107 protein-coding genes, 1 tRNA gene, 2 pseudogenes and 2 riboswitches (1 of these 112 running past the window's edge) are annotated in these 115,343 nt (G+C 41.6%); of the genes and pseudogenes, 95 read left to right on the plus strand and 15 right to left on the minus strand.

Features of this window, described 5'->3' with window-relative positions; genetic code table 11:
- From infB to ACEQ1T_RS09900, 41 genes are all read left to right on the plus strand, one after another.
- Positions 1 to 1,629, plus strand: a 1,629-nt coding sequence (infB, locus tag ACEQ1T_RS09700; protein WP_370222686.1) for a translation initiation factor IF-2, incomplete at its 5' end; no start/stop codon positions are given.
- On the plus strand, positions 1,629 to 1,910 hold the full coding sequence (locus tag ACEQ1T_RS09705) for a DUF503 domain-containing protein (protein ID WP_206836503.1): 282 nt from the start codon (positions 1,629 to 1,631) through the stop codon (positions 1,908 to 1,910). The genes infB and ACEQ1T_RS09705, both read left to right, overlap by 1 nt.
- A 16-nt stretch (positions 1,911 to 1,926) precedes the next feature.
- Positions 1,927 to 2,307 (plus strand): 30S ribosome-binding factor RbfA, encoded by a 381-nt coding sequence (rbfA, locus tag ACEQ1T_RS09710; RefSeq protein WP_370222687.1) that lies wholly within the window; start codon positions 1,927 to 1,929, stop codon positions 2,305 to 2,307.
- Positions 2,308 to 2,372: 65 nt separating this feature from the next.
- Positions 2,373 to 3,290: a tRNA pseudouridine(55) synthase TruB gene (gene truB / locus ACEQ1T_RS09715; RefSeq protein WP_370222688.1), complete on the plus strand. Its 918-nt coding sequence runs from the start codon at positions 2,373 to 2,375 to the stop codon at positions 3,288 to 3,290.
- Between the two features lie 66 nt (positions 3,291 to 3,356).
- The gene (gene ribF, locus ACEQ1T_RS09720; protein WP_370222689.1) at positions 3,357 to 4,307 is read left to right on the plus strand and encodes a bifunctional riboflavin kinase/FAD synthetase; all 951 of its coding nucleotides are present in this window, start codon (positions 3,357 to 3,359) and stop codon (positions 4,305 to 4,307) included.
- Between the two features lie 122 nt (positions 4,308 to 4,429).
- A complete protein-coding gene (rpsO, locus tag ACEQ1T_RS09725; protein ID WP_009330698.1) occupies positions 4,430 to 4,699 on the plus strand; it encodes a 30S ribosomal protein S15 in 270 nt (89 codons plus the stop codon).
- A 318-nt stretch (positions 4,700 to 5,017) separates the two neighbouring features.
- Positions 5,018 to 7,138 carry a polyribonucleotide nucleotidyltransferase gene (gene pnp, locus ACEQ1T_RS09730; RefSeq protein WP_370222691.1) on the plus strand — a complete coding sequence of 707 codons (2,121 nt, stop codon included), beginning with the start codon at positions 5,018 to 5,020 and terminating at the stop codon, positions 7,136 to 7,138.
- A 185-nt stretch (positions 7,139 to 7,323) separates the two neighbouring features.
- Positions 7,324 to 8,340 (plus strand): polysaccharide deacetylase family protein, encoded by a 1,017-nt coding sequence (locus tag ACEQ1T_RS09735; RefSeq protein WP_206836516.1) that lies wholly within the window; start codon positions 7,324 to 7,326, stop codon positions 8,338 to 8,340.
- Between the two features lie 42 nt (positions 8,341 to 8,382).
- Positions 8,383 to 9,618 carry a M16 family metallopeptidase gene (locus ACEQ1T_RS09740; protein WP_370222692.1) on the plus strand — a complete coding sequence of 412 codons (1,236 nt, stop codon included), beginning with the start codon at positions 8,383 to 8,385 and terminating at the stop codon, positions 9,616 to 9,618.
- 142 nt (positions 9,619 to 9,760) lie between these two features.
- On the plus strand, positions 9,761 to 10,015 hold the full coding sequence (locus tag ACEQ1T_RS09745; protein ID WP_206837657.1) for a YlmC/YmxH family sporulation protein: 255 nt from the start codon (positions 9,761 to 9,763) through the stop codon (positions 10,013 to 10,015).
- A gap of 377 nt (positions 10,016 to 10,392) precedes the next feature.
- On the plus strand, positions 10,393 to 11,295 hold the full coding sequence (dpaA, locus tag ACEQ1T_RS09750; RefSeq protein WP_370222693.1) for a dipicolinic acid synthetase subunit A: 903 nt from the start codon (positions 10,393 to 10,395) through the stop codon (positions 11,293 to 11,295).
- Positions 11,292 to 11,891, plus strand: coding sequence for a dipicolinate synthase subunit B (gene dpaB, locus ACEQ1T_RS09755; RefSeq protein WP_206836525.1), 600 nt, complete (start codon positions 11,292 to 11,294; stop codon positions 11,889 to 11,891). Before dpaA ends, dpaB begins: the two co-directional genes overlap by 4 nt.
- Positions 11,892 to 12,181: 290 nt before the next feature.
- Positions 12,182 to 13,231, plus strand: coding sequence for an aspartate-semialdehyde dehydrogenase (asd, locus tag ACEQ1T_RS09760; RefSeq protein ID WP_370222694.1), 1,050 nt, complete (start codon positions 12,182 to 12,184; stop codon positions 13,229 to 13,231).
- 41 nt (positions 13,232 to 13,272) lie between these two features.
- Positions 13,273 to 14,517: an aspartate kinase gene (dapG, locus tag ACEQ1T_RS09765; protein ID WP_370222695.1), complete on the plus strand. Its 1,245-nt coding sequence runs from the start codon at positions 13,273 to 13,275 to the stop codon at positions 14,515 to 14,517.
- A 136-nt stretch (positions 14,518 to 14,653) separates the two neighbouring features.
- Positions 14,654 to 15,520 carry a 4-hydroxy-tetrahydrodipicolinate synthase gene (gene dapA / locus ACEQ1T_RS09770; RefSeq protein WP_206836532.1) on the plus strand — a complete coding sequence of 289 codons (867 nt, stop codon included), beginning with the start codon at positions 14,654 to 14,656 and terminating at the stop codon, positions 15,518 to 15,520.
- Positions 15,521 to 15,687: 167 nt separating this feature from the next.
- A complete protein-coding gene (locus ACEQ1T_RS09775; RefSeq protein WP_370222696.1) occupies positions 15,688 to 17,355 on the plus strand; it encodes a ribonuclease J in 1,668 nt (555 codons plus the stop codon).
- A gap of 126 nt (positions 17,356 to 17,481) precedes the next feature.
- Complete coding sequence (locus ACEQ1T_RS09780) at positions 17,482 to 18,234, plus strand: ClpP family protease (RefSeq protein ID WP_206836540.1); 753 nt, start codon at positions 17,482 to 17,484, stop codon at positions 18,232 to 18,234.
- Positions 18,231 to 18,446, plus strand: a complete 216-nt coding sequence (locus ACEQ1T_RS09785; RefSeq protein ID WP_206836543.1) for a YlzJ-like family protein — start codon at positions 18,231 to 18,233, stop codon at positions 18,444 to 18,446. Before ACEQ1T_RS09780 ends, ACEQ1T_RS09785 begins: the two co-directional genes overlap by 4 nt.
- Before the next feature lie 170 nt (positions 18,447 to 18,616).
- Positions 18,617 to 20,962 carry a DNA translocase FtsK gene (locus ACEQ1T_RS09790; protein ID WP_370222698.1) on the plus strand — a complete coding sequence of 782 codons (2,346 nt, stop codon included), beginning with the start codon at positions 18,617 to 18,619 and terminating at the stop codon, positions 20,960 to 20,962.
- 428 nt (positions 20,963 to 21,390) lie between these two features.
- Positions 21,391 to 22,116: a GntR family transcriptional regulator gene (locus ACEQ1T_RS09795; RefSeq protein WP_113881995.1), complete on the plus strand. Its 726-nt coding sequence runs from the start codon at positions 21,391 to 21,393 to the stop codon at positions 22,114 to 22,116.
- 73 nt (positions 22,117 to 22,189) lie between these two features.
- Positions 22,190 to 23,296, plus strand: coding sequence for a BMP family protein (locus ACEQ1T_RS09800; RefSeq protein ID WP_206836549.1), 1,107 nt, complete (start codon positions 22,190 to 22,192; stop codon positions 23,294 to 23,296).
- Positions 23,297 to 23,533: 237 nt separating this feature from the next.
- Positions 23,534 to 25,069 (plus strand): ABC transporter ATP-binding protein, encoded by a 1,536-nt coding sequence (locus tag ACEQ1T_RS09805; RefSeq protein ID WP_370222699.1) that lies wholly within the window; start codon positions 23,534 to 23,536, stop codon positions 25,067 to 25,069.
- Entirely contained in the window at positions 25,062 to 26,108 is a 1,047-nt protein-coding gene (locus ACEQ1T_RS09810) for an ABC transporter permease (RefSeq protein ID WP_206836555.1), read from the plus strand. Before ACEQ1T_RS09805 ends, ACEQ1T_RS09810 begins: the two co-directional genes overlap by 8 nt.
- Positions 26,109 to 27,068: an ABC transporter permease gene (locus ACEQ1T_RS09815; protein WP_009330679.1), complete on the plus strand. Its 960-nt coding sequence runs from the start codon at positions 26,109 to 26,111 to the stop codon at positions 27,066 to 27,068. It abuts the gene before it with no gap.
- 322 nt (positions 27,069 to 27,390) lie between these two features.
- On the plus strand, positions 27,391 to 28,671 hold the full coding sequence (yfmF, locus tag ACEQ1T_RS09820; RefSeq protein WP_370222701.1) for an EF-P 5-aminopentanol modification-associated protein YfmF: 1,281 nt from the start codon (positions 27,391 to 27,393) through the stop codon (positions 28,669 to 28,671).
- On the plus strand, positions 28,671 to 29,960 hold the full coding sequence (gene yfmH, locus ACEQ1T_RS09825) for an EF-P 5-aminopentanol modification-associated protein YfmH (protein ID WP_206836561.1): 1,290 nt from the start codon (positions 28,671 to 28,673) through the stop codon (positions 29,958 to 29,960). The genes yfmF and yfmH overlap by 1 nt, the downstream gene beginning before the upstream one ends.
- A 59-nt stretch (positions 29,961 to 30,019) precedes the next feature.
- Complete coding sequence (gene ymfI, locus ACEQ1T_RS09830) at positions 30,020 to 30,742, plus strand: elongation factor P 5-aminopentanone reductase (RefSeq protein ID WP_370222703.1); 723 nt, start codon at positions 30,020 to 30,022, stop codon at positions 30,740 to 30,742.
- Between the two features lie 116 nt (positions 30,743 to 30,858).
- Complete coding sequence (locus tag ACEQ1T_RS09835; RefSeq protein WP_206836571.1) at positions 30,859 to 31,116, plus strand: DUF3243 domain-containing protein; 258 nt, start codon at positions 30,859 to 30,861, stop codon at positions 31,114 to 31,116.
- A 234-nt stretch (positions 31,117 to 31,350) separates the two neighbouring features.
- On the plus strand, positions 31,351 to 32,142 hold the full coding sequence (locus ACEQ1T_RS09840; protein ID WP_159862727.1) for a YmfK family protein: 792 nt from the start codon (positions 31,351 to 31,353) through the stop codon (positions 32,140 to 32,142).
- Positions 32,143 to 32,163: 21 nt separating this feature from the next.
- Positions 32,164 to 33,084 carry a helix-turn-helix domain-containing protein gene (locus ACEQ1T_RS09845; RefSeq protein ID WP_370222704.1) on the plus strand — a complete coding sequence of 307 codons (921 nt, stop codon included), beginning with the start codon at positions 32,164 to 32,166 and terminating at the stop codon, positions 33,082 to 33,084.
- Positions 33,085 to 33,199: 115 nt separating this feature from the next.
- Entirely contained in the window at positions 33,200 to 33,778 is a 579-nt protein-coding gene (gene pgsA / locus ACEQ1T_RS09850; protein WP_206836577.1) for a CDP-diacylglycerol--glycerol-3-phosphate 3-phosphatidyltransferase, read from the plus strand.
- 27 nt (positions 33,779 to 33,805) lie between these two features.
- The gene (locus ACEQ1T_RS09855; protein ID WP_206836580.1) at positions 33,806 to 35,056 is read left to right on the plus strand and encodes a competence/damage-inducible protein A; all 1,251 of its coding nucleotides are present in this window, start codon (positions 33,806 to 33,808) and stop codon (positions 35,054 to 35,056) included.
- A 270-nt stretch (positions 35,057 to 35,326) separates the two neighbouring features.
- Positions 35,327 to 36,367: a recombinase RecA gene (recA, locus tag ACEQ1T_RS09860; protein ID WP_206836583.1), complete on the plus strand. Its 1,041-nt coding sequence runs from the start codon at positions 35,327 to 35,329 to the stop codon at positions 36,365 to 36,367.
- Positions 36,368 to 36,788: 421 nt separating this feature from the next.
- Positions 36,789 to 38,351 carry a ribonuclease Y gene (gene rny / locus ACEQ1T_RS09865; RefSeq protein WP_206837660.1) on the plus strand — a complete coding sequence of 521 codons (1,563 nt, stop codon included), beginning with the start codon at positions 36,789 to 36,791 and terminating at the stop codon, positions 38,349 to 38,351.
- A gap of 128 nt (positions 38,352 to 38,479) precedes the next feature.
- Positions 38,480 to 39,277, plus strand: coding sequence for a TIGR00282 family metallophosphoesterase (locus tag ACEQ1T_RS09870; RefSeq protein ID WP_206836586.1), 798 nt, complete (start codon positions 38,480 to 38,482; stop codon positions 39,275 to 39,277).
- A 281-nt stretch (positions 39,278 to 39,558) separates the two neighbouring features.
- Positions 39,559 to 39,819, plus strand: a complete 261-nt coding sequence (spoVS, locus tag ACEQ1T_RS09875) for a stage V sporulation protein SpoVS (protein WP_026585459.1) — start codon at positions 39,559 to 39,561, stop codon at positions 39,817 to 39,819.
- 154 nt (positions 39,820 to 39,973) lie between these two features.
- Positions 39,974 to 40,897 carry a dipeptidase gene (locus tag ACEQ1T_RS09880; protein WP_206836589.1) on the plus strand — a complete coding sequence of 308 codons (924 nt, stop codon included), beginning with the start codon at positions 39,974 to 39,976 and terminating at the stop codon, positions 40,895 to 40,897.
- A gap of 301 nt (positions 40,898 to 41,198) precedes the next feature.
- The gene (locus ACEQ1T_RS09885; protein ID WP_206836592.1) at positions 41,199 to 42,935 is read left to right on the plus strand and encodes a 2-oxoacid:acceptor oxidoreductase subunit alpha; all 1,737 of its coding nucleotides are present in this window, start codon (positions 41,199 to 41,201) and stop codon (positions 42,933 to 42,935) included.
- The gene (locus ACEQ1T_RS09890; protein ID WP_009330663.1) at positions 42,936 to 43,802 is read left to right on the plus strand and encodes a 2-oxoacid:ferredoxin oxidoreductase subunit beta; all 867 of its coding nucleotides are present in this window, start codon (positions 42,936 to 42,938) and stop codon (positions 43,800 to 43,802) included.
- 307 nt (positions 43,803 to 44,109) lie between these two features.
- Positions 44,110 to 45,660: a tRNA (N6-isopentenyl adenosine(37)-C2)-methylthiotransferase MiaB gene (miaB, locus tag ACEQ1T_RS09895; RefSeq protein ID WP_370222706.1), complete on the plus strand. Its 1,551-nt coding sequence runs from the start codon at positions 44,110 to 44,112 to the stop codon at positions 45,658 to 45,660.
- Entirely contained in the window at positions 45,660 to 46,085 is a 426-nt protein-coding gene (locus ACEQ1T_RS09900) for a RicAFT regulatory complex protein RicA family protein (protein ID WP_206836597.1), read from the plus strand. Before miaB ends, ACEQ1T_RS09900 begins: the two co-directional genes overlap by 1 nt.
- A 102-nt stretch (positions 46,086 to 46,187) precedes the next feature.
- On the opposite strand, the gene ACEQ1T_RS09905 is transcribed toward ACEQ1T_RS09900, so the two are convergent.
- The 3 genes from ACEQ1T_RS09905 to ACEQ1T_RS09915 form a co-directional block, all read right to left on the minus strand.
- The gene (locus tag ACEQ1T_RS09905) at positions 46,188 to 46,538 is read right to left on the minus strand and encodes a hypothetical protein (protein ID WP_009330660.1); all 351 of its coding nucleotides are present in this window, start codon (positions 46,536 to 46,538) and stop codon (positions 46,188 to 46,190) included.
- 64 nt (positions 46,539 to 46,602) lie between these two features.
- Positions 46,603 to 46,899 carry a hypothetical protein gene (locus ACEQ1T_RS09910; protein ID WP_206836600.1) on the minus strand — a complete coding sequence of 99 codons (297 nt, stop codon included), beginning with the start codon at positions 46,897 to 46,899 and terminating at the stop codon, positions 46,603 to 46,605.
- A gap of 43 nt (positions 46,900 to 46,942) precedes the next feature.
- On the minus strand, positions 46,943 to 47,317 hold the full coding sequence (locus tag ACEQ1T_RS09915; protein ID WP_206836603.1) for a hypothetical protein: 375 nt from the start codon (positions 47,315 to 47,317) through the stop codon (positions 46,943 to 46,945).
- Positions 47,318 to 47,633: 316 nt separating this feature from the next.
- Here ACEQ1T_RS09915 and ACEQ1T_RS09920 point away from each other — a divergent pair, with 316 nt between their 5' ends.
- The 6 genes and pseudogenes from ACEQ1T_RS09920 (at position 47,634) to mutL (ending at position 54,992) form a co-directional block, all read left to right on the plus strand.
- Positions 47,634 to 48,179 carry an outer spore coat protein CotE gene (locus tag ACEQ1T_RS09920; RefSeq protein ID WP_206836605.1) on the plus strand — a complete coding sequence of 182 codons (546 nt, stop codon included), beginning with the start codon at positions 47,634 to 47,636 and terminating at the stop codon, positions 48,177 to 48,179.
- Between the two features lie 163 nt (positions 48,180 to 48,342).
- Positions 48,343 to 48,654, plus strand: a pseudogene (locus ACEQ1T_RS09925) (VOC family protein); the annotation flags it as partial.
- A gap of 288 nt (positions 48,655 to 48,942) precedes the next feature.
- On the plus strand, positions 48,943 to 49,392 hold the full coding sequence (locus ACEQ1T_RS09930; RefSeq protein ID WP_370222759.1) for a VOC family protein: 450 nt from the start codon (positions 48,943 to 48,945) through the stop codon (positions 49,390 to 49,392).
- A gap of 117 nt (positions 49,393 to 49,509) precedes the next feature.
- On the plus strand, positions 49,510 to 50,127 hold the full coding sequence (locus ACEQ1T_RS09935; protein ID WP_113882021.1) for a PH domain-containing protein: 618 nt from the start codon (positions 49,510 to 49,512) through the stop codon (positions 50,125 to 50,127).
- Between the two features lie 323 nt (positions 50,128 to 50,450).
- Positions 50,451 to 53,051: a DNA mismatch repair protein MutS gene (mutS, locus tag ACEQ1T_RS09940; RefSeq protein ID WP_370222708.1), complete on the plus strand. Its 2,601-nt coding sequence runs from the start codon at positions 50,451 to 50,453 to the stop codon at positions 53,049 to 53,051.
- An 18-nt stretch (positions 53,052 to 53,069) separates the two neighbouring features.
- The gene (mutL, locus tag ACEQ1T_RS09945; RefSeq protein WP_370222709.1) at positions 53,070 to 54,992 is read left to right on the plus strand and encodes a DNA mismatch repair endonuclease MutL; all 1,923 of its coding nucleotides are present in this window, start codon (positions 53,070 to 53,072) and stop codon (positions 54,990 to 54,992) included.
- Positions 54,993 to 55,246: 254 nt separating this feature from the next.
- Here mutL and mreBH read toward each other — a convergent pair whose 3' ends face one another.
- Positions 55,247 to 56,254 (minus strand): rod-share determining protein MreBH, encoded by a 1,008-nt coding sequence (gene mreBH, locus ACEQ1T_RS09950; protein WP_206836618.1) that lies wholly within the window; start codon positions 56,252 to 56,254, stop codon positions 55,247 to 55,249.
- 275 nt (positions 56,255 to 56,529) lie between these two features.
- Between mreBH and miaA the strand changes: the two genes are divergently transcribed.
- The 4 genes from miaA (at position 56,530) to ACEQ1T_RS09970 (ending at position 59,422) form a co-directional block, all read left to right on the plus strand.
- A complete protein-coding gene (miaA, locus tag ACEQ1T_RS09955; protein ID WP_206836619.1) occupies positions 56,530 to 57,492 on the plus strand; it encodes a tRNA (adenosine(37)-N6)-dimethylallyltransferase MiaA in 963 nt (320 codons plus the stop codon).
- Between the two features lie 27 nt (positions 57,493 to 57,519).
- A complete protein-coding gene (hfq, locus tag ACEQ1T_RS09960; protein ID WP_035330690.1) occupies positions 57,520 to 57,753 on the plus strand; it encodes an RNA chaperone Hfq in 234 nt (77 codons plus the stop codon).
- Between the two features lie 420 nt (positions 57,754 to 58,173).
- Positions 58,174 to 59,124 carry a stage V sporulation protein K gene (gene spoVK / locus ACEQ1T_RS09965; RefSeq protein WP_206836624.1) on the plus strand — a complete coding sequence of 317 codons (951 nt, stop codon included), beginning with the start codon at positions 58,174 to 58,176 and terminating at the stop codon, positions 59,122 to 59,124.
- 64 nt (positions 59,125 to 59,188) lie between these two features.
- Positions 59,189 to 59,422 (plus strand): glutaredoxin family protein, encoded by a 234-nt coding sequence (locus tag ACEQ1T_RS09970; protein ID WP_206836628.1) that lies wholly within the window; start codon positions 59,189 to 59,191, stop codon positions 59,420 to 59,422.
- 66 nt (positions 59,423 to 59,488) lie between these two features.
- Here ACEQ1T_RS09970 and ACEQ1T_RS09975 read toward each other — a convergent pair whose 3' ends face one another.
- The gene (locus ACEQ1T_RS09975; RefSeq protein ID WP_206836631.1) at positions 59,489 to 60,103 is read right to left on the minus strand and encodes a trimeric intracellular cation channel family protein; all 615 of its coding nucleotides are present in this window, start codon (positions 60,101 to 60,103) and stop codon (positions 59,489 to 59,491) included.
- Positions 60,104 to 60,321: 218 nt separating this feature from the next.
- Here ACEQ1T_RS09975 and hflX point away from each other — a divergent pair, with 218 nt between their 5' ends.
- The 8 genes and pseudogenes from hflX to ACEQ1T_RS10015 all read left to right on the plus strand — a co-directional run bounded on the left by hflX (position 60,322) and on the right by ACEQ1T_RS10015 (position 68,381).
- On the plus strand, positions 60,322 to 61,596 hold the full coding sequence (gene hflX, locus ACEQ1T_RS09980) for a GTPase HflX (protein ID WP_370222711.1): 1,275 nt from the start codon (positions 60,322 to 60,324) through the stop codon (positions 61,594 to 61,596).
- A gap of 13 nt (positions 61,597 to 61,609) precedes the next feature.
- The gene (locus tag ACEQ1T_RS09985) at positions 61,610 to 62,881 is read left to right on the plus strand and encodes a methionine gamma-lyase family protein (RefSeq protein WP_206836637.1); all 1,272 of its coding nucleotides are present in this window, start codon (positions 61,610 to 61,612) and stop codon (positions 62,879 to 62,881) included.
- A 188-nt stretch (positions 62,882 to 63,069) separates the two neighbouring features.
- Positions 63,070 to 63,477: a MerR family transcriptional regulator gene (locus tag ACEQ1T_RS09990; protein WP_035330681.1), complete on the plus strand. Its 408-nt coding sequence runs from the start codon at positions 63,070 to 63,072 to the stop codon at positions 63,475 to 63,477.
- 103 nt (positions 63,478 to 63,580) lie between these two features.
- Positions 63,581 to 64,915: a type I glutamate--ammonia ligase gene (glnA, locus tag ACEQ1T_RS09995; protein ID WP_035330680.1), complete on the plus strand. Its 1,335-nt coding sequence runs from the start codon at positions 63,581 to 63,583 to the stop codon at positions 64,913 to 64,915.
- A 474-nt stretch (positions 64,916 to 65,389) separates the two neighbouring features.
- Positions 65,390 to 65,619, plus strand: a pseudogene (locus ACEQ1T_RS10000) (hypothetical protein).
- A 47-nt stretch (positions 65,620 to 65,666) separates the two neighbouring features.
- Entirely contained in the window at positions 65,667 to 66,158 is a 492-nt protein-coding gene (locus ACEQ1T_RS10005; RefSeq protein WP_206836640.1) for a CBO0543 family protein, read from the plus strand.
- The gene (locus ACEQ1T_RS10010) at positions 66,155 to 66,622 is read left to right on the plus strand and encodes a CBO0543 family protein (RefSeq protein ID WP_206836643.1); all 468 of its coding nucleotides are present in this window, start codon (positions 66,155 to 66,157) and stop codon (positions 66,620 to 66,622) included. Before ACEQ1T_RS10005 ends, ACEQ1T_RS10010 begins: the two co-directional genes overlap by 4 nt.
- 1,198 nt (positions 66,623 to 67,820) lie before the next feature.
- On the plus strand, positions 67,821 to 68,381 hold the full coding sequence (locus ACEQ1T_RS10015) for a CBO0543 family protein (RefSeq protein ID WP_244671071.1): 561 nt from the start codon (positions 67,821 to 67,823) through the stop codon (positions 68,379 to 68,381).
- 207 nt (positions 68,382 to 68,588) lie between these two features.
- Here the strand turns inward: ACEQ1T_RS10015 and ACEQ1T_RS10020 are convergent, their stop codons facing one another.
- Together ACEQ1T_RS10020 and lexA are read right to left on the minus strand one after the other, a co-directional pair.
- On the minus strand, positions 68,589 to 68,873 hold the full coding sequence (locus tag ACEQ1T_RS10020) for a DUF4257 domain-containing protein (RefSeq protein WP_009330566.1): 285 nt from the start codon (positions 68,871 to 68,873) through the stop codon (positions 68,589 to 68,591).
- A gap of 285 nt (positions 68,874 to 69,158) precedes the next feature.
- Positions 69,159 to 69,782: a transcriptional repressor LexA gene (gene lexA, locus ACEQ1T_RS10025; protein WP_053436273.1), complete on the minus strand. Its 624-nt coding sequence runs from the start codon at positions 69,780 to 69,782 to the stop codon at positions 69,159 to 69,161.
- 156 nt (positions 69,783 to 69,938) lie between these two features.
- Between lexA and ACEQ1T_RS10030 the strand changes: the two genes are divergently transcribed.
- The 9 genes from ACEQ1T_RS10030 to ACEQ1T_RS10070 all read left to right on the plus strand — a co-directional run bounded on the left by ACEQ1T_RS10030 (position 69,939) and on the right by ACEQ1T_RS10070 (position 78,789).
- The gene (locus tag ACEQ1T_RS10030; protein ID WP_206836649.1) at positions 69,939 to 70,271 is read left to right on the plus strand and encodes a LysM peptidoglycan-binding domain-containing protein; all 333 of its coding nucleotides are present in this window, start codon (positions 69,939 to 69,941) and stop codon (positions 70,269 to 70,271) included.
- Positions 70,272 to 70,280: 9 nt separating this feature from the next.
- A complete protein-coding gene (locus ACEQ1T_RS10035) occupies positions 70,281 to 70,928 on the plus strand; it encodes a recombinase family protein (protein WP_206836652.1) in 648 nt (215 codons plus the stop codon).
- 142 nt (positions 70,929 to 71,070) lie between these two features.
- Positions 71,071 to 71,304: a DUF896 domain-containing protein gene (locus tag ACEQ1T_RS10040; RefSeq protein WP_206836655.1), complete on the plus strand. Its 234-nt coding sequence runs from the start codon at positions 71,071 to 71,073 to the stop codon at positions 71,302 to 71,304.
- 236 nt (positions 71,305 to 71,540) lie between these two features.
- On the plus strand, positions 71,541 to 73,547 hold the full coding sequence (gene tkt / locus ACEQ1T_RS10045; protein ID WP_370222714.1) for a transketolase: 2,007 nt from the start codon (positions 71,541 to 71,543) through the stop codon (positions 73,545 to 73,547).
- A 269-nt stretch (positions 73,548 to 73,816) separates the two neighbouring features.
- Entirely contained in the window at positions 73,817 to 74,254 is a 438-nt protein-coding gene (gene sirA / locus ACEQ1T_RS10050; RefSeq protein WP_035330668.1) for a sporulation inhibitor of replication protein SirA, read from the plus strand.
- 86 nt (positions 74,255 to 74,340) lie between these two features.
- Positions 74,341 to 74,556 carry a YneF family protein gene (locus tag ACEQ1T_RS10055; protein ID WP_009330559.1) on the plus strand — a complete coding sequence of 72 codons (216 nt, stop codon included), beginning with the start codon at positions 74,341 to 74,343 and terminating at the stop codon, positions 74,554 to 74,556.
- Between the two features lie 134 nt (positions 74,557 to 74,690).
- Positions 74,691 to 75,131 (plus strand): DUF6376 family protein, encoded by a 441-nt coding sequence (locus ACEQ1T_RS10060; RefSeq protein ID WP_370222715.1) that lies wholly within the window; start codon positions 74,691 to 74,693, stop codon positions 75,129 to 75,131.
- A gap of 111 nt (positions 75,132 to 75,242) precedes the next feature.
- Positions 75,243 to 76,991: an ABC transporter transmembrane domain-containing protein gene (locus ACEQ1T_RS10065; RefSeq protein WP_370222716.1), complete on the plus strand. Its 1,749-nt coding sequence runs from the start codon at positions 75,243 to 75,245 to the stop codon at positions 76,989 to 76,991.
- Positions 76,992 to 76,995: 4 nt separating this feature from the next.
- Positions 76,996 to 78,789 (plus strand): ABC transporter ATP-binding protein, encoded by a 1,794-nt coding sequence (locus tag ACEQ1T_RS10070; RefSeq protein WP_206836669.1) that lies wholly within the window; start codon positions 76,996 to 76,998, stop codon positions 78,787 to 78,789.
- Positions 78,790 to 78,828: 39 nt separating this feature from the next.
- Here ACEQ1T_RS10070 and ACEQ1T_RS10075 read toward each other — a convergent pair whose 3' ends face one another.
- Positions 78,829 to 79,590, minus strand: a complete 762-nt coding sequence (locus ACEQ1T_RS10075; RefSeq protein ID WP_370222717.1) for an MBL fold metallo-hydrolase — start codon at positions 79,588 to 79,590, stop codon at positions 78,829 to 78,831.
- A 118-nt stretch (positions 79,591 to 79,708) separates the two neighbouring features.
- On the opposite strand from ACEQ1T_RS10075, the gene ACEQ1T_RS10080 reads away from it, so the two are divergent.
- Positions 79,709 to 80,116 carry an Lrp/AsnC family transcriptional regulator gene (locus ACEQ1T_RS10080; RefSeq protein ID WP_370222718.1) on the plus strand — a complete coding sequence of 136 codons (408 nt, stop codon included), beginning with the start codon at positions 79,709 to 79,711 and terminating at the stop codon, positions 80,114 to 80,116.
- 60 nt (positions 80,117 to 80,176) lie between these two features.
- Here the strand turns inward: ACEQ1T_RS10080 and ACEQ1T_RS10085 are convergent, their stop codons facing one another.
- Positions 80,177 to 80,347, minus strand: coding sequence for an aspartyl-phosphate phosphatase Spo0E family protein (locus tag ACEQ1T_RS10085; RefSeq protein WP_009330553.1), 171 nt, complete (start codon positions 80,345 to 80,347; stop codon positions 80,177 to 80,179).
- A 347-nt stretch (positions 80,348 to 80,694) separates the two neighbouring features.
- Here ACEQ1T_RS10085 and ACEQ1T_RS10090 point away from each other — a divergent pair, with 347 nt between their 5' ends.
- The 3 genes from ACEQ1T_RS10090 (at position 80,695) to ACEQ1T_RS10100 (ending at position 82,678) form a co-directional block, all read left to right on the plus strand.
- Positions 80,695 to 81,402 (plus strand): cytochrome c biogenesis CcdA family protein, encoded by a 708-nt coding sequence (locus ACEQ1T_RS10090; protein WP_071156551.1) that lies wholly within the window; start codon positions 80,695 to 80,697, stop codon positions 81,400 to 81,402.
- 275 nt (positions 81,403 to 81,677) lie between these two features.
- Positions 81,678 to 82,037: a response regulator gene (locus ACEQ1T_RS10095; RefSeq protein ID WP_206836678.1), complete on the plus strand. Its 360-nt coding sequence runs from the start codon at positions 81,678 to 81,680 to the stop codon at positions 82,035 to 82,037.
- A gap of 152 nt (positions 82,038 to 82,189) precedes the next feature.
- Entirely contained in the window at positions 82,190 to 82,678 is a 489-nt protein-coding gene (locus ACEQ1T_RS10100; RefSeq protein WP_206836681.1) for a CcdC family protein, read from the plus strand.
- A gap of 48 nt (positions 82,679 to 82,726) precedes the next feature.
- Here ACEQ1T_RS10100 and ACEQ1T_RS10105 read toward each other — a convergent pair whose 3' ends face one another.
- Both ACEQ1T_RS10105 and ACEQ1T_RS10110 read right to left on the minus strand, forming a co-directional pair.
- Positions 82,727 to 83,221, minus strand: coding sequence for a DinB family protein (locus ACEQ1T_RS10105; RefSeq protein WP_206836683.1), 495 nt, complete (start codon positions 83,219 to 83,221; stop codon positions 82,727 to 82,729).
- 291 nt (positions 83,222 to 83,512) lie between these two features.
- On the minus strand, positions 83,513 to 83,938 hold the full coding sequence (locus ACEQ1T_RS10110; RefSeq protein WP_019381898.1) for a DUF2621 domain-containing protein: 426 nt from the start codon (positions 83,936 to 83,938) through the stop codon (positions 83,513 to 83,515).
- Positions 83,939 to 84,061: 123 nt separating this feature from the next.
- Here ACEQ1T_RS10110 and ACEQ1T_RS10115 point away from each other — a divergent pair.
- Positions 84,062 to 84,158: transfer RNA gene (locus ACEQ1T_RS10115), tRNA-Sec, on the plus strand.
- A 197-nt stretch (positions 84,159 to 84,355) separates the two neighbouring features.
- A complete protein-coding gene (locus ACEQ1T_RS10120) occupies positions 84,356 to 84,850 on the plus strand; it encodes a DUF1456 family protein (protein WP_206837664.1) in 495 nt (164 codons plus the stop codon).
- A gap of 251 nt (positions 84,851 to 85,101) precedes the next feature.
- Here the strand turns inward: ACEQ1T_RS10120 and ACEQ1T_RS10125 are convergent, their stop codons facing one another.
- The gene (locus ACEQ1T_RS10125; RefSeq protein ID WP_206836685.1) at positions 85,102 to 86,070 is read right to left on the minus strand and encodes a YafY family protein; all 969 of its coding nucleotides are present in this window, start codon (positions 86,068 to 86,070) and stop codon (positions 85,102 to 85,104) included.
- 97 nt (positions 86,071 to 86,167) lie between these two features.
- Here ACEQ1T_RS10125 and ACEQ1T_RS10130 point away from each other — a divergent pair, with 97 nt between their 5' ends.
- Both ACEQ1T_RS10130 and ACEQ1T_RS10135 read left to right on the plus strand, forming a co-directional pair.
- Positions 86,168 to 87,079 carry an SDR family oxidoreductase gene (locus ACEQ1T_RS10130; protein WP_206836688.1) on the plus strand — a complete coding sequence of 304 codons (912 nt, stop codon included), beginning with the start codon at positions 86,168 to 86,170 and terminating at the stop codon, positions 87,077 to 87,079.
- 167 nt (positions 87,080 to 87,246) lie between these two features.
- The gene (locus ACEQ1T_RS10135; RefSeq protein ID WP_370222720.1) at positions 87,247 to 89,313 is read left to right on the plus strand and encodes a DUF4179 domain-containing protein; all 2,067 of its coding nucleotides are present in this window, start codon (positions 87,247 to 87,249) and stop codon (positions 89,311 to 89,313) included.
- Positions 89,314 to 89,360: 47 nt separating this feature from the next.
- Here ACEQ1T_RS10135 and ACEQ1T_RS10140 read toward each other — a convergent pair whose 3' ends face one another.
- The gene (locus ACEQ1T_RS10140) at positions 89,361 to 90,071 is read right to left on the minus strand and encodes a FadR/GntR family transcriptional regulator (RefSeq protein WP_206836693.1); all 711 of its coding nucleotides are present in this window, start codon (positions 90,069 to 90,071) and stop codon (positions 89,361 to 89,363) included.
- 199 nt (positions 90,072 to 90,270) lie between these two features.
- Here ACEQ1T_RS10140 and ACEQ1T_RS10145 point away from each other — a divergent pair, with 199 nt between their 5' ends.
- The 10 genes from ACEQ1T_RS10145 (at position 90,271) to argH (ending at position 103,052) form a co-directional block, all read left to right on the plus strand.
- On the plus strand, positions 90,271 to 91,662 hold the full coding sequence (locus tag ACEQ1T_RS10145) for an FAD-binding oxidoreductase (RefSeq protein WP_206836694.1): 1,392 nt from the start codon (positions 90,271 to 90,273) through the stop codon (positions 91,660 to 91,662).
- A 4-nt stretch (positions 91,663 to 91,666) separates the two neighbouring features.
- The gene (locus ACEQ1T_RS10150) at positions 91,667 to 92,641 is read left to right on the plus strand and encodes a bile acid:sodium symporter family protein (RefSeq protein WP_206836697.1); all 975 of its coding nucleotides are present in this window, start codon (positions 91,667 to 91,669) and stop codon (positions 92,639 to 92,641) included.
- 262 nt (positions 92,642 to 92,903) lie between these two features.
- Positions 92,904 to 94,271: a glycerol-3-phosphate transporter gene (gene glpT / locus ACEQ1T_RS10155; protein ID WP_370222722.1), complete on the plus strand. Its 1,368-nt coding sequence runs from the start codon at positions 92,904 to 92,906 to the stop codon at positions 94,269 to 94,271.
- A 192-nt stretch (positions 94,272 to 94,463) separates the two neighbouring features.
- Positions 94,464 to 95,228: an NUDIX hydrolase gene (locus ACEQ1T_RS10160; RefSeq protein ID WP_206836703.1), complete on the plus strand. Its 765-nt coding sequence runs from the start codon at positions 94,464 to 94,466 to the stop codon at positions 95,226 to 95,228.
- A gap of 28 nt (positions 95,229 to 95,256) precedes the next feature.
- Complete coding sequence (gene pnuC / locus ACEQ1T_RS10165; protein WP_206836707.1) at positions 95,257 to 95,952, plus strand: nicotinamide riboside transporter PnuC; 696 nt, start codon at positions 95,257 to 95,259, stop codon at positions 95,950 to 95,952.
- The gene (gene nadR / locus ACEQ1T_RS10170; protein ID WP_206836711.1) at positions 95,953 to 96,975 is read left to right on the plus strand and encodes a multifunctional transcriptional regulator/nicotinamide-nucleotide adenylyltransferase/ribosylnicotinamide kinase NadR; all 1,023 of its coding nucleotides are present in this window, start codon (positions 95,953 to 95,955) and stop codon (positions 96,973 to 96,975) included.
- 45 nt (positions 96,976 to 97,020) lie between these two features.
- Positions 97,021 to 97,120: riboswitch (purine riboswitch) on the plus strand.
- Between the two features lie 55 nt (positions 97,121 to 97,175).
- Entirely contained in the window at positions 97,176 to 98,177 is a 1,002-nt protein-coding gene (gene add, locus ACEQ1T_RS10175; RefSeq protein WP_370222723.1) for an adenosine deaminase, read from the plus strand.
- A 520-nt stretch (positions 98,178 to 98,697) separates the two neighbouring features.
- Complete coding sequence (locus tag ACEQ1T_RS10180; protein WP_206836715.1) at positions 98,698 to 100,011, plus strand: hypothetical protein; 1,314 nt, start codon at positions 98,698 to 98,700, stop codon at positions 100,009 to 100,011.
- A 188-nt stretch (positions 100,012 to 100,199) separates the two neighbouring features.
- Positions 100,200 to 101,723 carry a Na+/H+ antiporter NhaC family protein gene (locus ACEQ1T_RS10185; protein WP_370222725.1) on the plus strand — a complete coding sequence of 508 codons (1,524 nt, stop codon included), beginning with the start codon at positions 100,200 to 100,202 and terminating at the stop codon, positions 101,721 to 101,723.
- Positions 101,724 to 103,052, plus strand: a complete 1,329-nt coding sequence (gene argH, locus ACEQ1T_RS10190; protein ID WP_370222726.1) for an argininosuccinate lyase — start codon at positions 101,724 to 101,726, stop codon at positions 103,050 to 103,052.
- A 144-nt stretch (positions 103,053 to 103,196) separates the two neighbouring features.
- Here the strand turns inward: argH and ACEQ1T_RS10195 are convergent, their stop codons facing one another.
- Positions 103,197 to 103,697 carry a GNAT family N-acetyltransferase gene (locus ACEQ1T_RS10195; protein WP_370222727.1) on the minus strand — a complete coding sequence of 167 codons (501 nt, stop codon included), beginning with the start codon at positions 103,695 to 103,697 and terminating at the stop codon, positions 103,197 to 103,199.
- 235 nt (positions 103,698 to 103,932) lie between these two features.
- Between ACEQ1T_RS10195 and ACEQ1T_RS10200 the strand changes: the two genes are divergently transcribed.
- From ACEQ1T_RS10200 to ACEQ1T_RS10240, 9 genes are all read left to right on the plus strand, one after another.
- Positions 103,933 to 104,463, plus strand: a complete 531-nt coding sequence (locus ACEQ1T_RS10200; RefSeq protein ID WP_370222728.1) for a cell wall hydrolase — start codon at positions 103,933 to 103,935, stop codon at positions 104,461 to 104,463.
- Between the two features lie 123 nt (positions 104,464 to 104,586).
- Complete coding sequence (locus ACEQ1T_RS10205; protein ID WP_370222730.1) at positions 104,587 to 105,078, plus strand: GyrI-like domain-containing protein; 492 nt, start codon at positions 104,587 to 104,589, stop codon at positions 105,076 to 105,078.
- 97 nt (positions 105,079 to 105,175) lie between these two features.
- Complete coding sequence (locus tag ACEQ1T_RS10210; protein WP_370222731.1) at positions 105,176 to 105,556, plus strand: DUF5367 domain-containing protein; 381 nt, start codon at positions 105,176 to 105,178, stop codon at positions 105,554 to 105,556.
- A 179-nt stretch (positions 105,557 to 105,735) separates the two neighbouring features.
- Positions 105,736 to 106,809, plus strand: a complete 1,074-nt coding sequence (locus ACEQ1T_RS10215; protein WP_370222733.1) for a Wadjet anti-phage system protein JetD domain-containing protein — start codon at positions 105,736 to 105,738, stop codon at positions 106,807 to 106,809.
- Positions 106,800 to 108,311 (plus strand): hypothetical protein, encoded by a 1,512-nt coding sequence (locus tag ACEQ1T_RS10220; protein ID WP_370222734.1) that lies wholly within the window; start codon positions 106,800 to 106,802, stop codon positions 108,309 to 108,311. The genes ACEQ1T_RS10215 and ACEQ1T_RS10220 overlap by 10 nt, the downstream gene beginning before the upstream one ends.
- Positions 108,311 to 109,057 carry a DUF6063 family protein gene (locus ACEQ1T_RS10225; protein ID WP_370222735.1) on the plus strand — a complete coding sequence of 249 codons (747 nt, stop codon included), beginning with the start codon at positions 108,311 to 108,313 and terminating at the stop codon, positions 109,055 to 109,057. Before ACEQ1T_RS10220 ends, ACEQ1T_RS10225 begins: the two co-directional genes overlap by 1 nt.
- Positions 109,035 to 113,495, plus strand: coding sequence for a hypothetical protein (locus ACEQ1T_RS10230; RefSeq protein WP_370222736.1), 4,461 nt, complete (start codon positions 109,035 to 109,037; stop codon positions 113,493 to 113,495). Before ACEQ1T_RS10225 ends, ACEQ1T_RS10230 begins: the two co-directional genes overlap by 23 nt.
- Before the next feature lie 74 nt (positions 113,496 to 113,569).
- A riboswitch (SAM riboswitch) is annotated at positions 113,570 to 113,676 on the plus strand.
- A gap of 93 nt (positions 113,677 to 113,769) precedes the next feature.
- Positions 113,770 to 114,348 (plus strand): O-methyltransferase, encoded by a 579-nt coding sequence (locus tag ACEQ1T_RS10235; protein WP_370222737.1) that lies wholly within the window; start codon positions 113,770 to 113,772, stop codon positions 114,346 to 114,348.
- A gap of 39 nt (positions 114,349 to 114,387) precedes the next feature.
- On the plus strand, positions 114,388 to 114,768 hold the full coding sequence (locus tag ACEQ1T_RS10240) for a PH domain-containing protein (protein WP_370222738.1): 381 nt from the start codon (positions 114,388 to 114,390) through the stop codon (positions 114,766 to 114,768).
- A 28-nt stretch (positions 114,769 to 114,796) separates the two neighbouring features.
- Here the strand turns inward: ACEQ1T_RS10240 and ACEQ1T_RS10245 are convergent, their stop codons facing one another.
- Positions 114,797 to 115,343 carry the 3' portion of a PLP-dependent aminotransferase family protein gene (locus ACEQ1T_RS10245; protein WP_370222740.1) on the minus strand. The gene runs 824 nt beyond the window's last position, so only the last 547 of its 1,371 coding nucleotides appear in the window; its start codon lies beyond the right edge, outside the window — the gene reads right to left on this strand; it ends in the stop codon at positions 114,797 to 114,799.

Here is a 115,343-nt window from a genome sequence, read left to right on the forward strand (position 1 = left end):
CAGGATCTTGACAAAGATGCCATTGAGCTGATTGCAGGTGAATACGGTGTGGAAGTAGAAGAAGAGATACTGGTTGATACAACTGATCTTGAAGTATACTTCACAGAAGAAGAAAATGCAGAACTAGTGGAACGTCCATCTGTTGTAACCATCATGGGACACGTTGACCATGGTAAAACAACATTGCTTGACTCCATCCGCAACACGAAAGTAACAGCAGGAGAAGCAGGCGGTATCACTCAGCATATCGGAGCTTATCAAGTTGAAGAAAACGGCAAAAAGATTACTTTCCTTGATACTCCTGGACACGCTGCGTTCACGACAATGCGTGCCCGCGGTGCGAAAATTACCGATATTACAATTCTCGTTGTTGCAGCAGATGACGGTGTAATGCCGCAAACGGTTGAAGCAATCAACCATGCAAAAGCAGCAGAAGTGCCAATCATTGTGGCTGTTAACAAAATGGATAAGGAAGCAGCAAATCCTGACCGTGTTATGCAGGAATTGACTGAACATGGCTTGGTTCCAGAGGCATGGGGCGGTGACACAATCTTTGTTCCAATCTCAGCTATTAAAGGCGATGGAATTGATGAACTGCTTGAAATGATTCTTCTCGTAGGTGAAGTGGAAGAATACAAAGCAAATCCTGACCGCAATGCCGTTGGTACTGTTATTGAAGCACAGCTTGACAAAGGACGCGGTTCAGTTGCGACTCTCCTTGTGCAAAACGGTACATTGAAGGTAGGAGATCCAATCGTTGTCGGTAACTCATTTGGACGTGTACGTGCAATGGTTAATGATCTTGGCCGCCGTGTGAAAACTGCAGGACCTTCAACACCTGTTGAAATAACAGGTCTTAACGATGTTCCTCAAGCTGGTGACCGCTTCGCTGTCCTTGATGATGAAAAGACAGCCCGCCAAATTGGTGAAGCTCGTGCCCAGCAGGCATTGCAGGCCCAAAGAAACGAAAAGACAAGAGTAAGTCTGGATAACTTGTTTGAACATATGAAACAAGGGGAAATGAAAGACTTAAACATCGTTGTTAAAGCGGACGTCCAAGGTTCAGCGGAGGCATTAACTGCTGCACTTCATAAAATTGATGTAGAAGGTGTTAATGTTCGTATCCTTCATACAGGTGTCGGTGCCATAAATGAGTCTGACATCACTTTAGCTGCAGCTTTCAATGCCATTGTAATAGGATTCAATGTCCGTCCTGACAATAATGCCAAACGGGCAGCAGATGCAGAAAATGTTGACATCCGTTTGCACCGCATTATCTACAAAGTAATCGAGGAAATTGAATTGGCGATGCAGGGTATGCTTGATCCTGAGTTCGAAGAAAAAATCATCGGCCAGGCTGAAGTACGCCAGACGTTCAAAGTTTCCAAAATCGGTACAATTGCAGGCTCGTATGTTACAGACGGAAAAATCACTCGTGACAGCGGTGTCCGCTTAATCCGCGATGGAGTTGTTATTTTTGAAGGGGAAGTTGACGCTCTAAAGCGATTCAAAGATGACGCTAAAGAAGTAGCCCAAGGCTATGAGTGTGGTATTACCATCAAAAACTTCAATGACGTTAAAGAAGGCGACGTTATCGAAGCATATATTATGGAAGAAGTGGAACGTTAATGATAATTGGGCTTGCAGCCTGTGAATGTATCATTTATGACACACATTCTTTGAAAGAAAAGCGGGCTGTTTTGCAGCGGATTTTAACCCGGCTTAAGCAAAAATACAATGTATCTGTATCTGAGGTGGACTATCAGGACCTATGGCAGAGGACAAAAATTGCCATAGTGTCCGTTTCATCTACCCAGGTTTCAACGGAACGCGAGCTGCAAAATGCGCTGAAGATGATTGATTCGTTTCCGGAAATTGAACGGACAATTACAGATTTAGAGTGGCTTTAAGAAGAGGTGATATAGAATGAGCCTTAGAGCAAATCGAGTTGGAGAACAAATGAAAAAAGAACTGGGCGAAATCATCGGCCGGAAAATAAAAGACCCGCGGGTTGGATTTGTAACAGTCACTGATGTTCAAGTTACCGGGGATCTCCAGCAGGCAACTGTATTTATCTCTGTTCTGGGTGATGAGGAACAAAGGGAAAATACGCTTCGCGGGCTGGCTAAAGCAAAAGGCTTTATCCGATCTGAAATTGGCCAGAGAATCCGGCTGAGAAAAACGCCGGAAATTCTATTCGAATTTGATGAATCAATTGACTACGGAAACCGTATAGAATCATTGCTCCATCAAATTCAGGACGAAGGCCGTTCCAAAGATGAGGAACGCTCCAAAGAAGAAGATTAATGGAATGGATAGACAATTTGTCTATCCATTTTTTTCTAATTACAAAAGACACGGTGGTATTTAATATGGAAGGAATTTTACCGCTTTTCAAACCAAAAGGAATGACATCCCATGATTGTGTCTTCAGGCTGCGGAAAATTTTGCGGATGAAAAAAATCGGCCATACCGGTACACTCGATCCTGACGTAACTGGGGTACTCCCAATCTGTCTCGGCAGAGCGACAAAGGTGGCTGAATACATAACAGATGCAGGAAAGTCCTATGAGGGAGAAGTCACAATAGGATTTTCTACGACAACAGAAGATGCCTCCGGAGAAGTCGTGGAGAGAAAAGATGTTGCAGCACCTATTTCCAGACATCAGATATTGGAAGTTCTTCAAAGCCTGACCGGGGAAATTACGCAGACACCTCCTATGTATTCAGCAGTAAAAGTGAATGGAAAACGCCTCTATGAATATGCAAGAAAGGGAATAGAAGTGGAACGGCCGTCCAGGAAAGTTACTATTTACTCTATCGAACTGCTCGATGACAGAGAAATGTTTGAGGGTGAGAATATTACCTTTCGTTTCCGTGTAGCCTGCAGCAAAGGAACATATATCCGAACGCTTGCTGTCATGATTGGGAGTGAACTGGGATACCCCGCCCATATGTCCGAGCTGGTTAGAATCCAGTCTGCCTCATTGACAATTGATGACTGTCTGACTTTTGAAGAAATAGAAGACAGAGCAGAGAAGGGGACAATGGCCGAGGTTCTCCGACCTATGGAAGCTGCGCTTTCTCATTTGCCGAAATTTCAAATAAGTGATAAAGTAGCAGAGAAAGTAAAAAATGGGGCTGTATTAACTATCCCTGATCATTTACTCGACACCAAGGGCCCAATCGCATTGGAAGCAATGGAAGGCCTTGTTCTGGCGATTTATGAGCATCACCCCAGCAAACCTGGGTTAATGAAGCCAGTAAAGGTGTTAAGGAATGATCAATAAGCACTCGTTATAAAGCTGTGCATTTTTATAGGTCCAGGCTCTGTAGAGAAAAGGTGAATTAATAATATGGAAGTTATTCATATACATCATCCCCATCGATTGGATAGAACCGGCATGCCTGAACTGGCAATAGCACTTGGATATTTTGATGGTGTTCATTTGGGTCATCAGAAAGTCATCCGTGAAGCAAAATCTATAGCTGAACAAAAAGGATTAAAAAGTGCTGTTATGACATTTGACCCGCATCCATCGGTTGTTCTGGGGAAAAGCGTTCAGCATGTGGAGTATATTACTCCTATTGAGGATAAAATTGCTATCATAGCGGATCTGGGCATCGATTATTTGTTTATCATCAATTTTACAAGGGAATTTGCAAACCTTCTTCCCCAGGAGTTTGTTGATCAATACCTGATTGGTCTTAATGCAAAGCATGTCGTAGCAGGCTTTGATTATTCCTACGGGCGGATGGGACGCGGCACAATGGAAACGCTGTTGTTCCATTCCAGAGATCAATTTGATTATTCGGTTGTTGCAAAGCTTGAAAAAGAAGACGAAAAAATCAGCTCTACGTTAATAAGGAAATACATCCGGGAAGGGAAAACAGCTGAGCTTCCCGACCTTTTAGGGAGATTTTATAAAACATCAGGAACCGTTATCCATGGTGATAAGAGAGGCCGTACAATCGGCTTTCCAACTGCGAACGTGGATGTTTCGGATGACTGCATCATTCCTCCGCCAGGTGTATATGCTGTGAGATTCTTAGTAGATGGCAGCTGGTATGAAGGTGTATGCAATGTTGGCTACAAACCTACCTTTAATAAGGAAAAAAGGGACAGGCCATCGGTTGAAGTCCATATTTTTGATTTCTCTTCAGATATTTATGGCAGGAAAGTTACGGTTGAATGGCATAGACATCTTAGAAGTGAAAGGAAATTTGCTGGCGTTCAGGATTTAATCGCCCAAATTGAGAAGGATAAACAGCAGACTGAGCAATATTTTGAGAAAAACAGGGTTTAGCCTTGCTTTTTGTCATAAAAAGTTGTATTCTAAGTAACGTACCAAATGAACCTTTGCTTGGCAAGTCGAGTCACCGACGCTTGCTCAGTAACAGGGGATTGAAAATTTAGGAGGTGAACCGGATGGCAATCACTAAAGAACGTAAAAATGAGCTAATCAATGAGTTCAAAACTCATGAAAGCGACACTGGATCTCCAGAAGTTCAAATCGCTGTCCTTACTGAAGAAATTAACAATTTGAACGACCATTTACGTACTCACAAGAAAGACCACCATTCACGTCGCGGTCTTTTGAAAATGGTTGGTAAGCGCCGTAACCTATTAACTTACCTTCGCAACAAAGACGTTGCTCGTTACCGTGAGTTAATCAATAAGCTTGGCTTACGTCGATAATCAACAGAAGCGGGATTTTTTCCCGCTTTTTTATTAGCTTTAAAAACTTGAATTTTGTTCCTAATCATGTACATACATAAGTTATTCTTATTTTAGCAAACAGAAAAATTGTGCATACTATAAGATGCCTAATTTTATTATGATTAAAGAGCATTTCATGCTTTTATATAAAACTGGACTGCTGGCAATGCAGAGCTCTTAAGCCTCTGCTGCTGTCATGGCAGGATTATCTGCAGCTTATGCAGGATAAACAACAATTGGAACGGACCAGGCAGAACTGACGCCTGTCCTTAAGTGAAAGCAGAGAGGGGTACAAATATGGGACAAGATAAACATGTCTACAGCCTTGAGTGGGCTGGGCGCAAATTGACCGTTGAGATTGGCCAGCTGGCTAAACAGGCTAACGGTGCGGTTTTAGTGCGCTATGGCGATACTGTAGTATTAAGTACTGCTACAGCATCAAAAGAACCAAAAAATCTGGATTTCTTTCCGCTGACAGTTAACTATGAAGAACGTTTATATGCTGTTGGTAAGATTCCGGGCGGTTTTATTAAGAGAGAGGGCCGTCCAAGTGAAAAAGCAATTTTGGCCAGCCGATTGATTGACAGGCCAATCCGTCCATTATTCGCTGACGGTTTCAGAAATGATGTACAGGTTGTAAGCATGGTGATGAGTGTGGATCAAAACTGCTCATCTGAAATGGCTGCAATGTTTGGGTCATCTTTAGCCCTTTCTGTGTCGGATATCCCATTCAGCGGTCCGATTGCAGGGGTCAGCGTAGGGCGCATTGATGGAGAATTCATCATTAATCCATCTGTGGATCAGGCTGAGAAGAGCGATATCAGCCTTGTTGTAGCCGGTACAAAAGACGCGATTAACATGGTAGAAGCAGGTGCAGATGAAGTGCCTGAAGAAACAATGCTTGAAGCGATTATGTTTGGCCATGAGGAAATCAAGCGCCTTATTGCTTTCCAGGAAGAAATAGCATCAGAAATCGGCAAAGAGAAAATGGAAGTTGTCTTATACCAGGTTGACCAGGACCTTGAGGCTGAAGTTCGCGGCATCTGTGAGAAAGAAATGATTCAAGCAATTCAGGTGCAGGAGAAGCATGCCCGTGAAGCTGCCATTAAAGCAGTTAAAGAAGAAATTACAGCTAAATATGAAGGTGAAGAAGCAGACGAAGACAAGCTGAAGCAAATCAGGCAGATCCTTGATAAAATTGTTAAAGCTGAAGTGCGACGTCTTATCACAGAAGATAAAGTTCGCCCGGATGGACGTGGATTGGATGTTATCCGCCCGCTATCATCAGAGGTAGGCATTCTTCCGCGCACACATGGTTCAGGTTTATTTACACGCGGACAAACTCAGGCTCTGAGCATTTGTACCTTAGGAGCTCTTGGCGATGTACAGATTCTTGATGGGCTGGGAATTGAAGAAGAAAAAAGATTCATGCACCACTACAATTTCCCTAACTTCAGTGTAGGTGAAACTGGACCAATCAGAGGGCCAGGACGCCGCGAAATCGGGCATGGAGCTCTTGGAGAACGTGCTCTTGAGCCTATTATTCCATCTGAAAAGGACTTCCCTTATACAATGCGCCTTGTATCTGAGGTATTGGAATCAAATGGTTCAACATCACAGGCAAGTATTTGTGCAAGTACTTTGGCTATGATGGATGCAGGTGTGCCTATTAAAGCGCCAGTTGCCGGTATAGCAATGGGTCTTATTAAATCAGGCGAGCATTATTCAATTCTGACTGACATTCAGGGTATGGAAGACCACCTGGGTGACATGGACTTCAAAGTGGCGGGTACTTCCAAGGGTGTTACTGCTCTCCAAATGGATATTAAAATTGAAGGCTTGTCACGTGAGATTCTTGAGGAAGCATTGCAGCAGGCGAAGAAAGGCCGCATGCAGATACTTGATTCCATGCTTAGCACTATTGGGCAGCCAAGAAAAGAGCTGTCTGAATATGCTCCTAAGATTCTGATGATGTCAATCAACCCTGATAAAATCCGTGATGTTATTGGGCCAAGCGGAAAGCAGATCAATAAGATCATTGAAGAAACAGGCGTTAAGATTGATATCGAACAGGATGGAACAGTATTCATCTCATCAGTAGATGAAGAGATGAATCAAAAAGCGAAGAAGATTATAGAAGATATAGTACGTGAAGTAGAAGTTGGACAAATGTATCTTGGCAAGGTGAAACGAATTGAGAAATTCGGTGCATTTGTTGAAATCTTCTCCGGTAAAGATGGATTGGTTCACATTTCTGAACTTGCTGAAGAGCGTGTAGGGAAAGTGGAAGATGTTGTATCCATCGGTGACGAACTTCTAGTAAAAGTTACTGAAATCGATAAGCAAGGCCGCGTAAACCTTTCCCGCAAAGCCGTTTTGCGTGAACAGCGTGAGCAAAAGGAAAAAGCACAGCAATAATACTAACCTCTATTTAGGAGAGAAGCATTTTGCGGGGCGAAATTTCCTGAAAGCCAGGGGAAACCCTGGCTTTTTACATATATGAATATCCATGGGCGTTTGCCCTATACAACATACCTTTGTAATACGCTTCCGTTCTACCTTGTCCCTTTGAATCATACTATGAATTGAAGGAGGCATGAAGAATGAGAAAGTTTATCCATATTGCTATCATGTTTGTTATGGCACTTGCTTTTATCAATAATCCTTTTACTGATCAGTATGTATCAGGCCTCAAACAGGAGACAGGAGCCGTAACGGTTTCCAAGGCTAAGGATTCACTTTATGAAGAGATTACAGCAAAAAAAGAGGAATACAGCATTCCTGCACAGGATGCTAAAATAGACCGTGTATGGAAAGCCATTCCAGGGCTTAACGGAATTGAAATAGATGTTGAGGCATCTTATAGAAAGATGAAATCAGAGAATGAGTTCAATGAAGATAAACTTGTATTTAAACAAATTGAACCGAAGGTGAAGTTAAAGGACCTCCCACCGTCACCTGTATATAAAGGCCATCCCGATAAACCGATGGTCAGTTTCATTATTAATGTGGCATGGGGAAATGAATATTTGTCAGGTATGCTGGCTACTTTAAAGGAACATAATGTGTCAGCAAGTTTTTTCCTTGAAGGAAGATGGGTAAAGAATAATCCGGAACTTGCCAGAATGATTATAGATGCTGGACATGAAGTGGGCAACCATTCGTATACTCATCCGGATATGAAAGTGATTTCTTCTGCAAAGACAAGGGAAGAAATCCAAAAGACAAATGATGTGATCGAAGCCACGATGGATGAAAGGCTGAATAAGCCCATTACTTGGTTTGCTCCTCCCAGCGGCAGCTATAGGGATGAAACAGTGAAGATTGCTGCTGAGAAGAACCTCGGCACCGTTATGTGGACTGTTGATACAGTGGATTGGAAAAAGCCACCCCCTGATGTCCTGATAAATAGGGTGTTATCAAAGGTCCATAATGGAGCACTGATTCTGATGCACCCTACTGAATCCACCGAAAAATCACTCGATAGACTTATAACAGGTCTTAAGCAGAAGAACCTGCAGATTGGAACAGTATCTGAATTGTTAAGCGAGAAGAGAATCCAGAATCGGGAAAATAATAATCAGGATTTTGGAAAAAATAACAATAATAATATAAACTAATGGAAGCATATGTCTTTGGGTTTCAGAACAGGAGGAATTTATTTGATCAAGAAATATACATGCCAAAACGGAGTAAGAGTCGTTCTAGAAAACATTCCAACCGTCCGTTCTGTTGCGATCGGAGTATGGATCGGAACAGGTTCGCGAAACGAAATTCCTGAAAATAATGGAATCTCTCATTTCCTCGAGCACATGTTTTTTAAGGGAACGAAAACAAGATCAGCCCGGGAAATTGCCGAAAGCTTTGATAGCATTGGAGGCCAGGTGAACGCCTTCACATCAAAAGAATATACATGTTACTACGCAAAAGTACTGGATACCCATTCTGACTTTGCTCTTGAAGTGCTTTCTGATATGTTTTTTAACTCCACCTTTGTGGATGAGGAACTGAATAAAGAAAAGAATGTTGTTTACGAAGAAATCAAAATGTATGAAGACACGCCTGATGATATCGTACATGACCTTTTGAGCAAAGCAATCTATGAGAACCACTCTCTTGGCTATCCGATCCTTGGCACAGAAGGAACGCTGGCCACGTTCAATGGTGATACATTAAAACAGTATATGCATGAAACATACACACCTGAAAATGTAGTAATCTCCATTGCCGGAAATATCGAGGAGTCTTTCATCAAGGAAGTAGAAAAATACTTTGGATCCTATGAAGGCGGAAAGAGAGAAAGCTCTGAGCCGAAGCCTGAATTCCATTCAAACCATCTTGAGCGTAAAAAGGATACTGAGCAGGCACATCTTTGCTTGGGATTCGAAGGATTGCAAGTAGGGCATGAGGATATATACAATCTGATTGTTTTAAATAATATATTGGGTGGAAGCATGAGCAGCCGTTTATTCCAGGATGTTAGGGAGCAAAAAGGATTGGCATATTCTGTTTTCTCTTATCATTCTGCCTTCCAGGATAGCGGCATAGTGACGCTATACGGCGGAACAGGCGCTAAACAGCTGGACGTCCTGTTTGATACGATTCAGGAAACCCTTGCTACTCTTAAAAAAGAAGGCATTACAGATAAAGAGCTGAATAACAGTAAGGAACAGCTCAAAGGAAGCTTGATGCTTAGCCTTGAAAGCACAAACAGCAGGATGAGCCGAAATGGCAAAAACGAACTGCTTCTGGGCCGCCACCGTTCTATGGATGAAATTGTTGAGGAAATCGATGCAGTTTCCATGCAGGGAGTGAATAACATGGCGAATTCCATTTTCACAGATCAATACTCTGTTGCTTTAATCAGCCCAGAGGGAGAACTTCCAAAAAATCTTTAATAAATTTGTTGTGGGCCGTTTGCAAAAGCGGTGGACTAAAAACAGCCTGTTTTCCTGCAGGCTGTTTTCTTTTGTCTTGGACTTCTAAAACTACTGGCTGAACGATAAAAATATAGAGAAAGAGAAAAGAGGAGGGCAGATGATGAGATTAAGTGAGCTGAGCGGAAAGGAAATCGTGGATGTGAAGCGGGCGGAACGACTGGGGGTACTTGGGCAGACGGATCTTGAAATAAATGAAAAAAATGGTCAGATCCAGACCTTGCTCATCCCTTCATTAAAGTGGTTCGGCTTCAAGCGCCAAGGTGACGAAATCCGGGTTTCGTGGCAGCATATAAGGAAAATTGGCAATGACATGATCATTATTGATATTCCGGAAAATGCTGATCAGCAGGAATAGTCTTGAAAGAAGGGCCGATTAGGTCCTTTTTGTTTTTAGCTGTTTTTAGGCAATCTCCTTAATATCTTCAAAAATCCCCTTCCATAGCTGAACCATTTTCTTTTTAGTGGAAAACTCACCTATTGCCCCGTTCATACATAAGATGTTGAAGTAGTTCAATACACAATTCCATTATGGTTATTAGATGAATTGCCGGCCAAAAATAACGCCACATTTCGTGTTTAAGATAAATCTGCTTGTGCAATTGCTGTCTCGTGCCGCAGCTATTGTATAGTGGCGTTGCCGGTGCGAGGTTACTTTTTACCAGGAGTCATGCGGTCATTGGCTTCAAAAATATATGCTTTCTAAAAAGAAAGAAAAAAGAAGGTGAGTGTTGCATGCTGACAGGAACCCAAATAGCAGTCATCGGCGGTGATGCACGGCAGCTCGAAATCATCCGGAAATTGACTGAGCTTGATGCAAAGCTCTCATTAATTGGATTTGAGCAGCTGGATCATGCGTTCTCTGGTGCGGTAAAAGAAAAAATAGATGAAGTGGATTTTTCCAATATAGACGCGATTATCCTGCCTGTTCCCGGCACGGGTCTGGAGGGTCAGATCGAAACGATTTTCTCCAATGAAAAAGTGACTTTTGAAGAGGAAATTCTTTCGCAGACTCCAGCACACTGTACAGTTTATTCCGGCATAACCAATTCGTATTTAACAGGAGTTACTAAATCGGCAGACCGCCGTCTTGTGCAATTATTTGAACGGGACGATGTTGCTATTTACAATTCAATTCCAACAGTAGAAGGAACCATCATGATGGCTATCCAGCATACTGATTTCACCATTCATGGATCTAATATAGCCGTAATCGGCCTTGGCAGAGTAGGAATGAGTGTAGCAAGAACCTTTCATGCCCTGGGTGCAAAAGTGAAAGTGGGGGCGAGAAAAAGTGAACACATTGCCCGGATAACGGAAATGGGTCTTACCCCATTCAACCTGAAAGAGATTGAGGATGCGGTAAAAGATGTGGATATTTGCATAAATACAGCTCCTCATTTAGTTGTAACAGCATCCGTCATTTCAAAAATGCCTACACATACGCTTATCATTGACTTGGCTTCAAAGCCGGGAGGAACCGATTTCCGCTACGCGGAAAAACGGGGAGTGAAAGCCCTGCTCGCACCAGGCCTGCCGGGAATCGTTGCTCCGAAAACAGCCGGGCAAATATTGGCGAATGTTCTTTCTCAATTGATTATGGAAGATTTGCAAAAGAGAAAGGGGAATTCAATATGAGTTTGAAAGGGAAAAGAATCGGATTTGGTTTAACAGGATCACATTGCACGTACGATGCAGTGTTTCCGGAAATAGAAAGGCTAGTTCTTGCAGGGGCTGAAGTGCTTCCGGTCGTTACCTTTACGGTAAAGAGCACTGAGACAAGATTCGGGAAAGGGGAAGACTGGGTTCAAAGAATTGAAGATCTGACTGGCAATAAAGTGATCGATTCAATTGTGAAAGCGGAGCCGCTTGGACCTAAGATTCCTCTGGATTGTATGGTGATTGCCCCGCTTACTGGAAATACCATGAGCAAATTTGCCAATGCCATGACTGATTCGCCCGTATTGATGGCAGCCAAGGCAACCCTTAGAAACGGCAAACCAGTTGTGCTTGGTATCTCCACAAATGATGCGCTGGGTTTGAATGGGGTAAACTTAATGAGACTAATGGCTACAAAAAATATTTATTTTATCCCTTATGGCCAGGATGATCCTGTGAAGAAGCCAAATTCAATGGTAGCAAGAATGACAGCATTACCTGAAACAGTTCTTCATGCCATGGAAGGCAAGCAGCTGCAGCCTGTTTTAGTGGAAAGATATAAAGACGAAAATTAGCCCCCTATTTTTTCTAGCAAAAATTTTAGTCCTTTAGTGAGCGAATATGTTAGAATAAAGATTATTAAGATAACCAACCTCCAAGCTATGTTTAAAATAATATTAACCTCTTGGAGTAATGACAATATGCTGATAATATAAATGGAAGCCTGCCATCTTTAAAATCAGGCAGGAAAACGGCTGCCAATTGACTTTGGCTGCCGTTCTATTGAATTTTGGGCATATTGTTTTTTCACTAAAAAACTAATTTTGCTAGAAAAATATAATGGTACTGGAAGGGGAAAAGGAATTTGGAACAGAAAAAAGGATTTCATGTCGCGGTAGTTGGAGCAACTGGTGCAGTTGGCCAGCAAATGATCCAAACACTTGAAAATAGAGATTTTCCGATCTCTGAATTAACACTTTTATCATCAGCCCGTTCTGCAGGCTCGAAGGTAGCGTTCAAGGGCCAGGAGTATACGGTTCAGGAAGCAAAGCCAGAGAGCTTTAAAGGCGTGGACATCGCATTATTCAGTGCCGGAGGAAGCGTTTCCCAGGAACTTGCTCCTCATGCGGTTGAGCATGGTGCCATTGTGGTAGACAACACAAGTGCATTCCGTATGGATCCAAATGTGCCTCTTGTCGTACCTGAAGTAAATGAAGATGACCTTCATTCGCATAATGGCATAATCGCTAATCCAAATTGTTCTACGATTCAAATGGTTGTTGCCCTAAAGCCGGTAAAAGAAAAATACGGTTTGAAAAAAGTGATTGTTTCTACTTACCAGGCTGTTTCAGGATCAGGAGCAGCTGCAGTTCAAGAGCTGAATGAGCAGACAAAAGCCATAATAAATAATGAAGAGTATGAGCCTGTCATTCTTCCTGTTAAGAGCGATAAAAAACACTATCAGATTGCTTTCAATGCGATTCCGCAAATTGATAAGTTCCAGGATAATGGCTACACATATGAAGAAATGAAAATGATCAATGAGACAAAGAAAATCATGCATATGCCCGAGTTGCAAGTGGCTGCTACATGCGTTCGTCTACCAGTGGCAACTGGGCACTCAGAGTCCCTTTATTTTGAAGTGGAAACTGACAGTGTGACTGCAAATGAAGTAAAGAGCCTTCTTGAAAATGCGCCGGGTGTTGTCCTGCAGGATGATCCGGATAACCAGATTTACCCAATGCCTGCTGATTGTGTTGGTAAAAATGATGTTTTTGTCGGCCGTATCCGCAAAGATTTGGATGAGGATAAAGGCTTCCATATGTGGGTGGTTTCTGATAATCTTCTTAAAGGGGCAGCATGGAATTCCGTGCAGATTGCCGAAAGCTTAATTAAACTTGGCATAGTGAAATAGTTAACGTATTCTCTTCATGTTGAGAGGTTAGAGGTGTTTTAATGAATATCATCGTTCAAAAATATGGGGGCACATCAGTCCGCGATGAAAATAGCCGCGAACATGCGCTTAAGCACATAAAAAAAGCGCTGGCTGATGGATATAAGGTTGTTGTCGTTGTTTCGGCGATGGGCCGAAAAGGCGATCCTTATGCAACAGATACACTGCTTTCGCTTGTACAAGGCAATAACAGCAAGATCAGCAGACGCGAAACGGATCTGCTTTTATCCTGCGGTGAAGTCATCTCAAGTATCGTTTTTTCAAACATGCTAAATGAACATGGAATCACAGCAGCAGCTCTAACAGGGGCACAGGCAGGATTTAGAACAAATAATGATCATACAAATGCAAAAATTATCGATATGAAATGCGACAGACTTTTGAAAGAGCTTGAGAATCATGATGTTATCGTTGTCGCGGGTTTTCAGGGTTCTTCTAAAACTGGTGATGTCACAACGATCGGAAGAGGCGGCAGTGATACCTCCGCAGCAGCTCTTGGCGCAGCCCTAAATGCTGAGTGGATTGATATCTTTACAGATGTGGAAGGCATCATGACTGCTGATCCGCGCATAGCTGAAAATGCACGTCCATTATCAGTTGTCACTTATACGGAAGTCTGCAATATGGCGTATCAGGGTGCAAAGGTGATTCACCCTCGTGCTGTCGAGATTGCCATGCAGGCCAAAATTCCGATCAGAATCCGCTCAACCTACTCCGACAGTCTCGGAACACTTGTCACAACATTAAATAAAGACAGGCGCGGTACAGATATTAAAGAGCGTTCGGTAACAGGGATTGCCCACGTTTCCAATGTCACACAAATAAAGGTTCTTGCGAAGAAAGATCAATATGATCTTCAGTCTGAGGTCTTTAAAGCCATGGCAAACCAGGGGATCAGCGTTGACTTTATCAATATATATCCAAATGGCGTCAACTACACGGTTACGGAAGAAATGACGGATAAAGCGATTAGTATTCTTAAAGGTCTGGGTCACGATCCGCTGGTTGAAAGAGAGTGCGCAAAGGTTTCGGTTGTCGGTGCAGGAATGCAGGGTGTTCCTGGCGTGGCTTCACGAATCGTGACGGCATTGTCCGAGCAGGGAATCCGCATCCTGCAATCTGCAGACAGCCATACAACAATATGGGTTCTTGTAAAGCAGGCAGATTTGATAAAGTCTGTTAATGCATTGCACGATGCTTTTCGCCTGGAAGAAGAATTGGCAGAGTATGAGAGAAAAGACATTTAATCTTAGAAATCTTAGAAAAATATCATGTTTAAAAAGGGGAAGAAAGCCCTTCAGGGGGTAACGACTGATTTGCATCTTAATCGGCAGATCCGCCCGTGTCTTCCCGGTCTTTTAAACATCTGCAAGGAGTGTAAACATGATTCTATTTGGCCGAGTATCAACAGCAATGGTAACGCCATTCGATCATAAGGGACATATTGATTTCCCTAAAACGACACAGCTTATCAATCATCTTATAGAAAATGGTACAGATTCATTGGTCATTGCCGGAACTACCGGCGAGTCGCCAACACTGACAAAAGAGGAAAAGCTGGCATTATTCAAACACGCAGTGAAGGTGGCTGACAAACGTGTGCCTGTTATTGCCGGCACTGGAAGCAATAATACGTACGAATCCATTGAATTAACGAAAAAAGCAGAGCAAATTGGTGTAGATGCCATCATGATTGTAGCACCTTATTATAATAAGCCAAATCAGGAAGGGCTCTATCTGCATTTCAAGGCAATTGCGGAAAGCACGAGCCTTCCAGTAATGGTTTATAATATTCCGGGACGCTCATCCGTCAATATTTTACCTGAAACGATCATCCGCCTTTCGGAAATCCCTAACATCGCTGCTGTTAAAGAAGCAAGCGGAGATCTGAATGCAATGGCAAAAATCATTGCCAATACGGATGATGACTTCATGCTTTACAGCGGTGACGATGGCCTTACTCTTCCCTGCATGGCAATTGGCGGAACTGGAATCGTATCTGTCGCTTCCCATGTGATTGGCAATGAAATGCAGGAGATGATCACAGCTTACCTGAATGGTGAAAATGAAAAAGCTGCAAAGATCCATCAGCGAATTCTTCCGATCATGGAAGGCCTTTTTGCTGCCCCAAGCCCAGTGCCTGTAAAAACAGCGCTGCAGCTTAAAGGGCTCGATGTCGGATCCGTCCGTCTTCCAATGGTTCCGTTGACAGAACAGGAACGCAGCGCAGTTGCTGACCTATTTAAATAATTGCTTGCCAACCAGTGTTTTGCTGGTTGGTTTTTATTTTTTAAGGGGTTCATTAGGCAGCCTCAACTTTTCCCATGTATAAATTTGGTTGTCATGGTTTTATGACTTCAAGTATAATATGGATAACTGATCTTGATCGGCTGAACATGCATGGGAGGATATGTACATTGAAAAAGAGACAGAATGAAAGCATCAAGCTAGCAGCACTCGGAGGAGTCGGAGAACTTGGGAAGAATATGTATTTGGCAGAGGTGGATGACGAAATATATGTTATCGATGCCGGATTAATGTTCCCTGAAAATGAAATGCTCGGAATTGACATCGTTATACCGGATATTACATATTTAGTTCAAAACAAGGAAAAAGTGAAAGGGATTTTTCTGACACATGGACATGAAGATCACATTGGCGGGCTGTCTTATGTGCTGACAAAGGTCAATGTTCCTATCTATGGAACAAAGCTGACTCTGGCACTTGCCAAAGCCAAAATGAAGGAACAGGAATACAAAGGCAAAGCGCAGTTTATTGAAATTAATTCAGACACCAAAGTGGAATTTGATTCGGCAGATGTAACTTTTTTCAGGACTGGCCATAGCATACCGGATAGTGTCGGGGTGGCTATCCATACGTCCGAAGGTGCGATTGTGTATACAGGAGATTTCAAATTCGATCAGGCATCGACTGCCTTATACAAACCTGAAATCGGCAAAATGGCGCGCTTGGGGGAAGAGGGAGTTCTTTGCCTTCTATCTGACAGTACAGAAGCAGAAAAGCCGGGATACACCAACTCAGAATCGAAAGTGGCCAGAGAGATGACAGCCGCATTCTATGCAGCAAAGGGGAGAGTCATTGCTGCTTCATTTGCGTCTGACTTAATCCGTATACAGCATATTTTTGATGCTGCTATGGAAACGGGCAGGAAAGTGGCAGTGGTCGGGAGAAGTCTGCAAAAGATCTATGATATTGCCATGCAGCTTGGTTATTTACAGGTAGGGGAAGATGTGATTATACCTGTCGCTGAAATCGGGAAATACAGGGAGGACCAAATCGTTGTACTTACCACAGGTACTCAGGGGGAGCCAATAGAGGCCCTTCAAAAAATGGCGAAGCAGTCTCACAGACAGGTGAATATAAAGAAGGGTGATACCGTTTTACTGGCGGCATCCCCTTTAAGAGGAACAGAGGTATTAATTTTTAAAACGATCGATATGCTGTTTAGAGCGGGAGCTGAAGTCATTCCTGGGAAGGGAACTTTTAATACCTCCAGCCATGGCAGCCAGGAAGAACTTAAATTTATGATTAATCTGATGAGCCCAAAATTCTTCATCCCGGTTCATGGGGAATACCGAATGCTGAAAGCGCATGCTAACATTGCCATGGACTGCGGATTATCAGGCAGACAAATTTTCATCCCGGATAAAGGTGATGTAGCAGAAATTAAGGATGGTGCAATCGTTCCCGGAGGAAAAATTCCTTCAGGAAATGTGCTGATTGATGGGATCGGTGTTGGCGACGTCGGAAATATCGTATTAAGGGACCGAAAGCTGCTATCGCAGGATGGAATCTTATTAGTGGTGGTCACTCTCAATAAAAAAGAAAAGAAAATATCCGCTGGCCCTGAAATTATTACTAGAGGTTTTGTATATGTCAGGGAATCAGAAAAGCTTCTCGAGGAAGCTATAAAAATCGTGAGGGAAGCTGTAGAGCAGAACCTTGCCAGAGAATCCTTTGACTGGTCCGGCATTAAGCAGGATATGCGTGACAGCCTGAATCAGTATCTGTATGAAAAAACAAAACGCAGACCAATGATCCTTCCAATTCTTATGGAGGGATAACAATAAAACACAGCCCGTCATTCAATGCCGGGCTGTGTTTTTTACGCTCACTCTTCAGCAATAAAGCGCATGAAAAAGAATCCCGCGTTCATACTAACAATATATTGCTTGAAGGGAGAAATAAGGATGGAAAACGATTTGAAAAATAACCGCAATGAGAGCGGGGAAGGGCAAGAACAGCCGAAAGAGGATAAACCGTCTGCCCTTATGGAGAAGATTCAGCAGCTTGGACAGACGAATGTGCCGCAGCTGTCCCAGGACTCCAAAATTCATTGCTTGACCATTGTCGGACAAGTAGAAGGACATCTGCAGCTTCCGCCGCAAAATAAAACAACAAAATATGAACACTTAATTCCTCAAATTGTTGCGATTGAGCAAAACCCAAAAATAGAAGGTCTTTTGGTCATTTTAAATACAGTAGGCGGTGATGTGGAAGCCGGGCTGGCAATATCAGAAATGCTGGCTTCTTTATCAAAGCCAACCGTCTCCATTGTCCTGGGAGGAGGCCATTCCATTGGTGTGCCTATTGCTGTGTCATGCGATTATTCATTTATTGCAGAGACGGCTACGATGACCATCCACCCGATCAGACTGACTGGCCTGGTAATCGGTGTGCCGCAAACCTTTGAGTATATGGATAAAATGCAGGATCGGGTAATTAATTTTGTAACGAAGCATTCAAATATTTCGGAACAGAAATTTAAAGACCTGATGTTTGATAAAGGCAACCTAACCAGGGATATTGGTACAAACGTGGTCGGCAGGGATGCTGTTGAATATGGCCTGATTGATGAAGTAGGCGGGGTAGGGCCAGCGCTGGCAAAGCTGAATGAGCTTATTGATATGAATAAACCTAAAGAAGAAGTGATGGTTCAATGATCCTTTATACCATGATGCCACAGGAACTCATTTATCAAAATGAGCAGGATGATTTTGGAAAACAGAAAATTGTGTCATATGAAGGAATTCCCCTCCTAGTGGAAATGAATGCAGGACAGGAATGCCGTATCTTAAGAATAATGAGCAGTGACCCCTCCCATTATATGGATGAAAGATATACTCCGGGGTCCATGATCACTTTAACTCAGTAAAACTGAGAAATACATTCAAAAAACAACTTAATTAAGAATCGATATGATATAATAAAAGTAATTTTAGAAGCAGCCAAAAAATGGCTGCTTCTTCTTTCATAGCTGACATGATGTATTACATAATGGGATTTTGATGATGATGTTAATAAGAACAATGATAAGGTGATAATATGGCCAAAAGAAAGAAAAGAAAATCTAAAAAGAGCGAAACACTAAAACGGACAATGAAATTTGAATTAATAGGACTTACATTGCTGGCACTTGGGATAGTAGCATTAGCTAATTTTGGCAGAGTAAGTGATTGGACTGTATTGTTTTTCCGTTTCTTTTTCGGGAACTGGGATATTATAGGCATAATAGGTATGATGCTATTTGGGACCTATCTATTGTGGAAGAGGACTATACCTCCCCTCTTTACATCCAGATTATTTGGGATTTATTTAGTAATAGGAGCAATTCTTATACTTAGCCATACGAACTATGTTGAATTAATAACTACTGATGGAAGAACAAATAATCCGAGTATCATCAAACATACATACGAATCATTTGTCATGATTAAAAATGGGGAAACAAGTTCAGACCAATTAAATGGAGGTATGATAGGAGCAGTTCTGCTAGCAATTCTCTACTATTTATTTGATGTATCGGGATCTAAGTTTATTTCTTTTATAATGATTATAATTGGTTTTATTTTAATCACTGGTAAGACATTTGGCGAAACTATTGGGAAGTTTTTTAATCTGGTAATAACCTTTATTAAAAAACAGTGGTTTGGTTTTGTTGATGACTGCAAAGGATGGATACAGAATCTAAAAGATAAAAGTGAAGAGAGAAGGTCACAAAAGGAAGAAAGACGTGCCCAAAGAGAAGAACAGCAGGCTCTCCGGGATGAAGAAGAACCTGACACTGTCATAACCATCAATCATACTCCTGAACCGGCACCAGAACCGATTATTTCAAGCTTTGCCGAAAGAGCTTATCAGGAGGATCCCAGGGAAGCAGCTTCTAATCAGCCTCAGGAAGAAGCAGATACTGAGCCGGAGGATGTGACTGCGCCGCCAATTGCGTTTACTGAAGTGGAAAACAAAGACTATGAGCTGCCGCCAATCAGACTATTGAAATTGCCAAGGCAAACCGATCAAAGCGGTGAGTATGAGCTTATCCATGCGAATGCTGCTAAGCTCGAAAGAACGTTTCAGAGTTTTGGGGTTAAAGCGAGAGTGACACAGGTTCATTTAGGACCGGCTGTTACAAAATATGAGGTGCACCCCGATGTTGGGGTAAAGGTAAGCAAAATCGTTAGTCTCAATGATGATTTGGCCCTGGCACTGGCAGCTAAGGATATCCGGATAGAAGCACCAATTCCCGGTAAATCTGCCATTGGAATAGAGGTCCCTAACTCTGAAGTGGCCATGGTTTCTCTAAGGGAAGTAATTGAATCCAAGCAAAATGACAAACCGGACTCCAAGCTTCTGATCGGGCTTGGCCGTGATATCACCGGGGAAGCTGTCCTCGCAGAACTTAATAAGATGCCCCACCTGCTTGTTGCCGGTGCGACAGGAAGCGGGAAGAGTGTGTGTATTAACGGAATCATTACCAGCATTTTGATGAGGGCAAAACCTCATGAAGTAAAATTAATGATGATCGATCCTAAAATGGTGGAATTGAATGTATATAATGGGGTGCCGCATTTGCTGGCGCCGGTTGTGACAAATCCGAAGAAAGCAGCCCAGGCGCTGCAAAAAGTCGTCAGTGAGATGGAAAGGCGCTATGAGCTTTTCTCCCATACCGGCACAAGAAATATCGAAGGATACAATGAGTATGTAAAAAGGCATAATGCCGAAGAGGAAGCACAGCAGCCCCTTCTGCCTTACATTGTGGTCATAGTGGACGAGCTTGCAGATTTAATGATGGTAGCGTCTTCTGATGTCGAAGATGCCATCACGCGCCTTGCTCAAATGGCAAGGGCAGCAGGCATCCATTTAATCATCGCAACCCAGCGTCCGTCAGTAGACGTTATCACAGGTGTAATAAAAGCGAATATACCATCAAGGATTGCATTTGCCGTGTCATCCATGACGGATTCCAGAACCATTTTGGATATGGGCGGAGCGGAAAAACTTCTGGGAAGAGGAGATATGCTCTTTCTGCCTGTAGGTGCTTCCAAGCCAGTCCGTGTACAAGGTGCCTTTCTGTCTGATGAAGAAGTCGAAGAGATAGTGGATTTCGTTATCGGTCAGCAGAAGGCACAATATCAGGAAGAGATGATTCCAGAGGATATTCCTGAAGCGGCAGGAGAAGTGGATGATGATTTATATGAAGAAGCTGTTGAATTGATTCTGGAAATGCAGACTGCTTCTGTATCCATGCTCCAAAGGAGATTCAGGATCGGCTATACCAGGGCTGCAAGGCTGATTGATGAAATGGAAGCAAGGGGCATTGTCGGTCCATATGAAGGCAGCAAGCCTAGAGCTGTGCTGCAGGGCAAGCCTTCGGAAGAAGCAAGTTCTTAAATTTTATAAGAATAACACATTAAAAAATGGCCAGTCTTCGGACGGTCGTTTTTTAATGTTTTTGAGAGATATATAACCAAAAATTGACGTCAAAAAAAAAAGGTATTGGAATATGCCATACTACTAAAAACGCTTACATAAAATGAAAGAGGTATGGTACTTTCAACTCATCATAAAATAAGATTTTTTGCCAGGTGCATTTATCACTAAAAACCAAAATGTAATCGTTTTCAAAGTAGTATTATACCAGAAAAAATGAATTGGTACAGAGGGATTCACAAACATTTTGTTCTTTTCACCTTTTTTCGACAAATTGATAAATTTCTATTTCTTTATTGGGTAAAAAGTGTTATAGTATTTTCGATTAGTAGGAATGATTGAACATCAGAGGTCTGATGTCTTGAGAACTGAAGTTGGAGGAACCCTGCATGTCTATTAAGTCAGATAACCGGCATTTATATTTGCAAGTCATCGATCGATTAAAACAAGACATTGAAGATGGAGTGTATAAAGAAAAAGAAAAACTTCCGTCCGAATTTGATCTTGCCAAACAGCTTGGTGTTAGCAGAGCTACACTGCGGGAGGCGTTGCGCATTCTTGAAGAAGAAAACGTAATTATCCGCCGTCACGGTGTAGGCACCTTTGTCAATGCAAAGCCGCTTTTTACATCAGGCATCGAACAGCTTAATAGTGTCACAAATATGATTTTGCAGGCAGGGATGAAGCCGGGAACCGTTTTCTTAAGTTCTGTAACTATGGGACCGACTGAAGACGATATCCGCAGATTCTCATGTTCGTTAGACCAGGAGATTGCTGTGATTGAGCGGGTAAGAACTGCAAATGGTGAACCGGTCGTTTATTGCGTGGATAAAGTTCCTGAGAATATTCTTCCAGACACATTTTCCCACGAACAAGAGTCGATCCTCAACATGCTTGAAGAAGAGGCAAACCGGAAAATCACCTATGCTGTTGCCCAAATCGAGCCTATCGGCTATCACGAGAAAATTTCACCTATTCTGGAATGTGACCCGGAAACCGCATTGCTTGTATTGAAGCAGATGCATTTCGATGAAGCGGATACTCCGATTCTCTATTCGGTCAATTATTTCAGAGCTGATAAGTTCAGTTTCCATGTCCTCAGAAAGAGAATCTAGCTTTGGGGGGATACACGAAAACACAATCACTCATTCCGCTAATGCAAAAACAATTTCTTAGGGGGTACCAACCTTGAAAAAGCGTAAATTTGGATTGGCGCTATCTTTAGTTCTTGCTGCTGGAACGATTCTCGGTGCTTGCGGCAAAAGTGAAGAAAAAGGCGGAGAAACAGCTGGCGGAGACGAAAAAGAAAAAGCATTCTCTGTAGCAATGGTAACAGATGTCGGCGGTGTAGATGATAAATCATTTAACCAATCTGCCTGGGAAGGTTTACAGGCATTTGGTGAAGAAAATGGCCTTGAAAAAGGAAAAGGCGGATTTGACTACCTTCAATCACAGTCAGATGCTGACTATTCTACAAACCTTAATACATTAGCTCGTCAAGATTTTAATCTTGTTTTCGGTATCGGCTTCCTAATGGAAGGCGCGATCAATGAGATTGCTCAACAGCAAAAGGATGCGCATTTCGGTATAGTTGACGCAGTTGTCGATCAGCCAAACGTAGCAAGCATCATGTTCAAAGAGCAGGAAGCTGCATTCCTTGCAGGTGTTGCTGCTGCCAAAGCAACTAAAGAAAACAAAATTGGTTTCATCGGCGGTATGGAAATTCCGGTTATCGAGCGTTTTGAATCTGGATTCCTGGCTGGTGTTCAAGCTGTAAACCCTGATATTAAAGTAGAAGTTCAATATGCTGGAGCATTTGATAAAGCTGAATTAGGTCAGACAATTGCTTCGAAAATGTACTCTTCTGGCGTAGACGTAATCTTCCATGCTGCTGGCGGAACAGGCAATGGTCTATTTAAGGAAGCTCGTGACCTTAAAAAGAAAGACCCGGCAAGAGAACTTTGGGCAATTGGTGTTGACTCAGACCAGACAGCTGAAGGTGTAGTTGAAATCGATGGCAAAGAGCACAATGTAATCCTTACATCTGCACTTAAGCGTGTTGACAATGCTGTTAAGGACCTTTCTACAAAGGCAAAAGACGGCAGCTTCCCTGGCGGAGAAACGACTACGTACGGATTGGCTGAAGACGGTGTAGGCCTTGCTCCTATCAATCCGGAAGTAGCTGCAAAAGCAGAGATCGAAGGTGCAGTTAAAGAATGGCAGGAAAAGATCAAGAGTGGTGACCTGACTGTTCCATCTACAAAAGATGAACTGGCTTCTTTCTCAGCTGAATAATTAACTTACAAGGAATAAGCAGGTTGCACTGCGGCCTCTTATTCCTTTTTTTTAAAAATTAAAATTTTAATTGAAGGACAGAAAGAATTCTGTATTTCACTTAGATTTTTAATGCCTTTATATTATTCAATTCTTTAAGGGGAACTTGGCGTTTTGGCCAGGTTTTTCTAAGAATTGCCAAGGTCTGACCTCTTACTACTAATGATTTCCTTATATTTTGAGCAAGGAGTGAAACAAATGGATTATGTTATTGAAATGCTCAACATCCGCAAGGAGTTTCCTGGAATCGTAGCCAATGATAATATCACGCTTCAGCTGAAACAAGGTGAAATTCATGCGCTGCTTGGCGAAAACGGTGCGGGCAAATCAACATTGATGAACGTCCTTTTTGGCTTATATCAGCCTGAAAAAGGTGAAATAAAAGTTAAAGGAAAACCGGTTCGCATCACCGATCCAAATATAGCAAACGACTTGGGCATCGGGATGGTTCACCAGCATTTTATGCTAGTAGACCGTTTCACCGTCACTGAAAATATTATTCTAGGAAAAGAAACGACGAAAAGCGGAAAAATAGATATTAAAAAAGCGGAGAAGGAAGTCAGGGAAATTTCCGAGCGATATGGACTTGCTGTAGACCCTCAGGCGAAAATTTCAGATATTTCTGTAGGAATGCAGCAGAGGGTAGAGATTTTAAAGACCCTATATCGGGGAGCGGAAATCCTTATTTTTGATGAGCCTACTGCTGTGCTGACTCCACAGGAAATTAAAGAGCTTATTCAGATCATGAAAACCTTAATCCAGGAAGGCAAATCTATTATTTTAATCACCCACAAGCTGAAGGAAATTATGGAAGTTTGTGATCGTGTAACAGTAATCCGCAAAGGGGTAGGTATCGGTACGGTTAATGTCAGCGAGACGAACCCTAATGAACTTGCCAGCTTAATGGTGGGAAGGGAAGTTACTTTTAAAACGGATAAAACAGACTCGAAACCGCAGGAGCAAGTGCTTGAAATTCAGGATTTACATGTAAAAGATTCCCGGGGGCTTGGCGTGGTTAATAAGCTTAACCTCAATGTACGGGCCGGGGAAATTGTCGGTATTGCCGGTGTAGATGGAAATGGACAGTCTGAGTTAATAGAAGCAATCACAGGTTTGAGGAAGTCTGAAAGCGGTTCAATTAAATTGAATGGCAAGGAAATTATGAATATGTCTCCGCGTAAGGTAACGGAGAAGGGGGTAGGTCATATCCCTCAGGACCGTCATAAGCATGGACTTGTCCTCGATTTTCCAATTGGAGAGAATATGGTTCTGCAAACCTATTACAAAGCTCCATTCTCTAAAAAAGGTGTTCTGAACTTTAAAGAAATCTACAGCAAAGCAAAAAAGCTGATTAAAGAATTCGATGTCAGAACCCCAAGTGAATATACACTTGCAAGAGCACTTTCTGGAGGAAACCAGCAGAAAGCCATAATCGGACGCGAAATTGACCGAAATCCAGATCTCCTGATTGCTGCTCAGCCGACACGCGGATTAGATGTTGGAGCGATTGAATACATTCACAAGCGTCTGATTGAACAGCGTGACCAGGGGAAAGCAGTGCTGCTAATTTCATTCGAATTGGATGAAATTATGAATGTCAGCGACCGTATTGCTGTAATTTATGAAGGTGAAATTGTAGCAGTAGTTGATCCGAAACAAACAACTGAACAAGAATTAGGTTTATTGATGGCCGGTTCTAAACGGAAGGAAGCGGGTGGCGAAAACCATGTCTAATCGCATGAAGAATATTGTCGTACCTCTAGTTGCCGTTCTGCTAGGTGTATTAGTAGGTACAATCATTATGATAGCAACAGGGTATAATGCCGGATCTGCATTTATTGCCCTATGGAACGGTGCTTTCGGAGAAATCTACTACACCGGTGAAGTAGTCAGACAGGTGACTCCATATATTCTTGCCGGTTTGGCAGTCGCATTTGCTTTCCGTACAGGCTTATTTAACATCGGAGTTGAAGGACAGCTGATCGTCGGATGGCTAGCAGCTGTTTGGGTAGGAGTTGCATTTGAACTTCCAAAGTTCATCCATCTGCCGCTCGCTGTTCTTGCAGCAGCAGCAGCGGGTGCGCTATGGGCATTCATTCCAGGACTGCTGAAAGCCAAGTTTAAAGTCCATGAAGTAATTGTCACGATCATGATGAACTATGTTGCATTGCATGTAACGAACTATATAATCCGTACAGTTCTTTCAGAAAAAAGTGACCGTACTGAGATGATTGCAGACTCTGCATCACTGCGTTCCCCGTTTCTTGAGGGATTAACTGATTATTCTCGTCTGCATTGGGGTATTTTAATTGCTTTAGCTTGTGTGTTTATTATGTGGTTCCTATTAGAAAAAACATCAAAGGGATACGAATTGCGAGCTGTAGGCTTTAACCAGCATGCATCTGAATATGCAGGCATGAGCGTCAGCAAAAACATAATTCTTTCAATGGTCATCTCAGGAGCATTTGCTGGTCTTGCAGGTGCGATGGAAGCTTTGGGTACATTCGGATATGCTGCCATCAAGGGCGGTTTTACCGGAGTAGGATTTGACGGTATCGCAGTTGCACTTCTAGGCGGTAATGGCCCAATCGGAATTATTTTTGCAGCATTGCTATTTGGAAGCTTAAAGGTCGGCGCATTAAACATGCCGCTTGAAGCTGGAGTGCCAAATGAACTGGTAGATATTATCATTGCTCTTATAGTGTTCTTTGTTGCAGCAAGCTATATGATTCGCATCTTTATTGACCGTATCAGCAAAAAGGGGGTGAAGTAAGTGGGCTTAATGGAGATCCTATTAATTATTATTCCATCAACTTTGCTTTGGGCAGCCCCGCTTATTTTCACTGGATTGGGCGGAAATTTTTCAGAAAGCTCCGGTGTTGTAAATATTGGTTTAGAAGGCTTGATGGTAATTGGAGCATTCACTGCCATTGTCTTTAACCTTACGTTCGTGGATGTATTTGGCAGCATGACGCCATGGGTAGCATTACTCGCAGCTATGGTTGTCGGGGCTCTTTTATCCATCCTGCATGCTGTTGCTTCTATTACGTTTAGAGCAGACCAGGTAGTCTCAGGTGTTGCGATTAACCTTCTGGCAATTGGAGCTGCACTGTTCCTTGTTAAATTCATTTATGGGAAAGGCCAGACGGATATCATTCAAAAAGGTTTCAGCAAGGTGGATATACCATTTTTAAGCGATATACCTGTAATCGGTAAACTGTTTTTCTCAAACACATACTATACTTCATTTGCAGCGATTGCCGTTGCATTCCTTGCCTGGTTTGTGATGTTTAAAACTCCATTCGGACTAAGGCTGAGGGCGGTTGGTGAACACCCAATGGCTGCCGATACAATGGGTATTAATGTTACCAGAATGAGATACATTGGGGTATTAATCTCCGGTGCCTTAGCAGGAATTGGCGGCGGTGTGTATGCACAATCCATTTCTTCAGATTTCGGCCATGCAACAATTAGCGGCCAGGGCTTTATGGCATTAGCAGCATTGATCTTTGGTAAATGGCATCCGCTTGGTGTTATGGGTGCGGCTTTATTCTTTGGATTTGCGCAAAGCTTGAGTATCATTGGCTCAAGCCTTCCATTCCTGGAGAATATTCCAAATGTATATCTTCTCATCGCACCATATGTTTTAACGATTCTGGCATTAACTGGTTTCATAGGACGCGCTGATGCTCCAAAAGCCTCTGGTACTCCATATATAAAAGGAAAACGCTAAACAGGAAAGCCCTCATTTCTTTTGGAAATGGGGCTTTTTATTGCTTATTGAAACCCTGTCTTCTTATCTTTTGTTCCTCATTTGGAGATATGCAGTTAATCCGCAAGCATTCATCGGCATAGCTTCCCGATTTTCTTATATAACCTTCCAATACAGCCAATAACTTGAAATAAAGAAATAGGGCAAGGTATAGTAAGAATATGATTTAATACAAAGGATATTATAGAAGATAGCAGCAAAGTGTTTACATATAGGTGATATTCCCTATTCTTCATATTGACCGTACTTTGGATTCACCAATTTACCGACAGGAGGAAAAGAAATGGCTGTAATCTCTGAATCCGTAAAAGCCATGAATGGCTATAAGCTTCATGTAGTTAAAACAGAGAAATATAAAACCAACACACTGGTTTGGAAAATGAAAGCCCCGCTTGAAAAGGATACTGTTACATTAAGATCTTTATTGCCGCATGTCCTGCAAAGCAGCAGTTCGACTTACCCTGCAACCGGAAAGCTTCGCTCTTATCTTGATGAATTATATGGTGCAACTCTTTTTGTGGATTTGGCGAAAAAGGGCGAGTATCATGTCATTACCATTTCAATTGAAATTGCGAATGAGAAGTTTCTCTCAGACCCAACTCCTTTATTGAAAAAAGCGTTCCAATTTTTATCGGAGATTCTGACAAAGCCAAATGTGCAAGGCGTCGCTTTTGACCAGGATACGGTTGAAAAAGAAAAAAGGACGCTGAAACAGCGAATTCAATCCGTTTATGATGATAAAATGCGCTATTCGAATTTCCGGCTGGTACAGGAAATGTGTAAAGATGAGCCTTATGCGCTGCATGTGAATGGCGAAAAAGAAGATGTGGACAAAATTACGCCTGAAAGCCTTTATGAATATTATCAGCAGGCAATGGCGCAGGATGAGCTTGATTTATATGTTATAGGTGATGTGGATGAGGCAGATGCCGAATCCTATGCAGGTGAACTATTATCTTTTGAGGAAAGAACACCTCAGTCAGCTGCGGCATCTGCAGGAAGAGCCAAGGAATCTGTTAATGAAGTCAGGGAAGAACAGGATGTGAAGCAGGGGAAACTTAATATCGGCTACCGGACAAATGTCGTTTACGGTGATCCTGGTTATTATGCCCTTCAGGTATTCAATGGAATTTTTGGAGGCTTTTCTCACTCAAAATTGTTCTTGAACGTCCGCGAAAAAGCCAGTCTCGCATACTATGTAGCCAGTCGCCTTGAAAGCCATAAAGGCTTAATGATGGTTATGTCGGGAATCGATAACAGTAATTATGACCAGGCAGTGAATATTATTAAAGAACAGCTGGAAGCCATGAAAAACGGGGACTTTACGGAACAGGAAATGGAGCAGACCAAAGCAGTCATAAAAAATCAGCTTCTGGAGACTGTTGATACAGCCCGCGGAATTGTCGAAGTCCTCTATCATAATGTTGTGTCAGGCAAAGAAATTACGCTTCAAACCTGGATGGATGAAATGGATAAGGTAACTAAAGAGGAGATTGCCGAAACAGCTAAGAAGGTCAGTTTGGATACAGTGTATTTCCTGACAGGAAAGGAGGAGGGGAAGTAATGGAAAAAATCACTTTTGACCAGCTTCAGGAAGAGCTGTATTATGAAAGCCTCGAAAATGGGCTGGATGTATATATTTTGCCGAAAAAGGGATTTAACAAGACTTATGCCACGTTTACAACGAAATATGGTTCGATTGACAATCATTTCCTGCCTCCCGAAAAAGATGAATTTGTAAAAGTTCCAGATGGGATAGCTCATTTTTTGGAGCACAAGCTATTTGAAAAAGAAGATGGCGATGTATTCCAGCAATTCAGTAAGCAGGGAGCATCAGCTAATGCCTTTACTTCTTTTACTAGGACGGCTTATTTATTCTCCAGCACATCTAATGTAGAGTTGAACCTTGAGACGCTGATTGATTTTGTACAGGATCCTTATTTTACAGAAAAGACTGTTGAAAAAGAGAAAGGCATCATCGGTCAGGAAATTACCATGTATGATGACAATCCTGACTGGCGTCTATATTTTGGCCTCATCGAAAATATGTACAAAAACCATCCGGTTAAAATCGATATCGCAGGTACGATCGAGTCCATTTCCCATATCACAAAAGATATGCTGTATGAATGCTATGAAACCTTCTACCACCCAAGCAACATGCTTCTGTTCATCGTCGGACCCGTTGATCCGGATCAGATAATGTCCCAGGTGAGGAATAATCAAAGCAAGAAGAATTATAAAGAGTTGCCTGAAATAAAACGCCAATTCGAAGAAGAGCCTGCTGAAGCGGCTGAAAAGAAAAAAGTGCTTGAGATGAATGTCCAGACATCAAAGTGCCTTGTTGGGATAAAGAGCAGTAATGCAAACCAATCCGGCAAGGAAATGCTTAAAAATGAGCTGAGTCTGAATGTGCTTCTGGATATCCTATTCGGTAAAAGCTCTGAGCACTACAGCTCACTGTATAATGAAGGATTAATTGATGACACGTTCTCTTTTGATTATACACAGGAAGAGGGCTTTGGTTTTGCCATGGTCGGCGGGGACACAAATGATCCTGACCGTTTGGCAGAAACATTGAAAAAGATGCTGCTGGATGCGAGGGAAAAGGGAGCTGTTTCACAGGAAACACTGGATCGGACAAAGAAGAAGAAAATAGGCGCATTCCTGCGTGCTGTCAATTCTCCTGAATATATTGCCAATCAATTTACCCGGTATGCTTTTAATGAGATGGATTTGTTTGATGTAGTGCCGACGCTTGAAAGCATTACACTTGAGGATGTGGAAAATGCGGCTGGTAATTTGATAAGCGAAGAACGGTTTACGGTTTGTCAGGTTGTGCCTAAGAAATAAAAAGCTGTTTCAGCAGAGCGCCATAAAAGGCGCTTTGCTTTTTTTGAGGAGTGTATGAAATGAGAAAATTTGCGTTAATAACTGGAGCGAGCGGAGGAATCGGCCAGGCAATCAGCATCAAACTGGCGGAGGAAGGCTATTCACTTTATTTGCATTACAATCAAAACAAGCAGAGTATAAACAGTCTGCTGGACCGCCTGCAGACCTTTGACGGAGAATATATTCCGATCAAGGCTGACCTGTCTGTACAAGGCGGCTATAAAAAGATTATACCAAATATCTTCTCTCTTGATGCCATTATCCATAATAGCGGGTCAGCACAATATGGACTTCTTACGGAATTGCCGGAAAAGGAAACAGAGTCGCTGATGAATCTTCATGTGACCTCACCGCTCCTGCTGACCAAAGAGCTTCTGCCAAAACTTATTTCAAAGGGCAGCGGGAATGTCGTAGTTATTTCCTCTATATGGGGCCAGACGGGTGCGGCTTGTGAAGTTGCATACTCAGCAGCAAAGGGTGCACAAATTGCTTTTGCCAAAGCTTTAAGCAAGGAAGTTGCCTTAAGCGGGGTGAGGGTTAATGCTGTTGCACCAGGTGCCGTCGAGACCGCCATGCTGAATGATTTTACTGAAGAAGAGCTCGATGCCGTTAAAAGCGGCATTCCCATGGGCAGGCTTGCACTGCCTGCTGACATTGCCAACTCCGTTTCCTTCCTTCTTTCAGAAAAGGCAACCTATATTACCGGACAGGTCTTGGCTGTAAATGGCGGCTGGTATACGTAACTCCCAAATGTTCAAAAAAGTGTCACTTGTTTTTTGGTTATGTCTATTAGTGCATGCATATTTTACTCAGCCCCTAAGCACAATATAATTGTACAACATTTAAAGGAGGCAAAATTATGTCTGTACTAGATAACTGGCAGCAGTGGAAAGATTTCCTTGGCGATCGTCTTCATCAGGGAATGGATCAGGGAATGAATAAGGAAACTGTAAATGACCTTGCTTTTCAAATTGGCGATTATTTAGCCAAGCAGGTTGAGCCAAAGAATGACCAGGAAAAAATCCTTGCTGATCTTTGGTCCGTAGCAAGTCCGGAAGAGCAGCATGCCATTGCAAATATAATGGTAAAGCTTGTTCAAAATGACGGTACTCACTAAGAATTTTATAGCAATCAGCGAAAAGAGAGGAAATCCTCTCTTTTCGTTTTTCCCCCAGAAAGATTTCCTTCACGGCCAAACGGGTTTTTTCTTTCATATTAGTAAAAAATCATATATTATAGAACCTAGATGAAAATTTAGGATAAGTTTAATAAAAATTTACATAACCAAAAGTTATATATATACATATAAAATGCGCAAATAGGTGCGCATCATGCAGGAGGAGGTTTTCCGGTGGAGAAAACAGAATGGTATTTGGAATATGAAATCCAAAAGAATCGTCCCGGCTTGCTTGGTGACATTTCTTCCCTGCTGGGTATGCTTTCAATTAATATTGTCACGATCAATGGTGTGGATGAAGGCCGAAGAGGCTTGCTGATCTTGGCTAAAGACCACGAACAGATTGAACGCTTAAAGTCTATTCTTAATACAATGGATACGATTAAAGTGATCAAGCTACGGGAGCCTAAACTCAGAGACCGTCTTGCCGTGCGCCATGGAAGATACATTCAAAGGGATGCAGATGACAAGAAAACGTTTAGGTTTGTAAGGGATGAGCTTGGTCTGCTGGTCGATTTCATGGCCGAATTATTTAAACAGGAAGGGCACAAGCTAATAGGGATCAGAGGAATGCCAAGGGTTGGAAAGACAGAATCCATTGTCGCTTCAAGTGTCTGTGCGAACAAACGATGGCTATTTGTTTCATCCACTCTGCTTAAGCAGACGATACGCAACCAGCTGATCGAGGATGAGTACAATGAAAACAATTTGTTCATAATAGACGGAATTGTCTCAACCAGACGTGCAAACGAACGGCACTGGCAGCTTGTCCGGGAAATTATGCGCCTTCCTGCAGTAAAGGTAGTTGAGCATCCGGATATTTTTGTGCAAAACACTGAATACTCTCTTAATGATTTTGATTATATTATTGAGCTCCGTCATGATCCTGAGGAAGAGATTACTTATGATGTAGTAGAGAAAAACAATATGTTCTCGGAATCTGATTTTGGAGGCTTTGATTTTTAGTAAGTTGGAAGGTGTTGTAAATTGACAGAACTAGGCAATCGTTTAAAAGAAGCGCGGCTGGCTAAAGATATGAGCCTTGACGATCTGCAGAAGGTCACAAAAATACAAAAGCGCTATTTGATGGGAATTGAAGAGGGCGATTATAGCATGATGCCCGGAAAGTTTTATGTCAGGGCATTTATAAAGCAATATGCTGAAGCGGTTGGAATTGAGCCGGAAGAAATTTTCGAGCAGTATAAAAATGACATTCCGGCACAGGTGGATGATGATATTCCGGAAAAGCTTTCCCGTGTTCAATCCAGAAAAGATTTATCGGGCAGGACTTCAAAGGTATTCGATATTCTTCCAAAGGTACTCATTGGTGTCTTTATAATTGGTCTCATCGCGGTCCTTTATAATTTCCTTGGGGCCAAAGATCAGGCGGATAATGATGAAAAGCCATCAGATCGGACAGATGGGCAGACGGTCATAGAAGAGTCTGAAAACCTTGCTGATAGTAAAAAAGATGAAAATGATAAAGATGAATCAGCAGGTAAGAAAGAAGAATCTGCTGACAAAGAGACTGCTGAGGATAATTCTGAGGAACAGGAAGCCGAGGAAGCGCCAAAGCAGGAGGTTGCTGTGGTGCAATCCAGCGTAAATGGAACGGTTTATGAATTGAAAAATGCGGACAAGTTTGAACTGGAGGTTTTGTCTACAGGAGAAACTTGGGTGAATATCAAGAACGGCAAAGGGGATTCCCTCTTCCAGGGAATGCTGACTTCGAATGGAACGAAAAGCCAGAAGGTAGACTTTTCAAAGGAAACGGAAGCTTCCATTGTAGTCGGAAATTCGACTCAAACTGAAATCTATGTAAATGGCGAAAAAATTGAGTATAAGGTGCCGCCTTCACAATCCGTCAAGCAGGATATAACCATAAAGTACGCGCCGAAGAACGAATAGTCATCTTTAGATGACTATTTTCGCTTTTTATGTAAAAATTATCAGTAAAAGGATTGAGCAATTGTCTTAAACTTTTTCTGCAAGAAGCTTCATTTATAATACTTGGAGGTAAAACATGAATCTGCCAAATAAAATTACAGTGTCCCGTATCTTGCTGATACCAATATTTCTGCTCGTTATGCTCATCCCTCTTTCATGGGGAAATGTAGAGTTGTTAGGAGCTGAAATGCCCGTTACCCATCTGATTGGAGCTCTTATTTTTATTATTGCTTCAGTTACCGATTGGGTCGACGGCTACTTTGCCCGCAAGTACAATCTGGTTACAAACCTGGGCAAGTTTCTTGATCCGCTTGCAGACAAGCTTCTCGTCTCTGCAGCATTAATTGTTCTGGTTGATCTTGGTCTGGCTCCATCATGGATTGTCATTATAATAATCAGCCGGGAATTTGCTGTAACAGGTTTAAGGCTTGTTCTGGCGGGGGAAGGAGAAGTAGTCGCAGCGAATCAGCTTGGCAAAATCAAAACCTGGGCACAAATCGTGGCCATTTCTGCACTGCTTTTACATAATATTATTTTTGAAATGGTTTCAATCCGGTTTGACCTGATTGCCCTTTGGGTTGCGATGTTCTTTACGATCTGGTCCGGCTGGGACTACTTTGCTAAAAACAAGCAGGCCTTCATTAACTCAAAATAATTACTTTACCCAGAAGGGGGCTTTTGAATGAATGCTGAAATTATAGCTGTCGGGTCTGAGCTTTTACTTGGACAAATAGTTAATACAAATGCCCGCTTTCTGTCCCGGCAGCTTGCAGAACTGGGCATTAACGTTTTTTACCATACAGTGGTTGGAGATAATCCCGAGCGCCTTAAATCGGTGATCAAAATTGCCGAAGGCCGTTCTGACCTGATCGTCTTCACGGGCGGACTGGGACCGACAAAGGATGATTTAACGAAAGAAACGATTGCCCGCCATCTTGGCAAAGAGCTCGTCATGGACGAACAGGCGCTTGAATCTATACAGCTTTATTTTAAACGCACCAACAGAGAGATGACTGAGAATAATAAAAAACAGGCCCTGGTTCTTAAGGATGCGCAAGTGCTTCCTAACGAGCATGGAATGGCACCCGGAATGATTGACGATAGTGGCCGGCATGTTTTTATGCTTCTTCCGGGTCCGCCAAATGAGATGGAGCCAATGTTCCTCAAACATGCCTTTCCAGCCCTGCAATCCAAGCTGGGCACCGAGGATGTGATTGTTTCCCGGGTGCTGCACTTCTTCGGGATTGGAGAAGCCATGCTGGAAACGGAGATTGAAGATATTATCGATGCGCAGAGTAATCCAACCATTGCCCCGCTTGCATCTGATGGGGAAGTTACACTGAGGCTCACAGCAAAGCATAGTCAGTCTAACACGGCCATGATGCTGATGGATGAAACTGAAGCCAAGATCCTCGACCGTGTCGGAGAATTTTTCTATGGCTATGATGACACTTCCTTGATGCATGAGCTTACCAAGCTGATCAAGGAAAACAATATGACTATTTCCGCTGCTGAGAGTTTAACAGGAGGGATGTTCCAGCAGGAGTTTACCTCTATTCCGGGAGCAGGCGGTCTTCTAAAAGGCGGAGTGGTTTGTTATACAAACGAAGTTAAGGCTGAAGTGTTAAAAGTCCGCAAAGAAACGATTGATAACGACGGGGTCGTCAGTGCTCAGTGTGCAGCAGAGCTTGCTGTGAATGTCGCAAGTCTGACTAACTCAGATATCGGGATCAGCTTCACAGGTGTTGCAGGTCCTGACGAACTGGAAGGCAACCCGGTGGGAACCGTATATATAGGCATCTGGATAAAAGGAAAGCCAGTCCAGACTGAAAAGCTGAACCTTGGGGGAACCAGGGCAGCAAACCGGGTCCGTACGGTAAAATACGGCTGCCATTTTCTTATAAAAGCATTAAAAGAAAGTCAGAGCGCCTAAAAGCGTTCTGATTTTTTAATAGCCTGAAAAATAGGCAGAATTCTTATCAAAATGCTATTTCTTCTATTGATTCACACCTGAAAATTTCATTTTCCTCCGCATGAATTAATATTTTCGGGCAAAACGTCCCGGTGAAAAAAAACGAATGGATGTTCGACTTTTTGCTCGACAAATGCATTGAAAAGGTTTATAGTAGAGTTAGGATTTGAGATGAGACAAAACGAATCTAATCAAAAGATAGATTCGTCTATATAAAAGGAGGAACTATTAGTGAGTGATCGTCAAGCAGCTCTTGAAATGGCGTTAAAACAAATAGAAAAGCAATTTGGTAAAGGTTCTATCATGAAGCTTGGTGAACAGACTGACCGCAAAATTTCCACTGCACCAAGCGGATCCCTTGCCCTTGATGCAGCTCTTGGGGTAGGCGGCTACCCAAGAGGACGTATTATTGAAATTTATGGACCTGAGAGCTCAGGTAAAACAACAGTTGCCCTGCATGCAATTGCAGAGGTTCAGGCAAGCGGAGGACAAGCTGCTTTTATCGATGCTGAACATGCTCTAGACCCTGTTTATGCACAAAAGCTTGGTGTAAATATTGATGAGCTTCTTCTTTCCCAGCCGGATACAGGTGAGCAGGCGCTTGAAATTGCAGAAGCTCTTGTTCGAAGCGGCGCTGTTGATATCCTGGTAATTGACTCTGTTGCAGCTCTTGTGCCAAAGGCTGAAATTGAAGGGGAAATGGGTGACTCCCATGTTGGTTTGCAGGCCCGCCTTATGTCCCAGGCACTTCGTAAACTATCAGGTGCAATCAACAAATCTAAAACCATTGCGATTTTCATTAACCAGATTCGTGAAAAAGTCGGAGTTATGTTCGGGAATCCTGAAACCACTCCTGGCGGACGCGCATTGAAATTCTACTCTTCTGTCCGTCTTGAAGTGCGCCGTGCAGAAACCCTTAAGCAGGGCAATGAAATGGTTGGTAATAAGACAAAGATCAAAGTTGTCAAAAACAAAGTCGCTCCTCCATTCAGAGTAGCGGAAGTAGATATCATGTACGGTGAAGGAATCTCGAAGGAAGGCGAAATCATCGATCTTGGATCTGAACTGGATATTGTCCAAAAGAGCGGTTCATGGTACTCATTTAACGAAGAGCGCTTAGGCCAAGGCCGTGAAAACGCCAAAGTATTCCTAAAAGAAAACCCGGAAATTCGCCTCACTATCCAAAAACAAATCCGTGAACACTACGGACTTGACGAAGATAAAGTAATCAGCGGAGACGAAGAGCAGGAAGAATTCGAGCTTATCGATTAATACTAAGAAAAAGCAAAGCCCGGGCGGCTTTGCTTTTCTTATGGATAATAAGTGATTCACTAAGCATTTTTTATTATAGCCAAAACTTGCTTATAATTATTAAGAGTTCAAACCAATCGAAATATTAAGAAAAGCCTTTAGGACAAACCCTTGACAATAAAATTCCACAGCCTTACAATTAAAAATGTATATTTTACATTTTATATGTAAAGAAATTCTTATTGAGTTAGACATTGTCTGGCTCCAGGCTCCATTGGCTATTCATACGTTAATATAATGCCAGCCCAAAATGGATGCCCAATGCTTTTTTAAGATTGAAACGTTTAAAAGCCTTAGTGCTGTATGTTGAATTGGACAATGTACATGCCGACACTTTAAAAAACGTAACACAAACAAGTTCATAGCAAGAGGAGGTGAAATGATGGATCTAGTAACAGCAATCATCTCCATTTTGCTTGGCCTAATCGTCGGTGCTATTGTTGGCTATTTTGTTCGCAAATCTATTGCCGAAGCAAAAATTGCAGGAGCTAAAGATGCTGCTGAGCAGATTTTGGAAGACGCAAAGCGAGAAGCTGAGGCTACGAAGAAAGAAGCCCTGCTTGAAGCGAAAGATGAAATTCACAAGCTTCGCACAGATGCGGAAAGTGAAATTCGTGATCGAAGAAATGAACTGCAAAAACAAGAAAATCGCTTAATGCAAAGAGAAGAGAACCTTGATCGTAAAGATGAAACGTTAGATAAACGTGAAGTGCTTTTAGAAAAGAGGGACGATTCTCTTAGCAAAAGACAACAGCATATTGAAGAGATGGAAAGCAAAGTGGACGAGATGATTAAAGAGCAGCAAGCTGAGCTGGAACGTATCTCAGGCTTGACTCGTGAAGAGGCAAAGTCCATCATTTTAGAGCGCACGGAGCAGGAAGTGGCTCACGATGTCGCTATTATGGTAAAAGAGAGCGAGACTAGAGCGAAAGAGGACGCAGATAAGAAAGCGAAAGAAATCTTGTCACTGGCTATCCAAAGATGTGCAGCGGATCATGTAGCAGAAACTACTGTATCAGTTGTCAATCTGCCAAATGATGAGATGAAAGGGCGCATTATTGGCCGTGAAGGCCGTAATATCCGTACTCTGGAAACTCTGACTGGAATTGATCTCATAATCGATGATACGCCGGAAGCGGTTATTTTATCCGGTTTTGATCCGATTCGCCGTGAGACTGCACGCTTAGCTTTAGACAAACTGGTTCAGGACGGACGCATCCATCCAGCCCGAATTGAGGAAATGGTTGATAAGGCCCGCCGTGAAGTGGATGAACACATCCGTGAAATCGGTGAACAAACTACTTTCGAGGTTGGTGTTCACGGTCTGCATCCAGATTTAATCAAAATTCTTGGCCGTTTAAAATTCCGTACAAGCTACGGTCAGAATGTGTTAAAGCATTCAATGGAAGTGGCTCAGCTTTCAGGTTTGCTGGCTGCCGAATTAGGACAGGACGAAACATTGGCCCGCCGTGCAGGATTGCTTCATGATATCGGTAAAGCAATCGACCATGAGGTGGAAGGAAGCCATGTTGAAATAGGTGTGGAGCTTGCCACTAAGTATAAGGAGCATCCTGTTGTCATCAACAGTATCGCTTCCCACCATGGTGACACAGAGCCTACATCGATCATTGCCGTACTTGTCGCTGCAGCTGATGCTTTATCAGCAGCAAGACCTGGAGCAAGAAGAGAGACGCTTGAGAACTATATTCGCCGTCTGGAAAAGCTTGAAGAGATTTCAGAATCCTATGATGGCGTTGAAAAATCTTTTGCCATTCAGGCAGGACGCGAAATTCGCATTATGGTTAAACCTGAACAAATTGATGACCTTGAAGCTCATCGTTTGGCAAGGGATATCCGTAAGAAGATTGAAGAGGAACTTGATTATCCAGGCCACATCAAGGTCACGGTTATCCGTGAAACGAGGGCCGTTGAATATGCAAAATAAAGCGATGCTCATGCATCGCTTTATTTCTTTTTCGGGTGTGCTTTATATTGATGCAGGAAACTGTGTTAAACTAATAAAAATGACTGGGAAAGAATACATATATCTTTAAAAACAGAAAGGGATATGACATGAATATATTGTTTGTCGGAGATGTAGTGGGATCACAGGGGCGGGATATGATCACTGAATATGTACCGAAGCTAAAAGAAAAATACCGCCCGCATATCACAATTATTAATGGGGAAAATGCAGCGGGTGGAAAGGGTATTACGGAAAAGATTTACCGCAGCTTTCTTGAGGCTGGTGCTCAGGCGGTAACTCTCGGTAATCATACCTGGGATAACCGGGAAATTTTTGAATTCATTGACCGCGCTAAATATATGGTTCGTCCGGCCAATTTTCCTTCAAATAATCCTGGAAAAGGCATGGTGTATTTAAAATTTAATACAGAGGAAGTAGCGGTGATCAGCCTTCAGGGCAGGACTTTTATGAATACAAGTGATTGTCCTTTCCAAAAGGCGGATGAACTGATAAAAGAAGCCCGTGAAAGGACTCCGTTCATTTTTGTTGATTTTCATGCGGAAGCAACAAGTGAAAAACAGGCAATGGGCTGGTATTTGGATGGAAAGGTATCAGCCGTCGTGGGTACGCATACACACGTGCAGACAGCCGATAACCGTATTTTGCCTGGCGGGACAGCCTTTATGTCTGATGTGGGAATGACAGGCCCTTATGACGGTATCCTTGGTGTTGAAAAAGAAGCTGTAATCAAAAGGTTTTTGACTGGACTGCCGGTTCGGTTTGAAGTTCCGAAAGAAGGAAGGACCCAATTAAGTGCAGCATTCATTGAGCTGAGTCCAAAAACGGGTTTGGCAAAAAAAATTGACCGGATCTTGATTAATGATGACCATCCTTTTTACTCATAAACTGATAAAAACTGCATTCGGATGTCCGAGTGCGGTTTTTTTGGTTTTTGCAGAAAATTCAGCCTAAAACCATGCTTTTTTTGTCCAAGCCGGAATATGTGAATTCTAAGCTGAATATAGTAGCAATGGAATGATATATAGACCTGGTGCTAAATTCCATCAAAGCGGGATGTGCATGAACGGAAAGTAATTGCTTATCTGAAGGCATTCAGCCTTTACAGAAGGCGAATCAGCGCTTTGAGCAATGCATACAGGAGGGGTAAAACGAGGAGGAGCTAGGAATGGAAATATTAAAAGTTTCAGCAAAATCTAATCCTAATTCTGTAGCTGGTGCGCTTGCTGGAGTTCTTCGCGAAAGAGGAAGTGCGGAAATCCAGGCAATTGGTGCGGGTGCATTGAACCAGGCTGTTAAGGCAGTAGCGATCGCAAGAGGATTCGTAGCGCCTAGCGGAGTGGATTTAATTTGTATCCCTGCATTCACGGATATCCTGATTGACGGCGAAGAGCGGACTGCCATTAAGCTGATTGTGGAACCGCGTTAGGCAAAAGCTTCAGAATGGGAAATCATCCTTTGTCATATGCATAAGTCAGCAAAATATAAATTCGTGCAAAAATATTAAAACCTGTTTGCATCATAGGCAAACAGGTTCTTTTTTTAATAAGATAAAGCTATGCAGAAAAAGGGAGGAAAACAGCATGAAAATATTTGATGCACATTGTGATGTCCTATATAAAATGTTTATGGACAGAAAGGTTGACTTTAATAATTCAGGCAGTCTTCAGGTGAACCTTGCTGGGCTGCAGGCTTCCAGTATAAAAGTTCAATGCTTTGCCATATATGTTCCTGAATCTGTCCATCCAGAAATGAAGTTCAACGCAGCACTATATATGACCGATCTGTTTTACGATAAAGTGCTTAAACCCAACCCGCAATTAAAGCTCATTAGAAGCAGCCGGGACATCGACCTGCTGCAGGATGATGAAGTAGGGGCAGTGCTTACACTGGAGGGATGTGATGCTGTTGGCTGCGATCTGCTTAAATTGAAGACGCTTCTCAGGCTGGGAGTGTCTTCAGTGGGATTGACCTGGAATTATGCTAACTGTGCAGCTGATGGAGTGCTTGAAGAAAGGGGGGCAGGGCTTTCTTCATTTGGCAAACAAGTGGTCTATGAATTAAATGCCAGCAAAGCATGGTGCGATGTATCCCATCTTTCTGAACGAGGGTTCTGGGATGTGATGGAATGGGCGGATTATCCTTTTGCCTCTCACTCGAACTGCTATTCGCTGTGCCCGAATCCACGCAATTTATCAAACGAACAGATTGAAGCACTGATTGATCGGGACAGTGTGATGGGCATTACATTTGTGACGGAGTTTTTATCAGGAAAACAAACAGCCACGATTACAGACATCCTAAGACATCTTGAACATGTATGTTCACTTGGAGGAGAAAATCATGTGGGCTTTGGTTCGGATTTTGACGGTACGGATGGAAGAGTTGCAGGTTTGGAGGATGCAAGAAAATACGATAGCCTGATAAATGAACTAACAAAATATTATTCTGATATACAAGCTGAAAAATTTTCATTTCGGAATTTTTATAACAGATTTCCAAGGTGAAAATGGTGAAAAAACTGTATATCAAGGGATGTGAAAGACCTGATAAATCCAAAATGAAATAATCTTTTTAGTATTTTTCAAAAAAATAAAAAAATATTCATCTTTTAGCCAATAAATATTCAGAAAGGGTTGCTTTTTTAGACACATAGGTCTAGAATTGAAAGCGTTTAGTACCCATCCAGCTTCCAGAATATAGCCTTTAAGGTATGGTGAAATAACAGGATTGACTGGACAAGTACTACACTTAAATTAAATAAACGTTTTTACATAATTTCTTAACGTATCTAAAGGGGTGTAAGACATGATCAATCAACTTTCATGGAAAGTTGGAGGACAGCAAGGGGAAGGTATCGAAAGTACCGGGGAGATTTTTTCCATTGCATTAAATCGTTTAGGCTACTACCTGTACGGTTACCGCCACTTTTCATCACGTATTAAGGGCGGGCACACGAACAACAAGATTCGCGTCAGCACGTCACAAATTCGTTCTATTTCGGACGATTTAGATATTCTGGTAGCTTTTGACCAGGAAACAATCGATTTAAACTACAAAGAACTTCACGATAAAGGGATCATGATTGCAGATGCGAAATTTGATCCAAAACAGCCAGAAGATACGAATGCAGCTTTGTTTGCAGTACCTTTTACAGAGATTGCTACAGAGCTTGGAACATCCCTGATGAAAAACATGGTTGCTGTTGGTGCGACATGTGCAGTTCTAAATTTAGATATTAAAGTATTTGAAGAAGTAGTTCAAGAGATTTTTGGGCGAAAAGGACAGCAGGTTGTCGATAAAAACATGGAAGCCATTCAGGCTGGCTTTGATTTCATGAAAGAAAAGCTCAGCGATGATGTGGAATTAATGGAGCTTGAAAAAGCTGACGGACTGAAGCGTTTATTCATGATCGGAAACGATGCAATCGCTCTTGGTGCTCTTGCAGGAGGATGCCGCTTCATGGCCGCTTACCCAATCACACCTGCATCCGAAATCATGGAATATCTGATAAAAAAACTTCCGGCGCTTGGCGGATCTGTCATCCAGACAGAAGATGAAATTGCCGCAGTAACAATGGCAATCGGTGCAAACTACGCCGGTGTCCGCTCAATTACAGCATCTGCAGGTCCTGGACTTTCCCTTAAAATGGAAGCTATCGGCCTTTCAGGAATTACTGAAACACCGCTTGTTATCGTAGATACACAGCGTGGGGGCCCTTCTACAGGACTACCTACAAAGCAGGAGCAATCTGACTTAATGGCAATGATTTACGGCACTCATGGCGAGATTCCAAAAATCGTACTTGCTCCAAGTACTGTACAGGAAGCATTCTATGATACGGCTGAAGCTTTCAACCTTGCAGAAGAATACCAGTGTCCGGTTATTGTCCTCTCAGACCTGCAGCTTTCTCTTGGAAAGCAGACAGTGGAGCCGCTTGATTTCAGCAAAGTTGAAATCCGTCGAGGAAAGCTTGTTACAGAAGAACTTCCTGAAATTGAAAACAAAGGCTACTTCAAGCGCTTTGAGGTTACAGAAGATGGTGTTTCACCTCGAGTGATCCCTGGCATGAAAAACGGAATCCACCATGTGACGGGTGTGGAGCATGATGAAACTGGAAAACCTTCAGAATCAGCTGCAAACCGCAATGCTCAAATGGATAAGCGTTTCCGCAAGATTGAAAATATAAAATTCAATACACCTGTTCACAAGAATGCTCCTCATGAAGAAGCAGACTTGCTGATCGTCGGCTTCAACTCAACACGCGGTGCAATTGAGGAAGCAATGAGCAGACTTGAACAGGACGGTATTAAAGTGAACCATGCACAAGTTCGCCTGATTCATCCTTTCCCAACGGATGAGTTATTGCCGCTTGTGAAATCAGCTAAAAAAATCGCTGTAGTAGAAAACAACGCTACAGGACAATTAGCGAACATCATGAAGATGAACGTCGGACATGCTGAGAAAGTACATAAGCTATTAAAGTACGACGGAAATCCATTCTTGCCGCATGAAATTCACACAAAATGCAAGGAGTTGTTCTAAATGGCCACATTTAAAGACTTTCGAAATAATGTAAAACCAAACTGGTGTCCAGGCTGTGGAGACTTCTCCGTGCAGGCTGCGATTCAGCGTGCGGCAGCAAATGTTGGTTTAGAGCCGGAGAACTTAGCTGTAGTATCAGGCATTGGATGCTCCGGACGTATTTCCGGCTATATCAATTCATACGGTTTCCACGGCATTCATGGGCGTTCACTACCGATCGCTCAGGGTGTGAAAATGGCTAACCGCGATTTAACAGTTATCGCATCCGGCGGTGACGGAGATGGATTCGCGATCGGTATGGGCCATACGATTCATGCGATCCGCCGTAATGTGAACATCACTTATATCGTAATGGATAACCAAATCTATGGTTTAACAAAAGGCCAGACTTCACCGCGTTCTGCGGCTGGTTTCAAAACGAAGTCTACTCCTCAAGGTTCTATTGAGCAGGCGATTTCTCCAATGGAAATGGCATTAACAGCAGGTGCGACTTTCGTGGCACAAAGCTTCTCAACTGACCTTAAAGATCTGACAGCGTTAATCGAAGCAGGCATCAAGCATGATGGCTTCTCTTTAATTAACGTGTTCAGTCCATGTGTTACATACAATAAAGTCAACACATATGACTGGTTTAAAGAAAACCTGACAAAGCTTAGCGATGTGGAAGGCTATGACAACTCAAGCCGTGAAATGGCAATGCAGACTCTTATGAAGCACAGCGGCCTTGTAACTGGCTTAATCTACCAGGACACAGAGCGCAAGTCTTATCAGGAATTGCTTTCAGGTTACTCTGAAACTCCTTTATCACAAGCGGATCTGGAACTAGATCAAGCTCACTTTGATAAACTTGCAGCTGAATTTATGTAATCATAAGAAGTCCGGGAATCCCGGGCTTCTTTTTTCTTGTATTGAATGAGATTAGATGTGACAACTATCACACACAATATATTAAATTTAGTCTAGTATAAGTAAATGTGTAGGATTAAAATTATCCCTGTTCGTACATACAAGTAATAGCTGCTGATAAGAGACCGAGTGCTGTTTTCTATTGTTTTAACTATCAGAAAGCCTTATACTATAATAATGTGCACATATATAAATTGCACAACTTAATAAAAGCTGAAAATGGAGTTTAAATGATAGATGCAGCTCAGGAGAAAGAGAAAGGGGATACATGATGAACGAAAAACAGCGTTTAGAAAGCCAGCAAGTGCAAACAGCAAATCCTTCGGACAAAAAATCCGTAAAGGATTACAGCAAATACTTTGAAACTGTTTATACTGCACCTTCCTTAAAGGAAGCGAAAAAACGCGGTAAAGAAGAAGTGAAATATCATAAAGATTTTAACATACCAGAAGAATTTCATGGAATGGGAAAAGGCCGCAAATTCTATATCCGCACTTACGGCTGCCAAATGAATGAACATGATACCGAAGTTATGGCTGGTATTTTCCTTGGTCTTGGCTATGAGCATACAGAATCTGTAGAAGATGCAAATGTCATTTTGCTTAATACATGTGCCATCCGTGAAAATGCCGAGAATAAAGTGTTTGGAGAACTTGGCCATCTAAAACATTTAAAAAAGGAAAATCCCGATCTTCTAATTGGTGTCTGCGGATGTATGTCACAGGAAGAATCAGTTGTTAACAAGATTCTTAAAACATATAACCAGGTAGATATGATATTTGGAACACACAACATTCACCGTCTTCCTAACATTCTTCAAGAAGCGTATATGTCGAAGGAAATGGTAATTGAAGTTTGGTCTAAAGAAGGGGATGTTATTGAGAACCTTCCAAAAGTGCGCCGCGGCAATATTAAAGCATGGGTCAACATTATGTACGGCTGTGATAAATTCTGCACATACTGCATCGTTCCTTATACACGGGGAAAAGAGCGGAGCAGACGTCCTGAGGATATCATTCAGGAAGTGCGTCAGTTAGCTGCACAGGGCTACCAGGAAATTACCCTGCTTGGGCAAAATGTAAACGCGTATGGAAAAGATTTTGAGGATATGAAATACGGTCTTGGCGATTTAATGGATGAAATGCGCAAAATCGACATTCCGCGAGTACGCTTTACAACCAGCCATCCACGAGATTTTGATGATCATTTGATTGAAGTGCTTGCCAAGGGAGGCAATCTGGTAGAGCATATTCACCTGCCAGTTCAATCTGGTTCTACAGATGTCCTGAAAATCATGGCCCGTAAATATACAAGGGAACAATACTTGGAGCTGGTTCGCAAGATTAAAGCGGCTATTCCAGAGGCCACTTTCACAACTGATATCATCGTAGGCTATCCTAATGAGACAGAAGAGCAATTTGAAGAAACAATTTCCCTGTATCGGGAGGTAGGGTTCGAAGCTGCTTATACGTTCATTTACTCACCTCGTGAAGGCACACCAGCGGCCAAAATGGTGGATAACGTGCCAATGGAAGTGAAGAAAGAACGTCTTCAGCGCCTGAACGCAGTTGTTAATGAATTATCTGCAGAAGCAATGAAAAAATATAAAGGTCAGACTGTCGAAGTTCTTGTGGAAGGGGAAAGCAAGAACAATCCTGAAATTCTTGCAGGCTACACAAGAAAGAACAAGCTCGTAAACTTTAAGGGACCGAAAATAGCGATCGGCAAAATCGTGAATGTAAAGGTAACCGATGCGAAGACTTGGTCCCTAAACGGAGAAATGGTAGAAGAACTAGATGCGGTTGAGGTGAAGCAGTAATGGCTAAATACACAAAAGATGAGATAGTAGAACGTGCGAAGGAACTGGCACGCATGATTGCAGAGACAGAAGAGGTAGATTTCTTCAAGCGTGCAGAAGCACAGATTAATGAAAACGAAAAGGTTAGTGCTACCATTACAACAATCAAAGGCTTGCAAAAACAGGCTGTCAATCTTCAGCACTATGGTAAAGCTGAAGCATTAAAGAAAACGGAAGAAAAAATTGCCCAATTGGAACAGCAGCTGGATGAAATTCCGGTTGTCCAGGAATTCAAGCAATCCCAGGTGGATGTTAATGAATTGCTGCAGATTGTGGCTAATGCGATTTCCAACACTGTAACAGACGAAGTCATTACTTCTACAGGCGGAAATCTCCTAAGCGGTGAAACGGGATCAAAAATCAGCAACAGCAGCTGTACACATTAATAAACAGAAAGCGGAACACCCTGCACCAATAAGTGCAGGGTGTTTTTTACGTTCTATATTTAAGGGAGGAATTGGTATTGGCCATGGGTTGTGGGGGGCCTTTTATTGGTTTCGCAATAATTCTACTGCCTTTAAAAATTCTTTTCTGTACTCCTGCTGTTCGATGATTGCAGCATTTAACGTTGACAGCAGGGATTGATTCAGCATTTTAGTCCCTGCATCATCAGATTTTTTGTCCAAAAAGTTGAGGAGAAAAGTATATACAAGGAGCAATGTCGAGTAATTATCCACATATGTGAGATTGATAGCCCGTCCGCCCTTTCCGCCGGCAGCATGGTTATTGATAGACGGTATTCCGGCTTCTGCAGCCATATCAATAAACTCCTTTGGAATACCCAGCTGTTTGAGGACTTCCGGATCCAAATCCAACTTTTGCATATTTTGACTTAACATGGTACTCCCTCCCTTCTTTTTGGACATTTAAGACTCTGCATAGAAAAAATTGCTTTATCTTTAATTACGCTTTATTGCTTTGCTGCTGAGTTGTAGTGTTCACAGAAATGGCTGTGGAGTCTCCTCCATTTGCAATATTGTATTGAGCTGAAAGAATTGGAATGTTGATCAGTGCAGCGTTAATAGCAAAGCCTCCACCAGAAATCGGCAATTGGCCATTTAGGTTTGTTTGAGGTAGGTTTGCTTGTGCAGCGAAAGTAAAAGCTTCCGCTTCATTGCCGCTGTCTGCTCCATTTACTGCTCCGCCGCTCGGCAATACGCCATTGTCTTTTTCGTAATCGTCATTGCATCTTGATAGCATATTTTTCACCTCCTTCAATTGATTGAAGTGGCTGTTTTCTAGATTATGAGTCTTTCTTCATCATGTCTGAAAGATCCAGATCCAGAAGTTTTTTTCCGTTTACAGAAAGTTTCACCTGTTTATAATCCTCTGATGTTTCCACAACAGGCAGCAGATTTTTTAATGCAGGAATCATATTCCCGATCCCGGAGGAATTTTTTGTGAAGAGCCCTTCTAAGTTTTTCAACGGCTTAAGAGATTCCATAAGATTTCCTTTTAACTCTTCAGACTGAATTTTTTCTAATCCTTTTGTATAGAATTCGCCCAATGTTTCAGTAAACTTGGCTGCCATTTGTTCAGCATATTGTTTTGCTTCTTCTCCTGTCAGCTCTTTGCCATTGATTGAAACTTTATAGTTGGAGTTCTCCTTGTCTGCCATTCCTGTTCACCTCCTTATCGATAGTTTATTATATTGATTCATGAGCCAAGCTGTCTCCGCAGATGGAGCAGGACAAACGTGCATTTTTCAATCACATACCTATCAGTGAGTTTTAAGGCCTTACCATAGGCAGGCACTTTCCTTATTTATATAGAGAATTCTCCTGCTGGATTTGTTCAGACCGGAACATTCGCCCGCTCCCGGCATACTATAAATCATGCCAATACTTTTGCCTAACATTCATCAAAATTATCGCACACTAGTCTAATATCCCGCATAGGATGAATTGAAAATGAATGAGGAGGGTTCGCTCGCAATGGGAGATTACAGAGAGATTATAACGAAAGCGGTCGTTGCGAAAGGACGTAAATTCACACAGTCCAATCATACGATCTGCCCGTCACACCATCCGTCAAGCATACTTGGCTGCTGGATCATAAACCATACGTACGAGGCGAAAAAAGCTGGAAAAACAGTGGAAATCTGCGGCCATTATGACATTAACGTTTGGTACTCTTTCAACAACAATACAAAAACCGAAGTTGTTACCGAACGGGTTGAGTATAAAGATGTCATTAAATTGAAGTACCGTGATCCGGACTGTTTGGATGATCATGATGTCATCGCCCGTGTTCTGCAGCAGCCGAGCTGCTGTGAAGCAGTCATTTCTCCAAACGGCAACAAAATCATCGTCACTGTGGAAAGAGAGTTCATGGTCGAGGTGATCGGCGAAACAAAAGTTTGTGTAGCTGTTTACCCAGACAAGTGCGAATGCGATGATGACGATTGGGGACTTGATGTGGATGATGAAGAATTCGAGGATTTAAATCCAGATTTCTTGGTGGGAACTGAAGAAGAATAATGACAAACTAGGAGGTTTTGCTTCCTAGTTTTTCTTTTTATATTTTCATAATGGGAGCCATATTCCAGCGAATTATCGACTGTATCTTCAGCCTTTAGTCTGAATTCATCTGCAGAGTCTTTCCTTAGAATGGAGGTATAAGATGTAAAGGGGAGAGGCAAGGATGAAAATATTTCAATTGAATTTGAAGTGCAATGATTTAGACAGGATGAAAGAATTTTATACAGATGTGCTGGAAATGGAGCTGCTGATGGAGACTGAAAGTTATTTTACGATAATGGCCGGTTCAACAAAGATTCTTTTTGAGAAAGATGCAGCAATTCCATTTTATCATGTATGTTTCCGGACTAATACTGGACACTTTGATCATATGTATCAAAAATTAGGGGCTGAAAGCGTGCTGCTGGCAAATGAGAGTGGTGAGTACAGTATGTTTTGGAAAGGAAAGCAGGCCTATTTTATCGATCCGGACGGAAATATTATGGAGATGCTGGAGCGCCCATTGGATGGTGTAAAAAAGGAGGATATCCGCTGGCATGATGTTGGGGAAGTTGGCTTGCCTGTCAAAGATGTTTCCGCAATGGCGCGGGAATTAGATCAGTATTTGTACAATGAACAGATGGATTCCAGCGAGACGTTTGCTTTTTACGGAGACAGGAAAGGGGTTTTTGTGCTTGTGAAGGAAGGGCGTAACTGGTATCCAACTGAAAGGGCTTCCGTTATTTCTCCGATTAAAATATTTGCTTCGGGACCAGAGGATGCTATGTTTCAGCATCAGGAATATCCTTACGAAGTGATCGTGAGAAAGGAGTGGGAAGGGAGCATTCCAGCTGTGCAATTTCGCATTGCACGTCCCACAAACCAGCTTGATAAACTCATTTCCTTTTATGAAAAAGGACTGGGTCTGAAAAGAGTCGGCGAGTTTCGGAATCATGAAGGCTATGATGGCATTATGATTGGTCTGCCTGATAGCCAGTACCATCTTGAATTTACTCAATCCAGGGAAATAATGGAGCTTCCGAAGCCAACAAAGGAACATCTATTAGTCTTTTATGTTGGAGACCGCCTGGAGCGGGATAACATTGCCGAAAGGCTTGCAGCTATTGGGTATTTGGAAACAGATCCGGAAAATCCATATTGGGGCAGAGGCGGAGTGACGATAGAAGATCCTGATGGATGGCCGATTGTATTGATGAATACGCCAGGAATATGAAGCTTCCGGTTTGCCGGGAGCTTTTCCAATGTTAATTAAAAAATGAATAAGCCATCGTTTTCCTAAATATGTTAAAATAGCAAAGTAGTATAATGAATAATGAAAGGTTGAGGGTTTATGTTTAAAAAGGTTGCATCTGATGTGCTGGGATTAAGCGATGTGGGAAGCGTCATCCAGCCGGCTGATTATGACAAGGTTGATGCTGACGATTATGTCCTGCACGAAGATAATGAGAAAATTTATTTCCTGATCAAGTCCAAGTCGGATGAATACTGCTTTACGAATAAAGCGCTTATTCATCTGGATGGTACAAGTGCAGTCAGCAAAAAACGAACTCTAAAGCGCTACAGCTACCGTGAATACAGCATTTCCAATGTGATGCTGGAAACAGCTGGTACAGTTGATTTAGATGTAGAAATCAAATTCGTGATCGGATCCCAGGCTTTCTCTATTGACGTACATAAAAAGCATATCGAAGAATTGAAAGATTTATATAAAGCCCTGATCCGCATTTCCGAAATCTGCCGCGAAAATGAAGTGTCGATGGAGTATGCTGAAAAAAGCCTGAATTTGGCATCAAGCACTCTTGGTCGTTCAGTGTCCAGTCAGGACGCCAATGTAGTGGATAATTTCCGTGTATTGAATGAAACAGCCTTCAATTGGCTGATGAACAGCCGCAAGAAATATAATGTGAAAGATTTCGGTTATGTGTTTGAAAAATACATCAATAACTAAGAAATACTGGCAGCTCTCCATTTGGGGAGCTGCTGTTTTTCTAAAATAAGAAGTTTTAAGTTTTGAACTTCGATAACTGTCTAGATCCAGCGCATACCCCCTCGAGGTCACAAGCCAATCCTCCCAAAAAGGCAAAGAACGCCTTTCCGTGAGGATCATCTTGTGCTTGTCGGGGGTGGGCAAGGCGCTTCCGCTTTTCTAATCGCCAAATATTGCACGTCTGAGTCAGCCGATAATCTATGATATAATGAAAAAGACGTTTTTAGAGAAAATCTCTAAAACAGGATTATAAAATAATAGATTATGGATCGTTGGAGGAAGTTATGGCAGCAGCTTACACGCCTATGATACAGCAATACTTACGGGTAAAGGCAGAATATCAGGATGCCTTTTTATTTTTTCGCCTTGGCGATTTTTACGAAATGTTTTTTGATGATGCACTTAATGCATCACAGGAGCTTGAAATCACATTAACCAGCCGCGAGGGAGGTACGGAAGAAAGGATTCCCATGTGCGGGGTGCCGTATCATTCAGCACCGGTTTATATTGAACAATTGATTGAAAAAGGATACAAAGTCGCAATCTGCGAGCAAACAGAAGATCCGAAACAGGCAAAAGGAGTTGTGAAGCGGGAAGTCGTTCAGCTTATCACACCTGGAACAATGATGGAAGGCAAAGGCCTTCAGGAAAAAGAAAACAACTATATTGCATCGATTTCGGTCTTTGAAGATGAAACCTTTGGATTTGCCACCAATGATTTATCAACAGGTGAGACGAAGGTAACGATGTTAAGCAGCGGGTTTGATGAGGTCTTGAACGAGCTGTCTATGTCAGGTGCAAAGGAAGTAGTCATCTCTTCCGACTTTGATGGAGAATGGCAGAGGAGAATGAAAGAACGCTCCGTCATGGCGATTTCATTCGAGGATGATTGCGGAGTCCGGGACTCTTTCGAGGGACTTCTGGCTGGTTTAAATCAGGACAAGCTCAGGACAACTTCTTGCAGACTGATTAATTACCTGTACCGTACGCAAAAGAGGAGCCTGGATCACCTTCAAAAGGTGGCTACTTATCAGATTAATCAATACATGAAAATCGATTATTTTTCAAAAAAGAATCTTGAGCTGACAGAAACCATCCGCAGCAAAGGGAAGAAGGGCTCACTGTTATGGCTCTTGGATGAAACGAAGACTGCCATGGGAGGCCGCCTGTTAAAGCAATGGATCGACAGGCCGCTTATTGATGAACAGGAAATCAAGCGCCGCCATTCGCTGGTTGAAACGCTTATTCACTCTTTCTTTGAACGGGAAGAAATCCGGGAAAAGCTGAAGGAAGTCTATGATCTGGAACGCCTTGCAGGAAGAGTGGCATTTGGAAATGTAAATGCCCGCGACCTTGTACAGCTTAAGAAATCTCTTCAGCAGATACCTGTTTTAAAAGAAATGGTCTCAAATCTGCCGAATGAAGAAGCAGTGAGGCTTGCTGAGCGCCTGGATGCCTGTGAAGAAGTCACTGATACTTTGGAAAGCGCGATAATGGAAAATCCGCCGCTGTCTTTGAAGGATGGAAACATCATTCAGGACGGCTATCATGAAGAGCTGGATAAATACCGTGATGCCAGCCGCAACGGGAAAACCTGGATTGCCCAGCTTGAAAAGCAGGAACGTGAAAAAACAGGCATTAAATCATTAAAAATAGGTTTTAACCGTGTGTTTGGCTATTATATTGAAGTAACCCGCGCCAATCTGCATCTATTACAGGAAGGGCAATATGAGCGCAAACAGACCCTGACCAATGCCGAAAGATTTATTACGCCTGAATTAAAGGAAAAAGAGGCACTCATACTGGAAGCGCAGGAAAAGTGCGTGGAGCTGGAGTATGAATTATTTACTAATGTCCGCGAACATGTAAAAGAATTTATTCCGAGATTGCAAAAGCTTGCGAAAACAGTAAGTGAGCTGGATGTTCTTCAGTGCTTCGCTGCTGTCAGCGAGCAGAGGCATTATATAAAGCCAAACTTTTCAAATGAAAGACGGATTAATATTAAAGACGGCCGCCATCCAGTCGTTGAAAAAGTACTGAATGCACAGGAATATGTGCCGAATGACTGTTATATGGATGCCGACCGTGAAATGCTGCTAATTACAGGGCCGAATATGTCCGGTAAAAGTACGTATATGAGGCAAATCGCCCTAACGGCGATTTTAGCGCAAATCGGCTGCTATGTGCCTGCTTCTGAAGCCGTGCTGCCGATTTTCGACCAGGTATTTACGAGAATCGGAGCCGCCGATGACCTAATTTCCGGCCAGAGTACGTTCATGGTCGAGATGCTTGAAGCGAGAAATGCGATTGTGAATGCCACTCAAAACAGTTTGATACTATTCGATGAAATCGGGCGCGGAACATCCACCTATGATGGGATGGCATTGGCGCAGGCAATCATTGAATATATTCACAACCGGATTGGTGCGAAGACTTTATTTTCCACTCACTATCATGAATTGACGGTGCTTGAAGAAGAACTGCAAAAGGTGAAAAACATCCATGTCAGCGCAGTCGAGCAAAATGGACGGGTTGTGTTCCTTCATAAAATTAAGGAAGGAGCGGCAGATAAGAGTTACGGAATCCATGTTGCCCAGCTTGCAGAGCTTCCGAATGAACTGATTGTAAGGGCAAATGAAATATTAACGGGGCTGGAATCGAACGATCCTCATCCTGTGAAAAAAGAGAGTCCTGCCGCAGAAAAAATGGCAGAGCCTGCTGGCCAATTATCTTTTTTTGAGGAGCCTGAAAATGTGAAGAAACCTTCAATAGGCTCTAAAGAAAAAAAGATAATTGATAAAGTCAAAGCGCTCGATATCCTGGATATGACGCCAATGCAGGCATTAAATACATTATATGAATTGCACAGGAAATTGAAAAATTAGTAAACAGGGGGTGACGAGATGGGGAAAATCATTCAGCTGGATGATGCTCTTTCTAATAAAATCGCTGCCGGCGAGGTGGTGGAGCGGCCTGCATCAGTGGTAAAAGAATTAATGGAGAACTCGATTGATGCCGGTAGCACGATTATTGAAATCGAAGTGGAAGAAGCCGGCCTGGCTAAAATCCGTATCATCGATAATGGTGATGGCATTGAGGAAGATGATGTCCTGAATGCCTTTCATCGCCATGCTACCAGTAAAATTAAAGACGAAAATGACCTTTTCCGCATCCGCACTCTCGGATTCCGCGGCGAGGCATTGCCAAGTATTGCGTCTGTTTCCAGGATTGAGATGAAAACCTCAACCGGGGTTGCCGGCACACGGGTTGTCATCGAAGGCGGAAAAGTGGAAGTAATGGAAAAGGCGCCCGGCAGAAAAGGGACTGACCTGACCGTGACGGATTTATTTTTCAACACGCCGGCACGGCTTAAATATATGAAGACGATTCACACAGAGCTGGGCAATATTACAGATGTGGTTAACAGGCTGTCGCTCGCCCATCCTGAGGTCGCCATCCGCCTGATCCATAATGAGCGAAAGCTTCTGCAGACGAACGGAAACGGGGATGTCCGGCAGGTTCTTGCGGCTATTTATGGGCTCAATATTGTGAAAAAGATGGTTCGGATTGAAGCAAGCTCACTTGATTTTAAAATCAGCGGCTATGCCGCACTGCCTGAGATTACAAGGGCATCAAGAAACTATATTTCTACCATGATCAACGGCCGCTTTATCAAGAATTATTCGTTGGCCAAAGCCATTCAGGAGGGGTATCATACTCTGCTGCCAATTGGCCGCTACCCGATTGTGCTCCTGAACATTGAAATGGATCCGCTCCTTGTCGATGTGAATGTCCATCCGTCGAAAATGGAGGTACGCTTAAGCAAGGAAAATGAATTGAATGAGCTTGTATCAGGTGCCTTGAAGACAGCATTTAAAAAAGAGGAACTTATTCCTTCCGGATTTACACAGCCGAAAAGCATGAAACCTAAATCGGAACAGACTGCTCTTGATTTGGATCATCTGCCGGAGCATCGGGAGCATGTGCCTTCTTATGTGCGTGAAACAAGGGAGGAAGCTGTCCGGCAGTACCCGAATGGGAGAGTTCTGAAAAGCCCGCAAAGTCCTCCAGCTGAACTGCCAGCAGCAGAATCACCTGATGTGCAGAATACACCTTTCATGGATATTAGCACATCAGCAGAAGAAATGCCTGAAGCGGATCAGCATTTATTCCAGCCTGAAGAGCCGAGAGCTGCAGGACTGAAACAATTTTTTGCAGAGACTGCAACAGTGGAAGAGCCGTCCCGGGTGCCGCCGCTCTATCCGATCGGGCAAATGCATGGGACGTATATTTTTGCCCAAAATGACCGTGGCCTCTATATCATTGATCAGCATGCCGCGCAGGAGCGGATCAAGTACGAGTATTTCAGGGAGAAAGTAGGCCAGGTTGAAAGCGAATTGCAGGATATGCTCATACCGCTGACCTTTGAATACTCAACAGATGATTACATTAAAATTGATGAATACAAAGGCGAGCTTGAAAAAGTGGGGGTATTTCTGGAGCAATTCGGACATAACAGCTTTATTGTCCGTTCCCATCCGCAATGGCTGCCTAAAGGCGAGGAACAGGAAATCATCGAGGATATGATTGAACAGCTCTTAGCCATGAAGAGAGTCGATATTAAAAAGTTGCGTGAGGAAGCTGCCATTATGATGAGCTGTAAAGCTTCCATTAAAGCGAATCACCATCTCCGCAATGATGAAATCCAGGCGCTGCTTGATGAATTGCGGAGGTCTTCCGATCCGTTCACATGTCCGCATGGACGGCCGATCATTATTCATTACTCCACTTATGAGATGGAGAAAATGTTTAAGAGGGTAATGTAGAAAATTGGGACGCTGAACCTGAGTGGTTCGGCGTTTTTAATCTATAAACTATAATAATATTATGTAAACTAAAATAGGTTTTCGCTTAAAAGTACTATCTTTTCGCTCATAAATTTAGAAATTCGCTCATAAAGAATTCGAATCGCCGATAAAATCCAATTTTCGCTCATAAAAACGAAATACCGCTCAAAATGTCACTCTATTAAACAAAAAAAGCATCCATTCCGCAAAATGGGTGCTCTTAATCTATAACCTTATCTTACCAATGTATGCATCTTATCAATATATTTTAATGCAACCCCTGTTCCAACCGCTACTGATTCAAGTGGATTTGGAGCAAGGTGCACAGGCACTACAATTTCTTGGGATAGCCAATCCTGCATGCCATTAAGGAGAGCGCCGCCGCCGGATAAAATAACACCGCGGTCAACGATGTCACCGCTCAGTTCGGCAGGACTGTCTTCTAAAGTGGCACGGATAGCCTCCAGAATATGCAGGAGTGCTTCTCTCATTGCATCACGAATTTCATATGAAGACAATATAATTGTTTTTGGCAAACCAGTCACAAGGTCCCGGCCACGGACTTCCATTGTCATTTCTTCATGGTCGACTAATGCATAGCCTATTTCCATCTTAATTTTTTCAGCTGTTCTTTCCCCTATAAGGACATTGTATTCTTTGCGGACATGCTGAATAATGTCATCATCGAGTCTGTCACCGCCAATACGGATGGAATGGCAGGCAACAACGCCGCCAAATGAAATGATGGCGACTTCAGTTGAACCTCCGCCAATATCTACAACAACGTTCGCAACGGGCTCATCAACAGGCATGCCTGCACCTATTGCAGCTGCTACAGGTTCTTCAATAAGATGTACTTTTTTTGCCCCAGCATTTCGTACTGCGTCCTGAATAGCTCTTCTCTCTACAGAAGTAGAACCTGAAGGAGTACATACGACCACGTTAGGCTTTCTGATCGCGAATCCGACTTTTTTCGATGCTTTTCGCATAACCTGGCGAAGCATTTCAGTCGTCGTATCATAATCCGCGATAACCCCGTCTTTTAGCGGACGGATGGCAATGATACGGCCCGGTGTTTTCCCAATCATTTCTTTTGCTTCTTTACCAACAGCTAACACTTTTTTCGTTTCTGTATCAATTGCTACTACAGACGGTTCGTTTAAGATAATTCCTTTTGTTTTGCTGTATACAAGGATATTAGCAGTCCCTAAGTCAATTCCAATTTCAGATGTATTTATCATGAATTATTCACCCAATTTCAAATTTATATTGTCACGATATAACCTTCTAATAAATTAACATGATTTTGGGGGTTAGCCTTGATTTGTTATGGAATCGTTAATAAAATGTAATTTTATAAGAAAATTTTAGGAAAATTGTCGAATAGAACGGACAAAACTTGTTCATAATGCATAAATGTTCTGTTTTTGTAAAAAGAATGGTAAGATGATACCTGAAAAATTTTCCTGTCATATGGTAGGATAATAAATAGAATGGCAGTAAAGGCAGTGAACAGATGAGTGAGAAAGAAAAGCTGGCAGTGCTTATTGGCCCTACAGCAGTTGGAAAAACAAAATTAAGCATTCTGCTGGCGAAAAGATTTAATGCCGAGATCATCAGCGGAGATTCTATGCAAATATATAAAAGCATGGATATCGGCACAGCAAAAATTAAGGAAGAAGAGATGGAAGGAATTCCGCATCATCTAATCGACATCAAAAATCCTGAAGATCCCTTTTCTGCAGCTGAATTTCAGGAGCTGGTCCGAAGCAGAATCACAGAGATAACTTCAAGAGGCAAACTTCCCATGATCGTTGGAGGCACAGGATTGTATATTCAATCTGTTATTTATGATTACCAATTCTCTGATGCGCCTTCAGATGAAGAATTCAGAAAAACATTGGAGGAGCGCGACGAAAGGGAAGGGAAAGATGCCCTTTTTAAGGAGCTTTTGGCAATAGACCCTGAAAGTGCAGAAAAAATTCACCCCAATAACATTCGAAGAGTGATCAGGGCATTGGAAATTTACCATTGCACAGGGAAAACAATGTCTCAGTATCAGGAGAATCAGGATCCGGAACTTCTTTATGATACGGCACTGATTGGGTTGACCATGGATCGGGAAACCTTATATGAACGCATCAATCTCCGAGTTGAGATCATGATGAAGGAAGGCTTGCTTGAAGAGGTGAGATCACTATATGATCAGGGATTAAAGGATTGCCAGTCCATACAGGCTATCGGGTATAAAGAGCTGTATCAATACTTTAATGGACGTGTTTCTCTGGAGGATGCAGTAGGAAATCTGAAGCAAAATTCAAGAAGATATGCAAAAAGGCAGCTAACATGGTTTCGAAACAAGATGAATGTGGAATGGTTTGATATGTCCGATACAGCCGACCCTCATGAGTTTGAAAAAAAATTCGCTGAAATTTCTGCTCATATTGAAGGAAAGCTGAAAATAAAATCGAATACATAATGTTAGAGATAAAAGAGGAGGATTATAATGAAATCAGCAATCAATATTCAGGATCAGGTTCTTAACCAGCTACGCAAGGATAATACGAATTGTACCGTGTTCTTATTAAATGGATTCCAAATTAGAGGCTGTATTAAAGGCTTTGATAATTTTACTGTACTATTTGAATCAGAAGGAAAGCAGCAGCTTGTTTACAAGCATGCGATTTCAACATTCGTCCCCCAGCGCAATGTTCAGTTGGATTTAGAAAACCAGCAATAAAAGATAATAGAGTCAGCAAGAAAAGCCCGCTTTAAATGAAGCGGGCTATTTTCTTTTGCGGAGACCGATAAGAAAGACAAAAATATTTAATGAAATGGACGCCATCTGAATACATATAGGTATGGGAATTTATTGTTTCTATGTGGGCAAGCTGACTGCGGGCTCGTTTCCCTTGGCCATCATGAACGGTTTATTTACTCTTTGCCATACTGAAAGGGAGTATAGCCATAGCTGATGGAAGTTTCACCTTATTTCTCGGGAAACCGCATGAACCGACACTCCTGCATCATTGATTGCTGAAATGGACGGGAACTTGTCGTATTTTAGCCTAATAACCGTAATCTCGCGGATGCATATAGGCTTTTGTCACAACGATTACTTCTATGCGTATACTGTGCTAAGAATGTGAGGTGATAGCTTTTGGACCAGCCGATTCGCCTGAAGAATAACGGACAGATCAGCATCGTGCTCAATTCACAAAAGCGAAAAACATACACAAAAGAGCTTCCCGAATCCCAAGCGGCTCCAAAAGCCATTCCGGCTGAGCATACAGCTCTGAAAGAAATTGAAGAAGAACTTGGCGCTCTTGTGGGAATGGAAGAGATGAAGAAAATGATCAAGGAGATCTATGCCTGGATTTATGTGAATAAAAAGCGGGAAGAAGCCGGTCTCAAAGCTGGAAAGCAAGCATTGCATATGATGTTCAAAGGAAATCCCGGCACAGGTAAAACAACAGTTGCCCGATTAATAGGCAAGCTTTTTCAAAAAATGAATGTGCTGTCAAAAGGCCATCTGATTGAAGCAGAGCGGGCCGATCTTGTCGGTGAATACATTGGTCATACAGCCCAAAAGACAAGGGATTTGGTGAAAAAAGCAATAGGCGGGATCCTGTTCATCGACGAAGCATACTCTTTAGGCAGAGGCGGAGAAAAAGACTTCGGCAAGGAAGCCATTGACACCCTCGTCAAGCATATGGAAGATCGCCAGCATGAATTTATTCTGATTCTGGCGGGCTACTCAAGAGAAATGAATCATTTCCTGACACTGAATCCAGGTCTTCATTCCCGATTCCCCCTGGTTGTTGACTTTCCTGACTACTCGATTGAACAGCTGATGGAAATCGGGGAGCGGATGCTGAAGGAACGGGAGTATACCTTAAGCCACGAATCCGAAAGAAAGCTAAGGGAACACTTACACTATGTAAAAAATAATCTCAGCCCGAACAGCTTTTCGAACGGGCGCTACATCCGAAATATTATAGAAAAATCAATCCGGACTCAGGCCATGCGCCTGTTAATGCAAAACAGCTATGACAAACATGATCTGATGACCATCAGAAGCAATGATTTGGTGTTTGAAGAAGCTGATTAAGGGGATATTGTAAAAAAAGACAGTGTCAAAAAAGCATTGTTTTTTATTGAAGGAGGAATATAAAATGAACAATATTACAGTTTATACAACAAATACTTGCCCTTACTGTACAATGGTGAAGAATTTTCTGGATGAGAAAGGGCTGGAGTATATAGAGGTTAATGTGCAGAATGATCAGAGAGAGGCACAAAAATTGGTTGCAACAACCGGACAAATGGGAGTTCCGCAGATCAATGTGAATGGCAAATGGGTCATTGGCTTTGATCCAAATACAATTATGGCGAATGTGAAGCAATAATATAGGAGGCCTGCTCATGGATTGAGCAGGTCTTTTTAATATAGTTCGACAAATAAAAGCACCAGCTTAAGCCGATGCTTTTGTCCCAAGCCTCTTAACCGGAAGCTTCCAATTATATGTGTATGATAAAACCCGCAAAGCAGTAATAATGATAAACAAAGTGTATAACTCAAACGGAGCTGAGGCGATTCCGAGTCCGACTGCGAAACCGCAAAGGATAGCCCAGACCGCATAGATTTCAGACCGCAATACAAGCGGTTTTCTCCTTGCCAGAAGGTCACGGATGATGCCCCCGCCGCTTCCTGTCAATACAGCAGCCACAATTACAGCGCTTAAAGGATGATTCATTTCAGTTGCGTATAGTGCTCCTTGGATAGCAAAGGCGGATAATCCGATTGCGTCAGTGAAATTACCCCACTTTTGCCAATGCTTGAGCAGATTGTTAGGGAACAGCATTACTGCTGTGATGGATAAAAGGGCAATCTGAAAAAATAAACCCTGTTCCCAAAGGGCAGAGACAGGAACACCTATTAGCAGGTTTCGGATGGCCCCGCCGCCAAAAGCGGTAACAATACCCAGAATATAAACACCTAAAATATCATATTCTTCTTCCATGGCCACAATTGCTCCGCTCACAGCGAAAGCAACAGTGCCGATCATACTTAAAACTTCCCATGTCATATGCCATTTCTCCTCTTGATGCAAATCTATAAATATATTTTTATTTAAGTTAGTAAAACGTAAATTCTTTCCAAACAATATGATTTTAACACGGGAAATAAGAAATACAACCATTTTTTTATTCATTTATTATGGGCGGTGCAAAAGCCTATGAATAGCGGTAAAAATTAGTATTTGAATATGTTTTTTGTTATGATGTTATCAATTAAAATAAGCATATGAAAGAGGGATGCTGGTTGGAACATAAGCCAGATTATGAAAAAGTCATTCTTGTCGGCTGCCATACTGATGAAGATGACCAGCGGTTTGAATATTCAATGGAAGAATTGGAGTCGCTGACTGAAACGGCAAACGGAAAAGTTTTAGCTTCGATTACTCAAAAAAGGGAACGGGTTCATCCGTCTACATATATAGGAAAAGGGAAAGTGGAGGAACTGGCTGCGCTTCAGGAAGATATGGAAGCAGATATTATCATTTTTAACGATGAGCTTTCACCAAGCCAGGTTCGCAACCTATCTGCAGATTTGGATGCACGGATAATTGACCGCACACAGCTGATTTTAGATATCTTTGCGCAGAGGGCGCGCTCTAAAGAAGGGAAGCTGCAGGTCGAATTGGCACAGCTGCAGTATTTGCTGCCGCGCCTGTCAGGCCAGGGTGTCCAGCTTTCAAGGCTTGGAGGGGGAATCGGCACAAGGGGACCGGGTGAGACCAAGCTTGAATCAGACCGCCGCCATATCCGCCGCCGAATTGATGATATTAAGACCCAGCTTTCTGTCATTGTGCAGCACCGTGACAGATACCGTGAACGAAGAAAGAAAAATAAAGCATTCCAAATAGCGCTTGTCGGCTATACAAATGCAGGGAAATCCACTATTTTTAATAGATTGTCGGAAGCGGATTCCTATGAAGAAAACCAGCTGTTTGCCACACTTGACCCGATGACCCGCAAGCTGATATTGCCAAGCGGATTTATCACACTTGTGACAGATACAGTCGGATTTATTCAGGATTTGCCGACTACGCTCATTGCAGCCTTCCGTTCCACTCTGGAAGAAGTAAAGGAAGCAGATCTTCTTCTTCATGTAGTCGATATGTCCAATCCGGATTATTACCAGCATGAGCAGACAGTCAATAAACTGATAGAAGATTTGGAAAATGATAAAATACCGCAGCTTACGGTATATAATAAGAGAGATTTAAGGCATCCTGATTTTGTCCCGACCGCCAGAACAGAAACGATTCAGATCAGTGCCTTTGATGAAGATGACCGCAATGAACTGAAACGGAAAATCGAGCAGATGATCCTGGGAATGATGAAGCATTACCATGTGGAGGTGCCTTCGACAGAGGGAAAACTGCTGTCACAGCTCAAGAACGAAACCATCCTGAGGGAATTGACTTTCAATGAAGATAAAGAGCTCTATGTTTGCAAGGGCTATTACCTCGAAGACCATCAGATTTCAGGGCCTTTAATGAAATATACCGTATAGTTAGGAGAACATCATGTTTCAACAGTTATCAAAAGGAGAAAAGCTCCAGCCGATAGTAAAAGAAGTGGAGCAGCAAATTTCAGAGGTATTAAAGAGTATTGATGAGCGGATTGATGAGAATCAATTCCGTGTATTAAAGAGCTTTCAAAATTTCAAAGTCAGCGATTCGCATTTCATTCCTTCAACCGGATATGGATACGATGATATCGGCAGGGATACATTGGAGGAAATATATGCTGAAGTTTTCGGCGGGGAAGCAGGATTGGTCCGCTCTCAGATTATATCAGGGACGCATGCCATTTCCATTGCACTCTTTGGCGTATTGCGGCCGGGTGATGAATTGCTGTACATCACCGGAAAACCATATGACACACTGGAAGAAGTTGTTGGAATCCGGGGAACTGGAAACGGTTCGCTGAAAGAGTTCGGGATTGGATACAATAGCATCCCGCTGAATGAAGATGGAAGCATTGATTATCCTGCAGTTGAAAAAGCAATTAAACCGAATACGAAAATGATTGGCATACAGCGTTCTAAGGGATACGCAACAAGACCATCATTCACAATCGAACAAATAGAAGAAATGATTCAGTTCGTAAAAGAAATTAAGCCGGATGCGATTGTTTTTGTTGATAATTGCTATGGAGAGTTTGTTGAAGACCGAGAGCCTTGCCATGTTGGGGCAGACTTGATGGCCGGGTCGCTTATTAAGAATCCCGGCGGGGGAATTGCCAAGACAGGCGGTTATATTGTCGGGAAGAAGGAATGGGTCGAAGCTTGTTCCTTCCGTATGACTTCACCGGGAATTGGTGCAGAAGCAGGTGCGTCCCTTTACAGCCTTCAGGAAATGTATCAGGGCTTTTTCCTGGCTCCACATGTTGTCGGTCAGGCTTTGAAAGGGGCTGTTTTTACAGCAGCACTGCTTGAACGGCTTGGAATGAACTCCAATCCAAAGTGGGACAGTAAAAGAACCGATTTAATCCAATCTGTTCAATTTGATGATAAAGAAAAAATGGTGGCTTTTTGCCAGGCGATTCAATTTGCATCTCCTGTTAATTCCCATGTAACTGCCTACCCTGCTTATATGCCAGGATATGAAGACGATGTTATCATGGCAGCGGGTACTTTTATTCAGGGTGCAAGCATTGAACTGACAGCTGATGGCCCCATCAGGCCGCCTTATGTTGCTTATGTTCAAGGCGGGCTGACTTATTCCCATGTGAAAATGGCTGTATGCATCGCGCTGAACCAATTGCTGGAAAAAGGTTTAGTCCAAATAAATTAGGTGAATATTAAGAAGGACAGCTACATAGTTAGTTGTCCTTTTCTGTTTCTTTATTGAGATTTATATGAAAATATGAAAGGTAAAATTTTTTTGAAAAAATCATGTTATAAAAGCTAACATATTGTTGACAGATAATCTGACATTACATATAATAAACTCAAGAAGTAATTGAAAAGGGGGAGAAATAGTTGACTGGAAGCGAAATTCGACGTTCCATGCCGCTTTTCCCAATTGGTACTGTCATGCAGCTGACTGACCTGACCGCCAGGCAGATTCGCTACTATGAAGAGCACCAATTAATTTCTCCAGCTAGAACTGACGGAAATAGAAGGCTTTTTTCCTTAAACGACATCGATGTCCTTCTGGAAATTAAAGATTTGATTGATCAAGGCGTGAACATGGCTGGGATCAAGCAGCTATTTTTCGTAAAAGAACAGCAAGCGATAACTGAAAACATGAATAAGCAAGCAGAAAAAGCGAGACGCGATCTATCAGATGAAGAAATCCGGAAACTCCTTCGCAAGGAAATAGTGCAGGCGGGCCGATTTAATCGTTCATCATTGCGTCAGGGCAACATGCATCGCTTTTTTCATTAAAAAAAGCCGTTATTAAGCTCGTTGATATTGTCTTGGATTTCTGAGCGCACATTAACAGAGCAAAAAATAAATCACTCATGTAAATTTAAGGGAGGAACTACCAGTGGCAAAGTTTACTAAAGAAGATATTAAGCGAATTGCAGAAGAGGAAAATGTAAAATTCGTCCGTTTACAGTTTACGGATATTCTTGGAACTATCAAGAACGTGGAAATTCCGATCAGCCAGCTTGAAAAAGCCCTTGATAACAAAATGATGTTTGATGGATCTTCAATCGAAGGCTTTGTACGTATTGAAGAATCAGATATGAACCTTTATCCTGACCTTGATACCTGGGTGGTATTCCCTTGGACAGCTGAAAAAGGGAAAGTTGCACGCCTTATCTGTGATATCTACAATCCGGATGGAACTCCATTCCTCGGTGATCCCCGCAGCAACTTAAGACGAATCTTACAAGAAATGGAAGAGTTGGGATACTCTGATTTCAACTTAGGACCTGAGCCGGAATTCTTCTTATTCAAGCTTGACCAGGCTGGTGAGCCGACTCTTGAATTGAACGATAATGGCGGATACTTCGACCTTGCGCCAACTGATCTTGGAGAAAACTGCCGCCGCGATATCGTGCTTGAGCTTGAAGAAATGGGCTTTGAAATTGAAGCATCCCACCATGAGGTTGCACCTGGACAGCATGAAATCGACTTCAAATATGCAGATGCATTAACAGCTTGTGACCAAATCCAGACGTTCAAGCTTGTTGTTAAAACAATTGCCCGCAAGCACGGCCTGCACGCGACATTCATGCCAAAACCGCTGTTCGGTGTTAACGGATCAGGTATGCACTGTAACGTTTCCTTATTCAAGGATGGCAAAAATGCATTCTTCAACGAAACTGGTGATCTTCAATTAAGTGAAGATGCACGTCACTTTATCGCAGGCATCATCAACCATGCGACAGCATTTACTGCAGTAACAAATCCAATCGTTAACTCTTATAAGCGTTTGGTGCCTGGTTATGAAGCACCTTGCTATGTTGCATGGTCTGCTCAAAACCGTTCACCGCTTATCCGTATTCCGGCTTCCCGCGGTGTAAGTACACGTGTTGAAGTAAGAAGTGTAGACCCTGCTGCAAACCCATACCTTGCAATGGCTGTACTTCTAAAAGCTGGACTTGACGGAATCAAGAACAAATTGACTCCTCCGGCACCAGTAGACCGCAACATCTATGTAATGAACAAGCAGGAACGTGAAGAAGAAGGCATCAAGGATCTTCCGGCTACATTGGCTGCTGCACTTGATGAGCTTAAGAAAGATGAAGTCATCGTGTCCGCTCTTGGTGAACATATCTTTGAACACTTCATTGAAGCGAAGGAAATTGAGTGGGATATGTTCCGTACGCAAGTGCATCCATGGGAGCGCGAGCAGTACTTGAGCATGTATTAAAAAGTAAACCCCTTGACACCATTGGTGTTGAGGGGTTTTTATTTTCGGGCAAAAATTGTAATGTGGCTTTAGTTTTTGCTTTGCCCTAAAAATGCCCGATTTTAAAGCAAAAAATTAATTCAAGGACATTTTTCATGTTTTCCTCGAATATACTCATTCTTTCAGTTTCAATCTTTTTACTAATATGCGAATAAACATCTGAAGTTATTTGAATACTTCCATGAACCAATCTCTCTGGGATGTATTTCATGTCTGCCCCTGCTTCTAACTGGAGAACCACATGAGTGTGTCTTAATGAGTGAATTGGTAAAGAGGGGAGATCACAGTTCTTTAGGATCCTAAAAAATGATTTAAATAAGGCCAATAAAGCCAAACAGAAAAGGCCGTTGGGCAAATCTCTTGCCCGCCGTCGCAAAGAAGGGTGCCAGGGATTGGAGAAATATTTTCGTTAAAGCATTATTCCTCCAATACTGGATGAGTGATACAAATAAATACAATGAAAGTGCTAAGCGTAAGAAGATTCAACTGGTTGTTCACCATATCAAGGAGCTTGAGCATCATCAAGAGTTTGTACTTGATGAAAATAACCTAGAGAGTGTTGTTTGTGTCGTTTGCCATAACATAGAACATGGACGAGACTTCAGGAATATAAGAAGCCAAACAAATGGCAGCATGATGAAAAGTGGTGGTATCGATTTATTTAATTATGTGAACAAATAGTATTAAATGGTTTCGATGAAAGGTGACTTAAATGAATCTTGAAAGATGGATTATATTGGGGATATTAATACTAAGTATCATGTGTCTCAAGATACTAGTACCGAGAGAAAAGGTTAGAGATGCGTGGGTTATCTTTTTTTTTCTACAAGTCATTACATGGCCAGCCGGTTTAATAGCAGTAGAAATGGGTTGGATTGAATATCCGATTCAATTGTATCCTAAGGCAAATTTATATAATAGGACTAGTTTTTCTTTTGAGTTCTTCTTATTCCCGGTAGTCGCCATTATTTTTAGTTTGTATTTTCCAAGGAATAAAAAATGGTTTGGCTCACTATTGTATTATGTTTTCTTTGCTGGATTTTTTACCTTCTTAGAAGTTGTATTAGAATCAAATACTGAACTGGTTGAGTATCATAAATGGAAATGGTATTGGACACTGGTAACAGTAATGATTTCTCTCTATATAAACGATAAATTTTATCGATGGTTTTCTAAAAGATTAATTTTGGTGGAGTTAAAATGAACAGAGAAGTTCTTATTTTAATATGTTCGTGGATTTTATCATTGTACTTGCTGTTTAGATATATTCCAATCGAAAGTAAAAGGTTAGCGTGGATAACCTTTATATTTGTTCAAGCAATAACATGGATACATGAATATATACAATTGGTATTTGGATTGGTTGAGTTTCCGTATAGAGAATTTAATAAAGCAACAAATATGAGCTTTTCATTACATTATATAGTTTATCCTGCAATTGCCGTGTTTTTTATACTTTTTTATCCAAATGAAAAAGGGACAAGAAGAACATTTTTGTACTACTTACTATTTTCAATGGGGATAACAACTTATTCTTATCTTCTCGAAAAATTTAGTTCATTGTATCACTATATTCACTGGAACTGGTTCATTGGTTTAATTACCAACGTGATTATTCTTTATCTTGTAAAGATATATATATTTTGGTTTAAAAAAGGTCTGGTGTAACCAGTTGTAATATCTAGGCTCCCCCAGGTCAAGAAATTTGGACTTTTTTTCAAAATGGGACACTGGGGAGATGGAACCTATTTTCCAGATTTATGAGCAATCATTAAATTTCTGGAGAAACATGTTTTAAGTCATGACGATTTTTTATCTCTGTATGTTCTTCCGTCAGAGTAATAATGCCAAACTTGTATAAAAGTAAACCTCTTGACACCATTGATGTTAAGAGGTCTATTTTTTGGACAAAAAAGATTTAGTTTTAGTTCTTGGCCGTCGTTGTAAAAAAGTTTTTCAGGACCATACAGTTAAGGCTTAGAGAATATTGTTGTTTAGTTCTGTTTTTTGACGAATATTAAAACAAGGCAGCGGGTGTTAATTGATAAAAAAGAATTATGAGTCAGGTAAATTGCAATAGACCGGCGGGCATAGGGATGAAAAAGATTAACATAATGAATATGGATATGACTAGTAATGTGACTAAACAGTATTGAGTCCAGCGTTTTCCGTTTTCTAATGATTTTCCATAAAGCCAAAGACCGGGCATGACAGTAATCATGCCAACTTGAGCTGCTATTCAATGCCAAAATAGATTTATATCAGCCGGTATAAAGCCAGAAACAATATTACCTAAAGCTAAGATAAGAATGAAAATTGTCGCTAGCCGGTTTAATCTTGTCTTCTCAAGGTTTTGTGAAAGGTGCAAAATACCAAATGAAAAGGTTAATCTGTTAATAATAAACAATACATTCATCCAGAAATGGTAAGGAGAACAAATCTCATGAGGTGCAATTGAATAGGTGTATTCCCTGCAAGAGGTAACGCCAAGGTCGCTCATTGCAAATGTTCTAAAAAACTGTACGGAGCTGTAGAAGTCAAAATGAAGATTGGTTCCATAAAAAAATACAAGCAAGTAGCAAACCAATATAAAATACCGAGCCATTTTGATATGCTCAGACGACTCACCATTTACAAAAGTGTTATACATGAATTATAAATCCAAAAAATGTTAAGAGGGATAGTCTTGGAGACTATATTTGAATAGGGCTAGAGGTTGATACAGGTGATATTGAAAATATTTTTAATAAACACAAGATAGAATTAGTTAATTACGTGATAAAGGGACCGAATAAGAATAAAAGATATAAAATTTGAAATATTAAGGATTAGACGCGAAGCAAGGAATGTAAAAGGTGGGTGAATCATGACATTCCAGGAAGGATTAATTCAACTTGATAAGGCGAATAAGATTATTACAGAAGCAAATAAATTGATTACCGAGGTGAATTTAAACACTTTCTTATTTACTTTAAGTTGGTGGGTAGCCTTAGCTATGTTACTTGTTCCTTGGGTTTTGTGGGCAATTTTTCGGAAAAAGGAGAGTTCAGCCCGGCTGTTATTTGCCGCTTTTATAACGATGATAATCTCTACAACCATTGATGGATTAGGTGTTGACTTTGGAAAATGGTCCTATCCCATTAAGGTTATTCCAATACCAACGATCAGCTACTCATTTCGATATGGAACTGTTCCAGTGGCTATAATGTTATTAATTCAATTTAAACCAAATATGAATGCGATAGTTAAGGCTGTATTATTCGGTGGGTTTGGTGCTTATGTAGGAATGCCTATTATGGCAATGCTGCACTTGTATAAAAAAATCGACTGGGCCTATACTTATTCCTTTTTTATATTAGTTTCACTTTATTTAATTGCCCATTGGTTCAGCAGAAGGAGCAGTTTTGAAAAAATAGTCGAAAAATAAAAAAGGCAGGATTTCTCCCAGCAGGTGGTGTGTTTTTTCACGTATGCGAGTGCATTCTTGGGAGGGCGGGCAGTACATGTTCTCGTACTAAGAAAATTTGAAATTCCCTGGCCACTTTAGCCGGGGAGTATTTTTAAAAAGGCAAATACAAAAACCCCGTTTACAGATGAACGAGGTTTTAACTAATTCGTATTTCTCTGCATCTCTCTATTCTTTATGTCTGATCTTTAAGAAATCGAGACATGTCAGCAGTGCATCTCCTCCAAACCCTGCAATCACCGCCAGGAGAACTACCTTTAAGGCAGAGTCAGGATCTGAAGATACGACCAAAAAAACAGCCGCTAAAGCCCCCATGATTACTTCTTCAAAGACCCCCAGATAGATGAACTTTTTTGTCCTTCTGGGTTTGACCATTTTGCCTTCTTTCCGAATATGTCCAACGACACCAACCAGCCCACCAATCAACAAAGCGAAGGTAATGTTCAAAAACATTTTTTCTTCACACTCCTAAAGTCGAGATTTTGGACAAGCGACCTTAGGTTGATTCTCGGTGTATTACCATTATATAGAAAGTGGCTATAAATTAATATGCATAAAAATACCGAATTTTCAGAACAATAAAATAGTCATACTTGACTGTAACTTTATGCCAAAAGAAAAAGTATCCGTTACTTTCGTATGATTTCGCTAATAGCATCAGGTAATAGGAACTGATAACCTTCTTAAAATTGGAAAAAATAAAAAGCAGGCAGAGGCTGCTTGCTTTTTATCACTCTATTAATGCATATGGCGGTATACACCTATAACCTTTCCAAGGATGGAAACATTTCGAAGGATGATAGGTTCCATTGTAGAGTTTTCCGGCTGAAGACGGATAAAGTCTTTTTCTTTAAAGAATCTCTTGACAGTTGCTTCGTCTTCCTCTGTCATGGCAACCACGATATCTCCATTATTGGCAGTGCTCTGCTGTTTGACGATGACATAGTCGCCATCAAGGATTCCGGCTTCAATCATACTTTCTCCCATGATTTCAAGCATGAATACATGCTCGTCAGCTGGTGCCATTCTTTCTGGAAGAGGGAAGTATTCTTCGACATTTTCAATGGCCGTTATCGGCTGACCTGCAGTTACTTTACCGACGATCGGAACATTAACTGCACTGACTTTAGGAATGTGAGAAGACTCGTCCAGGTCTAAAATTTCAATGGCGCGCGGTTTAGTAGGATCTCTGCGGATCAGCCCTTTGCTTTCAAGTCTGGCGAGATGGCCGTGAACTGTTGAGCTTGAAGCAAGGCCGACTGCTTCCCCGATTTCCCTTACAGAAGGCGGATAACCCCTCAATTTAACTTCTTCTTTTATAAACTCTAATATATCTTGCTGCCTTTTTGATAATTTCACCATCTTTACGCACCTCGTATGTTTTTGTTGTCTCAATTATAGCACCAATTACCATATGATACAAACATAAGTTCGAATTTTCATTGACACAAAACAAATGTTCGGTCTATAATAAAATCATCAAATGCGAACATATATTCTTTTCAGAGGTGGTATATCATGTTTAAAAAATTGTGGAAATCATATTCTTATGCTATTATTCTCTTCGTTTTAAGCCTGGCAGCATCGTTTATTATGCTCGTGCAAATAGAAACACCCGATACGGAAAAGTTTGTGAAAGTCACTGTTGCAGAAGGCGACTCTTTATGGAAAATTGCTGAGAATTTTTCGGCTGAACATTCGCTGTCTACAGATCAATTTATTAATTGGGTGGAACAAAATAATGAGATTGCGTCTGGAAGGATTTTTCCGGGCGATGAAATTGTAATTCCAGTAAAAGCTCTGGATGACGAGCCTTATAAAGAGCTTGCCAGTTCAGACCTTTATGAATAAGGAGAAGTTATGAAAGCTATTATTTACTGCAGGGTTAGTACAACAAAGGATACTCAGGAAACGTCCCTTTCAAGGCAGGAAGAAGAGCTGGTGATTCTGGCGAAAAAGCATAATTTTGAAGTGGTCAAGGTGATTCGCGAACAGGCCAGCGGATACGATCTTGAAAGAGACGGTATATTGGAGCTTTTAGACTTAATTAAAGAAAAGGATATCAAGGTTGTCCTCATTCAGGATGAAACCAGGCTTGGGCGGGGCAATGCAAAGATTGCAATACTCCATTGCATTTTAAAAGAAGAAGTCCAGCTATACAGCATTTCGAATAACGGCCAGCTCGAACTTTCGGAATCAGATTCGATGGTGCTGAACATTGTTGGAATGGTAGAGGAGTATCAGAGAAAGCTTCATAACATCAAAATCAGACGCGGCATGCAGCGGGCTATTGATAAAGGTTACCGGCCCGAGAAGAACTTAAGCAATCAGGGAGCAAATGGAGGCAGGGAAAGAATAGAGGTGCCGATAGAGGAAATTGTCAGGCTAAGGAAAAACGAATTAACATTTGCAGAGATTGCTGCAACGCTTAGGGGTTTTGGCTATAATATCTCAAAAGCAACTGTCCATAGAAGGTATAAAGAACATATTGAATTACTTCCTGAATAGAGCACTTTTCTTGTCAAAAGTGTTCTTTTTTAGTATGATGGCAGTTGAGTTTCAGTATTGTTCTATATTTGAAGCTATTGTATAATAAGAACTTCTATTTAGAATATTCAAAGGTAAACTTTTGATATAAAGGAGCTTTAATATGCTGCCAAAACAAAAACTTGCCCGAATTAATGCACTGGCAAAGAAGGCAAAGGAATCCGGATTAACAGAAGCAGAAGCGAAAGAGCAGACTTCTCTCCGCAAAGAGTATTTGGAGACTTTTCGCTCTGGCATGTTAAACACGCTTAAAGGTGTTACAATTGTTGACCCGAAAGGAAACGACGTTACTCCTAAAAAGCTGAAAGAATTCCAAAATAAAAACCGCCTTCACTAATATTATAAATGCAAGGGATACACAATGCTGTATTCCTTCTTTTAATAGAATGCGGAGAAGACTTTACGGATTTATTGCCGGATATCTCCGCTTTTTTACATATGCCGGGTCTATTTGTGTCAATATAGTAACAAACCGGCTTTTTTTGTCCTTTTCTGACCCTATTGGTTGTGAAAAAAAGGGACACCCGATAATATAAAAAGAGTAAAGAATTACTACTCGAAAGGATGTATTGAATGTTTAATCACACAGATGAACTATCCATCAGTTCCATTCGTACTTTATCAATCGACGCCATTGAAAAGGCGAATTCCGGCCATCCGGGCATGCCGATGGGTGCAGCGCCAATGGCTTATACACTTTGGACACGCTTCATGAACCATAACCCGAAAAATCCAGAATGGTTCAACCGTGACCGGTTCGTCCTTTCTGCAGGACATGGCTCGATGCTTCTATACAGCCTTCTTCATCTTTCCGGCTATGATGTTTCCATGAATGACATTAAAGAGTTCAGACAGTGGGGAAGCAAGACGCCTGGCCACCCTGAATACGGCCATACTCCAGGTGTTGATGCAACAACAGGCCCATTAGGTCAAGGTATTGCAATGGCTGTTGGTATGGCAATGGCAGAGCGCCACCTGGCTGCAACATACAACAAAGACAACTTCAATGTGGTTGATCACTATACATACAGCATCTGCGGTGACGGAGACCTTATGGAAGGCGTTTCGGCTGAAGCTGCTTCCCTTGCTGGCCACTTAAAGCTTGGAAGACTGGTTGTTCTATATGATTCAAATGATATCTCACTTGATGGTGACCTTGATAAATCTTTTTCTGAAAGTGTTGAACAGCGCTTCAAGTCATACGGCTGGCAGTATATCCGCGTAGAAGACGGCAATGATCTTCACGAAATCGCAAAAGCAATTGAAGAGGCGAAGCAGGATGAAAACCGGCCAACAATGATTGAAGTCAAAACAGTCATTGGCTACGGTTCTCCAAACAAATCAGGCAAATCTGATGTTCATGGTGCTCCGCTAGGTGCTGACGAATTGAAATTAACGAAAGAAGCCTATAAGTGGACTTTCGATGAAGATTTCCATGTTCCACAGGAAGTATATGATCACTTCAAGCAGCAGGTTGTGGAAAGCGGCTCTAAAAAGCAGCAGGAATGGGAAGACCTTTTTGCACAATACAAAGAAGCACATCCTGAGTTAGGAAAACAGCTGGAGCAGGCAATCAATGGCGAGCTTTCTGAAGGCTGGGATAAAGCCATCCCTGTTTATGAAGAAGGAAAGAGCCTTGCTAGCCGTGCTTCTTCCGGAGAAGTGCTAAATGCAATCGCACAAAACCTTCCTTCATTCTTTGGCGGATCTGCCGACCTTGCAGGCTCCAACAAAACAATGATCAAAGGTACAGGAGACTTTACGGCTGAGTCATTTGACGGCCGCAACATCTGGTTCGGTGTACGTGAATTTGCAATGGGTGCTGCATTGAATGGTATGGCTCTTCACGGCGGATTAAAAGTATTCGGCGGAACATTCTTCGTGTTCTCTGATTACCTGCGCCCGGCAATCCGTCTGGCTGCACTTATGAATCTGCCTGTTACGTATGTTTTCACACATGACAGTATCGCTGTCGGTGAAGACGGTCCTACACATGAGCCTGTAGAACAGCTTGCTGCATTGCGTGCAATGCCAAACCTTTCTGTTGTCCGCCCTGCTGACGGAAACGAAACAGCAGCTGCATGGAAAACAGCAATCGAATCAACAAACAAGCCAACTGCACTAGTATTGACCCGCCAAAACCTTCCTACATTAAAAGGAACGGATTCAGCAGCATACGAAGGCGTACAAAAAGGTGCTTATGTTGTTTCACCAGCTTCCAACAGCAGCGCGGATGTATTATTGCTTGCTGCAGGATCTGAGGTAAGCCTGGCTGTTGAAGCACAAAAAGCGCTTGAAGGCGAAGGCATCCATGCATCTGTTGTAAGCATGCCTGCTTGGGACCGCTTCGAGGCTCAATCAAAAGAGTACAAAGAAAGCGTAATTCCTAAGACAGTCAAGAAGCGTCTTGCCATTGAAATGGGATCTTCACTTGGATGGCACCGTTATGCAGGAGACGAAGGCGATGTTCTTGCAATCGATACCTTCGGCGCATCTGCTCCAGGTGAGAAGATTATGGAAGAATACGGATTCACAGTTGAAAACGTTGTAGCACGCGTAAAAGCATTGCTGCAGGGATAATATTAACTGACGAGGGAGAGCTGAGAGGCTCTTCCTTTTTTGTGTGATGTGTTTAAAAAAAAGGATTACATTTCAGTAAAACCGGGAAATTGACATAGTAAATATTTTGATCAGCTAATTTAGCAGCTCTTCCACCAAGAATCCTCATAATCAACTGAATTCTTCGTTTTCGACAAAATTAGTGAAATTTTTTAACATCTTCAGACACATTCCTTATTTTTGGTTGCTTATAATTGAAAGAAATGGATTGTCCCGGAAGGAGGGGCCAGATGAGAGCTTATCAATTGTATTTAATAGAAGATGAATTTGCGTCCCATTATTTTGGCAGAGAGCGAATGTTTTTTCAGTTGTTTGAAGAGTATGAGTGTTCATCAGGTGAAATGAAGTCTATTCTATCGAAGCAAATTGATTTTGTGACTAAGCCAATCCCGGGTTTGAAAGTGCATCAATATATCCATCAGCAGCTGCAGCGAAAAAAAGACTTTATTATAGAAAAAAGTGCATACTATATAGAGATGAGCAAAAGAAGCAGGGCGAAGCTTGAAGTATTTGAACGGAGCCTGGTTTTAGAAGCAGCTGGCAGCTATGAGGCAGAGACGGTATTTTTCGAAGTGCTGCGAAAAAGCGAGTCTTCCTTCCTGGCTGTTGACCTCCAGCATAAGCGCTATGGGTGGCTAAAACCGATAAAAGAGAGAAAATTCGTCTAAAATAAGAGAAAAAACAAAGCAAATATTGTATAATAACCTTTGGTCTAGTACACTGTATGATAGACAACATGAAGGAGGAAGTTAGTATGGGTATGTACATTCTAGTTGGTGTACTGGCGCTTCTTGCCGGTGTAGCACTAGGATTTTTCATTGCTCGAAAATATATGATGAGCTACCTGGAGAAAAATCCGCCAATTAATGAACAAATGCTTAAAATGATGATGATGCAAATGGGCATGAAGCCATCTCAGAAGAAGATCAACCAAATGATGAATGCCATGAACAAGCAGACTGGCAAATAATCAGGGACAAGCATCCCATCGGAAACCACTTTTCTGTTACAATACAAGGAAGGTGGTTTTTTTATATCCAAAATGAAACCTTCTTTTATACTGACCGTATATATACTATGACAAATCATGAAAGGAACGAGCAAATGAAAAAAGTAATACTAATAGGGCTCCTTACCGTTTCTATGTTATTAAATGGCTGTTCCGTTCTGGGTGAAGTGAATAATTCCATTGACTATGTTAATGAAGCGACTGAGCATATCAATACATTAAGCGACTTTGCTGAAGAGGCGCCGCAAATGATTCAGGAGGCGGCAGCGGATCCGGCATTAAAGCAGGAACTTGAAGACAGATTGACGACGCTTAAGCAGGAAGTTGAAGAATTTATCGCCCTTCAGGATATCCCGAAGCTGGCAGAAGATGTTCATCAGGAGCTGGTGACACAGAATGAAGCGCTTCTGGCTGAAATAAATAAAGTATTGGAGAACGGCAACCTTGCGCTGGATCAGCTGGAGAACTCAGAGCTGTTCACTACCATTCATGAAGCAACAAGCCTGATAAACCGAATAGAAGCATTAGGACAATAAAGCATCCAAATGAATGGGTGCTTTTTTCTTTTCGAGAAAAAATCTTCCTTATTTTCTCAATATTTGTTAAACTATTTAAGCTATTATGTTTCGAATTTCGGAGGATGGGGTATGAAGGTTTTTTGGGATTTGATGTGGTTTTTTAAGAAGGAGAAAAAGGCTTATGTAAACGGGATTATTCTGCTGTTATTTGTGGCAATGCTTCAGCTGGTGCCGCCAAAGGTGGTCGGCATTGTGGTCGACTCGATTAAAAATGGCGAGCTGACTGCAAAGGCATTATTAATGTGGATAGGACTTCTTGCTGTTACAGCCCTCATGATGTATGTGCTCCGCTATTATTGGCGCATTATGATTTTCGGATCAGCCGTTAAGCTGTCCAAACTCCTGCGCAACAGGCTTTATCAGCATTTTACGAATATGTCACAGTCCTTCTACCAGAAAAAGCGAGTGGGGGACTTGATGGCCCATGCGACAAATGATCTGCAGGCAATTCAGCAGACGGCAGGAGCGGGGGTCCTCACATTTGTCGATTCACTGGCGACAGGCGGTTTCGTTATCATCGCCATGGCGACAACAATCAGCTGGAAGCTTACACTAATCAGTCTGGTTCCGATGCCGTTCATGGCACTCTTAACGAGCTGGTATGGAACACTGCTTCATAGACGGTTCCACAAAGCACAGGAGGCTTTTTCTTCACTGAATGACAAAACTCAGGAAAGTGTTTCAGGAATTAAAGTGATTAAAACATTCGGACAGGAAAAAGAAGATATTGAAGATTTCCGCAGGCAGTCTGAAGATGTAGTGCAAAAAAACATTTCTGTTGCACGTGTTGATTCTTTGTTTGATCCGACGATCAGCATTATTGTAGGAATCTCTTTCTTCCTATCTATTGCTTTTGGGTCCAGATATGTTATTGCAGGAGAGCTGACCATCGGGCAGCTGGTTTCATTTACTGCCTATCTGGGTCTCCTGATTTGGCCAATGCTCGCATTTGGCTGGCTGTTCAACATTGTCGAGAGAGGCCGCGCCTCCTATGATCGAGTCTCTGTGCTTCTTGCAGAAGAAATCGATATTAAGGATGATGAGACTGGCATCAATGAAGTTCCGAGCGGTGATATTGAGTACAAGATTGAGGAGTTCGCCTATCCGGGTGAACAGGAAGCGCTGCTTAAGGATATTCATTTTAGGCTGGAAAGAGGAGAGACTCTCGGCATAGCAGGTAAAACGGGTGCTGGCAAAACCACACTTCTGAAGCTTTTGATCCGTGAGTTTGAAGGCTATGAAGGGGAAATTCTTTTTGCAGGACATACTATCAACCGCTATAAAATCGAAAAGCTGAGGGAAGCGATTGGCTATGTCCCGCAGGAGCACTTTCTGTTCTCTGCCACTGTTGCTGAAAATATAGCTTTCACGAGGCCAGATGCAGATCTTGAAGATATTTATGCAGCAGCGAAACTGGCCAATATCCATGAGGATATTCTAGAATTCACAGATGGCTATAAAACCGTTGTGGGTGAAAGAGGGGTCTCGCTTTCCGGAGGGCAGAAGCAGCGTATTTCCATTGCACGAGCCCTTCTGATGAAACCGGAAGTATTGATTTTGGATGACTCACTTTCCGCCGTTGATGCGAAAACAGAGGAAGCTATCCTTACTTCATTGCGTGGTGAGCGGGCAGGCAAGACAACGATCATAACCGCTCACAGGCTGAGCGCCATTCAGCATGCGAATCTCATATTGGTGCTGGATGAAGGGAAAATTGTTCAGCGGGGTTCACATGATGAACTGATGGCTGAAGAAGGCTGGTATAAGAATATGTATCTGCGCCAGCAGCTGGAAGAGCTTGTGGAGCATGGGGGATAAGCCGATGGAAAAGACACCGATTATGAAAGGGAAAGAGCAGCGGAAGGTCCTTTTCCGGCTGCTTTCCTATACAAAACCGCATAAGAAAACAATCATACTTGCCTTCAGTTTGCTTCTGCTAACGACGATTGGAGACATATTGGGGCCGATTCTTGTCAAAATTTTTATCGATGATTATTTAACACCAAGGAACCTGGTTTTCGAGCCGTTATTTGCTCTTGGTGCAGCATATCTGGGCATTCAGATTATGAATGTGCTGGTATCCTATTTTCAGCTGCTGAAATTTCAGGAAATTGCGCTTAAAATCATTCAGCAGCTGCGTGTGGATGTCTTTTCAAAAGTTCAGTCACTGGGCTTGAAATACTTTGATAAAACGCCTGCCGGAAGCATTGTATCAAGAGTTACCAATGATACAGAAGCTATTAAGGATATGTTTGTCAGTGTCCTGGTTACCTTTATTCAGGGTGCCTTCCTGCTGACAGGGATCTTTGTGGCGATGTTTATCCTGAATGTGAAGCTGGCACTATTTTGCCTGGTGATTCTCCCGATTCTTTTTATGATCATTCGTACGTACCGTAAATACAGTTCGGTATTTTATAAGGACTTAAGGGAAAGGCTGAGCCAGCTGAATGCTAAGCTGAGTGAATCACTGCAGGGAATGTCCATCATCCAGGTATTCAGGCAGGAAAAAAGGCTGCGGAAGGAATTTGGCGATATCAATGAGCAGCACTATCAAGCAGGTATGCGCAATATCAAAATGGATGGGCTGCTGTTAAGGCCTGCCATCGACCTTGTGTATGTACTGTCACTTATTATTGTATTGAGCTTCTTTGGCATTTCTTCCTTTAACAATCCGATCGAAATCGGTGTGCTGTATGCCTTTGTCAGCTATCTTGACCGTTTTTTTGAGCCTGTTAATCAGATCATGATGAGGCTTTCCATGTATCAGCAGGCAATCATTGCCGCTTCAAGAGCGTTTGCGCTGCTGGACGAAAAGGAACTTGCTCCTGAACAGGAGGATAACCTGTCTGCTGGAATTAAGGAAGGAGAGATTGAGTTTAGGAACCTCAGCTTCTCCTATGACGGCAAAAGGGATGTATTGAAAAATATTTCTTTTACAGCCAAGCAGGGTGAAACCGTTGCCCTTGTAGGCCATACCGGCAGCGGCAAGAGCTCAATCATTAATTTAATGATGCGATTCTATGAATATGAGCGCGGCGGTATTTTCATTGACGGAAAAAGCATTAAGTCTTATCCAGCGGAAGAATTGCGCGCGAAAATGGGACTCGTCCTTCAGGATCCTTTCCTATTTTACGGGACGATTAAGGATAACATCAGACTTCATAATGAGAAAATGACAGATAAAGAGATCAAAGCTGCGGCTCAGTTTGTTCAGGCCCACACATTCATAGATAAGCTGGAAAACGGATATGAGCATGCGGTGGTTGAGCGCGGATCGACTTTTTCGAGCGGGCAAAGACAGCTTATTGCCTTTGCAAGAACGATTGCTGCCAATCCGAAAATTCTTGTGCTGGATGAAGCAACAGCCAACATTGATACAGAAACAGAGGAAGCGATTCAAACTGCACTGGAGAAAATGCGGAAGGGCCGCACGACGATTGCGATTGCTCATCGATTGTCTACGATACAGGATGCAGAATTGATTCTCGTTCTTCATCAGGGGGAAATAGTAGAAAGAGGAACGCATCAGGAATTACTTGCCAAGCGCGGTTTGTATCATAAAATGTATCTGCTGCAGAATGGGTCGGCTGAGAAAGTGGAGGATGCAGTAGGCTAATAGAAAAGACGTGTGAATAGCCACACGTCTTTTCGTCTCTTAAAAGGAGTAGGATTCTCCATCTTCAGGCACTAATAATTGATCGGAAAAGTCTTTGTCTTTACTGTAGCTTTTTAACTCTTCCTTTGATAGTGTCCAATGGTTGACGGCCTCCATATGGACGGAAATAATCTTAGCATCCGGGGCAGCCTTGGAAACTTCATAGATATCCTCTTTCTCCATAACTAGCGAGCCGCCTTCAAGAAACTGGTTATCTCCGCCATTTACAACAATGACTTCAGGATTGTGTGTTTCAATGACTTCCTGAACAGCATCATACCAAACTGTATCTCCAGCTACATAAAGTGTTTTTTCACTTTGATGTTTGAAGACAACTCCGCAAACAAGACCGGCCAGTTTTAAAATTTCGCCCCTGCCATGTTCGCCCTTTGTTTTGATTAGTTGGATATCTTCAAAAACATTATCTTCATGGAGCACTTCAATATTATTAAAACCAGCATTTCTCACTTCAGCAGCATCTTCTTCATTTTGCACAAACATTTTAATGTTTTTTGGCAATGCTTCTTTGGCTGCATCATCAAAGTGGTCTAAATGCAGGTGGGTAACAATCACTGCATCCACATTATGAATAATTTCATCAATGGAAACCGGAAGCTCTGTTAAAGGATTGTTTTGATCTTGTCTCAATGAATTTGGAAAAGGCGGGTAAGTTCCTTTTTCTGCTAAAAAGGGATCAATTAAAATCTTTTTGCCTGCATATTGGACAACTAGTGTAGCGTTGCGGATTTGCTGTATATTCATATAAATGTACTCCTTTTCTTTGATTTAGGTTTAGTTTATACTAAGACCCATTGGTACTTACATAGATAAAATCAAGTCTTTTTGCCGTTTAACTTGAAAAGTGAAAGGAGTTGAAAAAATGCTGGATCACACGGATTGGCGTATTTTGGAGGAACTCTCCAAAAACAGCCGGATCACCATGAAGGAGCTGGGGGAGAAAGTCCATTTAACTGGCCAGGCAGCCGCATCAAGATTGGCAAAATTAGAAGATCAGGGCGTAATTGAGGGATACACAATCAAAGTGAACCAGGAGAAATTAGGGTATTCCATCCATGCTTTTATTACGGTTATTACTCAAAGTATGAATCATCAGCCGTATCTGACCTTCGTAAAAACACAGCAGGAAATCATACATAATTATAAAATCAGCGGGGATGGCTGTTACATACTTGAATGCAAATTCCAGTCTAATGAACGGTTAGATCAATTTTTAACAGACTTGAATAAGCATGCAAATTATAAATTATCGATTGTTATTAATAAATAACTGCTTAGATTCAGAGGGATAAATGTAAGAAACAGCCTGCATAGGTTGCATGGCTGTTTCTTAATGTGTCTGCACTTTTTTTATAAAGGTTCGGTTATATTCATTTAATAGGGCATCCAGCTCCTGGCTGTACCGGATTGCTGCGGCAGAGCTTAAGCCGCTTTTCATGGCCACTTGAATTAACTCTGTTCTTTTCTGTTCAATCAATGTAAGCAGTTCCTGTTTACACATGGCCAATAGTTCCTCTCTGATTATTTCTTATATGTAGGCTTTACTCTGCCAATTCTATTCCATGTCAAAAGATGAAAGATAATAACAGAATTTGTTAAGTCCTATACTAGTATATCGAATAATGGTAATTAATTCAAAAGAAACTTGTTTTAAACTTTAGTAACATTTACATTAAAAATACATGTTTTAGGTTGAAATCTAATATGAATTAATATAATAGCCGGTGGTTTACTCAGAAATGTGTGAAATATTCGGGGACACAAAATGTTCACATTCTATCCATTATCTTTTCTATATGGGATTTGTTAGAATGAAATGGGAATGAATGAGTATCAGGAGTTGTGACTATGACAGATTTGAATGTATTTATTGCCTTAGGGGCAGGGTTTTTAAGCTTCATTTCTCCTTGCTGCCTGCCGTTATATCCAGCATTCTTATCGTATATTACAGGAATGTCTGTAGGGGAGATAAAAGAAGAGAATGCGATGCTGCAAAGACGGAGCATGCTGCACACGCTATTCTTCCTTCTTGGATTTTCGGCTATTTTTATTGCTATTGGGTTTGGCACTACTTTCATAGGCCGTTTCTTTACTGAATATCAAGACCTCATCCGCCAGCTGGGAGCTATATTTATCTTCTTCTTTGGATTGCTGGTAGTGGGAGTCATCAAGCCGGAATTCTTAATGAAAGAAAGGCGGTTCGAGTTTAAAAACCGTCCTGCCGGATTGCTTGGTTCGGTACTAATCGGGATGGCGTTTGCTGCCGGCTGGACCCCATGTACAGGACCAATTCTGGGAGCTGTGATTTCACTCGCAGCTTCTAATCCAAGCTCAGCAATGGTTTATATGATTGCCTATATTCTTGGTTTCGGAATCCCATTCTTCGTGCTTTCTTTCTTTGTTGGCAAGCTGCAATGGATCAGACGAAACAGTGCCAAGATTATGAAAATCGGCGGCGTATTGATGATGATCATGGGTGTTGTCTTATTCTTTGACTGGATGACAAAAATCATTGCGATTCTTTCACCGCTATTTGGCGGATTTACAGGTTTCTAAAAGCAGGAGCACATTCAAATTGGGAATGTGCTCTTTTTTTGTTATATGTAAAAAGGGCTATGTGACGTGGTCGAAATTTGTCATATTCTTTCAATTGAAATTTATCTGATACTTCGATATATTGAAATATGTGTTCTTTGGGCGTGGAAAAATGTGTCTCTCTTAAGGAATTTTGTTCGATTAGATGTTTAATAATTGTTTTTATGGGTATTTTTTACTATGAATGTAGTATAATAGAGATATAGCTTCCAATGCACTACAAGGGGGAAACAGTGGTGGCGAGAATTTTAATAGTAGACGATGCAAAGTTTATGAGGGTTACCCTTGGCAGCATTTTAAAAAAAGCCGACCATGAAATTGTGGGCGAAGGGGAAAACGGTAAAGAAGCCGTGCACCTATTTGAAAATCTGAAGCCTGATCTGGTAATGATGGATATCACAATGCCTGAAATGAGCGGGCTTGAGGCTGTCAGGGAAATTAAGAGGGAAAACCCTAATGCAAAAGTAATCATGTGTTCAGCCATGGGCCAGCAGAAGGTAGTGGTTGAATCCATTGAAGCTGGCGCGAAAGATTTTATCATAAAACCATTTGATGAAGGCCGTGTATTAGAAGCTGTGAATCGGGTATTAAGCTAAGAGCTGACTCAGGGTACCCTGGACATACGGATGTGTCCGGGTATCAGCTGGAGTGGCTTTTTTTATTGAACTTTTATCCTTCTGAGTACCTAAATCAAGCCTATTAAGATATAATATGGTTAGTAATCAAATGAAATAGAGGATGAAATCGAATGGACTTTGTATTAATTTCATCAATCGGTGCCGTTTTTATGGCGATCTTCGTAATGTTCATCCGTATGAAGGCCGCAAAAAAGCCGGCTTCCGCCAAGAAAATCATCTTGCCGCCGATTTTTATGAGCACAGGTGCTCTTATGTTTGTCGTTCCTTATTTTCGCGTTACCCCAATGGAGATCCTGGAAGCAGCCGCAGTTGGAATGCTTTTTTCCATCCTTTTAATTAAAACATCCTCCTTTGAAGTCAGAGACAGCGATATTTATCTGAAGCGTTCCAAAGCATTCGCTTTTATATTGATAGGCTTGCTTATAATCCGGATTATTGGAAAAATGGTCCTTAGCTCAACGATTGACTATGGCCAGCTGAGCGGCATGTTCTGGATTCTCGCATTTTCAATGATCGTGCCGTGGAGGATAGCGATGTATATGAATTATCGGAAGCTTCATCAGGAGCTGCATGAATCGGGGAATCCGAAAACAACTTGATAGAATGAAATCCGCCGGGCATAGGCTCGGCGGATTTTTTGTTATTGATTAATGGACACCATTTTTGGGGTCCCAAAGTCCGTACATCTTCCGGATTTCGACAATCTGTCCGATGTGATAGGCGTTGTGGATGGTTAGATTGGAAATGACAGACGACCAGGGTTCAATTGGTTCCTTATAGGCGGATAAGAGGAGCTTTTCTTCACTGCATTCTTCCAGGGCTTTGATCCACTCAGACAATACGTTTTGAAGAGCTTTTATAGCAGATTGCCAATCCTCTTCTGTAACGGATTCTTTTGTGCTGAATGTATCGTCATTGGCGATATGGGTTTGGGCGAGCGGCAATTCTTTGAATCTTGTTAGATAGCGGTCATTCCAGAAGGTAAGGTGGGTGACGATCTGCCAGACCGAATTGGCGGTTCCTGACTTGAAAGATGCTTCTTTTGCTGATAGTCCTTCGATGGCAGCTGATAAAGGGACAAACCAATTGGGCTGGTCGAGGCAGGCGGATAGTTGTTTTAATAAGACTTCTTTTGTGGTCATTGGACTTCTCCTTTTTGGATAGAGTACTCTTCATTTCTATTCATTAGATATTCTGACTATCCTATTTAATTTCAAGAATTGAATTAAGCATGTGTGGATTTCCGTTCCAGACACTCGCTTTCCGCGGGGCTACCGGGAGCCTCCTCGACGCATTCGCGTCTGTGGGGTCTCCCTTGGTATGCTACTCCCGCAGGAGTCGAGTGACTTCCACTCCAATCCACACGTGCTGAAACTATGTGTGGCTTTTAAAAGCCCGTATAATAAAAAACCATTCCGATGATACGAAATGGCCTAAAATAAGTGCTCGTATGGAGTCATATTTATCTGTTTTTCCGTCAATTTCTTGCGGAGAAATTTATGATCTCTTTTTGGAGTGGCTAATATATAGCCGCGAATCAGGAGGTCCTGATCGATTTGTGCTGCCTTTTCCTTTAGGGCAAGTTCACCGATTTTGCCGGCTATTTTCATTCTTGCTACATCTCTGAACAGTTCAGGAACTGGACTTACCAGATCCTCCAGCAGATCTTTTTCCTTCTGCTGCCATAGATGGCGCGTTTCATTGACATAATGCTCTTCCCAATCCAAATCTGATTTGCCATCTTCTTTGGGCATGCGCTTTAAGAATTTGCGGAACATAAAAAATCCGCCGATCGCGAAGAACGAAATCAGAACGACAACCCAAAACAATATAAAATACATAAACCAGCCTTCTAGCATTTCCTTCACCTACACACATTTTTTCCTGTCCTTATTATAAGCCTTGTCCCGCGATACGACAAGAAAGGAAGCATTAGTCTTGAAAACAGCATCAATTGCCCTTATAATAGGAAGAGTCTTTACGGGGCTGATTGGGGTGCTGGTGCCCTCCACGGTCTTCAAAACCGCTTGTGACCACCGTGTGTGGTCAGCTGGGTTCGATTCCCAGGCGGTCCCGCCAAATATACATATAATGGCCGCATAGTGGGACGCTGTGCGGTTTTTTGTGCTATCCACTTACTCGCTTTTGGTGCTAAAGCATATTAAATGGATTGTTTCCGTTCTACTCATTGTGAGGCTTCGGCTATGATAGACTTAAGATATTTAAATGCATACTGTTGTAATAAAGAGCAGTGAAAAATAGGAGGAAGTAAGTTGATGGATAATAATGATATATTAATTCGATTGAGATATGCGCTAGAAATCAAAAATAGTGAAATGGCAGAAATCTTTAAACTTGGAGGAATAGAAGTGACCGTACCAGAGGTGGTGAAGATCCTCAAAAAGACAGATGATGAAGAAGAGAATGGCAGCCAAATAAAATTGACAAATAATATGTTAAATTCATTTTTGAATGGCTTCATTATTTATAAAAGAGGTAAACAAGAGCCAAAACCAGGTCAAAATAATACGCCAGAACCATCCATAGAAAAAACTACAAATGTAAACAATATCCTTTTAAAGAAAACCAAAATCGCCTTGTCCTTAACAACAGAGGACATGATAGATGTATTCAAAAAAGCTGGATTAAACGTATCAAAAGGAGAACTCGGAGCGTTTTTAAGAAAAGAAGGACACAAAAATTATAAAATATGCTTAGACAATTTTGCCAGAAATTTCTTAAAAGGACTGGCAATTAAATATAGAGGATAATGAATGAAAGAATTCGAGTGATAACATATTAATAGTCTATAAAGAAAAGCTGTCTGATATCATTGAAAAAGTGAATTGTTCATGAAATTAATTTTTCTTTAGTAGTTACATAAGTGGACTATGGACAAAAACGAGCCTCAGAAATGATTGAGGAGGCTCGTTTTTAATATTGGTGCCTGACCCTGCGGGGGTTAATCCGTTATGTACTGTTGGAAAGGCTCTGGTCAATTAGAGACCCCTTTTTTCCTTGTTTACTCCTCATATTCTTTATAAAAATTAACAACACTCTCAGCCATTTCCCACACACTTTTCCTAAGCGAAACAGGCCTTACAATCTTAATCTGATTCCCAAACCCAAGTATATACTCTCTCGCCTCTTGTTCAGTATCAAAGCTAAGGCTTACAGGAATCCATCCATTATCCCTAGGGTTATCCATGTGTATCACCCGTACAAATCGCCCAGTAAAATTAATCCGCTGAATAATGGATGGAGACATCTCCACTTCCACCTCAAACTTAGGAAGGCTGCTAATAAATTTCTGCTTAGATTCCTGCCAATAATCAGCGAGATCAAAGTCACTCGGCCTGCTGAATTTCTCATTAATAAGATCTGCATCCACTATTCTCGAAGCACGATAGCTCTTTATCTGTTCGTCAGAAGCAGCGATTAGATACCAGGTATTCCCTTTAGCGATCAGTCCTAAAGGCTCTACAATTCTGTCGCTCGTTTGTTTATCTGCCTTTTCGTATTTAATCTGAAGCTTTTTCTCCTCCCATACCGCCTGCTGCAGAATTTCAAAAGACTTCATTTCCCTTGGTGTTTGTCTCCAAGTGCTGGTGTCTATATGAATCCGATTGGAAATGTCTTTAACATCCTCTTTCAGTGGAGCAGGAATGGCCGCGAGGAGTTTCTGGCGTGCTTCTTTCCAATCCCTACTGATTCCAAGGTCCGCTAGATGCTCGAAGGAAGGGGATAGAAGCAGTGTTTTGATTTCATCTGCCTTTAATCCTGTAAGATTTGTTCTGTATTTCTCAAGCAGTCTCCATCCGCCAAATTTTCCGCGTTCAGCGAGGACAGGAATGCCTGCAGCGCTTAAGGCTTCCATATCCCGGTGTATTGTGCGTTCTGTTACCTCCAATTCTTTTGCCAATTCCCTTGAGGTCATTCTTTCGTTATTTTGAAGCAATAATAATATAGAAATGAGTCTGTCCGCCCGCATTCTGTTCACTCCTGGATAATAATAATGTTAAATATGACATTGGATGTCAACTTTAATGATTATAGTATAGATATAACACAAAAGGGGGCAAATCGGAATGACATCATTAAAAGGGAAGGTAGCGCTGGTAGCCGGAGGAACACGGGGAGCTGGCCGCGGCATTGCCATGGAACTGGGAGCTGCAGGTGCGACAGTGTATGTTACAGGGCGTACGACCCGAAATCAGATGTCGGAATATGGCCGTAAGGAAACCATTGAGGAAACAGCAGAATTAGTCAGCGAACTGGGCGGTAATGGTATTGCTGTCCAAGTGGATCATCTGATACCTGATCAGGTGCAGTCATTGATTGAAAGAATAGAGAAAGAACAAGGAAGGCTGGATATCCTAGTCAATGATATATGGGGAAGCGAAAATTTGATGGAATGGGATATTCCTGTCTGGGAGCATTCCCTGGAGAAGGGGATGAGAATGCTTCGTCTGGCGATTGATACGCATATTATCACAAGTCATTATGCCCTCCCTCTCCTGATCAAAAACAAAGGCGGATTAGTTGCCGAAATCACAGACGGAACAGAGGAGTACAATCAAAATCGTTACCGCCTGTCTTTATTTTATGATTTGGCTAAGAGCTCGGTTATCAGGATGGCTAAAGCGCTGGCACATGAACTTGAACCTTATGATTGCACAGCGGTAGCTGTTTCACCCGGCTGGATGCGTTCTGAAATCATGCTTGAGGTATTTGGGGTAAAAGAGGAAAACTGGAAAGATGCGGCCATTAAGGAGCCTCATTTCGTGATTTCTGAAACACCAAGGTATATAGGGCGTGCAATTAGTGCCATAGCAAAGGATCCTGATAAAAAACGGTTGAACGGAGGGTCCTATTCCAGTGGCCAGCTGGCCAAAATGTACAACTTTCATGATCTGGACGGTTCTCAGCCTGATGCTTTCAGATATCTGGTGGAGGTCCAGGAGGCGGGGAAACCGGCCGATGTGGAGGGATATAGATAGCTTATCATTCGAATAACTCCTTTGCAGAACTTCTGCAAAAGGAGTTTTTTTATTTGCCTGAGGTAACATGAATTTCTTATCCAAATTTTGGTGAACAATTCCACACTAATCGTTATAATTAAACCAGGTAAATAAATAATTAGACATACATAGAGGGGAGACTGGTCTTGATTATCCCAGCAAAAAACAATCCCAGTTTACCAGTGATGATAAGAGTAAAAGGTATAGAATCCATCGTTAACTGGTTTGAACAGCATCAGCGATCCTTATATGCAATTGGCTTGTCCTATCTTGGGAACCAACGCAAGATAGAGGAGCTTTTTTATCGGGCCATTTTACAGGTGCACAAGGAGCTGCCAAGGTTTAAAAGCAGCACATCTTTCGAAATATCGGTTTTATCTATTTTTATCCTTATCTGCCGGGAGCTTTCTCTTAATAAAAGTATACAAGCTTCGGAGGTAAGTGATTACCATCAAGAGATATTTCATGCACTCCATCCGTTAAAAGAGAAGAAAAGAGAAGTACTGGTTTTAACATACATAAAAGGACTCTCAAAGGACGAAACAGCACAGCTTCTCCAGGTTTCAGCCGAACAGGTTAAGGCGCTTATATTCTCAGGACTCCAGTCACTCAGAAACGGAATGGGAGATGGAGAGCACTATCACGGCTGTAAAGAATTCCAAAAGCTTTACGTTGATTATCTGGAGAGAAACATGGACCGGCCGCGAAAGATTGATTTTGAAATACATATCTATCATTGCCAGGACTGCCAGGAAGATTTAGCAGCCTTACAGGAAGTTATGCTGGGCTTTAATGAAGCCATTGCGAAATTCAGTGTACCACCTGGTTTTATGGAAAATGTCAAAGAACGAATTGCAGAAAGGGAAAGTCTCAATCAGCAAAAGAAGAATAAACGTAAAAGAAATGGGTTTATTGCCGCAGGTATATTCGCTCTAGCCTTTTTTGCAGGGCTTTTTACAGGCGCCTTTTCAAAGCTCTATTACACCTGGACCGAGGAAAATCAGGAGCTGCGTGCCTTTCTGCAGGCGGATGTGGGTGAGAGGCTGAACCTGGAAGCAGAAAGTGATGGGGTGAAAATAAAGATTAAGAGTGCGATAGCTGATGATGTTCAGACTCTTATTTTTTATGAGATTGAGGATACCAATGAAAATAATCAATACATGATTAATTTTGATGACGGTGTTTTTATTGAAGACGAACGTAATATCATGAATGATCATACTTCTCAAAGGTACTATCCGCCTGATTTTGGATCGGAGCTTAACAATGAGGAAAAGAATACTTATCATGGGAAGATTAGTCTGCCCCCACTTAAAGAGGATAAAAGCACAATTAAGCTCAAAATTAATAAGGTTATGAAAATAGTAGGTGACTCATCTGATTCTTACAAGAGTATTGAGCCGGAAGAAGGAGAGTGGAATTTTGAGATTCCCGTAACAAAACAGCCTTCTACCGAGTATGCATTGGAGGAAGATATTGAAATTGAGGGAGTACCGGTTCGGTTCGATAAACTAATCCTTGCTCCAACAGCGACAATACTGCAATATGGCCTCAAAACTGAACAGAAGAAGAAGCGGATAGACATGATCAATTTTAAAAATATGAAAATTAACAATAAAATAACGGAAGCCGATTTATTTGGAAGTTCCTATGTATATACACAGCCGGATTTTAGATGGAGTAACTTCCAGGCGCACTTTGAACCTCTTTTTGAAAAAGAAACTGATGAGGTCAAAATTCAATTTCATAGTGTGAATTTATCAATTGAAGAGCTTAAAACTGTCGAACTGGATACTTCCAAAAAGTATCCTCAAACCTTCGAATATGCAGGCAGTACCATCTCAATTGACAAGGTGGAAATTGGCCAGCCTACCAGAGTTGTCTTTAGCAATCATGAAATTAAAAATCGAGAGTATGAATCACTTCATTTCAATATTGCTACTGAGGAAGAAAATATTTCAATGGAAGGGGATTATGAAGGAGTCATCGTTGATAAGAATGGAAAAGAATATGATATGAATAAAGCACCTTTTATTTACGAAGATATTGAACAGCCTCGTCACTTTTTTACAGTTCAAAGCTTTAAGATACAAGGGGATAACGTGGTTCCGAAGAGTCTGGATATTTTCGGATATAATACAACGAAATATTTGGATGATATAGTAGAGATTGAAACTGAGCTGATAGTAAAAGATAAAGCAGGAATCCGATAATGGTTTCCTGCTTCTTTTCAATTAAAGCCTTAGCTGCATTTATGCCTTCATCTCCCTATATCAATCACCATCGACTCCACCAATTCGGCCCTAATATTCGTAATGTGCCCCTCCATTAATTCCTTCGCTCTATCCCCATTTCCAGAGGCAATAGCCAGATAAATTTCCTTATGTTCTTCCATTGTATCCTCGTAACGGGACGGATCCTTAAAGCGATGATTCTGTGTAGCTCTAATGGTATCTTCCATATGTCCTTTTAGAGTATGTATTAATTCAATGAAAATCGAATTATGAGTGGCCACGGCAATCCCAATGTGAAAGTCAAGGTCGGCTTTTAACGCTAATTCCGGGTCTTGTTTGGACAGAGCCATATGATTCAAAGCTATCCGCAGCTTCTCCAGGTCTGCCGAAGTGGCTCTTTTGGCAGCAAGAAAGGAGGATTCGACTTCCAGTGCACGCCTGAGCTCTAGCATTTCATATACTAGGGGATTTTCCGATTTGACAGCTGTGATGATTTCTTCTTTTCTTGCATGGACATCAGAGACTTTAACGTAGCTTCCGCCTCCCTGGCGGATATCGATGAGCCCGTTCAGTTCCATGGTTCTCAGGGCTTCTCTGATGGTTGTCCGGCTGACATTGAATTGGCCTGCCAATTCTCTTTCTGAAGGCAGTCTATCACCCGGTTTCAGATTTCCTCCTAAATAGCATTCTATAATTTTATCTACTAAAACCAGATAGGTCTTTTTTTTCTCTGCCATTCCCCGTAACCTCTTTTCAAAATAGGCCTCATTCACTTTTCTAAATGTAACAGACCTAAAATCTATTAATCAATACTGAAAAATAAATAAAATTAATAATTGAATTTTTCTGATAAGTTAGTATAATTGACTTAACTTGTTGGACCAATTATAACATTGGTTTGACCAAATTTTTAGCAGAAGAAAGAAGGAGTATAGGATGGAAACAGCTAGTATGAGCCTCGTACATGCTTTAAAAGAGGTTCTTTCTGAGCAGCAGGTAACAGAAAATCAGACAGTCAGAGAATTGCATGGAAGGGATGAATCATACCACAAGGAGAGCCTTCCCGATATTGTGGTTTTTCCTGAAACAGCCCAGCAGGTCAGTGAAGTGGTCAAGCTTGCAAATCAATATAAAGTGCCAATCGTTCCTTTTGGTCTGGGGTCCAGTCTCGAGGGGCACGTCATACCGTACGAACATGGAATTACAATTGATTTTTCCTTAATGAATAAAATCCTCGAAGTGCGTGAAAATGATTTCCTTGTCCGGGTACAGCCTGGAGTAACCCGCACGCAGCTAAACAAGGAATTGAAAAAATATGGTCTGTTTTTCTCTGTGGATCCGGGGGCGGATGCTACGCTTGGCGGAATGGCGGCAACTAATGCCAGCGGAACAACATCGGTAAAATATGGAGTGATGCGTGATCAGGTGCGTGATTTGGAAGTGGTTCTGGCTGATGGTTCGATCATACATACAGGAAATTTAGCTGCTAAATCCTCATCGGGATACCATTTAAATGGTTTATTCGTTGGTTCTGAGGGGACGCTTGGCTGCTTTACGGAATTGACTTTAAGAGTATATGGTATTCCGGAGCATGTGATGGCGGCAAGAGCTTCTTTCCCTTCATTGAACGATGCGGTGGAAGCGGTTGTTTCTATTTTACAGGCAGGGGTTCCGATTGCAAGAGTGGAGCTTGTGGATGAACCATCCATGAAGCAGGTGAACCTGTTCAGTGAAACAAACTATAACGAAAGTCCAACACTCTTTTTGGAGTTTCACGGCAATGAAGCCGGTTTGAAACAGGATGTCGCCTTCACAAGAGAAATAGTCGAGGACCATCGTTGCCTCGATATTGAATTTGAAACCGATAATGCCGCAAGAAATCGCTTGTGGGAGGCCCGGCATAACCTTGCTTATGCTTATATCCATGGCCACCCCGGGAAGAAAATGATGGTAACAGATGTATGCCTGCCGATTTCAGAACTTTCTGGCGCTATCAGCCATGCCAGGGAAGCGGTCGATTCACTGAGACTACCTGGAGGGATCGTCGGACATGTAGGAGATGGAAATTACCATACACTTCTCATGATTGATATGAGTAATCCGGAAGAGGTGGCAAAGGCAGAGAAGTTCAATGAACAAATTGTCATCTATGCGCTTGAGCGGGGCGGAACATGCACAGGTGAGCATGGAGTGGGTGTAGGCAAGCAGAAATACCAGCAACAAGAACATGGCCAGGCTCTTCAGGTTATGGAAAAAATCAAACAGGCCCTCGATCCAGATAACCTTTTTAACCCAAATAAAATCTTAAAGACAAGAGAAGGAGCGTGATGTAATGAAGGTATTAGAAGCGGTCAGTACCATTGCCGGAAAATATTTTGCCGTGTGGGTGATCTTCACATCGGTTATTGCCTTTATGTTTCCTGACCCATTTTTGGGGTTGGGAGGCTATATCACCATCCTTCTCGGTGTCGTCATGTTTGGAATGGGGCTTACACTGAAGGCAGTCGATTTTAAAATCATCTTTACCAAACCGCTGCCTGTGTTAATCGGAGTTTGTGCACAGTTCATTATCATGCCGCTGGTCGCTTTCGTCATTGCGAAACTTTTGAATTTGCCGGCGGAATTGGCAGCGGGACTTGTTTTGCTTGGCTGTGTACCTGGGGGAACGGCTTCTAACGTTATGGTGTATCTGGCAAAGGGAAATGTACCGTTATCCATCGCCATGACTTCCGTTTCAACTCTATTGGCGCCGATCATGACACCGCTGCTTCTCCTGATGCTTGCCGGCCAATGGATGCCGGTTGATGCTGTTGCCATGTTTATGTCTATTGTGCAGGTTATCATTGTACCGATTGTTCTAGGCCTGGCCATCAAGAAATTCTTCCCTGTGGCTGTGGAAAAAAGTTTAACTGTTTTACCTCTTATTTCCGTAGCAGCGATTATCACGATTGTGGCTGCAGTCGTTTCGGGCAATTCGGCAACCATCGCCGCATCTGGGCTTCTGATTTTTACAGCCGTCATGCTCCACAATGGATTCGGACTCCTGCTTGGCTATTTTGCAGGAAAAGTGCTTGGTCAGGATGAAGTAAACCGAAGAGCGATTGCCATTGAAGTTGGCATGCAGAACTCCGGTTTAGGTGTTGCCCTTGCAACTGCCCATTTTGGGCCGTTGGCAGCACTTCCAAGTGTGCTGGCAGCTGCCTGGCATAACATTTCAGGGCCGATTCTGGCGACTTATTGGTCGAAGAAACCTGCTGTGAAAAGTGAACTAGAAACGGCAGTTAAGCCAGTTGAGGTGAAACTGTAAATATGGGTTTAGGTGTCTGGCCCTTAAAGCTTAAGAGGGCAGGCACCTTTTTTGTACGTATCGAAAACAATCTAAATAGTTTTATAGGCTATTGACAACGTTTACAAATAATACTAGAATGTGACATAACAAGTTAACTATGGTGGAGAAACGGAGAACCCATGCTTTTTGCACTTCCATTCCTGGAAGTGTTAATAAAGTATGGGTTTTGTTTTTTTTAACAGTTAATATTGTTGTCAAATCTATCTTAGGGGGAACCTGAATGTTCAAACTGTTTAAGCCTGCTCCCCCAATTGAAAGATTGCCTGAAGAACAAATTGATTCTGAGTATAAAAAACTTAGATTTCAAGTATTTCTGGGAATTTTCATTGGTTATGCAGCGTATTATTTGATCCGGAAAAACTTCTCATTGGCCATGCCGTACTTTATTGAAGAAGGTAATTCCAAAACAGAACTTGGCTTTGCGTTATCTGCTATTTCTATTTCCTATGGCATCAGTAAATTTGTCATGGGGACCTTTTCAGACCGGAGTAATCCAAGGATATTCTTGCCTGCAGGTTTAATTCTTTCTGCTATTATTTCTTTATTAATGGGGTTTGTTCCTTTCTTTACTTCATCTGTTGCTATTATGTTTATTATGCTTTTCTTAAATGGCTGGTTCCAGGGAATGGGCTGGCCGCCTTCTGGCCGTGTTCTTGTACACTGGTTCAGCATCAATGAAAGAGGAAACAAAACAGCCATTTGGAATGTAGCCCATAATGTCGGCGGGGGGCTAATGGCACCTCTTGCCGTGGCTGGTGCGGCGATGTTCGCAGGCATAGCCGGAAGCTCTTCTTCAGGCTATGAAGGTGTATTTATATTACCTGCTCTTGTAGCCATTGTTGTTGCATTCATGGCCTACTTCCTCATTCGTGATACTCCTCAATCGGTAGGACTGCCAACCATTGAAGAATATCGCAATGATTATCCAAGTAAAACTAAGAAAACCTTTGAAACAGAATTAACAACTAAAGAAATTCTGTTCAAGTATGTATTAAATAATAAATGGGTTTGGGCCATTGCTATTGCTAATATTTTCGTTTATTTCGTCCGCTATGGTGTACTGGACTGGGCACCAACTTATTTGAGTGAAGAAAAAGGCTTCGATATGAGCAAGTCCAGCGTAGCCTATTTTCTATATGAGTGGGCGGGTATACCAGGAACACTATTATGCGGCTGGATCTCAGATAAGTTTTTCAAAGGGCGCCGTGGTCCTGCAGGCTTTGTGTTTATGCTGGGAGTATTGATCGCCGTTCTTATTTATTGGTTTAATCCGGCAGGAAATCCAACGATCGACATGATTTGTTTGATTGCAATCGGTTTCCTTATTTATGGACCGGTAATGTTAATTGGCCTTCAGGCACTTGATTTCGTTCCTAAAAAGGCTGCCGGAACTGCAGCAGGATTAACTGGTTTGTTTGGCTACCTCGGAGGTACTGTAACTGCTAATGCGTTAATGGGTGTTATCGTAGATGCATCTGGATGGGATGCAGGATTTATGCTGTTAACCGCATCTTGTGTCCTTGCAGCCATCATATTCGCTGTAACGTGGAATGTCCGTGGTCAAGAAGTTGTTAAAAATCAACATTAAGATAAAAAAGAAAGTGTCTAATCATTAGGCACTTTTTTTTTATGCTCAAAAATGCGTTAAAAAACTAAGGTAATAAGTATCTTTTTCTTAAAAGAAAATCTTTTTTTAAAACTATCTTGACTAACAGCAAATTATGGAATATATTTTAATTAACAATTAACAAAATGTTAATTAAAAAAGAGGTGAACAAAATTGAAAAAAATATATATTACCCCAGACGGTTACACAAGCGATATAGCGGTTTTTACAATTACATCTGAGCTCTCGGGAGAATATAAACCTCCAAAAAAAGAACTGAAAATCATGCTTATAAAAAGATCCGAGCTGGACCATGAAGGAAATCCAAATATAGAAGCAGGAAAGTGGGCACTCCCCGGGGGTTTTGTACGTCCCAATGAGACAGCGTTTCAGGCAGCTTTGCGAAGGTTAACCGAGGAAACCGGGGTGGAAGGACTGAAAATAAAACATTTTGGTGTCTATGATTCTTCTGGCCGGGATCAGCGGGGATGGATAATTTCCAATGCTCATTATGTCATTGCAAATGAAGCGGCATTAAGGAGCCGGAAAAAGACTTTTGATGCTTCTGAAATTGAGCTGTTTACTCTTGAAGAGGCACTTGAACTTGATCTTGCATTCGATCATCGGACCATTATGGATGATGCACTTTGGTTTATTAAAAAAGATATGGCGCTCACAACACTTGCTAAGCACTTTCTTCCTGAGGAATTTGTGCTCTCTGAACTGCAGGGGGTATTACTGACGGTCTTGGATGATCCTTCGATCTCGACTGATGCTGCCTTTTTCAGAAAAGCACCGACACTGCCTTTTATTGAAGCGGTATCGGAAGACGGAAAGTCTAAGAAATCAAACCGCTATTCCAAAACGCCTGCCCAGCTTTATCGATTCAATGATTTCCAGCCGATTGTGTCCGTGTATAGAAATAAGCTGCAGGGGTGAAAAGCAAATCATAAAAGGGGAGATTCACATGGGGATCTTTAAGAACTGGACGCGGTTCGAAATAATATGGCTGATCACGTTTACATTTGTTAACATTTATCTTTTCTTTGCCTGGTCGGATTCAATGCTTGGCCTGATCTCCTCCATAAGCGGCATGTTATGTGTGGTGCTGGTGGCAAAGGGGAAGATTGCAAACTATTACTTTGGCATTGTTCAAACTTTAACCTATGCTTATATTGCATACGGCTATGGTCTATATGGAGAAGCCATGCTCAATGCACTGTTTTATTTTCCGGTGCAATTTATCGGAATTTATCTGTGGAGACAGCATAAAACAATTCGGGATGTTAAAGGGGAAGATGTAAAAGTTAAAAGCCTGACTAAAAAGGGCTGGCTCTATACATTAGTAGCTATTGTCGTACTTACAATTGGATATGGGTTTTTTCTTAGATATTTAGAAGGCAATTTTGTCTGGACGGATTCAGCTACAAATGTCCTTTCGATAACTGCACAAATATTGATGCTGAAGAGATTTGCGGAGCAATGGCTCCTGTGGATTTCCGTTAATGTATTATCGATTATTCTTTGGGCGAGTGCTCTCATCTCACAGGGAGGCAATGACTTTTCGATGCTGGTCATGTGGACTGCTTTCCTGGTCAACAGCATTTATGGTTATATCAACTGGCGGAAATTGTATGTGAACCAGAAGAAGGAGGCGATTTAAATGACAGTTGGGTTTATTGGAGGCAAGTTTCTCCCCCTCCATCTTGGCCACGTCTATGCCATCGTGCAGGCCTCATCCATCGTCGATGAACTGTACGTTGTGCTGTCCCATAGCGAACTGCGTGACAGGCAATTGTGCCAGCATTCTAAAATGAATTATATTCCGCCTCATATCCGTTTGCGCTGGCTCAGCCAATTAACAAAAGATATGCCGCATGTTAAGGTCATTTCCATTAAAGACGATCAGGGGAATAACGATTACAATTGGGCTGAAGGTGCCGGGAATATAAAAAAGGCAATTGGAAAGCGCATTGATTATGTATTTAGTTCAGAGTATGAATATAGCGATATCTTTAATGAACTTTACCCTGAGGCGAAACACGAATTGATTGATCCGAATCGGGGACATGTGAATATATCAGCAACAGTGATCCGTAATGAAGGCGTCTTTCATCATTGGGAGTACATTCCTGACTTTGTTAAACCATATTTCGTTAAAAAGGTTGTTTTGGTTGGAACCGAAAGCTGTGGAAAATCGACACTGACAAGAAATCTTGCTAAAGTTTATAATACTTCCTATGTTGAGGAATATGGCCGAAACGTATGCGAAGAACTAGGCGGCTGCGAAGGTATCATAGTTAAGGAAGATTACCACAAAATTGCTTACGGCCATAAGCTTAGTGAAATTAAGGCGATTGAAAAAGCGAACAGGGTTGTTTTTATCGACACAGAGGCAATCGTGACCCAGTTTTACTCCAACCTATACAACAATGAGCATCAAACAGTGCTGGATGAAATAGCGAACCTGCAGGATTATGACCTATGGCTATATCTTGAAACTGATGTGAAATGGGTGGATGATGGACTTCGTGTTCATGGAGAGCATGAAGTAAGGCTCCAAAACAACGATGCTCTAAAAACACTGCTGAACAATCATAAGATTGATTACAAAACCCTTAACGGAGATTATAAGGAACGGCTTCAGAGTGCAATAGGGCATATTGAAGAGCTGCTGAAATGTTAAATAAGTGATTGACAAAATAGATAATATTATTTATCCTTTTAAAAAACCTAATGAAATACTTTCATTCGTATAACTCCAATAATATGGTTTGGAGGTCTCTACCAGGAACCAATAATTCCTGATTACGAAGAAGATACATGTGCTGTATTTTCTTCGTAATCAGGAATTTTTTTTTGTAAAAAAATCTAGGAGGTCCAGCTATGAATTTTACTATTTTGCCTAAAATTGAACTTCACTGCCATTTGGACGGGAGTGTCAGACCAGAAACCATCATTGATATCGCGAAGAGAGAAGGCATCAGCCTGCCTTCTTTTGATAAAGAAAAAATCAAAGAAGAACTAATTGCACCGTTGGATTGCGAATCCCTGGATGAATATTTAAAAAGATTCTCCATTCCTAACTTAGTTATGCAGTCAAAGGAAAATTTAAAAAGAATTTCCTTTGAGCTCTTTGAAGATGCAGCAAAGGAAAATGTGAAGTACATGGAGGTCCGCTTTGCCCCATTACTTCATACGCGAAAGGGATTATCCGTAGTAGAAATCATCCAAAGTGTGATTGAAGGGATGAGAGAAGCAGAAGAAGAATTTGATATTAAAGGAAATATCATTTTGTCATGTATGCGAACGATGAGTGTGGTAAATGCATTTGAGGTCGTCGAAAAGGGAAAGGCATTCCTTGGGAAAGGGGTTGTCGCAATCGATTTATGTGCTTCCGAGGAGGAAGGGTTCTGCGAAAAATTCATTGAACCGATCGCGCTGGCCAGAGAATATGGATACAAAGTCACCATCCACGCCGGTGAAACGGGAATCGGTCAAAATGTGCTGGAGGCCGTAGAATGGCTGGGAGCTGAAAGAATTGGACATGGCGTATTTATTAAGGACTGTGAAAAGGCTTATAAGCTTGTAAAGGAAAAACAGGTTGTGCTTGAAATGTGCCCAACCAGCAATGTCCAAACGAAAGCGGTAAACCAATTTAGCGAACACCCAATTTCCGACTTCCATCGGGATGGAATTAAAGTAACGGTTAATACGGATAACAGAACAGTATCGGATACAACGATGGCAAAGGAATGTGATATTGTTTCCAATGAATTTGCTATGAGTGCTGAGGATTATAAACAAATTTATATGAATAGTGTAGAAGCAGCTTTTGCAGATGAAGGGACAAAGGAAAAACTGAAGAAATATCTACTGGACATTTAAAGTTAATATTGCCTAAAAAAGAAATTTCAACTTGAGCAAGAAAGATGCATGACCCTGGCTGCATTAATACAATCATGAGCAAGGGACATGAATAGGGGGACAGCACCTTTATTTGTTTCCAACAATATTAAAAGTAAAAAGGCACTAGTAAATGCAGCTTTTCCCTGAATACTTTTTATAAAGTAATCTTATCAGATAAGCATTTTAAAAAAGCAATGCGCCTGATTGATGCTTTATACTTTTGATATTAAGCTCCTTCTTACTAGCTAACCTTTCCATTACTGAAACTAGTAAAAACATGTGAATATTCTTTAGGCCACTCTTTATAAAGGGTGGCTAAATTATTCACAAAAAATATCGAGAGATACGGGGGGATTAGAATGAATATTTAGGTATACTGATTAAAGAATATAATCGAAGAATACAAAATTAAAAATCAAACTTAATAATTTACAGAATAATGTGTATCATTAAGATAGAATTCTAGATTGTATCATTATTATTAAAGGAGTGCTTGTCTATGTTAAGGGTGGGGGTCGTCGGTCCACAATCCACTGTAGAAAGAATCATACATATCGCACAAGACTTAAAGTTAGATGTTATTTTTTTAACGTATCCGTATAAAGAAGTGCGGGAAACTGAAGATATAATAAGAAATAATAATAACAATGTTGATTTGTGGATTTTTTCAGGGAAAATTTCTTATAACATTGCATGTGAAGCGGTAGGAAATACGGAAAAACAAATTTATATCGAACATACTGAAGCTGGAATTTTCAAAGGGCTCTTGGAGTTTGCATACAAAACGGGTTCTTTTTTAGATCATTTAAGTATAGATGAAATTTCAAAAAGTCATTTAGAGACTGCTTTTAACCAACTCAATATTAATCCCGAAAAGATTTATGTGAAAACTTTTTCCGAAAAAACTTCAACAGAAGAATTAATAGGTTTCCACAGTCATTTATGGGAAAATGGTGAGACAAAAGGAGCAATCACTTGTTTTGAAGAAGTTTATTTACAACTTAAAGAAATGAGTGTTCCTGCATTCAGAATTTCAACAAGTGATATTGAAATCCGCCATACATTAAACATCCTTTCTGAAAAAATAAAGACTTTCTACTTTATGGAGTCCCAAGTTGCAGTTCAGCTATTTGAAATGGGACATTTGGAAAATCATTTCAAAAGTTCGAAACAAACATATCAGCTCCAGTATATGGAATTGAAGTTAAAAGAGATTTTAATAAACCTAAGTGAACGGTTGAATGGATCACTAATAGAAAAAGGGCTTGGCCGCTATTTAATATTTAGCTCGCGCGGTGATAGTGAACGGGAAATACAAAAAATTGAAGAGACAGTAAACAAATTGATTTTGGAGTCTGGGTTGAAGGTGGGTGTAGGCATAGGATTTGGTGAAACTATATTTTCAGCGGAACTGAATGCAAACAATGCACTAAAACAATCCAAAGAGAGGTTTGGTTCAATTATTATTATTCACGAAAATGGTGAAGTCGTTGAAGTTGATAGTGAAAACATAGAAAAGATGGATTTTCCGTATTTTAATGATAAAAGCTTTATGACTAAACTTAAAAACGAGAAAATCAATGTTAAACATTATATTGAACTATTTGCTTTAATAAGGAATGCAGGAATAAAAGAATTTACAGTTAAAGACATTTCAATTCAACTATCCAGGGATGAAAGAAATACAAGACGTTTCATAGAAAGTTTATGTGATGCCGGTTTAGCTGAATGTACCGGGGTGGAAGAATACCCGGCGAGGGGAAGACCGAGACGCGTTTACAAACTGACAAACTCACCAAATAAAGTTGTTTAAGACTGTTGGGAATTATCACCTCAACAGTCTTTCTAATTTTAGGATAATAACTGATAAAAAATTGTCTAAAAATTTTAAATTGTTATTGCGTTTCATGGATGCGTTAAAATATAATTTATTTTAGGGTAAATATTAACTATTTACCCATATACAAAATGATAATATTTAGTTTAAGGGGAGATTTGTTTATGGATCACATGGGTTTGGTGTCTTTAATACCACCGATTATTGCAGTAATTCTCGCAATACTTACAAAGAATGTTATCGTGTCCCTGTTCTCCGGAGTGTATATTGGAGTCCTGATTCTTGTCGGTGGCCGCCCTCTCGAAGCGACAATGGAAGTAATCGGAAACTTTATTTTTCCGCAAGTAGCGGATAGTTACAATGCAGCAGTTTTAGTTTTATTATTCTTTATTGGCGGGTTTGTAGCACTTATGGAGAAGTCGGGTGGAGGGGCAGCTCTTGCCTCAGGTGCCATAAAGTACATTAACACACGCGCAAAAGCACAAATCTCTGCGTGGTTTGGAGGAATTATCATTTTCTTTTCCGATTTGGGCACACCACTAATCGTTGGACCGGTTTTTGAAAAGATTTTCGATAAAGCCAAAATCTCTAGGGAGAAGCTTGCATGGATCATCGATTCAACGTCATCTCCCGTCGCAGTATTGATCCCATTCATCGGATGGGGCGTATATATAATGGGGCTTATAAAAAAAGAATTTGAATTGCTGAACATAAATACATCTGAATTCAGTACGCTTATTCAAGTCATTCCATTTCAGTTTTATGCACTATTGACCGTTTCAATGGTGCCTATAGTGGCTTTGACAAAATTGGACTTTGGACCGATGGCAAAGGCGGAAAAAAGAGTGCAGCAAACGGGCAATCTGTATTGGCCTGAGTCGAAACCTCTTAGAAAACCAGAGGATGTGGAGGGGATTACCAAAAATGGACATGCCGTATTAATTTGGCTGCCGCTATTGGTATTATTCATTACCCTTTTCGGATTGTTAATTTCATTCGGCTTCCCGTTTGAGCCGGTACCAGGAAATGAATTCAGGGTTTCTTTAAGTGCTGCATACTTATTTGCGGCGTTATCGATTGTCGTCTTAATGATTATGTACAAAGTGAAAAAGTTCGGCGAGATTATTGATATTTATACAACTGGAATTCAGAAAATGGTTTACGTTGCAGTCACACTTGTACTTGCTTGGTCGCTTGGCAAAGTAATTAATGAAATGGGAACGGCAGCGTTTATAGTTGAGGCGATGAAAGGAAATGTTCCATCGTTCATCATACCTGCAATCTTATTCTTAGTTGGAGCGGGGATGTCTCTGGCATCAGGGACGTCATGGGGGACATTTGCGATTATGCTTCCAATAGCCATTCCTATGGCTGTAGGTCTCGATGCGCATTTGTTAGTTTGTATAGGAGCTGTATTGTCAGGTGGTATCTTCGGAGATCACTGTTCACCAATTTCCGATACGACGATCTTATCGTCAACAGGGGCAGGAGCGGATCATATCGATCACGTAAAAACGCAGTTTCCATATGCACTCATTAATGCATCGATTGCATTAATCGGATTTCTCGTTGCCGGGATCACAGGAAGTGCATTCACTTTAATCTTGACGATAGTACTGTTAGTAGCAGCTGTTTTTGTGATATCCAAGATACACACAAGAAAGTATAGTGAAAGGGTTGAATTATAAGTGAAACTTTGGGGCGGACGATTCACTAAACGTGAAGATGAAATCATGGAGAAATTCAATACATCTTTACCTGTTGATAATAGGCTGTATTATGAGGATATAACGGGAAGCATTGCACATGTAAAAATGCTTGTAAAATGTAAATTACTCACAGAGTCTGAAGGTGATTTACTTATTAGTGGGCTGGAATCGATCATGAGCGATATAGAGTCCGGTGTATTAAAAGTGGAAGGCGAATATGAAGATATCCATTCTTTTGTTGAAATGAATCTGACATCGAGAATTGGTGACACAGGAAAGAAACTTCATACTGCACGAAGCAGAAATGACCAAGTGGCGATTGACATGAGACTTTATGCAAAAAATAAAGCCGGAGAAGTGGTGTCTGTCCTTCAGCAACTTATCCATTCGTTAAATGAGAAATCAGCAAATAATAACGTCATTATGCCTGGATACACACATTTGCAAAGGGCACAGGTCATAACATTCGGCCATCATCTCGGTGCATACGTACAAATGTTTAGCCGGGACAAAAAGAGAGTCCAGAATGCCATTGATATTTTGGATGAAAACCCGCTCGGATGTGGTGCATTGGCGGGAACAACACACAACATCGACCGTCAAATAACTACAGACCTGTTAGGATTCGCTAAACCGGTAGACAACTTTTTAGATGGGGTAAGTGATCGGGATTACTTACTGGAAATCATGTCAAGTTTTTCAATTATAATGATGCACTTGAGCCGCTTGAGTGAAGAACTCATTCTCTGGAGCAGCCAGGAATTCAAATTTATTGAAATGGATGATGCCTATTCAACGGGCAGCAGCATCATGCCTCAAAAGAAAAACCCGGATGCAGCTGAACTTATTAGAGGCAAGACAGGCAGAGTATACGGTTCCCTCTTTTCATTGCTTACGACACTGAAAGGATTGCCGCTCACATACAACAAAGACATGCAGGAAGATAAAGAACAGTTTTTTGATGCAGTCGATACAGTGATAGATTGCCTTGATATTATGTCAAAAATGATTGATACGCTTCTTGTAAAGGAAGAAAACATGAAAGCTGCCATTAAAGCAGGTTTCTTGAACGCAACCGAAGTTGCAGATTATTTAGTGAGTAAAGGGACTGCATTTAGAGATGCTCACGAAATCGTCGGCAAGCTCATTATTTATTGTGAAGAGCAAAAGAAGCCGATTGAAGATTTAACGGTCGAAGAGCTGGCGCAGTTTAGCAGCAGCATAACAGACGATATTTACGAATACATTGACTATGAGAACATATTAACCAAAGGGAACAAAAAACTAATCAAGCAGATTTCGGGATAAAAATTAAGCAAACGGGACCAATCGTAGAGGGTTGGTCCTGTTTGCTTGCCCGTTATCAATCGTATCGGTGTCGGCCCCAGGCTTAATTTTTATTGGTTGGGGGGAGACACCTTTTTTCAGGATAGAAATATACTCAAGAATTTATTATTCAGATACAAACAATTTAAGCTCTTCCTTATCCAAAATAATTGTTCCTTCATATTTCATGCCGATTTTTTCAAGCAGTCTGGAGGAAGCATGATTTCCCAAGGATGTGATGGCAAGGATCCGTTTCAGATCCAGCTGCTCATGACCATATTTCAATGTAGCATAAGCTGACTCGAACCCATAACCTTGCGTTTGATATGTAGATAAAAAAGCAAAGCCAATATCAACATTGTCTAGAGTATCTCGTTTTATCAATCCGCACATTCCAATAGGAGTGTTTCCTTCCTTCCGTTCAACCATAAAAAGGCCATAGCCCAGCTGAGAGTACATTTTCATTGGCCCGGTAACAATATAATTCTTAGCATCCTCTAGTGTACGTACACCTTTATCGCCAATATAACGAATCCATGCAGCTTCATTTAAAAGTTCGAGAATGAATGCTGCATCATCTGGTGTTAACCAGCGAAGAATTAATCGATCTGTTTCAAGTACTTTCAATTAAAGTAGCACCTCTTTCAATTTTTTATACCTGTTGAACCGATTCATAAAAAAATTTGTTCATCAGTCATGCTAGTACAAATATATAAGTTAAGTTATTATATGAGCAAATTAAAAATTCCATTTTCTAGATTGGTAATTCTCCCATAGATTCACTAATGAGTTACCACTGTAAACCTGTTAGCCTTATAAGTGGCCTGTTTTTGCCTAAAAACTACAAACAGGAGGTTTACAAATGAAGAATTTAGTAACGTTTGTTGCTGCCATTTCACTCATTATGGGTTCATATAGCGTGTTTCCTGCAGATCATTTCGATGCTGAGACAGTGGATCAGAAAGCTGCAGAGACACTAACATTTAAAAAAGTTGAGGTTGACGTGAAGGAATCATCATCAACAGATCATCGTTTCATCAAAGAGGAAGAAAAAAAGCTGCTTGCCCGTCTTGTACAGGCTGAAGCAGAAGGGGAGCCGTTCGAAGGGAAAGTAGCGGTTGCTGACGTGGTGCTGAATCGTGTTGAGCATGAACAATTCCCGGATACAGTCAAGGACGTTATTTATCAGAAGAATGCTTTTGAACCTGTTCAAAATGGTTCCATCAATGAACCGGCGAGTAATGAAGCAGTTCAGGCCGTTGAGACAGCTCTTATTGATAAGGAGCAAAATGAAGAGCTCCTTTATTTTTATAACCCTGACACAGCTACAAGCCAGTGGATCTTTTCACGTGAAGTTGTGAAAAAAATCGGCAATCATGCATTTGCTATATAAAAGCGCGTACAGCCATAAAAGCTGCGCGCTTTTTTTATTGGAAAAAAAGCAAAGGAAGGAGGAAATTTAAATATGGTGCCGAAATTTGTTTGAGGTAAATACTTCCATAAAGGAGATGTGAAAATGAATATCATTGTAATGGAATTACCCCAAACTGAAGTTGCATTTATCAGGCGCACCGGAAGTTATTTTGAACTGCAGGATCATTGGAGAGATTTGATTAGCTGGGCAAACACCAATGGGCTGTTGCCGCCGAAGCAATCTTTTATCGGCATTTCATTGGATAATCCTGAACTGGTGGAAAGCAAGGTTTGCCGCCACGATGCCTGTGTTACCATACCCGAGGGATTTGATAAAGAAAAACATCAAGAAGTGAAATTTAGAAAGCTGCCTGGCGGAGATTATGCTCTGTATCATTTCTTTGATATCCCTGATAAATTGAATGGTGCCTATCAGTACATGTTTGGGGAATGGCTTCCAAATAGCGATTATGAACCGGATTACGATCGGCACAGCCTTGAGTATAATTTAAATAATCCCGCTGAAGATGAAGAGGGGAAATGTAAGGTTGATTTATATGTTCCAATCAAAAAAAGAATTTCATATGCAGAGTAATGCCTGCAGAATCTTTACATAAAATTCACCAATTATCAGCAGGATGTAACTGACTTCCAGCGAATAATAAAGCACATCTTTGCAGGAGGTGTATTTTATGCTTAACTTTGCATGGGGCTTTCTATTATGGGTATCAGCAACAATATTATTCCGTTTATTTGGACAGATCTTTTTAATTCCTGGACAGGCTTTTTTAGCGCTTTCGATTTTTATTCTGGCGATCCCTTTAATTTCAATTGCAACCTATCCTTACTATTATTTTAGGCATATTCCAGAAACAGAACGTCTGAAGGCAGCAGTGCAAATTGCTCTTCCAGGAATGCTGCTGGATATCATAAGCATTATTTATTTTGCAAAAGTGTTTCCGAATTTAACTAATGACTCTCTTCCTTTATTCGCTTCCTGGCTGCTTTGGGCGTATAGCCTGATTTTTTTATCAGGGTTCACAATAAAGGTAAGATCAAAGGATGCCTTTTGAGAAAAAAGTGCCGGGTCCTGGTTGCAGGGCAGGCATTTTTTTCGTTTATTGCATCTTAGGCCATTTACTTCATCAATTTTAAAAATCAAAATTACCATCAATTCTTCAACTAGTTTATAATAAAAATGATGTCCTTATGGATAATAGAGGTCTCTACTGACCCCAAGATGTTTAAGAAGGTGAAAAAAATCAACATCATCGAAACAAGGGTGAGAAGTTTCATTGAAGATATTCAGCACCCGAAGCAAAAGAAGAAGTTAAACATAAACGATTTAGAATTTCAGCTGCGAAAATTGCTGGATGATTACTATGAAATGGATGGTTATTCGCAGTTTTATGAAGCCATAGAATCATTGCAAATTGATGGGCAGCTGACTCCTATACATAATAATCAATACAATGGGAAAACACCGTCTTTGCCTTTATATTACTGGGTTAATGTGAAGGCTCAAGCCGACAAATGGGATCGGCTCGGGATGATGAAGCTGAGTGATCAGTTCGATTTTTCATTTTATGAACGGCACCCGGAATGGCAGACGAAAGAGGAGTGGAGCCGTATTCAGAGTTTATATGGTTTTCTCCAATCCAGCAATGAACGGGAAATCGTTTCACTCGAGGAAAGAAGCCTGGAACTGTTCGGCCATGAAAAATTCCTGCAGGACGGGATTAGTTTTCCTGATGGAAAAGGCTTTTTAGCGCGCATTGGAATATCTGAAGAACAGCTTAAAGTTGTGAAATACGGGGAGCCTTTTGTATTTTGGATGAAGCAGGGAAAAGAAATGAAAGAAATTCAGAGAGTGCTGATTGTCGAGAAACTATCATTCTTTCATACTTCCATTCAATTATTGGAAAGTGAACTGCTTGATTATGAGCCGGAACTCATCATTTATGGGGAAGGCACGAAAATTGAACGGAGCTTTTCGTTTTTCTTTAAAATTTTCCCGGCAAAATCGTATCTCTTCTACTATGCAGGAGATCTTGATGCAGCAGGTTACGGGATCATTTCCCGGCTGATTGAAAAATATCCGCTTTGCTGCATTCAGCCTGCATTAAAGATTTATCGTAAAATGCTTGAATGTCTGGATCAAAGAAATGAACAGAAATCCGGTCAGCTTCAAAATCTTAAGTACCGTGATGCGTTCTTCCAGTGGTTTACAGAGGAAGAGCAGGAACTTTTAATGACATTATGGAAGGAAAATAAACGGATTCCCCAGGAAGTCTTAACAATTGAAACATGGAGGAGATGGATGTGAACGAATCATGGGAAGGATTCGCCCAGCGGATGCAGCGATTGAATCCGCTGTTTGAGCTTGGGAGAGGAATGGAAGTCGGAGAGCTGAAGCCTCATATCCAAACAATTCTGATGCAGGTGCTCCTCACCATTTTTTATCGGGAATTGAATGATGATGATCATCGGGGGAAATCGGATATCAAGTATATGGTTGAAGATTCAATCAAGCAAATGAAGCTTTTAGCCGATGAGAAGCAGATTGAACGGATCACAAGCGGGCTTCTGTATCAGGGGAAAGAGGAATACAGCAGACCTTTTGAAGCCCTCTATTACGATGAAATCAGGCAATCATGGGAGACGCAGGTTTTCCGCTATGTGACGATGGATGAATTATATACGAACCTGGAGATGGGCGGATCCATTGTCTACAAGCTCACAGATGTCTCACAGGAGATGATCTTCATGAGCAGGGAAATGGCAGAGGAATTCTCAATCACCATTGAACAGCTTTATAGTATGCAGCTGATAAAAAACGGTAATTTCCGCAAAGCCACTCGAAACCTCGATCACCTCATTTCACGGGTCAACCGCTTAATGGCAAAAGAATTTTCCTTTCAAAAAGAAATGATCAACAATCCCAAAATCTTATTGATGGAAGAAGAAATGCAAAGGGCTGATAACCGTGGGGAAATTGAAAAGCAGTTCGAAGAAGAGAAGAATCACTTCCGCACCATCAGCAGCATGATAGAGAAAACGAAACGAAGAAATGAGGAAGATGATCTCATTCAAAAAGAATTAATCCTTCTTCAGGAAAAGATCGGCCATACGAGGCAGCTGCATGACCGTTTCGCCAAGCTTGTGATTCAAAATATCTCCTATGAAATGAAGATGAAAGCAGAAAACCCATCCCTGTTTTGGGAAACGAGCCTTGTTTCATTCAGGGAGCATATTTATGAGAACTGGTTCATGAAAGAAGGGTTTTCTTCATTCGATAGGGTTGAAAAAGTATTAGGTCCTTTATTTTCGCCAAAGAATGAATTTATCTTGCCTTTGGACTGGATTTGGGGAGAGCAGGAATTTGATGAAACGCAGCTTACAGAGGTAATGGAGGAAGAAGTGCAAGAGGAAAGCATTACCCATCAGAGGGTAACGAACTGGGATTCTGTCATCAATGCCTGGAGCTATGTGTTTCAATATTTGCAGACATACAGAGAGTTTTCACTGGCTGATTTAACGACATTGCCGCTTGAAGTACAGGATTTATGGTTTGAAGAATCAGAAACGATTGATTTATGGATGATGTTTGATAAAAAGCCGCTGAAGGTCCAGGTACTGCAGCGGAAAGAAGAGACGTTAAGTGATGAACGGGAGATTCTCCTCTATAAACTGATGCAGGAATATCCGCAGTTCCAGGTGTTTGAAGGCTTGAAAATATATACTGAGTTTGATCATCGGGCGGAACCCTTCCTCTGGTATCAAATGAAAATCACTCCCTTTAAAATTTGTGTGCAGGAGGAGAAATGATGAGTGCAGAAAGTATCAAAAAAGCATCAGCGGTTTATTTTACGCTTTTAAAAGATAAGGTCATCGACGAAAACAGCGAGTACTTTCAGGCGTATTTCGATCCTGATGTAAGACAGACGGTTCTCTTATTGGCAGACGAATCCGGCACCTTTATCATTGAATCGCCAAAACGGATTCAGCTCGTCGTGCAGCCGACCGGCTCTGTTTTTGCTACAAATTTTACTCATATGAAAGATCGGCATAAGCAGATTGAAACGAAGAAACACTTTCACCTGATGAGCGTAGTCATTATGGCATTCCTGGCAAGCATCGACCGCAGCCAGGCGGCGAAAATCCGTACGAAACGCGAAGGGGTTAGCTTCTATACCCTGGAACGGCAAGTGAATGATGTTATCATGAATTGGGATAGCATTCTTAAAGCAAAACCGGATTTCGGAGCAGATGAAAAAATTGATATGAAGGACGTTGTGACTACATGGAAATACATGGAGGTCGACACGGATGATTATGGATCTAAGAAAGCCAATCGCAGGACGCGTATCGGTTTGATAGCAAGCAGCATGCGTCTTTTGGAGACAGAAGGACTTATCGTCATTCTCGATCGGGAGGATATTCCAAAGGCGATTCCTAAACAGGAATTATTTGAGCGGATTGAATATCTGTATCATGATTATGACCGTTATGAAATGTTCAAGGAACTAATGAAGGCAGAGGAGGAGCAGCATGCCGAAAATCCATCGAATTAGAATTGCCGGCCTGAAATATGATGGCATGCAAAAGCAATACAAGGATACAACATTTAACTTCCATAATGAGGAGACCTCCACAAACGGCCTTATTTCCATGATGAATGGAGGCGGGAAAGGGGTGTTCCTGCAGACCATCTTCCAGATTCTCAAGCCGGGAACGTCTTGGGGAAAGCAGAACAACCGCTATTATCAGCAATTCTTTTTTAATAATAAAGAGCAATTCATTCCTTATACCTTTCATGTTCTCATTCAATGGGAACTCGACGGGGCTGACCGCAGGCATTTGGTGACGGGCGGAATGTTTTCAGCAGAACAGCGGATTTCCATGAACGAAGAAGGCGGAGAAAGCAAAACGCTTGAACAGGAAGCGAAAATTATCCCGAATATTGCGTTTTATACAAGGGAGTTTGAACGGAAAGAAGAAGCATCACTTGAACATATTCCGCTCTATGAAGATGGTGAACTGGCTGATACGGATGGCCTGAAGGATTATTTAAAATGGAATGGCTATGATGTCTACCGTGATACAAAGAAGCACTACCGCATTCTTGATACATACGGCATTAACCGCAAAGACTGGGATATTATGAAAGACATTAACAAGGATGAGGGAGGCGTAGGAAAATTTTTTGAAGGTGCTGAAGATGATCACTCCCTGTTCCAAAAGCGGATTATTCCTACAGTCAGCCAGGTTCTGCACCGGACTGAGCATCAGAAGAACGATCTGGTGGAGATTTTTAAGAGTCAGGCAAGCATTGCAAAGGACCTGCCTGTTTTGCTGAAAAGAGAGCAGGCTCATAAAGAGTTCCTCGAAGATATTCTTCCATTTGAAGAGAGTCTGGCAAAGGGCATCGAGCATAAAGAAATTGTTGAGGACAGCATTAAGGTCGGGAGACAGCTGCTTGGTGCTTTAGAGCATTTGAAGAAAACGGAAGAAGAAACACTCATTGAGCTGGAAAATGAAAACGATAAATTAATGGGCAAGCAAGTGGAACTGCGTTTTCAGAAAGATAACCTTGAGTACGCAAAAGCTCACAGGGAAGTGCTGGATTGGGAGAAGAAACTAGGGGAAGAGCAGAAGAAGCATATGATTCTGCAGGAAACGGTGAAAGAAAAGCAGGAGAGAAAAGATGAGCTGGCTTTTCAGCTGTTATTGAAAGAATGGCATGAAGGGGAACAGAGCATTCGCGCGCATTCTCAGCAGATTATGAAGCTTGAGCAAAACAGCGGCCTAGAGCAAGTGAATCAAAGAATGGATGAAATCAAAAAAGAAGCGGCTCAGCAGTGGGAAAAATCCTCCGCGGCTATTAGGGAAGCCGTTCAGCATTATGCCGGATATCAGAAATTTTTAAAGAAAAAAGCAAACGATCTGTCTAAGCAGGATAAACAAAAGACCCAGAAGATTGCCCAGCTTCGTACGGAAATTGATTTTCTTTATACCCAAATTCATGAATTTGAATCAAAAGAAGAACAGCTTATCAAAGAATTCGGTGATCGCTTAACCTATGATTTAAAGGGCTTTATCGAAAATCTTAACAAACAGATAGAAACCAAAAAATCTGCTCTCGAAGATTTGCAGGCAAAAGAGAAACAATCCAATGATAAGCAGAACCAGCTTGCATCTTCACATGGAACGCTCGCTCAATCCATTCAGTTTTCTGAAGAAAAGTGTGAAGAGTTTAAGATGAAAAGTGAAGAGCAGCAGCGAAAAGAAGGGAAGCTGTACGATAAGCTGCAAGGTGTGCTGGATGATGTCACAGCACAGTTTACGAATGCTCTTTTATCCAAATATGCCCTGCAGGTGGAAGAGCTGCTCGTTCAAAATCGTGAGCAAGGGGAAGACATTAAAAAAGTGCTCTGGGAAAGGCAGCTGGATTATGCTTTGAATGATGAGCATTTCTGGATTGCGAATAATGATGTGAAGGAACTAAAGGAATGGATTGATGAGAAAACAGGGATAGATGTGTTTTACGGCTCACAATTTCTCCAATCCTTAAAACCGGATGAAATCGCGAGCCACATACTTTCTCATCCTCTCCTGCCCTATGGCTTAGTGGTAAGCAGGCCGCAATGGGAAAAAATGAATAAGCAGGTCCTTGCCGGAAGAATGTTTAAGAACCCGGTTCCGATTTTTATGCGGGAAGACATGACGGGCGAAAATCCGCAGTATTCCTTTGTGATGATCACCGGTACGGAGAAGGAACTGCTGACAGATAAAAGTCAGTTCATGAACTGGAAAATTAAGATTGCCAAACAAATAGAAGAAAAGAAAGATACACTTCTAGAAATTGAAAAAACGGAGAGCTCTCTCCGCCGTATTTTAAAAGAAATCGACCGTTTCCTTTCCAATGACCTTGCCGGTGATATCGAAAGAGCGCTGCTTCAGGAAAAGGAAGCCATGCTTTCCAAGAAAACGGAATTGCAGGCCATCATCGTGCAGGAGGAAAAAGAAAAAGAACGGCAGCGGGAACTTAGAGAACAGCTGGAAAAGACGAAGGTAAAGATTGAGAAGCTATTAAAAGATGTGGAAACATTAGAGAACTTTAAACATGAAAAGTCGCTGCATCAGGAAAATAAACGGGTAAAGCAGGAAAAAGAGAAACAAAAGGAAGCTTTCGAAAGTGTACAGAATGAGCTTGCAAACGAGCATCAGACCATCGCTGAACTGCAGGAAGAGTGGAGCCAAACGTACTTGGAATGGAAGCTATCAGCGGAGCAAAATATTAAGGAGATTAGCTTTTTTATAGATGGTGCTGTTTTTCCAGCCGCTGAGAAAGCAGAAGCCTCTGAAGAGGTCCCGCGATTATCATCTCATATGCTGGAAGAAACCATTGGAAGCATTGAGGAGCTTAAACAGCTGCAAAAATCAAAAGAAGTACAAGCCAGTGAATTGCTGGCGATCCAGGCGACAAAAGAATCGGAGCAAAAACAGCAAAAGAAGCTCGAGAAAAAACTTCATGCTCTTAACGTAGAGTGGAAGGATGCGTCTGTACCGGATGAACCAATGAGTATTTTGGAAAAGATGGTTCAGACAGCTGCAAAGGAAACAAAGGCAGCAGAGAAAGAAGAGCGAGAGCAGGGAACAGCTGTAACAGTTGCTGATACGTCTTTAAAGCATGCGAAGGCGCAGCGTGATAAGACTGTTAAAAAGGTGGCCAAGCATGATAAACATCCTGAAGAATGGGAAGAACTTGATCTGGAAGTGAAGACGATTGAAATTACTGACCAGACCAAACAGACGAATGCAGAAATAAAGAAAACGGAAGAGCGCAAAAAAGAGACGGAGCAAAACATTGCTGAGTTTGAAAACAATCAATTGCATCTATCCGTAATCCTTAAAGAGGAAGCAGCAGCTTTTACGGATGAAGATATTGAAAAAATAAAGAGCCAGGGAAAGCAAAGCATCATTTCCTGGAGTGAAAAACATCAGGGTATCCAGGATGAAGGCCAGGAGAAGCACGCAAAAATTGAACAATCCCTGCGCAATTTAAAACTCAATATTGAAGGAAAGGATTGGGAAATCCGCTTTAAGAATGAAGTTTTAACTACGCTTGATCATATGGATACCAGGCATTATGCGCATATTCAAAGTGTGGTCCAAAACATGAAGCGCTTTTCACAGAGCGGCTTAGAGCAGCTGGAACGAGATAAAGAACGGGCAGAAAAAGCGCAGAACTTCTGGGCCAGCCGTGCGAGCATGAAGGTAATGAGCATTTCAGAAGCGATTCGCTCGATGATTGCGAAAATGAAGCTGAAGAATGAACGGGGTTCTTTCCCGCTCGTTCAGCTCAAAGAAGACATCCTTCCTAAAAAAGCGGAAGATATTGAACCTTTACTGAAACAGCATTTCGTTTCGGCCATTAACAAAATTACGAAACGATTCGAGATGATTGATGACAATAGTCTGGAGCAGGATCAGGAAATCAAACAGCTCATCAGTGATGAGCAGATTTTATTTGTCTCCCTCAGGAATCGTTACCCGGAGCTGCTGGTATATAATATGCGTACTGATAATGCATTCATGTACGGAAAACCGCAGCGAGAGCATTATTCAACCTGGCAGACGATCAACCAGGGTTCAAAGACTAAATCCGATGGCAGCGGCGGTCAAAAGCTATCTGCACGCATGGTCATGATGATGATGCTTCTTTCGGTCAAGAGTGAAACCGATCAAAGCTGGGTCCCGTTAGTCTGTGATAATCCGTTCGGACAAGCTGCTTCTGCCCATGTACTTGACCCGATTTTCGCAGTAGCAGATAAGCTGAAGTTCCAATTCATCGTCGTTACTCCTCCTGAGTTGGTGAAAACAGAGATCAGCCAGAGATTCGATGCGTATTATAAATTGGACTTCATCCGGGAAAAAGGGAAAGAGATTGTATCGGATACGATTATTCCGGCATTCCGGATTTATCAAGGGGAGGAAGCTGTTCATTAGATTAAAAGAATTAAAGTGTTGCCATTTTGCAAAAACTATGCAATACTTGGTTGAAAATATAAATTTTATACAAATTCTTATCCAGAGAGGTGGAGGGACTGGCCCTGCGAAGCCTCAGCAACCCCTGATTATGTCAGGAAGGTGCTAATTCCAACAGAGTTGATGCTCTGGGAGATAAGAGGTCGTTTTGATAAGTAAAGGCCTCTTATAATGAGAGGCCTTTTTTTGATGCTCTTTTATGATTTGATAACGAATAAAGAGGAGGAATGGCAAAATGGAAAACGGTGTTATACAGGTACCGGAAGCATATTCGAGGATATTGCAGGAATCTGATGTGCTCGGCTTCGGGCAGTCATGTGATCGAAAAACAGGATTTTTACTGAAGGGGCTGGCTGCCTCAAAACCAGGAGGAAGCTTTTTGGAGCTGGGAACAGGAACGGGAGCGTCTGCTTCCTGGATCATTGATGGGATGGATGAAGACAGTAAGCTTACAACCGTTGATATAGACTCTAGTGTGCAATCGATCGCGAGAAAGTACCTCGGGAATGACAGCAGAATCACATTTTGCTGTGAGGACGGAGCAGCTTTTATACAAAACCTGTCAGAAGGCTTCGATTTTATTTTTGCAGATACATGGCCGGGGAAATTCGAGCTACTGGACAAAACCCTGGATCATTTGAATATCGGCGGTTTTTATGTGATTCATGATGTGTTTCCGCAGCAGAAATTGCCTGAAGAATTTAGGATAAAAGCCACTAAACTTCTTAAAACTCTGCAGGACAGACCTGACCTGGACATAACAGAATTGGATTGGTCTACCGGGCTGATACTTGCAGTGAAGACAGCGGTTTGATAGATGAAATTATTTACTGAAAATGAGGGGGATCGTTCCATGCATAGCGTTAGAAGTCAGGTTGAACATGTATTGAAAGAAGGTGAAAACATTATTGAATGTTTAAGCTGTTCATTAGTTGCCCATTACTGTTTAACTCCGCACGCAGGCTTCTTTGCGGCAACGAACAAAAGACTGCTATTCTATGGAATCCCGGTATCAGAAACAAATAAGGAAATAATTGAAGAATTTGCGTATAACCAAATTACTTCCATTGAAGAAAAAAGGGGAATCACCGGGAAGCATATTCATATGTACTATAAGCAGGACTTGTATAAATTCCAGCAAATCCAGGGGATGAATTTGTTTGATTTTATGGTGGCTATTAAGGAAAAGATATGCATGTTTACCGCTTCACCAAAAGAGCGTTATCCTGTTTGATAAACGCTCTTTTAGTTGAATATATGACTTAGTCTAAAAGATAACCTTTCCATGCTTTAGCGATTAACTGGACTCCTCTCTCAATCTCGTCCATCGATGGTGCGCCATATCCAAACATCACATGATTATTTGGCTTGTGAAGCTGATACATAGGCGAAACAGCATCGATTTCAACTCCCGCCGACTTTGCCAGAGCAATTGCTTTAGGTTCATTCAATCCATCTGGTAATGTCACGATGATATGCAAGCCCGCTGTATCTCCAATTATGTCAAAGTGTTCTCCTAAATGCTTTGACAGGCTATCTATTAAACAGCTCCTTTTAGCTCTATATAAAGTTCTCATTTTTGCTATATGAGATGAATAAAGTCCTTCTTCCATAAATTTTGCAGCAGCTCGCTGATCGATTCTTGAAACAGTCGACTTTTGATAAGCATTAAATTTTTCGAAGTCCTGCTGCAGTGCTGCTGGCATAATCAGATAGCTGATCCGAAGTGATGGCAACAGTGTTTTTGAAAAGGTGCCGAAATACAGTACCCGCCCGGTGGAATCCATATGTGATAATGCTGGGATTGGT

This window comes from Cytobacillus sp. (assembly GCF_964223445.1).
Classification (GTDB): Bacteria; Bacillota; Bacilli; order Bacillales; family Cytobacillaceae; genus Cytobacillus.

What these genes read in the sequence shown, in the direction of transcription:
- ACEQ1T_RS09705 (WP_206836503.1), top strand. Translation starts at nt 1,629, where the DNA reads ATGATAATTGGGCTTGCAGCCTGTGAATGTATCATTTATGACACACAT.
- rbfA (WP_370222687.1), top strand. Translation starts at nt 1,927, where the DNA reads ATGAGCCTTAGAGCAAATCGAGTTGGAGAACAAATGAAAAAAGAACTG.
- truB (WP_370222688.1), top strand. Translation starts at nt 2,373, where the DNA reads ATGGAAGGAATTTTACCGCTTTTCAAACCAAAAGGAATGACATCCCAT.
- ribF (WP_370222689.1), top strand. Translation starts at nt 3,357, where the DNA reads ATGGAAGTTATTCATATACATCATCCCCATCGATTGGATAGAACCGGC.
- rpsO (WP_009330698.1), top strand. Translation starts at nt 4,430, where the DNA reads ATGGCAATCACTAAAGAACGTAAAAATGAGCTAATCAATGAGTTCAAA.
- pnp (WP_370222691.1), top strand. Translation starts at nt 5,018, where the DNA reads ATGGGACAAGATAAACATGTCTACAGCCTTGAGTGGGCTGGGCGCAAA.
- ACEQ1T_RS09735 (WP_206836516.1), top strand. Translation starts at nt 7,324, where the DNA reads ATGAGAAAGTTTATCCATATTGCTATCATGTTTGTTATGGCACTTGCT.
- ACEQ1T_RS09745 (WP_206837657.1), top strand. Translation starts at nt 9,761, where the DNA reads ATGAGATTAAGTGAGCTGAGCGGAAAGGAAATCGTGGATGTGAAGCGG.
- dpaA (WP_370222693.1), top strand. Translation starts at nt 10,393, where the DNA reads ATGCTGACAGGAACCCAAATAGCAGTCATCGGCGGTGATGCACGGCAG.
- dpaB (WP_206836525.1), top strand. Translation starts at nt 11,292, where the DNA reads ATGAGTTTGAAAGGGAAAAGAATCGGATTTGGTTTAACAGGATCACAT.
- dapG (WP_370222695.1), top strand. Translation starts at nt 13,273, where the DNA reads ATGAATATCATCGTTCAAAAATATGGGGGCACATCAGTCCGCGATGAA.
- dapA (WP_206836532.1), top strand. Translation starts at nt 14,654, where the DNA reads ATGATTCTATTTGGCCGAGTATCAACAGCAATGGTAACGCCATTCGAT.
- ACEQ1T_RS09780 (WP_206836540.1), top strand. Translation starts at nt 17,482, where the DNA reads ATGGAAAACGATTTGAAAAATAACCGCAATGAGAGCGGGGAAGGGCAA.
- ACEQ1T_RS09785 (WP_206836543.1), top strand. Translation starts at nt 18,231, where the DNA reads ATGATCCTTTATACCATGATGCCACAGGAACTCATTTATCAAAATGAG.
- ACEQ1T_RS09790 (WP_370222698.1), top strand. Translation starts at nt 18,617, where the DNA reads ATGGCCAAAAGAAAGAAAAGAAAATCTAAAAAGAGCGAAACACTAAAA.
- ACEQ1T_RS09795 (WP_113881995.1), top strand. Translation starts at nt 21,391, where the DNA reads ATGTCTATTAAGTCAGATAACCGGCATTTATATTTGCAAGTCATCGAT.
- ACEQ1T_RS09805 (WP_370222699.1), top strand. Translation starts at nt 23,534, where the DNA reads ATGGATTATGTTATTGAAATGCTCAACATCCGCAAGGAGTTTCCTGGA.
- ACEQ1T_RS09810 (WP_206836555.1), top strand. Translation starts at nt 25,062, where the DNA reads ATGTCTAATCGCATGAAGAATATTGTCGTACCTCTAGTTGCCGTTCTG.
- yfmF (WP_370222701.1), top strand. Translation starts at nt 27,391, where the DNA reads ATGGCTGTAATCTCTGAATCCGTAAAAGCCATGAATGGCTATAAGCTT.
- yfmH (WP_206836561.1), top strand. Translation starts at nt 28,671, where the DNA reads ATGGAAAAAATCACTTTTGACCAGCTTCAGGAAGAGCTGTATTATGAA.
- ymfI (WP_370222703.1), top strand. Translation starts at nt 30,020, where the DNA reads ATGAGAAAATTTGCGTTAATAACTGGAGCGAGCGGAGGAATCGGCCAG.
- ACEQ1T_RS09835 (WP_206836571.1), top strand. Translation starts at nt 30,859, where the DNA reads ATGTCTGTACTAGATAACTGGCAGCAGTGGAAAGATTTCCTTGGCGAT.
- pgsA (WP_206836577.1), top strand. Translation starts at nt 33,200, where the DNA reads ATGAATCTGCCAAATAAAATTACAGTGTCCCGTATCTTGCTGATACCA.
- ACEQ1T_RS09855 (WP_206836580.1), top strand. Translation starts at nt 33,806, where the DNA reads ATGAATGCTGAAATTATAGCTGTCGGGTCTGAGCTTTTACTTGGACAA.
- rny (WP_206837660.1), top strand. Translation starts at nt 36,789, where the DNA reads ATGGATCTAGTAACAGCAATCATCTCCATTTTGCTTGGCCTAATCGTC.
- ACEQ1T_RS09870 (WP_206836586.1), top strand. Translation starts at nt 38,480, where the DNA reads ATGAATATATTGTTTGTCGGAGATGTAGTGGGATCACAGGGGCGGGAT.
- spoVS (WP_026585459.1), top strand. Translation starts at nt 39,559, where the DNA reads ATGGAAATATTAAAAGTTTCAGCAAAATCTAATCCTAATTCTGTAGCT.
- ACEQ1T_RS09880 (WP_206836589.1), top strand. Translation starts at nt 39,974, where the DNA reads ATGAAAATATTTGATGCACATTGTGATGTCCTATATAAAATGTTTATG.
- ACEQ1T_RS09885 (WP_206836592.1), top strand. Translation starts at nt 41,199, where the DNA reads ATGATCAATCAACTTTCATGGAAAGTTGGAGGACAGCAAGGGGAAGGT.
- ACEQ1T_RS09890 (WP_009330663.1), top strand. Translation starts at nt 42,936, where the DNA reads ATGGCCACATTTAAAGACTTTCGAAATAATGTAAAACCAAACTGGTGT.
- miaB (WP_370222706.1), top strand. Translation starts at nt 44,110, where the DNA reads ATGATGAACGAAAAACAGCGTTTAGAAAGCCAGCAAGTGCAAACAGCA.
- ACEQ1T_RS09900 (WP_206836597.1), top strand. Translation starts at nt 45,660, where the DNA reads ATGGCTAAATACACAAAAGATGAGATAGTAGAACGTGCGAAGGAACTG.
- ACEQ1T_RS09905 (WP_009330660.1), bottom strand. Translation starts at nt 46,538, where the DNA reads ATGTTAAGTCAAAATATGCAAAAGTTGGATTTGGATCCGGAAGTCCTC.
- ACEQ1T_RS09910 (WP_206836600.1), bottom strand. Translation starts at nt 46,899, where the DNA reads ATGCTATCAAGATGCAATGACGATTACGAAAAAGACAATGGCGTATTG.
- ACEQ1T_RS09915 (WP_206836603.1), bottom strand. Translation starts at nt 47,317, where the DNA reads ATGGCAGACAAGGAGAACTCCAACTATAAAGTTTCAATCAATGGCAAA.
- ACEQ1T_RS09920 (WP_206836605.1), top strand. Translation starts at nt 47,634, where the DNA reads ATGGGAGATTACAGAGAGATTATAACGAAAGCGGTCGTTGCGAAAGGA.
- ACEQ1T_RS09930 (WP_370222759.1), top strand. Translation starts at nt 48,943, where the DNA reads ATGTTTCAGCATCAGGAATATCCTTACGAAGTGATCGTGAGAAAGGAG.
- ACEQ1T_RS09935 (WP_113882021.1), top strand. Translation starts at nt 49,510, where the DNA reads ATGTTTAAAAAGGTTGCATCTGATGTGCTGGGATTAAGCGATGTGGGA.
- mutS (WP_370222708.1), top strand. Translation starts at nt 50,451, where the DNA reads ATGGCAGCAGCTTACACGCCTATGATACAGCAATACTTACGGGTAAAG.
- mutL (WP_370222709.1), top strand. Translation starts at nt 53,070, where the DNA reads ATGGGGAAAATCATTCAGCTGGATGATGCTCTTTCTAATAAAATCGCT.
- mreBH (WP_206836618.1), bottom strand. Translation starts at nt 56,254, where the DNA reads ATGATAAATACATCTGAAATTGGAATTGACTTAGGGACTGCTAATATC.
- miaA (WP_206836619.1), top strand. Translation starts at nt 56,530, where the DNA reads ATGAGTGAGAAAGAAAAGCTGGCAGTGCTTATTGGCCCTACAGCAGTT.
- hfq (WP_035330690.1), top strand. Translation starts at nt 57,520, where the DNA reads ATGAAATCAGCAATCAATATTCAGGATCAGGTTCTTAACCAGCTACGC.
- ACEQ1T_RS09970 (WP_206836628.1), top strand. Translation starts at nt 59,189, where the DNA reads ATGAACAATATTACAGTTTATACAACAAATACTTGCCCTTACTGTACA.
- ACEQ1T_RS09975 (WP_206836631.1), bottom strand. Translation starts at nt 60,103, where the DNA reads ATGACATGGGAAGTTTTAAGTATGATCGGCACTGTTGCTTTCGCTGTG.
- hflX (WP_370222711.1), top strand. Translation starts at nt 60,322, where the DNA reads ATGAAAGAGGGATGCTGGTTGGAACATAAGCCAGATTATGAAAAAGTC.
- ACEQ1T_RS09985 (WP_206836637.1), top strand. Translation starts at nt 61,610, where the DNA reads ATGTTTCAACAGTTATCAAAAGGAGAAAAGCTCCAGCCGATAGTAAAA.
- ACEQ1T_RS10005 (WP_206836640.1), top strand. Translation starts at nt 65,667, where the DNA reads ATGAATCTTGAAAGATGGATTATATTGGGGATATTAATACTAAGTATC.
- ACEQ1T_RS10010 (WP_206836643.1), top strand. Translation starts at nt 66,155, where the DNA reads ATGAACAGAGAAGTTCTTATTTTAATATGTTCGTGGATTTTATCATTG.
- ACEQ1T_RS10015 (WP_244671071.1), top strand. Translation starts at nt 67,821, where the DNA reads ATGACATTCCAGGAAGGATTAATTCAACTTGATAAGGCGAATAAGATT.
- ACEQ1T_RS10020 (WP_009330566.1), bottom strand. Translation starts at nt 68,873, where the DNA reads ATGTTTTTGAACATTACCTTCGCTTTGTTGATTGGTGGGCTGGTTGGT.
- lexA (WP_053436273.1), bottom strand. Translation starts at nt 69,782, where the DNA reads ATGGTGAAATTATCAAAAAGGCAGCAAGATATATTAGAGTTTATAAAA.
- ACEQ1T_RS10030 (WP_206836649.1), top strand. Translation starts at nt 69,939, where the DNA reads ATGTTTAAAAAATTGTGGAAATCATATTCTTATGCTATTATTCTCTTC.
- ACEQ1T_RS10035 (WP_206836652.1), top strand. Translation starts at nt 70,281, where the DNA reads ATGAAAGCTATTATTTACTGCAGGGTTAGTACAACAAAGGATACTCAG.
- ACEQ1T_RS10040 (WP_206836655.1), top strand. Translation starts at nt 71,071, where the DNA reads ATGCTGCCAAAACAAAAACTTGCCCGAATTAATGCACTGGCAAAGAAG.
- tkt (WP_370222714.1), top strand. Translation starts at nt 71,541, where the DNA reads ATGTTTAATCACACAGATGAACTATCCATCAGTTCCATTCGTACTTTA.
- sirA (WP_035330668.1), top strand. Translation starts at nt 73,817, where the DNA reads ATGAGAGCTTATCAATTGTATTTAATAGAAGATGAATTTGCGTCCCAT.
- ACEQ1T_RS10055 (WP_009330559.1), top strand. Translation starts at nt 74,341, where the DNA reads ATGGGTATGTACATTCTAGTTGGTGTACTGGCGCTTCTTGCCGGTGTA.
- ACEQ1T_RS10060 (WP_370222715.1), top strand. Translation starts at nt 74,691, where the DNA reads ATGAAAAAAGTAATACTAATAGGGCTCCTTACCGTTTCTATGTTATTA.
- ACEQ1T_RS10065 (WP_370222716.1), top strand. Translation starts at nt 75,243, where the DNA reads ATGAAGGTTTTTTGGGATTTGATGTGGTTTTTTAAGAAGGAGAAAAAG.
- ACEQ1T_RS10070 (WP_206836669.1), top strand. Translation starts at nt 76,996, where the DNA reads ATGGAAAAGACACCGATTATGAAAGGGAAAGAGCAGCGGAAGGTCCTT.
- ACEQ1T_RS10075 (WP_370222717.1), bottom strand. Translation starts at nt 79,590, where the DNA reads ATGAATATACAGCAAATCCGCAACGCTACACTAGTTGTCCAATATGCA.
- ACEQ1T_RS10080 (WP_370222718.1), top strand. Translation starts at nt 79,709, where the DNA reads ATGCTGGATCACACGGATTGGCGTATTTTGGAGGAACTCTCCAAAAAC.
- ACEQ1T_RS10085 (WP_009330553.1), bottom strand. Translation starts at nt 80,347, where the DNA reads ATGTGTAAACAGGAACTGCTTACATTGATTGAACAGAAAAGAACAGAG.
- ACEQ1T_RS10090 (WP_071156551.1), top strand. Translation starts at nt 80,695, where the DNA reads ATGACAGATTTGAATGTATTTATTGCCTTAGGGGCAGGGTTTTTAAGC.
- ACEQ1T_RS10100 (WP_206836681.1), top strand. Translation starts at nt 82,190, where the DNA reads ATGGACTTTGTATTAATTTCATCAATCGGTGCCGTTTTTATGGCGATC.
- ACEQ1T_RS10105 (WP_206836683.1), bottom strand. Translation starts at nt 83,221, where the DNA reads ATGACCACAAAAGAAGTCTTATTAAAACAACTATCCGCCTGCCTCGAC.
- ACEQ1T_RS10110 (WP_019381898.1), bottom strand. Translation starts at nt 83,938, where the DNA reads ATGCTAGAAGGCTGGTTTATGTATTTTATATTGTTTTGGGTTGTCGTT.
- ACEQ1T_RS10120 (WP_206837664.1), top strand. Translation starts at nt 84,356, where the DNA reads ATGGATAATAATGATATATTAATTCGATTGAGATATGCGCTAGAAATC.
- ACEQ1T_RS10125 (WP_206836685.1), bottom strand. Translation starts at nt 86,070, where the DNA reads ATGCGGGCGGACAGACTCATTTCTATATTATTATTGCTTCAAAATAAC.
- ACEQ1T_RS10130 (WP_206836688.1), top strand. Translation starts at nt 86,168, where the DNA reads ATGACATCATTAAAAGGGAAGGTAGCGCTGGTAGCCGGAGGAACACGG.
- ACEQ1T_RS10140 (WP_206836693.1), bottom strand. Translation starts at nt 90,071, where the DNA reads ATGGCAGAGAAAAAAAAGACCTATCTGGTTTTAGTAGATAAAATTATA.
- ACEQ1T_RS10145 (WP_206836694.1), top strand. Translation starts at nt 90,271, where the DNA reads ATGGAAACAGCTAGTATGAGCCTCGTACATGCTTTAAAAGAGGTTCTT.
- ACEQ1T_RS10150 (WP_206836697.1), top strand. Translation starts at nt 91,667, where the DNA reads ATGAAGGTATTAGAAGCGGTCAGTACCATTGCCGGAAAATATTTTGCC.
- glpT (WP_370222722.1), top strand. Translation starts at nt 92,904, where the DNA reads ATGTTCAAACTGTTTAAGCCTGCTCCCCCAATTGAAAGATTGCCTGAA.
- pnuC (WP_206836707.1), top strand. Translation starts at nt 95,257, where the DNA reads ATGGGGATCTTTAAGAACTGGACGCGGTTCGAAATAATATGGCTGATC.
- nadR (WP_206836711.1), top strand. Translation starts at nt 95,953, where the DNA reads ATGACAGTTGGGTTTATTGGAGGCAAGTTTCTCCCCCTCCATCTTGGC.
- add (WP_370222723.1), top strand. Translation starts at nt 97,176, where the DNA reads ATGAATTTTACTATTTTGCCTAAAATTGAACTTCACTGCCATTTGGAC.
- ACEQ1T_RS10180 (WP_206836715.1), top strand. Translation starts at nt 98,698, where the DNA reads ATGTTAAGGGTGGGGGTCGTCGGTCCACAATCCACTGTAGAAAGAATC.
- ACEQ1T_RS10185 (WP_370222725.1), top strand. Translation starts at nt 100,200, where the DNA reads ATGGATCACATGGGTTTGGTGTCTTTAATACCACCGATTATTGCAGTA.
- ACEQ1T_RS10200 (WP_370222728.1), top strand. Translation starts at nt 103,933, where the DNA reads ATGAAGAATTTAGTAACGTTTGTTGCTGCCATTTCACTCATTATGGGT.
- ACEQ1T_RS10205 (WP_370222730.1), top strand. Translation starts at nt 104,587, where the DNA reads ATGAATATCATTGTAATGGAATTACCCCAAACTGAAGTTGCATTTATC.
- ACEQ1T_RS10210 (WP_370222731.1), top strand. Translation starts at nt 105,176, where the DNA reads ATGCTTAACTTTGCATGGGGCTTTCTATTATGGGTATCAGCAACAATA.
- ACEQ1T_RS10220 (WP_370222734.1), top strand. Translation starts at nt 106,800, where the DNA reads ATGGATGTGAACGAATCATGGGAAGGATTCGCCCAGCGGATGCAGCGA.
- ACEQ1T_RS10225 (WP_370222735.1), top strand. Translation starts at nt 108,311, where the DNA reads ATGAGTGCAGAAAGTATCAAAAAAGCATCAGCGGTTTATTTTACGCTT.
- ACEQ1T_RS10230 (WP_370222736.1), top strand. Translation starts at nt 109,035, where the DNA reads ATGCCGAAAATCCATCGAATTAGAATTGCCGGCCTGAAATATGATGGC.
- ACEQ1T_RS10235 (WP_370222737.1), top strand. Translation starts at nt 113,770, where the DNA reads ATGGAAAACGGTGTTATACAGGTACCGGAAGCATATTCGAGGATATTG.
- ACEQ1T_RS10240 (WP_370222738.1), top strand. Translation starts at nt 114,388, where the DNA reads ATGCATAGCGTTAGAAGTCAGGTTGAACATGTATTGAAAGAAGGTGAA.